The following is a 110,171-nucleotide window of genomic DNA, read 5'->3' as shown; positions in this document are numbered from 1 at the left end:
CGGCCCGATCCAGGTGAGTGATGGCCCGATCATAGGCCTCCTCGCCGATGACGTCCCGCACGCTCATCTCCCGCATCCGCTCGGGATCCAGCCCGAAGTAGCGGCAGTAGGCCTGGTTGGCAAACAGGTAGCGCCCCTCGGGGGAGACCATGCTGATGGTGACCGGCAGGCCGTCGGTGATGGCCCGCAGCCGGGCTCGCCCGCGCTCGATTTCGGCCAGCACCTGGCGCCGTGCGCTGATGTCGTGCAGGAACAGGGCGAGGCGTACCTTGCCGTCGAACTGGTAGCGCTCGGCGATCACCTCGACCGGGATGTGGCGGCCGGCGCGGGTACCTATGTCGCACTCGAGACGGCGAGGCGTGGTCTGGGAATGGGTCAACTGAGCCAGCAGAGGGTGCTCGTTGCCGAGCAGGGCGGGCAGGGGGCGCCCCAGCATCTCCTCGGGATGCCAGCCGAGCAGGGTGGTGGAGGCCGGGTTCCAGCCGGTGATGACCAGCGTCTCGTCGAGTTCGAGGAAGGCGTTGCTGGTGTGCTCCAGCATGTGTTGCAGCCGGCGCTGCTCCTGCCACAGGCGCTGCTGCACGGTGCCGCGCTCCTGCATCTCGCGATGCAGCTGCTCCACCGTGCTCGACAGCTCGTGGGTGCGCTCGCGCACCTGCTGCTCGAGTCCTTGCTGCAGTTGCAGCATCTCGGCTTCGACCTGCTTGCGCTCCGTGAGGTCGGCGAACACGGCGATCAGGTGAGGGGCCATGGTATGGTTCTGGCACAGGGTCACGCTGAGCTGCACCCAGCAGAGGCTGCCATCGGCCCGGATCATCCGCTTCTCCAGGCGATAGTCCTGGCGCTGCCCTGCGAGGAGTGCAGTGAACAGGGCGAGCTCCCTCGGCAGATCCTCGGGGTGGGTCATGGCGTGCCAGGTGCGGCTGAGCATCTCCTGTTCGCTGTATCCGAGCAGCCGTTCCAGCCCCGGGTTGGCTCGCAGCCACCGTCCTTCGACCGAAGACAGGGCCATGCCCACCGACGCCTGAGTGAAGGTGAGGGTGAAGAGGTGGTCCTTGTCCTCCAGCACCTGGTTGAGGCTGCGTACCTGATGGCGTCGCTCCAGATCGTGCAGTGTGCTCTCCACCAGGTGGCCGAAGTCGTCGAGATCGCGGCAGTCTTCCTCGTCGAGGTGGCGCGGTGCATGATCCACCAGGCAGAGGGTACCGAGCACCACGCCATCCAGTGCCCGCAGCGGTCGGCCCGCATAGAAGACCACGCGGGGCTCGTCCGTCACCAGCGGGTTGTCGGCAAAGCGCGGGTCAAGCCTGGCATCCGGCACCTGCATGATGTCGGGGCGCAGGATGGCGTGGCCGCAGAAGGAGTGTTCCCGGCTGATCTCGCACAGCGCGACGCCGGTGCGGGCGAGAAACCACTGCCGGTTCACGTCGGTCAGGGAGACCATGGCGATGGGCAGCGAGAAATGGCGGGTGATGAGCCGGGTGAGGCGATCCAGCTGGTCGATGGGCTCGCGGTCGAGCAGGCCGAGGACGCGCAGTCGCTCCAGTCTGCTGTGCTCGTCCAGCGGCAAGGGGGGGGCAATCATGTGGTTCTCCTGCCAGTCATCCTGTCAGAGTTATATACAAGCAGGCTGGCGCGATCTACCCCCCTTCTTGCGGTGTGACCGGCTTGCTCTGCTTCTTGTGCTTGCGAACCCGCACATAGTTGCGGCGCACCCCGTAGGAGATGAGCAGGCCGGCAAGCAACATGACGAGCAGCATCAGGCGCTGCTTCTCCTGATTCACCTTGAGGTGGGTATCCTGCGCAGCCAGCAGCTTCTGCTCTTCCAGGGTGATCCTCAGGTAGCCCAGGGTCAGGTTCCCCTCCAGGATCTCCTGCACGAACTGGACGCGTCCCTTGCCCTGTTCCGGCAGGGACTTGTTGTCGGTGCCGATGGGCAGCAGGCTGTCCAGGGGCACGGCCTTGTCCGACTGGGCGAGGGGAATGCCGCGGGCGTCATACAGGGTGACATCCAGGATGTCGGGCTCGGCAGCCAGATCCTGGGCCAGCCGCTCCAGCTCGCTCTCCTTGTCTTCCTTGATCCAGCGCCTCATGTCCCGGGCGGCATAGGCGACCAGAGCCTGGGCCCGCTCCCGCGCCGCACTGTGCAGCGCGGCCTGACTCTCTCCCTGCATGTGAATGAGCAGCACCAGCACCCAGAGACCGAGCAGGATCCCCGCCGCCAGGCTGATGACTCGTTTGATGGGAAGGTGACGCACGGCACAGGCCTCTGGTGATGGATGAACTAGGAAGGCGGACGGCTTGCCCGCCCGGCACGCGGGATCTTGGCGCTTGCCTGTACAAAAAGCAATACGCTACTCTGGGTCGGCATGTTGAACCCCATGATTTCCAAGGAAGGCGTCTCTCTTATGTTGTTGTCCCAACTCCCCCGTTCCCTGCATGACTGGTCCACCGCCCTGTGTAGCGCCCCCTGCTGGCAGCTCACTCCCGAAGCCTTGCTGCCGGCGGCCAGTGCCCATGACGGCGCCTGGCTCGTTCTGTTTGGCAAGGGGCTGGAGGCCGGTCATCTGGCCCGCCTGGCCAGCCTGCTGGCCAGTCATGACATGGCGGCGAGCCTCTATCCCGTGGGGGGGCAGGCCGGCATTCCCCTGCTGCTGCTCGGGACGGACCGTTTCTCTCCCGAGCTGGTGCAGGCCCTGAAGAGTCAGGAGTGGGACATCGATCTCTGCCATCTGGCCGCCCTGCCCACCCTGAGTGAGCCAGGCCTGCTGGTGATGGACATGGATTCCACCGCCATCCGGATCGAATGCATCGACGAGATCGCACGACTGGCTGGCGTCGGCGAGCAGGTGGCGGCCGTCACGGCGGCTGCCATGCAGGGCAAGCTGGAGTTCGCCGACAGCCTGCGGGCCAGAGTCGCCCTGCTGGAAGGCGCGCCTGTCACCATCCTCGACGAGGTGGCGGCCGACATGCCCTGGATGCCGGGCCTGCAGCTGATGGTCGATACCCTCAAAGAGGCCGGCTGGAAGGTGGCCATCGCATCGGGCGGCTTCACCCGTTTTGCCGGGGAATTGCAGCGGGCACTGGGTCTGGACGCCATCTTCGCCAATGAATTGGCGGTGGAAGGGGGCCTGCTGACTGGCCAGGTGAGCGGCGCCATCGTCGATGCCGCCGTCAAGGCCGAGGTGCTGCAGCGCCTGGCCGAGGAGCACGGGATCCCCGCCGCACAGACGGTGGCCGTCGGCGATGGCGCCAACGATCTCAAGATGATGGGGGTGGCCGGTCTTGGCATCGCCATCCACGCCAAACCCCTGGTGCGCACCCAGGCGGCGGCGACCCTCAATCACCACGATCTGGAAGGGGTGCTCTGTCTGCTCGGTGCGCTCGCCTGCCGAGATCTGCGCTGGGGCTGAGTCTGCTCAAGGAGGAGCCGAGAACAAGATGGAACTGTTGCAACAATCCCTGTTCGTCCCCTGCGGCGAACACCGGCTGCACGTACGCCATATCCAGCCCGGTGTCGCCGTGCACGCGGATCCCATTCTGATGGTGCACGGCGCCATCGAGAACGGCCGCATCTTCTACACCGAATCCGGCAAGGGGCTGGCCTGCTTCCTGGCACGGCACGGCTATCAGGTCTATGTGGCGGACCTGCGTGGCCGGGGGCTCAGCACCCCGGCCATCGCCGAGCGGGCCGGTCACGGCCAGCATGAGCTCATCACCGAGGATCTGCCCGCCCTGCAACGCTGGGTGTCTGCCCGCCATGCCGGTGCCCGAGTGCACTGGATGGCCCACTCCTGGGGCGGGGTCATCATGGCGTCCACCCTGGTACGCTTTCCCGCGCTGGCGGACGAGATCGCGAGCCTGGTGTTCTTCGGCACCAAGCGGGGGGTCTCGGTACAGAGCCCGGAGCGCTGGTTGAAGGTGGATCTGATCTGGAACCGCCTGGCCCCCTGGCTGGCACGGCACAGCGGCTTCCTGGCTGCTCGCAGGTTGAAGATCGGGGCCGACGACGAGCCCCTGCGCTATCTGCAGGAGACCATTCCCTGGGTGAAGTGCGGCCCCTGGCGGGATCCGTTCGATGGTTTTGCCTATGACGAGGCGGCGGCCGGGGTCAACTGGCCACCGCTCTGGATGATCTCGGCCAAGGCTGACAAGGTGCTGGGCCATCCCGTCGACGTGCGGCGCTTCAGCGACGAGATGGGCTCGGCCGTGCGGCACACCCGCCTCGGACGGGACAACGGCAATCGGCTCGACTACGACCATATCAACATGCTGACGGCGCCCCAGGCCCAGGAGGATCACTTCCCCGAGATCCTCGCCTGGCTGCGTAATCCCCAGGCGGCGTGATACACGAAAAACGGGCACCCCTGGTGCACGTTGTTCGTTGTGGCGCCTGGCCCGACCGGCTAAGGCGTACCTGACGGTATGCCGAGGCGGAACAGGGTGGCCTCGGTGGTGTCGGTCAGCTCAACCACCCCCACGACACTCCACAGCTCCTCCTCCAGTTTCTTGGCCTTGTGAATGGCGAACTTGGCGATGTAGTCGAGCTCGTTGGCGATGAAGCTGGTATCCGGGCGGCCGGTACGGGAGATGCCGACCAGTACCGAGTAGAACTCCCCCTGTTGCAGGGCCAGCTCGATGAAGTGGCGCTTCTGCTCCACCGACACAAAACTGCTGGCCAGGTGGCTGCGAAACAGGGGGGCGCCTCCCTGTGAGTGGAGGTTGGCGATGTAGACCTCCTCCTCTTCCGGCTTGTCTTCCCGAACGATGGCGCGCAGGGGGTCGAGCAGCAGCGTCTTGAGCAGCGCCCCCTGGAGAAGGGGGTAGAGGTTGAGCTGGTCCTCTTGCTCGGCACAGCTTCGCAGCAGCCGGGAGAGGCTGCGCGGCCGGGAAGAGAGGCCGGCTGCGGCCGGCCTGGGGGCCGCCTTGAGTTTGTTCACATAGATAGGGGTATTGAACAGGTGATGGGTATAGAGGTTGCGCAGGGCACGGGCCATGCCGCGATAGCGCTTGTGCTCCACCGTGGTCTTGAGCTTGTTCTGGTTGCTCTCGATGAGCAGGCTGAAGAACTGGTGGCCGATGTGGCGCTCCGCCTCCCCCTCGATGCAGAGGTGCAGCACGGTACGGCTCAGATTGAGGCTGACCAGCCGATAGGGCAGGTGCTGCAGATCCATGTTCCTGGCGAGATCCTGCAAACGGGGCAGGGCGACCCGGATGATGTCCCCCTTTTCCCCGTCGAGGGGCTCCTCCAGCTCGATTTGCATGCCGTGGGCCGAGATGTCGCGAGTCCAGCCGACCCAGGCGCGCTCCTTGTGGCGCAGTACTATGGCCGTCTTGTGTACATAGCGGGCCTCCTTGCGCAGCTGCACATAGTGCAGCGTCTCTGTCTCGAAGGGGACGGCATGAATGTCGTGGCCAAAGCGCTGCAAGGCGTTGGCATTGTGGGTCTGGCTGGCGTCGAACTGGAATTCGTCACGCTGGGTGTCGAGCCCGATCTCCTGCAGCATGCCCACATAGCCCAGGCGGCCGAGCCGCTCGCGTAGCAGCATGTCCTGCAGGTGGTGCCCTGCGCCGCCCTTCTGGCTGTCGAGGTCGGCCTCGTGCAGCGTGCAGGCCTCCAGGCTGAATTTGTAGACTCGCCAGCTGGGGCGGCGGGAGCCTATCTGGAAAAACAGGGCCGTCAGCCCGCTTTGCTCCAGCTCCTCCCGGGTGGCGGAGAAGAAGTAGAGGTGGCTGCGCACCGAATGGGTGAAGCTGTAGATCAGGGTTTCGCGCAGCCCCTCCTTGCCCGGCAGCAGGGAGGGCATCCGCGCCGCCGTGAACAGGGTGGCGAGCATGTCGCGGTTCTTGGCGTCGCGCCAGTACTCGAGGATGTGCTGGTTGTTCTCGGTGCGCAGGGCGATCTCGAGGGCCGGGGTGCTGCCCTTGCCGAAGAAGAGCGGCATGCCCGTCATGCGCGGCAGATAGAACTGCTCATACCCCTTGATGACGGCGGCCGACAGCAGGTAGTCGACGCTGACCCGGTAACGGCTTCGGTTGCGCTCGATGAAGTCGCGCAGGAGGTCGTCGAAGGCGGGGGTGTCGCCGCTTTTGAGCAGGCGGAGCCAGTATTTGCCCTCTTTCTGCTCCTCCCCCAGGATCTGGTAGCCGATCGGCTGGCGCAGCATGGGGTGGGGGTGCTCACGCTCCAGGCCGGTGAAGAAGACGTCGACCTGATCGCCGCTCTGGTATTGGGGCAGATAGGGCACCGAGACCCGGATCCCGCCGAGGGAGATGTCCGAGCTCTTGGCCTGCAGTCTTTCCCCGCTGGCCAGGCGCAGCACCATGGGGGAGCTGAAGTGCATGCGCTCCTCCTGGCGGCCATAGTGGCTGGCGAAGGGTATGGCGCTGACATCGAAGGAGCGAACCGGGTTGAGCGGCAGGGCGAGGTTGTCACTGCGCCCCTGATTGAGCTTGTACCAGGCTTGCAGCGTCTCGTAGACCCCCAGGGTATAGCTGTCCCGGTAGAGGTAGCACTGGGACTGAAACAGCTCGATGGCCTCGGCAGGCATGAAGTGGATCACCCCGTCGAACTCGTGGACATGGCAGAGGGCACCGAGCTCGTTGCGCATGTCGATCACGCGCCGGCAGGGGGTACACTTGCGCTTGAGCTCCATCTTCAGCAAGAAACGACTGTTGGTATTCTCGTTCTGGGTCAAGCGGTTGAAGATGTCGTCGAAGTCCTTTTCCCGAAGCAGGGGGACGAGTTGTTCTATCAGGTGTAGGGGCTGTTCTGAATCCATGTATTCCTGCCGCGGAAAGTCACTTTTCCGATTCTGGGTTTGATCTGTCGGTCGCAAACCAGTATATCAAGCAGGAATTCATCCTGTCCCCGAGTTATCCATGGCCAAAAACAAAACCGCCTATGTTTGTTCCGAATGTGGTGCCGCCTTCAGCCGCTGGCAAGGCCAGTGTGGCGAGTGCAAGGAGTGGAACACCATTACCGAGGTGAGACTGGGGGTTGCGACCCCCGGCAAGAGCGCCCGCTATACCGGTTATGCCGGTGCCATCGGCAGTCAGGTACAGACGCTGGCGGAGATCGCCACGACCGAGATCCCCCGCTTCAGCTCGGGATTCAAGGAACTGGATAGGGTGCTTGGCGGCGGTGTGGTGCCCGGTTCCGCTATCCTGATCGGCGGCAATCCCGGGGCAGGCAAGTCGACCCTGCTGTTGCAGACCATGTGCGGGTTGGCGGAGCGCATGAAGACCCTGTATGTCACCGGAGAGGAGTCCCTGCAGCAGGTGGCCATGCGTGCCAGTCGTCTGGGCCTGCCCACCGACAAGCTGCGCATGCTGTCGGAGACCAGTGTCGAGCAGATCTGCCTCATCGCCCAGCAGGAGCAGCCCCAGATCATGGTCATCGACTCCATCCAGGTGATGCACGTGGCGGACGTGCAGTCCGCGCCGGGCTCCGTCTCCCAGGTGCGGGAGGCGGCCGCCCTGCTGACCCGTTATGCCAAGCAGAACCACGTGGCCATCTTCATGGTGGGCCATGTCACCAAGGACGGCACCCTGGCCGGCCCCAAGGTGCTGGAGCACTGCATCGACTGCTCCGTGCTGCTGGATGGCGGGCATGACTCCCGCTTCCGGACCCTGCGTTCCCACAAGAACCGCTTCGGCGCGGTCAACGAGCTCGGCGTCTTTGCCATGACGGGGCAGGGAATGAAGGAGGTGAGCAACCCCTCCGCCATCTTCCTGAGCCGCGGGGAGGAGCAGGCTCCGGGATCCATCGTCATGGTGATCTGGGAGGGAACCCGTCCCCTGCTGGTGGAGCTGCAGGCGCTGGTGGACTACTCCCAGCTCTCCAATCCGCGCCGGGTGGCGGTGGGCATGGATCACAACCGTCTCGCCATGCTGCTGGCGGTGCTGCATCGCCACGGCGGGTTGCAGATGGCGGATCAGGACGTCTTCATCAACGTGGTCGGCGGGGTCAAGGTCGAGGAGACCAGCGCGGATCTGGCACTGCTGCTGGCCATGGTCTCCAGTTTCCGGGATCAGGCCCTGCCCAAGGATCTGGTGGTCTTTGGGGAGGTGGGATTGTCCGGCGAGATCCGGCCCGTGCCCTCCGGTCAGGAGCGGCTGCAGGAGGCGGCCAAGCACGGCTTCCGCAGAGCCATAGTGCCCCACGCCAATGCCCCCAAGCATCCCATCGAGGGGATGGAGGTGGTGCCGGTGAAGAAGCTCTCCGATGCCCTCGAGGCCTTGTGAGACAAAGCAAAAAGTGATGGAAAACAAAAGGAGCGTCGAGACGCTCCTTTTTGTTCTCTGACCCTTGTCAGGGCGCGGTCGGGGGAATGTGCTCCCTGTGCTCTTGCAGCAGTTGTTCCAGCTCGCGATAGAGCAGCTGCTCCTCCCCTATGTTCAGCTCGATCATCCGCTTGAGATGGGTCGCGCTGTCGATGTCGATGTGGTGGCAATAGAAACCGAGCTTCTTGCTGGCCACGTGGGTCAGCTCGACCTGCATCCTTATCTCGATGTCGCTGCCCCCCAGCATGAAGCTGATCTCGTACTCCTTGTCGTCGCCGGGGGACCACTCCTCGGGCCTGAGCAGCAGGGCTCCCTGCAGGGAGACATCGACCAGCTGGGTGTGCCACCGGTTCGCGCCCTGGGTGAGCTTGGCGGCGGTCAAATAGAAGATGCGTGTAAAGTGGCGGCGCTCGGCCATGGTCGTCTCCGGTCTGCGTGCGAGCACAGGGCTAGTCGTTCATGTTCCAGAGTGTAATGCAGCTGGCACATCAGGATCTTGAACTGGCTCCGGTATTGGCTATCAGACCCGCTGATGACTGAGGGACTCGACGACCTGCAACGCCTTGACCAGTCTGTCTTCCTGCTTGAACCTGTCCTCCAGGACGGGCCCCAGCTGATTCAGATCTTCGTCGAGTTGCAGCAGCTGGGCCTCGTCGGCATTGCTGTACTTGTCGTTGAATTCCAGTGCGAACTCGGTGCAGGCCCGGATGTGGGGGTAGATGCGCTTGGCCAGTTCCAGCTTGTCGCCACTGGCCTGCTCGAAGGCGGTGACCACGTGGTTGTAGATCTCGAAATGACCGGCGCTGACGTAGTCGACCAGCTGTTCGCAGAAGCGTTGCAGCTCGACATGGCCGGGAAGGGAGCGCTGTTTGGCGCGGGTCGGCATGAGCCCGGCCAGCCGCATGTACTCGACCAGCAACGCCTGCCTGGCATCCAGCCAGTCGTCTATCGCTCTGTGCTTGCCTGCCAGTGCGCGCTTGGTTTTTTCCAGTTCAGTTAACATAGTCCCTCCATGGGCATGGCCTGCGACACCCTGGCCGCACGCCTCCGGTCATTCTCATCGACTGACGACACTCCTATAACTAGGGAAAATACTGTTGACCGTCAATAGGAGTGTAGGGATATTGTTACATCAGGCAGGGGGCCGCATACAAGTCTCCGCCGGATTCTCGCGTCCCGTCACCCATCTGGAAGGCAAAGGGACGAGATATGTGACTATTTCCGCAGATCTTGATGAAAACCCCAGCATTCAAGCCAATCCGGCTGATAAAGCCTTTGCCTGAGGGTTTTTTTTTGAATAGAGTGGCCCGGTGCTAAATGCCCGATCATAAAGGAAATGTTATGAACAAAGCTCAACTTGTCGATGCAATTGCCGCCAAAGCAGACCTGAGCAAAGCTCAGGCCAAAGTCGCTCTGGAAGAGATCATCAATGGTATTACCCAGAGCCTGAAAGAGGGCGATGCCGTTCAGTTGGTGGGTTTTGGTACCTTCAAGGTCAACCATCGCGCGGGCCGCACCGGTCGCAACCCGCAGACTGGCAAAGAGATCCAGATTGCAGCCGCCAATGTGCCGTCCTTTGTGGCAGGCAAGGCGCTGAAAGACGCCGTCAAGTAATCGCGTTAAGTAATCAGATGAAACCCGGCACCTGCCGGGTTTTTTCTTGCCATCTTCATTGGAATTGGTTTCAGATACACTCAGGATATGGCATGCGCTGTAGTGAGGTGGATATGGAACAGAAGAATGCCATTCGGCAGGTGGCCATCCCCTGGGCCCCCGCTCGCCAGCTTCCCCCCGGCCTGGTCGTGGCCGAGCTGCACCAGGACATCTGGAGCGATACCCTGATCGTCATGCTGGGTCGCGCCCGTAGCATCGACCTGCCGCCACAGCCCATGTGCCGGGTCAGCTTCCGCCACATCTTCGCGGTGAGGGTGATGGAGGACTGTGATCTGGCGGAAGGGCGTGACAGCCACGTCATCGAGGAGCAGATCCAGCTGATCACCCCGTCCCGTTTCGCCAGCTGGTTCCATCAGGAATCCGATGGCCTGCATCTGGATGAAGACTTGCAGCACTATCGCATCTCGACCTGGGATTACTGCGCCGACGTGCTGACCTCTTCTCCCCCGGAGCTACAATTCGTGGCGCAGGAGGAGTGAGCCTGGCCCAGAATGGTCCGCGCCGCAGACAAAAAAGCCGGAGCATCGCTGCTCCGGCTTTTACTTGTCTCTATCTTGTCAGCCAGGGTCAGCCCAGGATCTGATCCCGGTGCAGCCCCAGCACGATCAGCAGTCCGATGAAGTAGAAGGCGCTGAGCTTGATGCCCAGGATGGCGAGCAGGCCGGCACAGAGGCGGACCAGCGCCTTGTGCAGCCAGGAACCGGTGAAGCGATACATGATTACTCCACCGAGTCGGCTGGCGCGAATTCCGGCACCTTGGCCATGGCGTCCAGCACCACCTGGATGTCGGCCCCGGGCTTGCAGGCGTTTTCGCTGAGATGACGGCGCCAGGCACGGGCGCCCTGCATGTTCTGGAACAGGCCCAGCATGTGGCGCGTCATGTGGGAGAGGTAGTTGCCCTTGGCCAGCTCCTGCTCCATATAGGGCAGCATCATCCGCACCACCTCGTGGCGGCTTGGCACCTCGCCGGTCATGCCGAAGATCCGGTTGTCGACCTCGGCCAGGATGTAGGGGTTCTGGTAGGCCTCGCGTCCCATCATGACACCGTCGAGGTGTTGCAGGTGTTCGAGGGACTGCTCCAGGCTGGTGACGCCCCCGTTGATGGCGATGGTCAGATCCGGATAATCTCGCTTGACCTGGTAGACGCGGGGGTAGTCCAGCGGCGGGATCTCGCGGTTCTCTTTCGGACTCAGGCCGCTTAGCCAGGCCTTGCGGGCGTGGACGATAAAGGTATCGCAGCCGGCATCCCGCACTTGCTCGATGAAAGCCTGCAAAAACTCGTAGGAGTCCTGCTCGTCGATGCCGATGCGGGTCTTCACGGTCACCGGAATATCCACCACGTCGCGCATCGCCTTGATGCAGTCGGCCACCAAGGCGGGTTCGCCCATCAGGCAGGCGCCGAAGCGGCCGTTCTGGACACGATCAGACGGGCAACCCACGTTGAGGTTGACCTCGTCATAGCCACGCTCCTCGGCCAACCTGGCACAGCGAGCCAGATCCGCCGGGTTGCTGCCACCCAGTTGCAAGGCGATGGGGTGCTCCTGCTCGCTGTAGCCCAGGTAGTCCCCCTTGCCGTGGATGATGGCGCCCGTGGTCACCATCTCGGTATAGAGCAGGGTCTGACGGGTCATCAGACGGTGGAAGTAACGGCAATGCCGATCGGTCCAGTCCAGCATGGGGGCGATGGAGAAGCGCTGCGCCTGCATAAAAATCATCCGGGTTGGCCAAACAAGGGGGCGGATTCTACCACAACGTGAGACAGGCTCCGAAAATGAATTTTGTCCCCGCGCCAGGGAGGCCCTGTGATAGTATCCGGCTAATTGACAGGGTATCTGCGTGAACATGAATCAAGACCAACTTCTACAACGAGCGGAGCGCCTCTGCGAGCAGCGCGGGATCCGTTTCACTCCGACCCGGCGCCAGGTGTTCCGGCTGCTTGCCGCCCATGGCAATGCCATCAGCGCCTATGATCTGCTGGCCCAGTTGCAGCAGACCGAGGCCCATGCCAAGCCCCCTACCGTCTATCGGGCCCTCGACTTTCTGCTCGAGCAGGGATTTGCCCACAAGGTGGAGTCGCTCAACGCCTTCATCTTCTGCTGCCACTTCGACCATGCCCATCCGATGCAGCTGCTGATCTGCGATCGCTGCAAGGAGGTGGTGGAGCTGCACGATCCGGCCATCGACGCCGCCTTTTCCGAGCAGGCTCGCCTGCATGGTTTTACTATTACCAACAAGACCATAGAAGCCCATGGTCAATGTGCGAGCTGCTCTGCCACCGTAGGGAGTCAAGATGAAGGCTGATTTTGTAAACCCGTTCCTGCTCTCCCTGCTCAACGTGCTCTCCACCATGGCGCAGCTGGAGCTTAAACCCGGTGCCCCCAAGCGCAAGACGGACGAGCTGGCGCGGGGGGACGTCTCCGGCCTCATCGGCATGGTGGGTCCGCAGACCCGGGGCTCCCTCTCCATCAGCTTCGAGAAGGGGCTGGCGCTGGAAATCATGCGCCGCATGCTGGGGGAAGCGCCGACCACCATCAATGAGGAAGTGACCGACATGGTGGGCGAGATCACCAACATGGTGACGGGCGGCGCCAAGCGCATGTTGGGGGAGAAGGGATATGAGTTCGACATGGCGACCCCCGTCATCGTCTCCGGTCCCAATCACACCATCACCCACCGGGCCGACGGCGCCAAGATCATGATGCCGTTCGACTCGGAGTATGGCCGTGCCACCATAGAGATCTGCTTCGAGTAACCGCCATGTGGAAGATGCTGAAATGGAGTTTCATCGGTGGGGTGGTGCTGCTCATCCTGTCGGATATCGAGATCAGTACCTCCATCTACAAGTACGAAGACAACAGCGTGGAGATCAACTTCCCGCGCTGGCAGGCCGATCAGCCCTGGTGCACCCTGCGCTGGCATGCAGGCCGGATTGAGCACCACTGGTACGGCCTGGCCGGCAAGCCCAAGCCGGTGTCCCTGCTCTGAGATCCCCTGTCGATAGGTGGCATGTTCCAGTCCCCATGACCGCTCAAAAAAAAGAGGCCAGCATCAGCTGGCCTCTTTTTTATCTTGTTGGCGATGTCGCGAGATATCAGGCGGCTTCGGCAGCCAGTTTATCGCCACCGCGCACCATGACACCCAGACCGCAGGCCAGCAGGGTCGGCAGCAACCAGGCCAGGCCCTTGTCAAACAGCGGCAGGAAGGCGAACGCATCCATCTTCATGCCGGCGGCACCCAGGCCGTCCAGGCAGCCAAACAGGAAGGCGACCAGCAGCACGGAGCGGAACACCAGGCGGGGACGCCCGAAGTAACCCTTCAGGAAGGTGACCAGCACCAGTGCCACGGCAACCGGGTAGATGGCGACCAGTACCGGGATGGAGAGGCTGATGAGCTGGCTCAGGCCCACGTTGGCCACCACGGCGCAGATGACGCCCAGCAACACCACCAGCTTCTTGTAGCTCATGCCGGTGAGGTTGTGGAAGAAGTCGGAACAGGCGGAGATCAGACCCACGGCGGTGGTGAAGCAGGCCAGGGTGATGATGGCGGCCAGAATGAACTGACCCGGCTGTCCAAACAGGCTCAGCACATAGGCATTGACGATGGCGCCGCCATTGGTCACGTCGGTGGCGACGCCGGCAGCGGTGTTGCCGAGCTGGAACAGGGAGACGTAGACCACGGACAGGCCGATGGCGGAGATGATACCCGCGATGGCCAGGTACTTGAACTGGCTCTGGTAGTCGTTGATGCCTTTCTGGCGCAGCAGATCGACGATCAGGGCGCCAAACATCAGGGACGCCAGGGTATCCATGGTGTTGTAGCCTTCCAGGATGCCCTTCACGAAAGGTGCGCTCTGGTAGTCACCGGATGCGGCAGGCATGGTGCCCTGGGGGGCGACGAAAACGCCGATGGCCAGGGTCAGCAGCAGTACCATCAGCACCGGGGTCAGGTACTTGCCGATTGCGTCCATCAGCTTGCCCTGGTTGAGGGAGACCAGGATGGCGACCCCGAAGAAGAGCACGGTATAAGCGGCCAGACCGGATTGGCCCATGTCGCCGAGGAAGGGCTTGAGGCCCATTTCATAGGCGACCAGGCCGGTGCGGGGGGCGGCAAAGGCCGGGCCTATGATGATGTAGATGGCGACGGCCAGGGCGGTGGCTACGCCCGCTGGCAGCAGCTTGGTCATGCCGGCCCAGCCGTTGCCGGCCTTGGCGACGGCGATGATGGTGATGAGGGGCAGACCCACGGCGGTAACCAGGAAGCCCAGCATGGCCAGGGAGAGGTGCTCACCGGCCATGAAGCCGGCCAGGGGCGGGAAGATGATGTTGCCTGCGCCCAGATAGAAGGCGAAGGTCATGAAGCCCAATCCGAGTACGTCGGACAATGTGAGTGATTTCGTCAAGTTCAACCTCGTCTGTCTTGTAAACTATTGCTTGTTATAGTTTTTTATTGGTCAGTGACCGGTACTGTTCGGGGGTAAAAAAAAGAGCCCCGCTGATTTTTTCATCGCGACCAGTGGTTTGAACTGGTCTTGAGCGGGCGCTCATTTGGTAGTCAGCATAATGATGTGAAAAAATAGTTCAAGACAAAATTTACATCTTCAAATAGAAGGGGCTGGTTAGTTGGATGTATCTGTCGGAATAGGTTCCATCAGCAGAATGGATCACAATTTCACCCCTCTCGCACTTGTTTGATCCTCTGCCAAGCAGCAATAAAACACGATTTGCCTCTTTTCCCGCTCTGGTGATAACAGCTGTATAACAAACAGCGTGCAGATCATAACTCGACGAAATGCATAAAATTTCATCCGCCATCGCCGTGGGCAGCACCAGGGCCAGCAGGCCATCCTGACTCAACAGGCGCTGGCTGGCGGCCAGCAATTCGCGGGAATCCAGCGCCCCCGTATGGCGGGCCAGCGCCCTTGCCGGGTCGCTAAATGTCTGGCCTGCCACGAAGTAGGGTGGGTTGGAGACGATGAGGTCATAGGGGGCGGCACTATAGTCCTGGATGGCGCTCTCTATGATGCTGACCCGGCCCTGCCAGGGGGAGGCTGCCACGTTCTTCCTGGCCTGCCCGGCTGCATTTTTGTCCAGCTCGACCCCGTCAATCATGCAATTGTCGGTGGTGCGCTGGGCCAGTATCAGGGCGATGAGGCCGCTGCCGGCTCCTATGTCCAGCACCCGGCGGGCTCCGGCAACGGGGGCCCAGGCGCCCAGCAGGATGCCGTCGGTCCCCACTTTCATGGCGCAACGGTCGTGGTCGATGTGAAATTGCTTGAAGGTAAAACCGCTGTTTCGTCCCATCCGGCTCCCGTCCTGTGCCTGCCCGCAGAAAATGGTCGGCGATTATAGCGGCTAAGACACAGTCACCATAGGAGCCGACGACATAATCGCCTATAATCTGCCGTTTCCTTAATGACCGAGTATTGCCATGAGCCAGTCCTTTGATGATTTCGACCTGAATCCAGCCCTCAGCCGGGCCTTGGCCGAGATGGGATTCACCCGCCCCACCACCATTCAGCAGATGGTGCTGGAGCCAGCCCTGGACGGCCGCGATATTCTGGCATCCGCCCCGACGGGGACCGGCAAGACCGCCGCCTTCCTGTTGCCGGCCATGCAGCACCTGCTGGATTTCCCGCGCCGCAAGCCGGGCCCCTGCCGCATGCTGATCCTGACCCCGACCCGCGAGCTGGCGCTGCAAGTGAGTGCCCACGCCAAGGCGCTGGCGGTGCACACTCATCTCAGCATCGAGACCATCATCGGCGGCGTGAGCCACGAAGAGCAGCTGCCCGCCCTGACCAAGACCACCGACATCGTCGTGGCGACCCCTGGGCGCCTGCTCGAGTACATCGAGAAAGAGGAGTTCGAGAGCCACGATATCGAGGTGCTGGTGCTGGATGAAGCTGACCGCATGCTGGACATGGGCTTCATCAAGGACGTGAACCGCATCGTGGAAGAGGCGCGCTACCGCAAGCACACCATGCTCTTCTCCGCCACTCTGGAAGGGGCCGGCCTTGAGAAGTTCGCGAGCGAGATCCTGAAAGATCCGGTGGAGCTGCACGCCGAGCCGCCCCGCAGCGAACGCCGCCCCATCACCCAGTGGGTCCATCTGGCGGACGACGCCGCCCACAAGCTGGCCCTGCTGGTGCACATCCTGAAGAACCCGGAAACCCAGAAGGCCATCATCTTCGTCAAGACTCGTGAGCGGCTGGCGGAGCTCTCCGGCCAGCTGCAGGCGGCGGGTGTCTCCTGCGCCTGGATCCGTGGCGAGATGGAGCAGGCCAAGCGCATCGAGTCGATCCGCAAGTTCCACGAAGGGGAGGTGCCCTTCCTCATCGCCACCGACGTGGCCGCCCGCGGCATCGATTTGCCGAACGTCAGCCATGTCATCAACTACGACATGCCCTACGGCGCCGATGTCTACGTGCACCGCATCGGCCGTACCGGCCGTGCCGGCAACCGCGGCTGCGCCATCAGCCTGGTGGAAGCCCACGACATGGCCATGGTGGCCAAGATTGAGCGCTACACCGAGGAGCGCCTCAAGCGCCGGGTGATCGACGAGTTGCGCCCCAAGCACAAGGAGGCGCGAGTGCCGGTGAAGAAGAAAAAGCCGAAGGATGCCAAGAAGTCGGCGAAGAAGAAAAAGAAGTAATGCCCCAGAGCGCAGTTGCAACGGCCATCCTCGGATGGCCGTTTTGCTGCCTGGCGGGCCAGCACCGGGATGCAGCGGACAGAAAAAAGCCGACGCATGAACGTCGGCCAACAAAAAGTGCTTACAACAGAGGATTCACAGAGTCAGACCCGAGGATCCCTGACTTGGTTCCCTCCGTTTGTAATTAATTTTCAGCGCGCTTGAACATCAGCGTGTTGGCATCGGACTCTTCCGGCACGAAATAGTAGCCTTCGGCGTCGAAGCCCGTCAGCTGCTCCACCCTGGTCAGGCGGTGCTTGATGATGTGGCGGGCCATCATGCCGCGCGCCTTCTTGGCGTAGAAGCTGATGATCTTGAACTGGCCGTTCTTCTCGTCCTTGAACACCGGCGTGACGATGCGCCCCTGCAGGGATTTCGGGCGTACCGATTTGAAATATTCGTCGGAGGCGAGGTTGATCAGCACGTCGTCCCCCTGGGCCGCCAGCGCCTGGTTGAGACGGGCGGTGATGATGTCGCCCCAGAACTGGTAGAGATCCTTGCCGCGTGCATTGTCCAGGCGAATGCCCATCTCAAGGCGATAAGGCATCATCAGGTCCAGCGGGCGCAGTACCCCGTACAGGCCGGAGAGCATACGCAGATGGTTCTGGGCGAAGTCGAGATCACCATCGCTGAAGTCGTCCACCGCGAGCCCGGTGTAGACATCCCCCTTGAAGGCCAGCAAGGCCTGGCGGGCATTGGCCGGGGTGAAGTCCGGCTGCCACTCGGCAAACCGGGCAGCGTTGAGACCGGCCAGCTTGTCGCTGATCTTCATCAGGCTGGCGATCTGGTCCGGGCTCAGCTCGCGGGCCCGCGTTATCAGCTCGGCGGAGTGGTCCAGCAGCTCGGGTTGGGTGAAACGGGACGTCACCAGAGGCGACTCGTAATCCAGCGTCTTGGCCGGGGAAACCACAATCAGCATAACTCTCCTTTCATTGCGGTGACGGACGCCCCCTCATTCATCCAGGGTGACGTTGTCGAGTGTGCCGGCTCCCAGTTGCTCGCGACCGGACAGCTTGATGAGCAGCCGCAGGTCGTTGGCGGAGTCGGCATGAGCAAGGGCCTCACTGTAGCCAATTTGGCCGGCACAGAACAGGGTGAAGAGCGCCTGATCGAAGGTCTGCATGCCGAGTTCGCTGGATTTGGTCATCACCTCCTTGAGCCGCTGCATCTCTCCCTTGCGGATGATGTCGGTGATGAGAGGCGTGTTGAGCAGGATCTCGAAGGCGGCGACACGGCGCTGCCCATGGGTGGCGGGCAGCAGCTGCTGTGCGACGATGGCGCGCAGGTTGAAGGAGAGATCGAACAGGAACTGGCGGTGCTTCTCCTGCGGCACCAGGTGGAGAATGCGATCCAGTGCCTGGTTGGCGTTGTTGGCGTGCAGGGTGGCGAGGCAGAGGTGACCGGTCTCGGCGAACTGGATGGCGAACTCCATGGTTTCCTGGGAGCGGATCTCGCCGAGGAGAATGACGTCCGGCGCCTGGCGTAGTGAGTTCTTGAGTGCGGTGTCGAAGGACTCTGTATCTAGTCCCACCTCCCGCTGGGTCACCAGGCAGCGATCGTGCTGATGGACGAACTCCACCGGATCCTCCACCGTCAGGATGTGGCCCTCACCATGCTGGTTGCGGTAACCGATCATGGCCGCCTGGGTGGTGGACTTGCCGGCGCCCGTGGCGCCGACGAACAGCACCAGCCCGCGCTTGGCCATGACGACGTCCTGCAATATGGGGGGCAGCATCAGCTCGTCAAAGGTGGGGATCTTGGTCTCGATGCGGCGCAGCACCATGCCCGGCATATCCTGCTGCCAGAAGGCGCTGACCCGGAACCGGCCGAGGGCTGCCCGCTGAATGGCGCAGTTGGCCTCCCGGGTGCGGGTATAGCGTTCAAAGTGGGCCTGATCCAGGCTCTCCCTGACCAGGGTCAGGGCTGCTTCCCTGTCGAGCGGTTTATCGCCGAGGGGGATGAAGCGCCCGTTCACCTTGAGGGTGGGAGGGGCATCGACGGTGATGAAGAGATCCGAGCCCTTCTGTTCAACCAGTGCTGCGAGCAGAACATCCATGTTCATAACGTCTCCTTGGGGGCTGGCTTAAATGGTGTTGGGATCGACTGCCTTGGCCTTGGCATCGAGGGCGGCGACTATGCCCCGATTGACCAGCTGTTTGAGGCTCTGGTCCATGGTCTGCATGCCGTGGGTCATCCCGGTCTGGATGACGGAATAGAGCTGGGCCACCTTGTCTTCACGGATGAGGTTTCGCACCGCAGGGATGCCCATCATGATCTCGTGGGCCGCCACCCGGCCGCCGCCGATCCGTTTGAGCAGGGTCTGGGAGATGACCGCCCGCAGGGATTCGGAGAGCATGGAGCGCACCATGTCTTTCTCGGATCCCGGAAAGACGTCGATGATACGGTCGATGGTCTTGGCCGCCGAGGAGGTATGCAGGGTGCCAAACACCAGATGACCGGTCTCGGCCGCTGTCATGGCGAGACGGATGGTCTCGAGGTCGCGCATTTCCCCCACCAGTATGATGTCCGGGTCTTCACGCAGGGCCGAGCGCAGGGCATTGCTGAAGCTCTTGGTGTCGCGATGCACCTCCCGCTGGTTGACTAGGCAGCGTTTGTTCTCGTGCACGAATTCGATGGGATCCTCGATGGTGAGGATGTGGTGGTGGAAGTTGTCGTTGATGTAATCGACCATGGCCGCCAGAGTGGTGGATTTGCCCGAGCCGGTTGGCCCGGTCACCAGCACCAGGCCGCGGGGGAATTCCGCTATCTTGCGGAATATCTCCGGTGCCTCCAGATCGTCCAGGGTCAGGACAGTGCTCGGGATGGTCCGAAACACGGCGCCCGAACCGCGGGCCTGCTGGAAGGCGTTGACCCGGAAACGCGCCATGCCGGGCACCTCGAAGGAGAAGTCCACCTCGAAGTTCTCCTCCAGCTCCTTGCGCTGGTGGTCGTTCATGATGTCGTAGATGAGGGCGTGAACTTTCCGGTGATCCAGGGCGGGCAAATTGATCTTGCGAACCTCTCCGTCAACCCTGATCATCGGAGGAACCCCGGCGGAGAGGTGTAGATCCGAGGCCTTATGCTTTACACTGAATGCCAATAACTCTGTGATATCCATAGATTTGTTATTCTCCCATCACAAGATCACGAACGAAAAATGAGCCAGATTGCCCAGCACCTGCTTCAGGTAAAGGAACGTATTGTAGAGGCCGCCCGGCGCGTCGGCCGTGGCGCCGATCACATCCAGTTGCTTGCGGTCAGCAAGACCAAGCCACTGGGGGACATCCAGGCTGCCTATGCCGCCGGGCAGCGTCGCTTCGGCGAATCCTATGCCCAGGAGGCGGCGCTCAAGATAGATACCCTGCGCGAGCAGGCCGCCTGTACAGACATAGAGTGGCACTTTATCGGCCCGCTGCAATCGAACAAGTCCAAACTGGTGGCGGAGCGGTTCGACTGGGTGCAAAGCGTCGATCGCGACAAGCTCATCGAACGGCTCAACAGCCAGCGTCCTGCCGGGTTGGCGCCGCTAAATGTCTGTCTGCAAATCAATATTAGCGGAGAGAGCAGCAAATCCGGTACGTCTGAGCAAGAGATTTTCCGTCTGGCTGCCCTGGTGGCCCGCAGTGAACATCTGGTGCTGCGGGGTCTGATGGCCATTCCGGAGCACACCCGTGACGAGGCGGTGCTGGCCGCCCAGATGGCGCGCATGCAGGCTCTGTTCACCGAGCTTGCGCAACAATACCCGAGCGTCGACACCCTTTCGATGGGCATGACCGAGGATCTCGAGCTCGCCATCGCCCATGGCAGCACCATGGTGCGGGTCGGTACCGCCATCTTCGGCGCCCGCGACTATTCACAGGCATGACACAGACAAGGGCTCGCACCAGGATGCGCGGGCTCCCCATTCATATCATCAATGAGGAGTGCGGGATGGTTCGCCGCGTTGCCGCCGGAGCGGGCAGGCACGGTAGTCCCCTTCACCCCTGCGACAGGAGAGAGTGATGCAACACAGAGTGCTGGCCTTCATCGGCGCAGGCAACATGAGCCGCAGTATCATCGCAGGCCTGATCCAGGCCGGCTATCCGGCTGAACGTATCATCGCGGCCAACCCCAGCCGGCCCAAGCTTGACGAACTGGCCAGCCAGTTCGGCATTCGCATCACCCAGGACAATGCCGAGGCAGCCCGCGAGGCCGAAGTGATCGTGCTGGCGGTCAAACCCCAGCTGATGGCGGGAATGCTGGCCGCGCTGGTGGCCGAACTGGGCTCGCTGGCGGGCAAGCTGCTCGTCTCCATCGCCGCCGGCATCCGGGTCGCGCGGTTGCAGGAGATGGCGGGGGGCCATGACCGCATCATCCGCACCATGCCGAACACCCCCTCCCTGCTGGGGCTGGGGATGACGGGGCTCTACGCGCCGCCCGGCATCGAGCAGGCCGATCGCGACTTCGCCGAGCAGATGATGCAGTCGGTGGGCAAGACCCTCTGGGTGGAGCAGGAGTCCGGTATCAACGGTGTCATCGCGGCGGCGGGCAGTGCCCCGGCCTACTTCTTCCTGTTCATGCAGGCGATTGCCGAAGAGGCGGAGGCCATGGGCTTTACACCGGAGCAGGCCCGCCTGCTGGTGCAGCAGACGGCGCTGGGGGCTGCCGCCATGGTGGCGCAGAATCCCGAGCTGTCGCTGCAGACCCTGCGCGAGCAGGTGACCAGCAAGGGCGGTACCACGGCCGAGGCCGTCAAGACCTTCCAGGAGCAGGGGCTGATGCCGCTGACCGCGCGTGCCATGCAGGCGGCCGTTACCCGGGCCGGCGAGATGGAAACCCTTTTCTGAACCCTCTTTTAGCAAGGAGCCCGGATGAACACGGCTTACTTTTTGATTAACACGGTTTTTGATCTCTACCTCATGGTGGTGCTGCTGCGGGTCTGGTTGCAGTGGGCCCGCGCCGACTTCTACAACCCCATGAGCCAGATGGTGGTCAAGCTGACCAATCCGCTGGTGGTGCCCTTGCGTCGCGTCATTCCCGGCTTTGGCGGGCTGGACATGGCCTCGGTGCTGCTGGCGATCCTCATCGCCTTCGCCAAGCTGGCGCTGCTCAAGAGCATGAACGTGCTGCTGACCGACTGGCTGACCCTCAGCCTGTTTGCGGCGCTCACCGTGCTGAAGAAGGCGGGCTCCATGATCTTCTGGATCCTGTTGATCCGCGCCATCCTGAGCTGGGTCAGCCAGGGTCGCAACCCCATCGAATACGTGATGCACCAGCTGACCGAGCCCTTCCTGGCGCCGATCCGCCGCATCCTGCCGGCCCTGGGCGGGCTGGATCTCTCCGTGCTGGTCGCCTTCATCGCGCTGCAGGCCATAAACTATCTGTTGGGGGATCTGTTCGGTCAGCTGTGGTGGATGATCTGATGCCAGCCGTCCTGCGGGAAGGGAACGAGCTTGTGCTGCATCTGATGATCCAGCCCAAGGCAAGCCGGGATCAGATCGTCGGATTGCACGGGGACGAGTTGAAAGTGGCCATCACGGCGCCGCCGGTGGATGGCCAGGCCAACAGTCACCTGATCAAGTACCTGGCCAAGCAGTGCAAGGTGGCCAAGGGGCAGGTTCGCATCGTGCGGGGGGAGCTGGGTCGCCACAAGACGGTTGCCATCGAGGCGCCGAGGCAGATCCCCGCCGAGATTGCCGCCCTGCTGGAGAGTGGAACACGAGAAGGATGACATCATGAAAACAGTCTGGATGAGCTGCCTGCTGGCACTCCTGATGGTGCTGCCGGTGCGGGCCGAACAGATGAAGGAGCTGGGCCCCTGGCGGGTGCACTACAGCGCCTTCAACTCCAGCTTCCTCACCCCCGAGGTGGCCAAGGCCTATGGTCTGGAGCGCAGCCGCTACAACGGCATCGTCAACATCGCGGTGCAGAACAAGCAGGGCGTGGCACAGGCGGTGGGGATCAGCGGCGAGGCCAAGAACCTCACCGGGACGCTCCGTACCCTGCAGTTTCAGGAGGTGAAGGAGGGGGATTCCATCTACTACCTGGCGGTGCTGCCCTATCGCAACGAGGACACCTACCAGTTCACCCTGACGATCATGGGGGAGGGGCAGAAGCAGACGCTGACCTTCCAGCAGACCTTCTACGTGGACTGACACCCCGGGCCTGACGAGATGCCCCGCACCTGCCGGTGCGGGGCATTTTTTTATCCGTGAAACCGAGGCTTGTCAGCGGCTGGCCAGCGGGTAGGTGAACAGGGCCAGGTGGGCGAAATTGAACAGGAAGTGGAGCAGGATGGCGACGCCGAGCCGCCCGCTCAGCTGGGATGCCAGACCGTAGCAGGCGCCGGCCAGGGTGGCGAACAGCACCAGCAGCGGGCCACCGGCCAGGTGCGCGGCCCCGAACAGCAGACTGGCGACGCAGATGCCTGCCCAGGCACGGCTTCGTGTCGTGATGGCCTGCTGGATAAACCCCCGGAACAGTGCCTCCTCCGCCACGCAGGTGAACAACAGGTTGTTGAACGCGAACAGCCACCACCAGCGGGGCAGGCCGACCTCGGGTTTGAGGGCGCCCAGTTGCCAGGCGGCGATCAGCAGGGCGGCCAGGGGTAACAGCAACAGGGCAAGTGGTCGCCAGCGCAGGGGGGCCTCCTGGGCCGAGCAGGGTGGGCCAGGCCAGCAACAGGCCGAAGAAGATGAGCGGCTTGTCCAGGTTGAGGTAGAGGGTGAAGGGCACGCTGGCGGGGCCTGCCTGCACCCTGTGCAGCACCCGCAAGTTGTCAAAACCCGGTACCAGGTGCAGGGTCAGGGCGATGGCCCAGATAATCACCAGCGCGAGGGCCATCCCGCGCCAGGGCTGGGGCAGGGTGGGGGTACGCCAGGCGAGCAGCAAGCCCGCGACGCTGACGGTGAGGGCCAGCGGTGTGATGCGGCCCAGCCAGAACGCGCCGAGCAGGGCGATGCCAAGCAGAAAGAGGCCAGGGATACGCCGGCGGGCCAAGCAAAGCAGTACGGCCAGCGCCAGTACGGCCCAGATCAGGGAATCAGGAAGTGGCAGCATTGAGTCTCCTTTGGTCTTCGAGGGGACGCACCTTAACGAGCCGCCCCGCCATGACACAAGGGTCAATAGCGTAGTCGTAGCCCTTGCTGCCGGTGAGCCCTCTACCGGCACCATAAAAAAAGCCGGAGCAGGGCTCCGGCTTTTTGCACGGTCTGACGACCGGGTCGGCATGTCTCGCCATCGGCGTGAGCGTGGGCCTTAGCGGCCGGACTCGGCGATGACCCGGGCGATGATGTCGGCGCGCTTGGTCGCTTCCAGCTCGCCCAGGGCGATGAGGCCGGCCTTGAAGATGACGTTCTTCGGCAGGCTGACGTCGTCCAGGGTGGTGATGGCTTCCACGTGCATGCCGTTCAGGCGGCTGGCATCGCGCGGGCTGAGGTTGACCTGGGTGTTCAGCACCTGCTTGCCTTTTTTCTTGGCCGGGGCGGCTTTCTTCGGCTGATCCTGTTCGTCTTCTTCTGGCAGTTCGTCGTCAAAATCGTAAATAGACATAGTCAATCCTGTTGGGTTGCAGCGGGCGGTCGCGCCCGGTCGATAAAAGGGTCTAGCCCATATCCTCGTTGCGGATAAAGGCGCGCCAGGAGGTGAGGACCTGGGCAAAATCTTCCAGCCCGCACATGGCCAGCTGTTCATCATCGTAGTAGGCGAGATCGTCGAGATCCTCGTCCAGCGCGATATTGAGGACGTTGGCCTTGACCTCCGCCTCCTCATGGGTGAGCAGCAGGGAGTAGTCCCCCCCGGCCAGCTGGTACTCGACGCGAGTACGGCTGGAGAGATCGTCGATGATGGAGAATAGCTGGTCGAGCTTCTCCTCATCCTTGCCCACCTCGTCGATCAGCCACTGGCCGATGGCTTCGTGGCCCATGGAGAACCGGGCGCGATAGCCACCGAACGGGTCGCGGCGAAATTCATAGTCCATAGCGGAATCCATCAGATAACGGCAGGTGCATCGCCAAGGGTCGCGTCAAATCCGTGATCCCGAGCGGGTCACACCTGAGGTAAAGTGGCCTATTCTAGCGATCCCCCCCTCGCTTGTCTTGATGATGTGGCATCTTTGCGCTGCTACCCAAGCTTTTACACGGAGTTTCCATGCCCTTCATGTACTGTTCCCCCTTCGTAGAGCGGAGTCCTCATGCAGCTTGATGCCATTCTCGCGCGGCAGATCGTCAGCCGGGCCATGAAGATCCTCTCCTTCTCGGTCAACGTCATGGATGAGCGCGGCCTCATCATCGCGTCCGGCAATCCGGAGCGGCTGCATCAGCGCCACGAGGGGGCGGTGCTGGCCCTGACCGAGAACCGGGTGGTGGAGATCAGCGAGGCGACGGCCCAGCAGCTCAAGGGGGTGAGGCCCGGCATCAACCTGCCCATCGCCTACCAGGGGGAGTTGCTCGGGGTCATCGGCATCTCGGGGGATCCGGACATCGTTCGCGCTTACGCCGAGCTGGTGCGCATGACTGCCGAGCTCATCCTGGAGCAGGCCGCGCTCACCGAGCAGCTGCAGTGGGACAAGCGCCACAAGGAGGAACTGGTGTTGCAACTCATCCGTGGCGAGGGGCGGGTGGACCAGCTGCAGCAGGCGGCCCGCTTCCTCGAGCTGGATCTGACCCAGCCTCGGGTTGTGGCGGTACTGGCCCTGGAGGAGGCAGAGCCCGCCCGCCTGCGGGAGCTGGTGCATCTGCTGGAGCACCCGGAGCGGGACAACCTGGTGGCCATCAACGGCCTGGACGAGATAGTGGTGCTCAAGCCGGCCCAACTGAGCGACGGCGTGTGGCAGTCGGCCCAGGAGCGCAGCCGTATCAGGCAGCTGCTCGCCCGCATTCCCCACTTCCGGGTGCGCATCGGGGTGGGTGATTACTTCGCCGGGATAGAGGGGCTGGCGCTCTCCTACCAGACGGCGCGGGACACCTTGCACCGTGGCATGCGCCAGGCGCCGCGCAAGCAGGTCTACTTCTTCGAGGATTACCGGCTGCCCGTGCTGCTCGGCAGCCTGGCGGACTCCTGGCAGGCGGATCAGCTGCGGGCGCCCCTGCTGGCGCTCGCGAAAGAGGACACCAAGGGGGTGCTGCAAAAGACGCTGCGCCAATATTTCTTGCAGGATTGTGATCTGCATCCCTGTGCCGATGCCCTCTTCATTCACCCCAATACCCTGCGTTATCGGCTGACCCGGATAGAGCAGATAACCGGGTTGAATTTCAACAAGTTAGACGACAAGTTTCTGCTCTATCTCGGGCTCAGTCTCGACAGTTGATTTGTTTTTTTGAACATAAATGTTGATTTTAAAACGGTGATTTTTGGCTTTTTTGCCAAAGCATTCCGGGCGGGGATCTCCATAATGGCGCCACTCATTACAACAAAAGGTGCCCGTCATGATCCCTGTATCCGCGCTCGGCGCTCTCGCCGCGCTCTCCATCGCCATCTTCCTCATTCTGAAGAAGGTGCCGCCCGCCTACGGCATGATCGTCGGCGCCCTGGCCGGCGGCCTGATCGGCGGGGCCGATCTGACCCAGACCGTCGCCCTGATGATCGGCGGCGCCCAGGGGATCACCACCGCCGTGATGCGGATCCTGGCGGCCGGCGTGCTGGCCGGCGTGCTCATCGAGTCGGGCGCCGCCACCACCATCGCCGAGACCATAGTCCGCAAACTCGGTGAGACCCGTGCCCTGCTGGCATTGGCCCTGGCCACCCTGATCCTGACGGCGGTCGGCGTCTTCGTGGACGTGGCGGTCATCACGGTCGCCCCCATAGCGCTGGCCATCGCGCGCCGTGCCGATCTCTCCAAGGCGGCCATCCTGCTGGCGATGATAGGCGGCGGCAAGGCGGGCAACGTCATGTCCCCGAACCCCAATGCCATTGCCGCTTCCGATGCCTTCCACCTGCCCCTCACCTCGGTGATGGCGGCCGGCATCATCCCGGGCCTGTTCGGCCTGGTGATGGCCTACTGGCTTGCCAAGCGCCTCAACAACCGGGGCAGCAAGGTGGCTGCCGACGAGGTGGTGAGCTTCGACGGCGTCAAGCTGCCGGGCTTTGCCGCCGCCATCAGTGCGCCCCTGGTGGCCATCCTGCTTCTGGCCCTGCGCCCTGTCGCCGGCATAGTGGTGGATCCGCTCATCGCGCTGCCCTTGGGCGGCCTGGTCGGCGCCCTGATGATGGGCAAGTTCTCCAAAGTGAACCAGTTTGCGGTCTCGGGCCTCGCCCGCATGGCGCCGGTCGCCATCATGCTGCTGGGGACAGGGACTCTGGCTGGCATCATCGCCAACTCCGGCCTGAAGGATGTGCTGATCAGCGGCCTGACCGCCTCCGGCCTGCCCTCCTACCTGTTGGCCCCCATCTCGGGCGCCCTGATGTCGCTGGCGACCGCCTCGACCACGGCCGGTACCGTGGTTGCTTCAAACGTGTTCAGCGCCACCCTGATCGAGCTCGGCGTCACCAGCCTGGCGGGGGCCGCCATGATCCACGCCGGTGCCACCGTGTTTGACCACATGCCCCATGGCTCCTTCTTCCACGCTACCGGGGGCAGCGTCCACATGGGGGTAAGCGAGCGGCTCAAGCTCATCCCCTACGAAACCGCCGTCGGCCTGACCATTGCCGCCGTCTCCACCCTGATGTTTGGCGTGTTTGGCCTCGCCTAAGGAACTGATATGAAAATTGTGATCGCCCCGGATTCATTCAAGGAGAGCCTGAGCGCCATGGCGGTGGCTGATGCCATCGAGGCCGGTTTCAAGCAGGTGCTGCCGAATGCCACCTACGTCAAGCTGCCCATGGCCGATGGTGGCGAGGGGACGGTGCAGTCCCTGGTGGATGCCACCGGAGGCCGCATCCTGCCGGTTGAGGTAACCGCGCCCCTTGGCAACCGGGTGCAGGGCTTCCTCGGCTTGCTGGGGGATGGCAAGCGTGCCGTCATCGAGATGGCGGCGGCCTCCGGCCTGCATCTGGTGGAGCCGGAGTTGCGCAATCCGCTGCTCACCTCGAGCTATGGCACTGGCGAGCTGATCCTGGCGGCCCTCGATCTGGGGGTGACCCACCTCATCCTCGGCATCGGTGGCAGTGCCACCAACGACGGCGGTGCCGGCATGATCCAGGCCCTCGGCGGCAAGCTCTTGAAGGCGGACGGTTCACCCATCGCCCTGGGGGGCGGTGGTCTGAGTGAGCTGGCCAGCATCGACCTGAGCATGCTGGACTCGCGCCTGAGTGGGCTCCACATCGAGGTGGCCTGCGACGTGAACAATCCGCTGTGCGGGCCCAAGGGGGCATCTGCCGTGTTTGGTCCGCAGAAGGGGGCCACACCGGCGATGGTGGCCGAGCTGGATGCCAACCTGGCCCGCTATGCGGACTGCATCGAACAGGCGCTGGGTCATCAGGTGAGAGAGATCCCGGGCACTGGCGCCGCCGGTGGCATGGGGGCCGCCCTGATCGGCCTGCTCGGCGCCGAGCTCAAGCCCGGCATCCAGATCGTCATCGAGGCGCTCAAGCTGGCCGACGCGGTGGCCGATGCGGATCTCGTGATCACGGGGGAGGGGCGGATCGACAGCCAGACCATTCACGGCAAGACGCCCATCGGCGTGGCCCGCTGCGCCAAGCAGTTTGGCAAGCCGGTGATCGGCATCGCGGGCTGTCTCACCGACGACTGCGGCGTGGTGCACGAGCACGGGCTGGACGCGGTCTTCGCCGTGGTCAACCGGGCCATGTCCCTGCCGGAGGCGCTCGCCACCGCGACCACCAACCTGCAGCTCACGGCCCGCAACGTGGCCGCCCTCTATCTGCTGCGCAATTGATGCTCTTCTGGCCGGTGCCTGGCACCGGCCTCACCCTGCCCCGTGCAACCGAGGTGGCAGCTTGCCTGCCGCGCCTTCGACGCACTTGCCGATCCCCGGATCGGCTTTTTTATTATCCTGCTGTCTTTTATATGGTTTTTGTATTCTGACGAGAGGCTTTGCGGCATAGTGATCTCCTCAATTGCGAGGGGCAATGTGCGAGGAGCCACCCATGATCCTGCTGACCCTGGGGGTAGTGCTGTTTACCCTGATCCACCTCTATCCCTGCTTCGCCGCGGCCCACCGGGCCCGCCTGCGCGAGCGGCTGGGGGAGAACCGCTACAAGGGGCTCTTCTCGCTGCTGGTGTTCGTCGCCATTGCCTGCATCCTGGCCGGCTGGCGCAGCGCCAGCCCATTGCCGCTCTACCCGCTGCCTGACTGGGGCCCGACCCTGACCATGGCGGCCATGCCGCTATCCCTGATCCTGCTGTGCAGCGGGCAGGGCCAGAATCACCTGCGCCGCTGGCTGGTGCATCCCCAGCTGCTCGGTGCCCTGCTCTGGGCCGGCGCCCACCTGACGGTCAACAGCGAGGCCCGCTCCCTGGTGCTGTTTGGCGGTATCGGCCTCTGGGCGCTGGTCAGCATCGTCTGGATTTCGGTGCGGGACTGGCAGCAGAAGCCGCGGCCCGAAGCGAGCTGGCAGGGGACAGGGATCAGCCTGGGCGCCGGTCTGGCGATCACGGCCTTGCTCATCTTCTGGGGCCATGGCTGGTTGACCGGGATCCCGCTGCACTGATCCCTGAACCTTGTGCGTGGATCTTGCGTATGATGGAGAAAACGCGAGGAGTCAGGTCGATGAAATGGTTCACCCTGCTGTTGTTGCTCGGCTCGGGCGCGGCGTCTGCCGCCTGCCCCGACTACTTCAACGTGGAGATGCGGGAGCTCAACAGCATCCGGCGCCACAACCTCTGCCAGCTGACCGAGGGCAAGGTGGTACTGGTGGTCAACACCGCCTCCTACTGCGGGTACAGCGGCCAGTTCCGGGATCTGGAGGCGCTCTATCAGGGTTACAAGGAGCAGGGGATGATGGTGCTGGGCTTCCCCTCCAACGACTTCTGGCAGGAGGCGGGCAACGAGAACAAGACTGCGGAGGTGTGCCGGCGCGATTACGGGGTGACTTTCCCCATGTTCAACCGGGTGGCGGTACGGGGATCCGATGCTGTGCCCCTGTTCAAGGGGTTGGCGGCCGCCGCCGACGGTGACGCGCCCAACTGGAACTTCCACAAATACCTGGTGGGCCGCGATGGCAAACTGATCGCGAGCTATGGCGCCAACCAGAATCCGGCGAGCGATCCGCTCAAGGGGCAGATCCTCGAGGCGCTGGCGCACTGACCCTACCCCCTGGCGGGCCGCTCTGGAATAATGGGGGCCCGCCCTTCACTCTGGTTATCCCGTGCTGCAACGTCTTCCCCAAATGGTGATCTTCGATGCCCTGGTTCGCGAGCAGGGCATCTCGGCGGCCGCGCGCCGGCTCGGGGTCTCCAAGTCCCACATCAGCAAGCAGCTCGCCCTGCTGGAGACCGGACTCGGGGCCCAGCTGGTACAGCGCACCACCCGCCGCTTCGCCCTGACCGAGCTCGGCCAGGAGTATGCCCGCCACTGCCATGCCCTGGTGGCGGTGGCCCAGGAGGCGGAGTCCATGGTGGCGGAACGTCGCGGCAAGGTGAGCGGCGTGCTGCATCTGGGTGTCGGCCAGTCCTTCGGCCGGCTGCACGTGATCCCGCTGCTCAAGGCCTTCCAGACCCGTTACCCCGATCTGGAGCTGGAAGTCTCCCTGTTCGATCGCCGTACCAATCTGGTGGATGAGGGGCTGGATCTCTGGATCACCACCTTTGAGGACAAGCCCCAGGGGCTGGTGGGGCAGCGGCTGGCGGATATCGGCTTCGTGCTGGTGGCCTCGCCGGACTATCTGCTGAGCCACGGCACGCCGCTGCACCCCAGGGATCTGGCCCAGCACAACTGCATCACCTACCAGAGCCGGGAGCGGCGCTACCACGAGTGGTCGTTTCGTCAGGGCAAGGAGCGCCAGACGGTGCAGGTGGCGGGCAACTACCGGGTGGATCTGGCGGAGGCGGTGCGCGACGCCGCCCTGGCCGGGCTCGGCATCGCCTATGTGGCGAACTACCTGCTGGACAAGGAGCTGCAGTCAGGCCAGCTCATTCCCCTGCTGCCCCAGTGGCAGCCGAACCAGAAGATGGCGGTGCACGCCGTCTACGCCAGAAGGGAGCACCTGGACCCCAAGATCCGTCTCTTCATCGACTTCCTCAAGGAGAGCTTCGGCCCCCATCCCTATTGGGAGCAGCATCTCGCCCCCTGGCTCGGGGGAAAATTGTCCGGCCTGGAGAAATGATCGTTTCCATATAAGAACACTGGCTTTCGCTTGATACCAAAATCGAGCCAAATCAGTCAGTTGCCGCAACTGGTATCGTGCAAACGTTTTTGCTAACAGGGCTGTAACCAACTGGACTTGCAGTGGCGGGGCAGGGGGCGCAGAATCCGCGCCCATCTTTGCCCCACCTGATGGAGTCCCTATGATTGCCCTGCTCGGCATCCTGAGCATCCTGGCCCTGGCCACGCTCTGCTCTGATAATCGTCGTCGTATCCCGTTGCGAACAGTGGGCCTGGCCCTCTGCCTGCAAGTGCTCTTCGCCGCCCTGGTACTCTGGCTGCCCGCCGGTCAGCAGGTGCTCAACGGCGTCAGCGAGAGCGTCAGCAGCGTGATCGGTTACGGTCAGGAGGGGATCGCCTTCCTGTTCGGCGATCTGGCCAAGTTCAAGCTCGGCTTCATCTTCGCCTTCAACGTGCTGCCGGTGATCATCTTCTTCTCCGCGGTGATCGCCATCCTCTATCACATCGGCCTGATGCCGAAAGTGATTGCCCTTCTAGGTGGCGGCCTGCAGAAGTTGCTGGGCACCGGTCGGGCCGAGAGCCTCTCCGCCACCGCCAACATCTTCGTCGGCATGGTGGAGGCGCCCCTGGTGGTCAAACCCTATCTCTCCAAAATGTCCGATTCCCAGTTCTTCGCGGTGATGAGCTGTGGCCTCGCCTCGGTTGCTGGCGGCACCCTGGTGGGGTATGCCAGCATAGGTGTCGAGCTGAAATACCTGATCGCGGCGGCCTTCATGTCGGCGCCTGCGGGGCTTGCCATGGCCAAGATCCTGGTGCCGCCCGCTGCCGAAGAGGTGGATCATCACGAGGACGTGGTGATCCCCCGTGCCACCAACGTGATTGAGGCGGCCGCCGATGGCGCCATGTCCGGTCTCAACATCGCCGTCGCCGTGGGCGCCACCCTGCTGGCCTTCGTCGGGGTGATCGCCCTGCTCAACGGCCTGCTGGGCTGGGCCGGTGACCTGGTGGGGCTGGAGCTGAGCTTCCAGATCCTCCTGGGCTGGTTGTTCGCCCCCGTCTCCTGGCTGATCGGTGTGCCCTGGGAGCAGGCCCAGGCCGCAGGCGCCCTGATCGGCACCAAGATTGTCATCAACGAGTTCGTCGCCTTCATCGCCCTGGTGCAGGATCAGACGCTGGATGCCTCGAGCAAGGCCATCGTCACCTTCGCCCTGTGCGGTTTTGCGAACATCTCCTCCATGGCGATCCTGATCGGCGGCCTGGGGGCCATGGTGCCGGAGCGCAAGTCTTTCATCGCCCGCTACGGCATGCGTGCCATCATGGCAGGGGTGCTGGCAAACCTGATGAGCGCCTCGCTGGCCGGGCTCTTCCTCGCCCTCTGATTGATCCCGTCAACCGGCACCACCGGTCAGAGCCCGCTTCGGCGGGCTTTTTTGTGGCTGTTTGTCGGCAAAAAAAAGCGCCTCAGAGGAGGCGCGGGGAAAAAGACAGATTGGAAGCGTCACATGGGTGCCACTTGAATGAGGGATGAGCCATGTCATCCAAGTGTGAAGCCATGATGCCTGAGGGTGTCTGAAGCCCTTCTGAGGTGATGCTTCATATTCCGTTCATTTTGGAAACACTGGCTGATGCCTGTGAGGTGCAGGGCTCATGCTGCATTCATTTAAATGTTCAGTGTTTTATCCGCTGGCAAGGGGCTGGCTCCCGGCCCCGGCTTGCTGTGATGCCAGCGCCAGCAGTCAGCACTTGATGAGGGGGATGTCATTTTCAAGGGCGCAGTACGAAGTCGTCGGCAGCCTGCTGCTCCAGCGCCAGTAGCCAGCGTTTGATGGGGATGCCGCCCGCATAGCCGGTCAGCTCGCCGCTGCGACCGATCACCCGGTGGCAGGGCACTATGATGCTCAAGGGGTTGCGTCCGTTGGCGGCACCCACCGCCCGCACCGCCCTGGGGTTGCCGATGGCCTGGGCTATCTCGAGGTAGCTGACGGTCTGGCCGTAAGGAATGTCGCACAGGGCGCGCCACACCGACTGCTGGAACGGGGTACCCCGGGCGGCCATGGGCAGATCGAAGTGGCGCAGCCGGCCGGCGAAGTAGGCGTCAAACTGCTCGATGAAGGGGGTCAGGGCCTGGTCATCCCGCTGCCAGTCCGGCTGCGGCAGGATGGGGCGCTCCCCCTGCATGAACTCAACGTGACGCAGGCCGCCCTGATCGATGGCGACGAGCAGGGGCCCCTGGCGGCACTCACAAAAACTGTACTTCACGGTGTCTCCTCCGAAGGATGGGCGAGCTAATCCAGCACGGGTTTGCCACGGGTGGATTTGATCTCCCCCTTGCGCTTCTTGGCGTCGACCCGCTTGCGCTGGGAGCTGCGGGTCGGCTTGGTGGCGTGGCGGGCCTTGGGGCGCCAGGCGGCTTTTTTCAGCAGCTCGGTCAGGCGGCTCATGGCCTCCTTGCGATTCATGTCCTGGCTGCGGTGGGTCTCGACCCTGATCTGGATGAAGCCGTCGTGGACCCGGCTGTCACTGAGTTTCTCCAGCCCCTCCTTATAGAGATCCGGCAGGCTGGGGGAGTCGCGGTAGTCGAAGCGCAGCCAGACGGCGGAGTCGGTCTTGTTGACGTGCTGGCCCCCGGCTCCCTGGGCGCGCATGGTCTGAAACTGCAGCTCGTGCCAGGGGATGATCACGCTGTTGGAGATGACTAACATGGGGGGATGCTCTCATTTGGTGCATCAAGGGAGCCTGGTGCAGCTTGGTGCCTCATAATGGGGCGAGATGCGCTTCCTTGGTGATCCGGAGCCGCAAAGGCTCGAGGTTTAATGGCTATCTTTATGAAAGTAAACAATAAAAATAATTGGCACAAGAATTGATGACCCATTCGTGACATACCATGGATTGGGAGCAACCAGATGAAGCTGATTACTGCGATTATCAAACCCTTCAAGTTGGACGACGTGCGCGAGGCCATCGCCAACCTGGGGGTGGAAGGCCTGACCGTCTCGGAGGTCAAGGGCTTTGGTCGCCAGAAGGGGCATACCGAATTATATCGGGGGGCCGAGTACCAGGTCGACTTCCTGCCGAAGGTGAAGCTGGAGATCGCCACCGCCGACGAAAACGTGGAAGGGGTGATCGAGGCCATCTGCAAGGCGGCCTATACCGGCAAGATCGGTGACGGCAAGATCTTCGTCTACGACCTGCTGCAGGCGGTGCGCATCCGGACCGGCGAGAGCGACGACGAGGCGCTCTGATGCCGCGACCGGTCATGTCGCTGCCGCGGGGGGCGGCAGGGATGGCCGGAGTGCGATGCTTGTAGCATGAAAAACTGGCCTTCAAGGGGCTGGATGGAACACCATCCGGCCCTTTTCCTTTGGTCAATGGTTAAATATGTGATCCTACCTCCCTGAACCGCCTTGATCCGGTGGCCGCGCCTCGTGCAGAATGCAAACGAAAATGGTTATCAATCGATACGCACACAAGGAACGGACAATGAAAATGAAGATGCTGGCGCTGGCTCTCTCCACCCTGGCCGCCCAGTCGGCATTCGCCGCTGAAGTGAACGTCTACTCCACCCGCCAGGATGAGCTGATCAAGCCCATCATCCAGCAGTTCGAGAAGGAGACCGGGATCAAGGTCAACGTGGTGTTCGCCAAAGAGGGGCTGAACGAGCGTCTGGAGCGGGAAGGCAAGCTCTCCCCGGCGGATCTGATGCTGACCGTCGACATCAGCCGTCTGACCGACCTGGTGGACAAGGACCTGGTGCAGCCGGTGGACAGCAAGACCCTGCAGGAGAACATTCCCTCCATCTATCGGGATCCGGAGAACCGCTGGTTCGCCCTGACTACCCGGGTGCGCGCCATCTACTCCAGCAAGGAGCGCCTCGGCAAGCTGGCCACCATCAGCTACGAAGATCTGGCCAAGCCTGAATTCAAAGGAAAAATTTGTACTCGCAGCGGCAAGCACGAGTACAATGTGGCGCTGGTCTCCTCCATGATCGCCCATCACGGCATGGCGGATGCCAAGACCTGGCTGGAAGGGGTCAAGGCCAACCTGGCACGCAAGCCCCAGGGCAACGATCGGGATCAGGTCAAGGCAATCAAGGACGGCATCTGCGATATTTCCCTGGGCAACAGCTACTACCTGGGCGCCATGCTGAAAGATCCGGCGCAGAAGTCCTGGGCTGATGCAGTTGAGATCAACTTCCCGAACCAGGGTGATCGCGGTGCCCACGTCAACGTGAGCGGCGTGGCCATGACCAAGTATGCCAAGAACAAGGACGCCGCCCGGAAGCTGATGGAGTTCCTCTCCGGCGACACCGCCCAGCACATGTATGCGGATGTGAATGCCGAGTACCCGGTCAAGGCCGGTGTCGAGCCTTCCGCCATGGTCAAGTCCTGGGGCAGTTTCAAGGCTGACGCCCTGCCGGTCAGCGACTACGCCAAGCACCGCAAGGACGCCTTGCAGCTGCTGGATGAAGTGAAATTCGACTTGTAATCAGATGGGGCCAAGGGCCCCATCAACCTCTGTGGACTCATGAAAAATTTTGGATGGATTGCCGGCAGCTGGGCCACCGCCCTGCTGCTGGGTTTGCCGGTGCTTGCCCTCGTCTTTTCGGCCCTCTCGGCTGACGGGGATCTGTTTGCCCACCTCGCCGATACGGTACTGATCGATTACCTTCGCAACACCTCGGGTCTGGTGCTGGGGGTCGTGCTGCTCAGTCTGCTGTTCGGGGTGCCCACCGCCTGGCTGGTGGCCATGTGCCAGGTGCCGGGACGACGCGCCCTGCAGTGGGCGCTGATGCTGCCCATGGCCATGCCCTCCTATATCGTCGCCTACGTCTACACCGATCTGCTCGACTATTCGGGCCCGCTGCAGGCGGGGCTGCGCGCACTCTTTGGCTGGAACAGTCCGGCCGATTACTGGTTTCCGGCCATTCGCTCCCTTGGCGGTGCCGCCTGGGTGCTGGCCCTGGTGCTCTTCCCCTATGTCTACCTGCTGGCGCGAGCCTCCTTCCTGGAGCAGTCGGTCAGTCTCATTCACTCCAGTCGCCTGCTGGGCTGCACACCCTGGCAGAGTTTTCGCCGCCTGAGCCTGCCCCTGGCCCGTCCCGCCATCATGGTGGGGGTGTCCCTGGTGGCGATGGAGACCCTGGCGGACTTCGCCACCGTCCACTTCTTTGCCATCAATACCCTGACGACCGCCATCTACGACACCTGGCTCGGCTATGGCAGCCTGGCCACCGCCGCCAAGCTCTCCTGCCTGATGCTGCTGGCGGTGGTGCTGCTTATCGCCGTGGAGCGCCGCTCACGCCAGCGTCAGCAGGTGTTCCAGAAGTCCATGGGGTTCGAGCAGCCGCTGTGCTACCCCCTCACGGGGATGCGGCGCGTGCTGGCCGGCCTCTGGTGCTGGGGGCTGGTGCTGGCGGGGTTCGCCCTGCCGTTCGCCATCCTGCTGGACTACGGGGTGCGCTATTTCGCGCTGTCGTGGACGCCGGAGTTTGTCCGTTTCGCCGGCAACAGCCTGGCGGTCTCGACCCTGGCTGCCTTGCTTGCCATGGGGATCGCCCTGCTGCTCGGCTTCTTCCGCCGCCTCGACGGAAGTACTCGCAGCCTGCTGCCCCTGCGCATCGCCGCCATGGGCTATGCCATGCCGGGCACGGTGCTGGCCATCGGGGTGCTGGTGCCGCTGACGGCGCTGGACTTTGGCATCAACGATCTGGCCGAGTGGCTGGGGATGCAGGGGCCGGGTCTGCTCCTGACCGGCACCCTCACCGCCATCGTGTTCGGCTACCTGGTGCGCTTCGTGGCCATCGCCATCGGCTCGGTGGAGAGCAGCATGAGCAAGATTTCCCCCAGCCTCGACATGGCGGCCCGCTCCCTGGGGCAGGGGGCGGGCGGCATGCTGCGTCGCATCCATTTGCCGCTGGTGCGGCGCGGCCTCTTTGCCGGCGCCATGCTGGTATTCATCGAATCCATGAAGGAGCTGCCCGCCGCCCTGCTGCTGCGACCGTTCAACTTCGAGACCCTGGCGACCCACGTCTACCAGTTCGTCTCGGACGAGATGCTGGAGCGGGGAGCGCTCGGCGCCATCGTCATCGTGCTGGTGGGGCTTATCCCCCTGGTCTGGATCAACCGCAGCCTGGATGGCCCGGGCCATTGAGCCCGAAAACGTGATATAAACGGCGCCATCGCGCCTTGGCGTGCTGGGTGTCGAGCGGTTGCCGCCGCTTTGGAACAACAGAAATATGAGGATGTCAGTCGTGTCTTGCCTGCAGGTTGAGAATGTCAGCTGCCGCTACAACGGTCGCAATGTGCTGGAGCAGCTGTCCCTGACGGTGGCCGACAACGAGATTGTCTGCCTGCTGGGGGCGAGTGGCTGTGGCAAGACCACCTTGCTCAAGGCGATTGCCGGGCTGTTGCCGCTGGCCGGGGGGGCGATTCGCCTCGGCGAGACACTGCTGGAAGGGCCGGGGGAGAATGTGCCTCCCGAGGCGCGCAACATCGGCATGATCTTCCAGGATTACGCCCTCTTTCCCCATCTGACGGTGGCGGACAACATCGGCTTCGGCCTGACGCGGCTCGAGCGTTCCGTGCGCCAGCAGCAGGTGGAGGAGGCGCTGACGCTGGTCAATCTGCAGGGGCTGGGGGAGCGCTATCCCCATCAGCTCTCCGGCGGCCAGCAGCAACGGGTCGCCATTGCCCGTGCCCTGGTGTGCAAGCCACGGTTGATGCTGCTGGATGAACCCTTCTCCAACATCGATACCCAGGTGCGGATGAAGCTCATCCTCGAGATCCGCACCCTGCTCAAGCAACAGGGCATAGGGGCCATCTTCGTCAGCCACAGCAAGGAGGAGGCCTTCGCTTTCGCCGATCGGCTGGCACTGTTCCGGGCCGGCCACATCGAGCAGGCGGGTCAGCCGGAGCAACTCTATCGCCGCCCCGAGAACCGCTTCGTGGCGGAGTTTCTCGGCGGGGTTAACTACCTGGACGCCGAGGTGGTGAACAGCCACTGTGTGCAGACCATCCTCGGGACCATCTGTGGTCACGAGCCTCATGGCCGTGCGGTCGGGGAGCGGCTGCAGCTCATGCTCAGGCCCCAGCAGCTGGCGCTGACGACGGCGGCTGACGGCGAGCTGACGGTGCGGGAGCAGCAGTTCCTGGGCCATCACTGCCGCGTGCTGGTGGAGTGCGCGGGGCAGCAGCTGGAGGCCAGCATAGGGGAGCCCCTGGAGGGAGAGAGGGCGCGGGTGGCCGTGGCCCCCCATTCCCTGGTGTTGTTTGACCCCTTGCCCTGAGCGCGCGATATCGTCGCGAAATCAATGAACTGAAATGGCACTGGTTTATAATCGCGCCACGCCCATAGCCAACGCCTTTGGAGAGAGACATGAAAGCCCAAGCCGGGATCTGCGCAGAGCCGAATCTGCACGCCCTCTATCTGATGTTCAACCGCACCGGTGATGCCGCCGAACTGACGGCCCGTCTGGCCAGGCTGCCGACCTTGTGGGAGTCGGTGAGCGCCGATTTCCCCGATGCCGGCTTCAGCGGTCTGATCGCCGTGGGCGCCGATGCCTGGGATGACCTGTACCCCGCCGCCCGTCCGCCCCAGTTCCGCGGCTTCATGGCGCAGTCCGCCAATGGCCAGACGGCGCCGAATACTCCCTTCGATCTGTTCGTGCAACTGCGTGCTGATCGGGTGGACGTGCTGCATCATGCCGGTCAGCACGTCATGGCCCTGCTGGCCGGCCTGGTGGAATTGGCCGAAGAGGTGCGTGGTTTCCGCAATCTGGATTGTCGCGATCTGACCGGTTTCGTCGACGGCACCGAGAACCCGCAGGAGGATCACAGGGCCGAGGTGGCGCTGCTCGAAGGTGGCGAATTCGCCGGTGGATCCTACATCCATGTCCAGCGCTGGGTCCACGCCATGAGCGACTGGGAGAAGCTGGCCCTGAAGGAGCAGGAAGACATCATAGGTCGCACCAAGGCCGACAACATCGAGTATGAGTCTGCGGACAAACCGCTCACTTCCCACATCAAGCGGGTCAACCTCAAGACCCCCAAGGGGGAGTCCATGGAGATCCTGCGCCAGAGCATGCCCTGGGGCACCATGAGCGAGCAGGGGCTCTACTTCATCTCCTGCTGCCGCACGCCGCTGCACTTCAACGCCATGCTGGCCAGCATGTACAAGGGGGAGGGCAGCCACTTCGATCACCTGCTGCGCTTCACCCGGGCGGTGACCGGGGCGGCCTTCTTCGCGCCGTCAGTCGACTTCCTGGTGGCCCAGGGCAAATAAGCCCGGTCTGCAGATAGCAAAAATCCCGGCCTTGGCCGGGATTTTTTGTGCGGGTCGCGCGAGGCTACCGGATCAGGGGGTCTGCTCGAACAGCTCGAGGGCGGAGAGGTAGAGCTCCTCGATGTCGGTGTCGCTGGTCGGCGTGATGAAGATGGTGTCGTCACCGGCGATGGTGCCGAGGATCCCTTCGGCCTTGCCGAGGGAGTCGAGCAGGCGGGCGATGAGCTGGGCCGCACCCGGGCTGGTGTGGATCACCACCAGGGCGCCATTGTGGTCGACGTCCAGTACCAGATTCTTGAGGGGGCTGGAGGTAGTGGGGACGCCCAGTTCCACCGGCAGGCAGTACACCATCTCCATCTTGGCATTGCGGGTGCGAACGGCGCCGAAGCGGCTCAGCATGCGCGAGACCTTGGACTGGTTGATGTTCTCGAAGCCCATCTCTTGCAGGGCAGTCACTATCTCTGCCTGGGAGCCGAATCGCTCCTCTTTCAGCAAGGCTTTAAAGGCCTTGGCCAGTTTTTCTTGCTTGTCGTTATGTTTCATCTTGGACTCACGAGTGAGGGTGGTGACCGCCTGTCACGCTCAGGCGGCAGATACGAACAGCGCTGCTATTTTGCATTCATATGCCTGTTTTGGCAAGGAAGCGGCGCTTGTTCTGCATATTGATTCAAATATAGCTTGCATCAACGTATGCTGACGCTAGAATCAGGACGAAATTTTGAAAACTTATTCAGTTGGGCTGTATGGGTATCGAATTAATCGGCGTCGAAAAATCCTGGCACAAGGTGCCGGTGCTGCAACAGGTGAGTTTTCGGACTGCCCCCGGCGAGACCTTGGTATTGCTGGGACCGAGCGGGGCGGGCAAGAGCTCGCTGCTGCGCATGATGAACTTGCTGGACACTCCGGATGCCGGCGTGCTGCGCATCGCAGGCAGTGAATTTTCTTTCCCGTCGACCCTTCCCGCCGCCGAGTTCAACCGTCAGGCTCAGGCGCTGCGTCGCAAGGTGGGCATGGTGTTCCAGCAGTACAATCTGTGGCCTCACCTCACCGTGATGGAGAACCTGATTGAAGCCCCGGTCAAGGTGCTCGGGATGAGCCGTGAGGCCGCCATCGAGAAGGGCGCCTACCTGCTGGCCCAGCTGCAACTGGCCGACAAGCGCGATGCCTGGCCGGCTCGCCTCTCCGGCGGCCAGCAGCAGCGGGTGGCCATCGCCCGTACCCTGATGATGGATCCCCAGGTGCTGCTGTTTGACGAGCCGACCGCGGCCCTCGACCCTGAAATTACCAAAGAGGTGGCGGAGATCATCCGCACCCTGAGCCAGACCGGCATTACCCAGGTAGTGGTGACCCACGAGGTGGAGTTTGCCCGCAAGGTGGCCAGTCAGGTGATCTATCTGGAGAAGGGGCGGATCATCGAATCCGGCACCGCCGCCATCTTCCAGGCCCCGCAAACCAGCCGGTTTGCCGAATTCTTGATGCATTGATATTGAATCGATAAGGAAGCTGTCATGAAAAAGAGTCTGTTGCTGGTCGCCGCCATGGGCCTGCTGAGCACCCAGGTGCTGGCGAAAGAGATCAAGTTCGCCACCGAGGCTACCTACGCGCCGTTCGAATACCTGGACGACAAGAACGAGTTTCAGGGGTTCGACATCGATCTGGCCCGCGCCATCTGTGCCCAGGCCAAGCTGGAATGCAGCTTCCACAACCAGGCCTTCGACAGTCTGATCCCGAGCCTCAAGTTCCGTCGCTATGACGCCGCCATCGCCGCCATGGACGTGACTCCGGAGCGGGCTGCCCAGGTCGATTTCTCCGACATCTATTACGAGAACTCCGCCGTGTTCGTCGCCAAGAAGGGTGCCTTCAAGGGGCCGGAAGAGATGGTGGACAAGACAGTCGGCGTGCAGAACGGCACCTCCCACCAGTCCTATCTGGTGGACAACTGGGTAGGCAAGGGTCTGCTGACCGTGCCGTACGCCAGCTACCAGAGCGCTTTCCTCGACATGATGAACGGCCGTACCGACGGCGTGTTTGCCGATACGGCGGTCGCCGCCGACTGGCTCAAGCAGCACAAGGAATACAGCGTGATCGGCTCCCCCGTGACCGACGCCAAGTACTTCGGCACCGGCTTCGGCATCGCGGTGGCCAAGGGGAACCTGGAGCTGCTGACCCAGCTGAACAAGGGGCTGGCCGAGATCAAGGCCAACGGCACCTATCAGAAGATCTATGACAAGTACTTCGCGCAGTAAGCCATGTTGAGCCTGTTGTTGGATGCAGCCTGGATGACCCTCGGGCTGGCCCTGGCATCCCTGGTCGGGGGCATGGTACTGGCGCTGGCGTTCAGCGCCGCCGAGCTCAGCAAGCGGCCTGCCCTGGTGTGGCCGGTGGCCACCTTGACCACCCTGATCCGCGGCCTGCCCGAACTCCTGGTGGTGCTCTTCATCTACTTTGGCTCGACCCAGGTGCTCTTCCTCATCACAGGTGAATACGTGGAGTTCAGCCCGTTCGCCTGCGGCGTGCTGGCGCTCTCCCTGCTGTTCGCGAGCTATGCCACCCAGACCCTGCGGGCCGCCCTCAATGCGGTGCCCGCCGGGCAGCGGCTGGCCGCGCTGGCGCTGGGGCTGGGCAAGGGGCATACCTTCTTTCGTATCGTGCTGCCCCAGGCCTGGCGTCATGCCCTGCCGGGGCTCGGCAACCAGTGGCTGGTGCTGCTCAAGGACACCGCCCTGGTCTCCCTCATCGGGGTGAACGAGATGATGCGCCAGGCCCAGATGGCCTCTGCCAGTACCTATCAACCCTTTACCTGGTACGCCGCCGCCGCCCTCATCTATCTGGCCATCAGCCTGGTGAGCGAGTTCGGCCTCAAGCTGGCGGCCCGTTATACCCGACGCTACGGAGGCTGAGCATGCAGGACTATCTCATGACCCTGCTGGGGGGATTGGCCATCACCTTGCAGCTCACGGCGTTCAGCCTGCTGCTCGGCGTACTGCTGGCGGCTGGCATGACCTGGGTGCTGGAACGCCGCCTGCCGGTGGCGACCCAGCTGGTGCAGCTCTGGGTGCTGGTCTTCACCGGCACGCCGCTGCTCATCCAGATCTTCCTCATCTACTACGGGCCTGGCCAGTTCGAGTGGCTTAAACAGAGCGCGCTCTGGCCGCTGCTCAAGCAGCCCTGGTTCTGCGCCGTGCTGGCGCTTGGCTTCAACACCGCCGCCTACTCCACCCGCTTGTTCAAGGGGGCGCTCGACGCCATTCCCGCCGGCGAGGTGGAGGCCTGCCGGGCACTCGGCTTCTCCGCCGGTCAGACCCTGTGGATGAAGGTGCGCCACGCCGCCCGCCGGCTGGTGCCCGCCTACTCCAACGAGGTGATCCTGGTGCTCAAGGGCAGTTCGCTCGCCAGTACCATCACCATCATGGACATCATGGGGCTGGCTCAGCGCCTCAACGCCCAGACCTATGACACCCTGGCGGTGTTCACCGTGGCTGGCGCCCTCTACCTGACCATGAATGGATTGTTAACAATAGGTTTCCGCTGGTGTGAGCGCAGGGCACTGGCATTCCAGTCCTGAAGCAGTCGTATTTACCTCTTAATGGTGAGGGTGGCACAGGAAATCTGTGTCTTTCCTCCCATTTATCGCATATTCCTCTCCGCTTTCGTCGCCGCTTGTTCCCTGGCTCACAGAACCTGTGATTACAACTGTTATCAGATTGTTTTTTAGGAGGGGATCCTTTAAGGTGAGGCGCACAATAAAAGACAGCCTTACCCCAACTAGAAACAACCTTAAACCTACGCTTAGACATGGAGTTGATCATGAAAGTTGCCGTTCTGGGTGCCGCCGGTGGCATCGGCCAAGCCCTCGCTCTGCTGTTGAAAAATCGCCTTCCTGCCGGTTCCGAACTGAGCCTGTATGACATCGCACCGGTCACCCCGGGCGTGGCGGCAGATCTGAGCCATATCCCGACTGACGTGAAAGTAACAGGTTTCTGCGGTGAAGATCCGAGCCCGGCTCTGGTCGGCGCCGATGTCGTGCTGATCTCCGCCGGCGTGGCGCGCAAGCCCGGCATGGATCGTTCCGATCTCTTCAATATCAACGCCGGTATCGTCAAGAATCTGGTGGAAAAGTGTGCCGCCTCCTGCCCGAAGGCCCTGATCGGCATCATCACCAACCCGGTCAACACCACGGTCGCCATCGCCGCCGAAGTGTTGAAGAAGGCCGGTGTCTATGACAAGCGTCGCCTGTTCGGCGTCACCACCCTGGACGTGATCCGTGGCGAGACCTTCGTGGCTGCCGCCAAGGGCCTGAACGTCGACAAGGTGCGCGTCAACGTCATCGGTGGCCACAGTGGCGTGACCATTCTGCCGCTGCTCTCCCAGGTCGAAGGCGCCAGCTTCACCGCTGAAGAAGTCGCTGCCATGACCAAGCGCATCCAGAACGCCGGTACCGAGGTGGTGGAAGCCAAGGCCGGTGGCGGCTCTGCCACCCTCTCCATGGGTCAGGCGGCCTGCCGCTTCGGTCTGTCGCTCATCAAGGGCCTGCAGGGCGAAGCCAACGTCATCGAGTGCGCTTATGTGGAAGGCAACGGCGAGCACGCCACCTTCTTCGCGCAGCCGGTGCTGCTTGGCAAGAACGGCGTCGAGACCGTGCTGGACTACGGCAAGCTGAGCGCCTTCGAGCAGGAAGCGATGGACAGCATGCTGGCTACCCTGAAGGCCGACATCCAGCTGGGCGTCGACTTCGTCAAATAAGACGCAGCGTCTTTCACAAGGGGAGCCTCGGCTCCCCTTTGTCGTTTTTGGCGGCGTGTGGCGGGCTAAGGAGATGGGCCCGGCTGCCGATAACAGAGGGCAGCAGGAGATCCCTATGATGAAACCCAGTACCCTCATCGCCATCGTCGGTTTGTGCAGCCTCCCCGTGCAGGGGGCCGAGCCGGTGTCGGCTGCCGCGCTCACTCAGGGGGGGGCGGCTGCGTCTGTTCAGGCTCCCTCGGCTGCCACGGCACTCGCCCCCGCCTCGACAACGCCCTCGCCGGCACTAGTGCCTTCGGCTGCGACCCCGGCTCCAGTGCCGGAGTCGACGGCACCGGCGCCTACTCCGGCAGCCGCAGTCCCTGAGGCGACTGCGCCAGCAGCGGCCCCCTTGCCCAAGGCGGCACCCGCGTCACCCGCTACCGGTGATCTGCAGGCGGTGCCGCTCTATCGGCAGGACGAGCTGCTCAACTGGATAGAGCAAGGGCGCCATCTGGCCAGGGTGAAGCAGGACAGATGCCAGCTGACCCAGGACATCGAGGCGAGGGCTTCGGTGATGAAGATCCCCGCCTATCAGTTCCTGTGGGGGGACATGCTCGCCTGGGGGGTCTGCATCAAGCCAGACGCCCAGATAGGCGTGCAGTACATGTGGGATGCCGCCAACCAAGGGCTGGCACCCGCGCTGGAACAGCTCGGCCGCTATTACTGGAAGGGCATTCTGGTCCAGAAGGATCTGGTGCGGGCCGAGACCCTGATGCGGGAAGCCGCCAGCCTCGGTTTCTTGCGGGCACAGATGGAGTGGGTCGAGATGCTGCTGCAGGGCATGGGAAGCCCGCTGGATTACGAGGAGGCCTATCACTGGCTGCACGGTGCTGTCATCGGTGACAAGGCCACCCACCAGAAGGCGGCAAGCCTGCTCGGCCGGCTCGGCAATCGTATGCCCGCCAATGCCATCGCCCGCGCCAAGGCGATGCGCTGATCCCAGGCGGCCAGGCATCATAAAGAAGGCCCGGACACCTAGGTGTCCGGGCCTTGTCATCTGTGCATGGCGGTGAGTCGGGATCAGATTTCCTGATGGGGACCGAAGACCTCGTAGTGCATCCGCCCGGCAGGTACGCCCAGATTGCCCAGCTGCTCCTTCACCGACTTCATGAACGGGACGGGGCCGCAGAAATAGTAGTGGGCGTTGGCCGGGATGAGGTCGGTGACCTGCTCCAGCTGCATGGTGCCGCTGAAGTCGTAGTCCACCCCCAGCACGTCCCGCTCTCCGGGGATCCGGTACCAGGTGCGGCTCTGCAGGTGCGCGTGCTGCCGGCTCTTTTCCCGGATATCTTCTCCAAACCCATGCAGGGCGCCATGTTCGCAGGCGTGCAGCCAGCGGATCCCGGCCTGATGCTGGCCGGCCAGCAGGTGGTTGAGCATGCTCAGCATGGGGGTGAGCCCCACCCCGGCGGAGAGCAGTACCACCGGGGTGGTGGCTTCCTCTTGCAGGAAGAAGTCACCCGCCGGCGGCATCAGTGCCACCTCGTCACCGACGTGAAGCTTGTCGTGCAAGAGGTTGGAGGCCTGTCCCTGTGGCTCGCGCTTGACGCTGATGCGGTAGTCGCGTCCGTTGGGGGCATCGGAGAGGGAGTATTGGCGGATCTCCTGATGCTCGAGATCGGGATGGACCAGCTTGATGCTGATGTACTGCCCCGGTTTGAAGTGCAGCACGGGCTTGCCATCGACGGGCGCCAGCACGAAGGAGGTGATGAGCTCGCTCTCCTGGCGTTTCTCTTTGATGAGGAAGGGGCGGGTCCCCTGCCAGCCACCTTCCTGGCTTGCCTTCTCCCGGTAGAGTTCACCCTCCCGGCCGATAAAGATGTCGGCCAGCACCCCATACGCCTTGCCCCAGGCCGCCAGCACCTCGTCGGTGACCGCGCTACCGCCCATTTCTTTGAGCGTGGCCAAGAGATGGCTACCCACAATGTGATATTGTTCCGGCTGGATCAGGAAGCCCGTGTGCTTGTGAGCGATGCGCTCCACGGCACCGGCCAGGGCCCCCAGGTTGTCGATATTCCTGGCATAGGCTGCCACTGCACTGAACAGCGCCAGCGGCTGTCCGCCACTGCGCTGATGCGCCAGGTTGAACACATCCTTCAGCTCCGGATTATGGCTGAACATGCGCTGGTAGAAGTGCTGGGTGAGGGCAGGACCCGCCGATTCGAGCAAAGGAATGGTGCTCTTGATGACGGCGATGGTGGCTTGGTCTAACATAGGAGGTCCCTTTTAATTAAGCATCTGGAATGTCACTTACTAAGTTGCATCCTAAATGTTTAATTGACCTGGATCAATCATCAATTCTTTGCGCTATGCGCCGCAGGCACTATGAGACTGACTAGCTATACCGATTTTGGATTGAGAGCCCTGCTCTATCTGGCTACCCTGCCGGAGGGTGAACTGTCTAGCGTGGCCAAGGTGTCCGCCTTGTACGACGTGTCCCGCAACCACATGGTGAAGGTGGTGAACCAGCTAGTGAAGCTGGGTTACCTGCAGTCCCAGCGTGGCAAGAACGGCGGCATCCGCATGGCCTGCGCGCCGGAAGAGGTGAACATCGGCCAGGTGATCCGGGCGCTGGAAGGCAATCTGGACGGCATCGATTGCGGTTCACCGGTCTGCCACATCGTCTCCGTCTGCCTGCTCAAGAGCGCCCTGAAGGAGGCGATGAACGCCTTCCTCGCCGTGATGGACGGCTACACGCTGAAAGATCTGCTGGCCAACCGTGACGAGCTGCAGCAGGTGTTTGGCGAGTTGATCCCGACCCTGGTGCTGGAGCCGGATGACGAGAACGAGTGAGACGAAAAAGGCTGCCATCGGCAGCCTTTTTTTCAATCCTCGTAATCCGAGTCGTCACGGTACAGGTGCGGCATGATCTTCGCCATCTTCACCATGTTGTTCTCCACTTCGACGATTTCGATGGGATAGCCCGCCAGCCTGACGCTGATGTTGGGCTGGGGGATCTCTTCCAGGTACTCCAGGATCACACCATTGAGGGTGCGCGGGCCGTCGGTGGGGAGGTGCCAGTTCATCTCCTTGTTCAGCTCGCGGATGTTGGCCGAGCCCTCGACCAGGAAGGTGCCGTCCGGCTGGGGATGGATCTCGTCGCTGGGTGCCGGCGCCATGGAGGTCGTGAAGTCGCCCACTATCTCCTCGAGGATGTCGTCCAGGGTGATCAGCCCCTGGATGTCACCATATTCGTCGACAATCAGCCCTATCCGCTCCTTGTTGCGCTGGAACTTGGCCAGCTGCACGTTGAGAGGGGTGCCCTGCGGAATGAAGTAGATGGGGTCTACCTCTCGCAGCAGGCTGGACTTGCTGAACTGATCCCGCGCGACCAGCCTCAGGGCGTCGCGCGCGTGCAGGAAGCCGACCACGTCGTCGATGTTGTCGCGATAGAGCAGGGTCTTGGTGTGGGCGCAGTGAGCCAGCTGGCGCAGTATGACCTTCCAGTCATCGTTGATGTCGATGGCGGAGATCTCGCTGCGGGGCACCATGATGTTTTCCACCGTCATCTTGTCCAGGTCCAGGATGCTGATCAGCATCTCCTGGTGGTGCTGGGGGATGAGGCTGCCCGCCTCGTTGACGATGGTGCGCAGTTCCTCCGTATTGAGGGAGTCGTCCGTGTTCGGGTTGATCCTCAGCATCTTGAGCAGGCCGCTGGTGATGCCATTGATCAGCCAGACGAAGGGGGAGAGGGGCACCATCAGCCCCTTGAGTACCCAGGAGGCGGGATAGGCAATCTTCTCCGGGAACATGGCGGCCAGGGTCTTGGGGGTCACTTCCCCGAAGACCAGCACCACCAGGGTCAGGCCGAAGGTGGCGATAGCGACGCCCAGATCCCCGAACAGGCGAATGCAGACAATGGTGGCAATGGCGGAGGCCAGGATGTTGACCAGGTTGTTGCCGATGAGGATGAGGCCGAGCAGCCTGTCCGGCCTGGCGAGCAGCTTTTCGACCCGGCGGGCGGCCTTGTGCTTGGTCTGGGCAAGGTGCCGCAACTTGTAACGGTTGAGGGACATCAGACCGGTTTCGGAACTGGAGAAGAAGGCTGACAAAAGGATCAAGATAACGAGAACAATCAGCAATGTACTCGTTGAGATACTGTCCAAGCAGGGCTCCTGTATGGGTGGTTGAGGGGTAAGCGGGTGGTCAGCTGAGCAGGACTTCCTTGACGAAGCGGCTGCCAAAATAGGCCAGGGTCAGAATGACGCTGCCGACGAGGCTCAGCATGATGACTTTGCGGCCCCGCCAGCCGCGGGTGTGGTGGCCCCACAGCAGCAGGGCGTAGACGCACCAGGCCAGGATGGAGAGGATGGCCTTGTGGGACTTGCCCTGGGCGAACATGTCTTCCAGGAAGAACAGGCCGGAGGCGATGGAAAGTGTCAGCAGCAACAACCCCGCCGAGATGAGCTGGAACAGGCGTCTCTCTACCGTCATCAGGGGCGGCATGGCCGGCAGGTGGCTGATCTTCCTGGATTTGAGCTGCCGGTCGAGGCAGGCAAGCTGGAGTGCAAACAGGCAGGCGATCATCAGCACCGAGTAGGCCATCAGCGCGAGACCGATGTGCAGCAACAGCTGGGGATGGGCCTCCAGATGGGTGATGTAGCGGCCGGGGATCAGGGCGCTGGCTGCCAGTAGCAACGCGGAGAAACTGTAGACCACGGGCAGCAGGATCCAGCCGTTGAAGCGGCGGGTGACGCAGGTCATGAAGCAGCTGATGATGAGGCTGACCAGAGAGGCCACGTTCAACATACTGAGGTTCTGGCCAGAATGGGTGGCCAGTACTTCGCTGCCGACTGCCACGCCATGGGCGGTCAGGGCCAGGCCGATACAGGCAAACAGCGGAACTTGCCCGACAGGCTTGGCGCTGAGCAGCAGGTGCAGTGAGGCGATGATGGCCAGCAGGTAAAACGCCAGGGCCAGAACAGAGATCACGATCATAACCAGGTCGTTGTCAAACAAGCTTTAGGGAATAAGAGGGGCAGTATACCTTGCACAAGATATGCTCGCCAGTTGTGCCAGGGGCTAACTGCCCATATATAAGTAGTCGCTGATTGCCCCTTGCGGTGAATAATCGTCCTCGGGCGCTGACTGGGGTATAATGCCCCCATTTGTTAACCTGCTCGCCGATGGGGGCCGCCACAAGAGCGGTACGCAATCATCCCTGCAGTGTTGGTGAGGGTATAATGCCCTCATTGGTTAATCTGCCCGCCCGATGGCGGGTTGCCGCCACAAGCGGCGAGTCATCGTCCCCACAGTGCGGATCGGGGTATAATGCCCCCATCGTCACGCCAAGAACCGGAAAGCGTCATGTTTGAGAATTTGACTGAACGACTCTCGCGCACCCTGCGCAACGTCAGCGGCCGTGGTCGCCTGACGGAAGAGAACATCAAGGATACCCTGCGCGAAGTCCGCATGGCGCTGCTCGAGGCGGACGTCGCCCTGCCGGTGGTGCGTGACTTCGTCGCTCGTGTCAAGGAGCGGGCGGTAGGCCAGGAAGTGGCCAAGTCTCTGAGCCCGGGCCAGGCCTTCATCAAGATAGTGCACGGCGAGCTGGTCACCGTGATGGGGGAAGCCAACGAGCAGCTCAACCTGGCCGCCCAGCCGCCGGCCATCATCCTGATGGCGGGTCTGCAGGGTGCCGGTAAGACCACGACCGTCGGCAAACTGGCCAAGCTGCTCAAGGAGCGCAACAAGAAGAAGGTACTGGTGGTCAGTGCCGACGTCTATCGCCCCGCGGCAATCAAGCAGCTGGAGACCCTGGCCGGCGACATCGGCGTCGACTTCTTCCCGAGCGATGCCACCCAGAAGCCGGTCGCCATCGCCACCGCCGCCATCGACCACGCACGCAAGAAATTCTATGACGTGGTGATCGTCGATACTGCCGGTCGTCTGCACGTCGACGGCGAGATGATGGAGGAGATCAAGCACCTTCACGCCACCATCAAGCCGGTGGAGACCCTGTTCGTGGTCGACGCCATGACAGGTCAGGATGCAGCCAACACCGCCAAGGCGTTCAACGAGGCGCTGCCGCTCACCGGCGTGATCCTCACCAAGGCGGACGGCGACGCCCGCGGTGGTGCTGCTCTGTCGGTGCGTCACATCACCGGCAAGCCGGTCAAGTTCATCGGTATGGGCGAGAAGACCGACGCGCTCGAGCCGTTCCACCCGGACCGCCTCGCATCCCGTATCCTCGGCATGGGGGACGTGCTGTCTCTCATCGAGGAGGTGGAGCGCAACGTCGACAAGGAAAAAGCGGCCAAGCTGGCCAGCAAGGTCAAGAGCGGAAAGGGCTTCGACCTGGAAGACTTCCGCGAGCAACTGGCCCAGATGCGCAACATGGGCGGCATGATGGGCATGCTCGACAAGCTGCCCGGCATGTCCGGTCTGCCGGACAACGTCAAGGATCAGATGGATGACAAGCTCACCGTGCGGATGGAGGCCATCATCAGCTCCATGACGCCGAAGGAGCGTGCCCATCCCGATCTCATCAAGGGCTCCCGCAAGCGCCGCATCGCGGCCGGCTCCGGCATGCAGGTGCAGGACGTGAACAAGCTGCTCAAGCAGTTCACCGAGATGCAGCGCATGATGAAGAAGATGTCTGGCAAGGGGGGGATGCGCAAGATGATGAGCCAGATGAAGAATATGCTCCCCCCCGGCTTCGGCGGCGGCCGCGGCCCGTTCTGATCATCCCTGCCGTATTGAGAGAGGGTCTGCCATCGGCAGGCCCTTTTCATTACGGCTCTGCGCAAAAAATGGCTGGCTTGGTTGCAATTATTACGAATCCAAGTAGAATTATGCGGCTTATTTTAAGCTAGGGTCCGCGTGTTTGCGGGCCTTGTTCATTAGATGTTAATGAGGACGATATGGTAACCATTCGTTTACAACGTGGTGGCGCGAAAAAGCGTCCGTTCTACCAGGTAGTAGTTGCTGACAGCCGTAACGCCCGTGATGGTCGTTTCATCGAGCGCGTTGGTTTCTTCAACCCGGTTGCTGCTGGTAACGCTGAAAAGCTGAACCTGGACCTGGCTCGTATCGAGCATTGGGTTGCTACTGGTGCCGCTGTTTCTGACCGCGTTGCCAAGCTGATCAAAGACGCTGCCAAAGCTGCTTAATCAGCCAAACGGTAGGGAGTTAAGGTGGAAAAACCTGTAGTTCTGGGCACCCTGGGGACCGTTTACGGGATCAAGGGCTGGCTTAAAGTGAACTCCTTCACCGATGTTGCCGAAGCGATTTTCGATTACAACCCCTGGCTGATCAATCAGAACGGGGCGTGGCGTGAGATTCGGGTTTCGTCCTGGAAGCGTCACAACAAGGGTCTGATCTGCAAACTCGATGGTATCGACGTGCGCGAGGAAGCCCTGGCATTGACCAACGTCGAGATTGGCGTCCCCGCCGATCTGTTGCCTGCGTTGCCCGAAGGGGAGTTCTACTGGCGTGACCTGATTGGTTGCACAGTGGTAACCACCAAGGGATACGACCTGGGCAAGGTGACCGAATTGATGGAAACCGGCTCCAACGATGTGTTGGTGGTTGAGGCCAATGTAAAAGATGCCTTTGGTGCAAAGGAGCGGTTGATTCCGTTCCTGGAAGAGCAGGTGATCAAGAACATTGATCTGACTGCTCGAACAATCGAAGTTGATTGGGATCCTGGTTTCTAGTTTCCCGCGCTAATACGGGTGCCGGAGGTTTCTTATGTGGATTGGGGTCATTAGCCTCTTCCCTGAAATGTTCCGAGCCATTACCGAGCACGGGGTAACGGGTCGGGCCGTCAAGAGTGGCCTGCTGCAGATTGAGTGCTGGAACCCCCGGGACTTTACCCACGACAAGCACCGTACGGTCGATGATCGTCCTTATGGTGGTGGGCCCGGCATGTTAATGATGGTTCAGCCGCTGCGTGATGCCATTCATGCAGCCAAGCAAGCGGCGGGAGACGGGGCGAAAGTCATCTATCTCTCTCCTCAGGGACGCAAGCTGACTCAAGCGGGCGTAACCGAGTTGGCGACGAATCAGAAACTGATTCTGGTAGCCGGTCGATACGAAGGTATCGATGAACGCGTGATACAAACCGAAGTCGACGAAGAGTGGTCTATCGGGGATTACGTGTTAAGTGGTGGCGAGCTGCCTGCCATGACCCTGATCGATGCGGTTTCGCGTCTGGTCCCGGGGGTCCTGGGTGATCAGGCCAGTGCCGAGCAGGACTCCTTCACGGACGGTCTGCTGGATCATCCCCACTATACTCGGCCGGAGGTGTTGGATGGGCTGACGGTGCCCGAGGCGCTGACAAGCGGCAATCACGAAGTGATTCGGCGCTGGCGACTCAAGCAATCGCTCGGACGAACTTGGCAAAGAAGGCCGGAACTTATTAACAACCTAGCTCTGACTGACGAGCAAGAATCACTTCTTGCCGAGTATGTCCGCGAACTGCGTGACAACGTTTAGTAGAGTTTTCAGTTTATCCTAGGTAAGGAAAGACAATGAGCAAGATTATTCAGCAGCTTGAACAAGAGCAACTGCGTACCGACATCCCGGCTTTTGCCCAGGGCGACACCGTACGTGTTCAAGTTCGTGTTAAAGAAGGTGGTAAAGAGCGTCTGCAGGCTTTCGAAGGCATCGTGATTGCCAAGCGTAACCGCGGTCTGCACTCTGCTTTCACCGTTCGCAAGATCTCCAACGGCGAAGGTGTTGAGCGTGTATTCCAGACTCACTCTCCGCTGATCCACAGTGTAGAACTGAAGCGTCGTGGTGATGTTCGCCGCGCCAAACTGTACTACCTGCGCAACCTGTCCGGTAAAGCTGCTCGTATCAAAGAGAAGCTCAACTAATTCGATTCGAATTGGTGTCGATATGTCGGCGAAAAGCTCGACAGGTAGTGAAAAGGCTCGCCAATGGCGAGCCTTTTTTGTTTCCAGAGTCTGCAAGTGTCGAGCTCAGCCGGGCTGGCTGACCCGTACCACAGAGTTGTCCCGTCCGAAGGGGCCGGGCACATAGTCATCCGCTTCCCAATCGTTGTCGTAGCGGGTCTCCCCGTTCGGTTGTACCAGCTGATAGCAGTATTCGAAATGGCTGGGACCATCGGTGGGCAGGTTGAGTGTCGCCTTGAACTCCCCGCTCTTCATTCTTTTCAGTTCTATGGGCTGCCACTGGCTGAATTCACCCAGCAGCAGTACTTGTTCGGCCTCACCTGCGGCCTCCTTTTCCACGGCGAAGGTCACCTTGACCTCGGGACGCGATTTCAGAAATTGCTTGTTGATCGGCATGTTGACTCCTTGTCACTGGCTGCGAAGAAAGTAGCGCTGGTTATTTTTATACCACCTTATGACAAGGATGTTGATAAGCAAGATCAACCGGGCAGGGCAAAATGGCGCTGCAGCAGCTGGTAGGTGAAGTCGATCTTCAGATAGAAGCCACGCGGCAGCGTCTGGATCGGCTGGCCGTTGCGGCCGATGGCCCGGGTCAGGGCCTTGCTGTTGGCCGCCTTGGGGCGAAGCTGCATGACCTGGCCGTGGCGGGCACTGATCTGCTCCACTTCCCCCAGCACTATCATGTCCATCAGCTCTTCCCAGTCCTGGCGCAGCAGCTGTTCTTCCTCCTCGCTCGGACTCCACAGCAGGGGCATGCCGACGCGGCGCTCGCCGACCGGGATCTCGCGGCTCCCCTCCACCGGGATCCAGAGGACCCGTGACAGCTTGTTGCGCACGTTCGACTCCTCCCAGCGCTGGCCGCTGACCCCGATGAGGGGGGCCACGCAGACAAAGGTGGTCTCGAGCGGTCGCCCTTGAGGATCGACAGGGATCGTCTTGAGCTCGATGCCGAGTTCCGGGAAGTCCTGCTCGGGCCGGCTGCCGGCGCTGGCTCCCAGCTGCCACTCGATCAGCTGCCCCGTCCAGCCCTTGTCACGCCTGAGATCCTGCGGAACCGGGATCCCTGCCGTCGAGGCGAGCTGGGCCAGGGTGAGGCCCGCCATGGCGTAGGCGCGGGCCAGCAGCTCCTGTTCTGACTGGGGATTGGCGGGCATGAGGGCTCCTGTGAGTGAGAACGGCCCTGGCAAGGTGGATCCTTGCCAAGGATCGTCGATTTTGTAACCGATCCCTGTCCAGCTATGCACAGAGGGGGGGAGATCGTTGATTTATATATATCGCGATGATTTTAAAGAAATTTGGCTTTTTTCTCCAGCCTGGTAAAGGGGGAGATCTCCGCCCGAATGAGTTGTCCAAGGGTTTGGGTCGGCTGTTTCACATACTTATCCACAGAAATCTTGGATAACTGGGAGAAAGTGGTGATACGGAGCTCGTCATCAGAAATAAATGTGAGAGCACGCCATTTTTTCTCGCCATTTCGGTGCAGATAGTGCGCCATATCTGTGGATAAATCAGCCTTGGTGGATCTTTGAGCAGTCGAACTTGTTCACAATTGACATGGAGGATCCTTGGGGGCGAAACGCATGGATCCAGATCCAGTAATCAAAGTATAAGTTTATGTATTTAAATGCATATTCTGTTATCTGATGAATCGGTTATGATATGACTCGGTGAGAGGGCACAGTATCAAACTACTGTATATACCTGCTTGATCACAGGTTTATGCACAGTCTGGGTGGGCAACTTGCCCGGCTTGTGCTTCTGGTTTGTTTATAACTTTGCTTGAAATAGCAAGTTATTCATGAATGGAAGATGACAGTCCCTGTTTGCCGCCACGGAGTGAATGTGGAACAATCCCTTTATAGATTCAGCCTTTATAAGGTGATCACGTGATAGATGGTGACGGATTTCGTCCCAATGTCGGCATCGTGATCTGTAACCGTGACGGACAAGTATTGTGGGCTAAGCGCTATGGGCAGCACTCCTGGCAGTTTCCGCAGGGGGGGGTTGATGATGGTGAATCGCCGGAACAGGCCATGTATCGTGAGCTGTATGAGGAGATAGGCCTCAAGCCGGACGATGTGACCATACTGGCGACCAGTCGCAACTGGCTGAAGTATCGTTTACCCAAGCGTCTTGTCCGTTGGGACAGTTCACCGGTCTGTATTGGCCAGAAGCAGAAATGGTTTTTGTTGCAGCTCGATCCCGGCAAAGAGTCCAGGATCCAGTTTGGCTGTCATGGTCACCCGGAATTTGATGATTGGCGTTGGGTCAGCTTCTGGTACCCGGTTCGCCAGGTCGTCTCCTTCAAGCGGGAAGTTTACCGCCGGGTGATGAAGGAGTTTGCCCCGCTGGCGATGCCAGTCCCCGTGGTGCAGGCTAATCGAAAGGATGGGCGGCGCAACCGCTCGCGCTAAGGAGCATGACTAGTTGCTGACGGAACTCAGACGCATCGTGGAGAGCATGGCCGAGGCCAATACCCTCGAACAGGCCCTGCAAGCATTGGTAAGCCAGACCAGGCTCGCCATGACGGTGGACTGCTGCTCCGTCTATGTCGCCGAGCCCGAGATGCGTCGCTACCGGCTGGCGGCCACCGATGGTCTTGCCGAGTCGGCCGTGGGCAAGGCCACCCTGCCATTCGAGCAGGGCATCGTCGGTCTGGTGGGTCAGCGTGAAGAGCTGATCAACCTGGCCGATGCGCCCGCACATCCCAGTTTCAAGTTCCTGCCCGATGTGGCCGAGGAGGCGTTCCGCTCCTTCCTCGGTGCACCCATCATGCACCAGCGCCAGGTGGTGGGCATTCTGGTGGTACAGCAGAAGGAGAGCCGCTTCTTCGATGAGGGGGAAGAGTCCTTCATGGTCACGCTGGCGGCGCAGCTCGCTGCCCGTATCGCCCATGCCCAGGCCAAGGGGTGGTTGCAGAAGACGGACTGGAGCAAGCCGCTGCGCGGCATCGCCGGGGCCAGCGGCATCGCCATCGCCAAGGCCTGGGTGTGGCGTCCGCGCAAGGCGCTCAACACCATCACCCCGCGCAAGGACGAGGATCATGCCAAGCAGCTGGCCCGTCTCGAGCTGGCGGTGGAGGAGGTGCGCCACGATCTTGAGAGCCTGGCCCTGCGCTTTCGCGAGAGTTACAGCCAGGACTCGGTCGCTATCTTCGACATCTATCTGCACCTGCTGAATGATCCCGGCTATATCAAGCCTATCCGCAACAAGGTCAGCAAGGAGCACTGGACCGCGATCTCCGCGGTCAAGCTCGTCAGCGATCGCCTGATCGAGCAGTTCAAGGGGATGAAGGATCCCTACCTGAGGGAGCGTTCCACTGATGTGAAAGACATCGCCCAGCGGCTCATCAGCCGCCTGGTGCAGGACGAGCCCGAGCAGCTCACCATAGGCGAGCCCGTGGTGCTGGTCGCCGACGAGGTGACCGCCACCATACTCGCCGAGATCCCGCGGGAATTTTTGAGCGGCGTGGTGTCGCTCAAGGGGGGCACCAACTCCCATGCCGCCATCCTGGCCCGTGCCATGGGGGTGGCGGCCATCATGGGGGTGGATCTGCCCCTCGGCGATATCGGTGGGCGCACCCTGGTCATCGATGGCTACAGCGGCGATCTCTTCATCGAACCCAACCAGGTGATCCTGACCGAGTACCGGCAGCTGCTGAGCGAGGAACGGGCCCTGGATACCCTGGTGCGCAGCGTCGACAGCCTGCCCTCCGAAACCGCCGACGGTACCCCTGTCTCCCTGCTGCTCAACGCCGGGCTCAGCGCCGATACCGAGATCTCCCTCAACCATCTGGCGGACGGTGTCGGACTCTATCGTACCGAGATCCCCTTCATGCTGCAGGACAGCTTTCCCTCGGAATGGGAGCAGACCGCCCGTTATCGCGGGATCCTGGAGACCTATCGGGATCGCCCGGTCTGCATGCGTACCCTGGACGTGGGGGGGGACAAGCAGCTGCCCTATTTCCCCATCGTGGAGGAAAACCCCTTCCTTGGCTGGCGGGGGATCCGGCTCACCCTGGATCACCCCGAACTGTTCCTGGTGCAGCTCAAGGCCATGTTGCGGGCCAGCGAAGGGCTGGACAACCTGGCCATCATGCTGCCGATGATCAGCAGCGTCAGCGAGATCAAGGCCTCCCGTCGCCTGCTGGATCAGGCCTGGCGTGAGGTGTCGGAGGAGGCGGCCAGCCGCGATGCCGTGATCCGCTACCCCAGCCTCGGGGTGATGATAGAAGTGCCCTCCGCGCTCTATATCCTGCCTGAGATGGCGCCCCTCATCGACTTCTGGTCGGTGGGCAGCAACGACCTGACCCAGTATCTGCTGGCGGTGGATCGCAACAATGCCCGGGTCGCCAGCATCTATGACGCCTTCCATCCCGCCGTTATCCGTGCCTTGCAACTCCTGGTCGACACCTCCCGGCACTATCACAAGCCGGTGTCCGTGTGCGGCGAGCTGGCTGGCGATCCGGTGGGCGTACTGCTGCTGCTGGCCATGGGCTATCGCCGCTTCAGCATGAACACCCACAACATCTCTCGCATCAAGTACGTGCTGCGACAGTCCCACCTCGACGAGTTGAAGGCGTTGCTGGCTGATGGCCTCAAGCATGACAATCCCCACGTGCTGCGCGGCTTGTTCGCCCGTTATCTGGAAGAGCACGGACTGGGGGGCTTGTTGCGGGCGGGCCACAAGGTGAAGTTGCCAGATTGATATTCCGTCTTGTTACTGCGTAAGAATGATCGCAGAATGCGGCTTTTCTTATGATTGAGGCCGCTTATGCAGCACGACGGATATTGGGTTTTCTCGCAGATTGATCCCGTAGCATTCAGTTTGGGACCACTATCGGTACGCTGGTATGGTCTCATGTACCTGTTTGGCTTCGCCTTCGCCATGTGGCTGGCGGGGCGCCGCGCCGATGCGCCGAACAGCGGCTGGACCCGCAACGAGGTGTCGGATCTGCTGTTCTATGGCTTCCTCGGGGTGATCCTGGGTGGCCGTATCGGCTACGTGCTGTTCTATAACTTCGATCTCTTCCTCGCCGACCCGACCTACCTGTTCAAGATCTGGACCGGGGGCATGTCGTTCCACGGTGGCCTGATCGGGGTCATCACTGCCATGATCTGGTTCGCCCACAAGACCCAGCGCCACTTCTTCACTGTGGCTGACTTCGTGGCACCACTCATTCCGTTTGGGCTTGGCGTCGGCCGTATCGGCAACTTCATGAACGGCGAGCTGTGGGGCCGGGTCACCGATGTGCCCTGGGCCATCATCTTCCCGGAGGCGGGCCCGGAGCCGCGTCACCCCTCCCAGCTCTACCAGTTTGCCCTGGAAGGGGTGGTGCTCTTCATCATCCTGAACCTGTTCTGGCGCAAGCACCCGCCCCGCGGTGCCATCTCCGGCATGTTCCTGCTGTTCTACGGCCTGTTCCGCTTCCTTGTGGAGTTTGTTCGTCAGCCTGACAGCCAGCTGGGCCTCTATTTCAACGAGATCAGCATGGGCCAGATCCTCTCTACCCCGATGATAGTAGCCGGGGCACTCATGATCTGGGCCGCCTACAAGCAGCCGCGTCTGTTCGGCAATGCCACCAAGGAGGCCAAGTAATGCGCGCCTATCTCGACCTGATGCAGAAGATCCTGGACGAGGGGACCGTCAAATCCGATCGTACCGGGACCGGGACCGTCTCCCTGTTCGGTCATCAGATGCGCTTCAATCTGGCAGAAGGATTTCCGCTGGTGACCACCAAGAAGTGTCACCTGCGCTCCATCATTCACGAGCTGCTCTGGTTCCTCGACGGCGATACCAACATCGCCTACCTCAAAGAGAACGGCGTCAGCATCTGGGACGAGTGGGCCGACGAGAACGGCGATCTGGGCCCGGTCTACGGCGCCCAGTGGCGCTCCTGGCCGACCGCCGACGGGGCTGTCATCGACCAGATCCAGAAGGCGGTGGACGACATCAAGCACAATCCGGATTCCCGCCGCATCATCGTCTCCGCCTGGAACGTGGGTGAGCTGGACAAGATGGCGCTTGCCCCCTGTCACGCCTTCTTCCAGTTCTATGTGGCGGACGGCAAGCTCTCCTGCCAGCTCTACCAGCGCAGTTGCGACGTATTCCTCGGCCTGCCGTTTAACATCGCCAGCTACGCTTTGCTGACCCACATGATGGCCCAGCAGTGCGATCTCGAAGTGGGTGACTTCGTCTGGACCGGTGGTGACGTACACCTCTACTCCAACCACATGGAGCAGACGGCGCTGCAGCTTTCTCGCGAGCCACGACCGCTGCCGCGACTGGTGATCAAGCGCAAGCCTGACTCCATCTTCGACTACCAATTCGAAGATTTCGAAATCCAGGGCTATGATCCCCACCCGGGGATCAAGGCGCCCGTCGCCATCTGATCTCGCATACGGTGTGGGGGAGATATCTCCCGTGAGACTCTGTATGACGACAATTCGACACTCACGTTTTAAAGGCGCCTGCGGGCGCCTTTTTTATGTCTGAAATGAATTTATATTCAAAAAAGAGAATGAGAGTGTTTGCTGAAAAGGCAGGATATCCAGTGCTTATAGCAGGCATGCAACATTTTGCCTTCGGTTTTTTCGTTGTTATTGGCTGTTAGAAACGATTTTTCATTAACTACCTCGGACTCTAGACTGCAAAAATGCAATTTTATGGGTAGTTAGCTTATGAGTGACGTGTTCAAGAGATTTCTCAAACTGGAGTCGGCTTCCGGAATAATTCTGATCCTGGCCGCCCTCGTGGCCATCGGTCTGGCCAACTCCGCCCTGGCGCAGCACTATCAGAGCTTCCTCAACACCGAGGTGCAGGTTCGCATCGCGGCGCTCGACATCAACAAGCCGCTGCTGCTCTGGATCAACGACGGCTTCATGGCGATCTTCTTCCTGCTGGTCGGGCTTGAAGTCAAACGGGAGATGCTGGAAGGGGCGCTCTCATCCCGGGTGCAGGCCACCTTCCCGGCCATTGCCGCCGTGGGGGGCATGCTGGCCCCCGCGCTCATCTACAGCTTCTTCAACTACGGAGACGAGGCGACCCGGGCTGGTTGGGCCATCCCGGCCGCGACCGACATCGCCTTCGCCCTCGGAGTGATGGCGTTGCTGGGCAAGCGGGTACCGACCAGTCTCAAGGTATTCCTGCTGGCGCTGGCCATCATGGATGACCTGGGTGTCATCGTCATCATCGCCCTGTTCTACACCCAGCAGCTGTCGCTGAGCGCACTGGCAATAGGGGTAGCGGCCACGTTGACCCTGCTGTGGATGAACCGTCGCGGTGAAGACAGGATCGGCCTCTACATGCTGGTAGGGCTGGTGCTCTGGGTGGCCGTACTCAAATCCGGTGTCCATGCGACCCTGGCTGGTGTCATCGTGGGCTTCATGATCCCGCTCAACGGCAAGCGTTATGCGTCGCCGCTCAAGCATCTGGAGCATGTGCTGCATCCCTGGAGCGCCTTCCTCATCCTGCCGCTGTTCGCCTTTGCCAACGCAGGGGTGTCGCTTGAGGGGATCTCTCTGTCAGCCCTGCTCAGCCCGCTGCCCATGGGCATCATTCTGGGGCTGTTCGTCGGCAAGCCGCTCGGGATCTTCACCATCAGCTGGCTGGCGGTGAAGCTCGGGGTTGCCCAGCTGCCGAAGGGAGTGAACTTCAAACAGATCTTTGCCGTCAGCATCCTGTGTGGCATCGGCTTCACCATGTCGATGTTCATCGCGTCGCTGGCGTTCGAACATGGCGGAGTGGATTACGGCAGCTATTCCCGCCTCGGGATCCTGGCGGGTTCCACCCTGGCGGCCGTGGCCGGGTACATCGCCCTGCGGATATCGCTGCCGAGGGGGGAGGCTAATCAAAGCACGGAGGGGTTATGAGAAGACTCGGATGGTTAGTTCTGCTGGCGAGCCCTGCAATCTGGGCGAATAGCCTGGCCGATTGCCAGCAGGATGCGGCATCGGCCAATTGCTCGGCCTACCTCAACGGGGTGGTCGACAGCGCCCTGATGCTGGGAGATCAGCAGGCCAAGGCCAGGTTCGGCGAGACCTTTGCCGAACGGGCCCTGAGCAGCCGGGCCGGCGAGCGAGTCAAGCAGTCCAACAAGCGCTACTGCAATGAGCGGATGCCGGATGCGGCCCGTCTCAAGGCGCATCTGCAACAGCAGTTCGGCGCGAACAAGGTTGACTCGATCAGCGACATGTATGACATTCTGGCGGTTGAACTCAGCTGCTACCGGAGCCCGCCTGGCGCGGGAACCCCATCGGATGTCACACCTTAACTACAACCATCTCTACTATTTTTGGATGACTCAGAAGAAGGGCTCCGTCACGCAAGCGGCGGAAGCCCTCTTTTTGACCCCGCAGACCGTCACCGGTCAGATCAAGCTGCTCGAGCAGCGCCTCGGCGGCAAGTTGCTGATCAGAAAAGGCCGTTCCCTCGAGGCCACCGAACTTGGCCAGCTGGTGTTTCGCTATGCCGACAAGATGTTCAGCCTCTCCTACGAGATGCTGGATATCGTCAACTACCGCAAGGAGAGCCAGGTCCTGTTCGATGTCGGCATTGCCGATGCCCTCTCCAAGCGTCTGGCCAGCCGGGTACTGCTCTCCGTCATCCCGAACGATGGCTCCATCCACCTGCGCTGCTTCGAATCGACCCACGAACTCTTGCTGGAGCAGCTCAGCGAACACAAGCTGGACATGATCCTCTCCGACTGTCCGGTGGACTCCAGCCAACATGCCGGTCTGCTCTCCAAGCGACTGGGGGGCTGTGGCGTCAGCTTCTTCTGCAAGGCTCCCCTGCCATCGTTGCCATTCCCGGCCTGCCTGGAGGAACGCAAACTGCTCATTCCCGGACGGCGCACCGCCATGGGGCGTCAGTTGACCCAGTGGTTCGAGCAGCAGGGCATCTCCCCCAGCATCTTGGGAGAGTTCGACGACGCGGCGCTGATGAAGGCGTTCGGCTTCTTCAACCAGGGCATCTTCATGGCGCCAACCATCTACCGGGAGGAGATCCTGGAGGGGGAAGAGGTGATGCTGCTGGGGGAGACCCAGGATTTGATGGAGGAGTACTATGTCATCTTCGCCGAGCGAATGATCCAGCACCCGGCGGTAAAACGGGTGTGCGAGAGTGACTTCTCCTTCCTGTTTGCCGGACAGGAGGACTTCGCCACCATTCAGCCGGCAAGCCTGTCATTTTAAATCGTCGAGGGCGGGGCTATGATCCCCGCCTCGCAGGAAGAGGTAAGAGATGCAGTTGGAAGAGATGGAGGCGAATGCCGGACGTGCGGTTGCCCTGCTCAAGGCGTTGGCCAATGAGCGGCGACTGTTCATTCTGTGTCAGTTGCTGGAGCGGGAGCTGTCGGTCGGCGAGTTGAACGAAGTGCTGGGGTTGAGTCAATCGGCTCTATCACAGCACCTGGCGGTATTGCGCCGGGATGAGCTGGTTGCGACAAGAAAAGAGGCCCAGACGGTCTACTATTCCCTGCGCAGCGTTGAGGTACGGGAGATGATAGGGTTGTTGCACAGACTGTACTGCAGCGACCCCAAATAAAAAACCGGCACTAAGGCCGGTTTTTTCAGCTTTCATCAGCGGATGCTGATTAAGCCATGGCTTTGATCTGGGCAGACAGGCGGCTCTTGTGACGAGCAGCTTTGTTCTTGTGGATCAGGCCTTTGGTCGCCATACGATCCATGATCGGCTGAGCAACAGCGAAAGCGGCAGTGGCAGCAGCCTTGTCGCCAGAGGCGATGGCAGCGATCACTTTCTTCAGGTAGGTACGGGTCATGGAACGACGGCTGGCGTTGTGCTGACGACGTTTCTCTGACTGAAGAGCACGCTTCTTAGCAGATTTGATGTTAGCCAAGGTAAAACTCCTAAAACTGTCTTAGCGAGTGTATTGAAAAGGCCCGGAAATATGCCTTCCCAACCACATATTGTCAAATGATTTGTGCAAATAAACACCGCCCCCCGGTGGTGTGTCAGATGGGAGACGGTTAAACTGTCGGCCGATTCTAACAGCATTCTTTTCTTTCCGACAGTTCCAGAGGCCTCGTCTTGAGTAAGAAATTGATCAAATCCGGCATGATAGTGTCCGGAATGACGCTGGCATCCCGTGTGATGGGCTTGGTGCGCGATGTAGTCATCGCCAATCTGCTCGGTGCCGGGGTGGCCGCAGACGTCTTCTTCTTCGCCAATCGCATTCCCAACTTCTTGCGTCGCCTGTTTGCAGAAGGGGCGTTCAACCAGGCGTTCGTGCCCGTGATGACGGAGTACAAGAAAAACGGTGACGAGCAGGCGCTGCGTGAGCTGCTGGCCGCAGTGGCGGGGACGCTCGGTGGCATCGTCACCATAGTGACCCTGCTGGGGGTGCTGGGGTCAGGGGTGCTGACCGCCGTCTTCGGCTGGGGCTGGTTCTGGGACTGGCTGCACGGCGGGCCTGCGGCCGAGAAGTTCGAGCTGGCGAGCCTGATGCTCAAGATCACCTTCCCCTATCTCTGGTTCATCACCTTTACCGCCATGGCGGGGGCTATCCTCAACACCTTCGGCCGTTTCGCGGTCTCGTCGTTCACGCCGGTGTTTCTCAACATCACCATGATAGGGGCCGCCTGGTGGATTGCCCCCTTGCTGGATCGCCCCGAGCTGTCCCTCGCGATCGGTGTCTTCCTCGGTGGCCTGGTGCAGTTCCTGTTCCAGTATCCTTTCCTGCGCCAACTCAACATGCTGGTCTGGCCCAAGTGGGGTTGGCATCACCCCGGGGTGGTGAAGATCCGTACCCTGATGATCCCGGCCCTGTTTGGTGTCTCGGTCAGCCAGATCAATCTGCTGATCAACACCATGCTGGCCTCCTTCTTGGCCACCGGCGCCATCAGCTATCTGTATTACTCTGATCGCCTGCTGGAGTTTCCCCTCGGCCTGTTCGCGGTGGCCATCAGCACCGTCATCCTGCCAGCCCTGGCCCGCAAGCATGTGGATGCGGATCCGGCGGATTTCTCCCGTACCATGGACTGGGGTATGCGAATGGTGATGCTGCTCGGCATGCCCGCCATGGTGGGCATCGCCGTGCTGCGTGAGCCCATACTGCGGGTGCTTTTCATGCGCGGCGAGTTCGGCCTGCACGAGGTGAGCATGTCCAGCGCCAGCTTGCTGGCCTCCACCACAGGGTTGCTCTCCCTGATGCTGATCAAGGTGCTGGCGCCGGGCTACTATGCCCGCCAGGACACCAAGACCCCGGTGCGGATAGGCATCATGGCCATGGTGGCCAACATGGTCTGCAACCTCATCTTCATTTACCCGCTCGGTTACGTGGGGCTGGCGCTCGCTACCGCCTGTTCTGGCACCCTGAACGCCGCCTTGCTGTTCAAGGGGCTCTATCAACAGAATGTCTACCGCCCCTCCCGCAACACCGGGGTGTTCTGCCTCAAACTGCTGGTTGCCACTGTGCTGATGGGGGGGGGGCTCGCCTACCTGTCACCGGATCTCGCCCAGTGGGGCGCCTGGAGCATGGGCAAAGCCAGTCTTGAGCTGACCTTGCTGCTCTGCCTCGGCGGGGCTGTGTACGGGATTGTGCTGGTGGCGCTGGGCATAAGGCCACGACACCTGAGAGCCGATCAGCAGCCGTAATGACGGCTTGGAAGCAAGGCGCTGCGGGCAGGTCGGGATAGCAGAGCAGGAGAGGGGGGCCGGGCGACCGGCGGGGGAGAATGGCCCTGGCCGAGCCCGGGGAACCGGGCGGGATGGCTGAAATCGGGGTAATGCAGGGCTGACCCTGCCTGCTGCCTGATATATAATCCGCCGATTTCCATGGCAGCAACGCACAAGGCACTGATGGAGCTTATTCGCGGCATTCACAATATCAAGGCCCGTCACCGGGGCTGTGTATTGACCATAGGCAACTTCGATGGGGTTCATCAGGGGCACCATGCGGTGTTGGCCCGCTTGCAGGAAAAAGCGGCCCAGCTGGGTTTGCCAGCCTGTGTCATGCTGTTCGAACCCCAGCCGCTGGAGCTGTTTGCCGGTGCTGCGGCACCCGCCCGCCTCAGCCGCTGGCGAGAGAAATACGAAGCCCTCAAGGCCATGCAGATCGATCGCATGCTCTGCGTGCGCTTCACCCACCGCTTTGCCGAACAGGCGGCCAGTACCTTCATCGAGCAACTGCTGGTGGAGAAACTCGGCGTGCACTATCTGGTGGTGGGCGACGATTTTCGCTTTGGCAAGGGGCGGGAAGGGGACTTCCACCTGCTGGAAGAGGCGGGCCGCCGCTTCGGTTTCGAAGTGATCAGCACCCAAAGTTTCCAGCTGTCCCGCCAACGGGTGAGCAGCACCCTGGTGCGCGAGGCCCTCAAGGCGGGCCGCATGGCGGAGGTGGAGCTGATGCTCGGCCGCCCCTATGCCATCAGTGGTCGGGTGGCCCACGGTGACAAGCTGGGGCGCACCATAGGTTTTCCCACCGCCAACCTGGCCCTCAAGCGCCAGGTGATCCCGGTCGGTGGCGTGTTCGCGGTGGAAGTGGTATGTTCCGGCAAGATCTTCCCCGGTGTCGCCAATGTGGGTGTACGGCCGACCTTGAGCGGTACACAAGCCAGATTGGAAGTACATTTATTTGATTTTTCTGGTGATCTATACGGTCAGCAGGTCAAGGTGCTGCTTCGCCACAAGCTGCGCGAAGAGCAGAAATTTGACTCTTTCACCGCCTTGAAAGAGCAGATCGAACGAGATGCCCTGGCGGCCCGAGCCTGGTTCGGGCTGCCACAATTTCATTTACCCAGCACTCTTTTAGAAAAGAAGGGAACCCAGGACTGATGAGCGACTATAAACATACCCTGAATCTGCCGGAAACCGAGTTTCCGATGCGCGGCGATCTGGCCAAGCGCGAACCCAACATGCTGAAACGTTGGTACGATCAGGATCTTTACGGCGCCATTCGCCGCGCCAAAGCGGGCAAGCCTTCTTTCATTCTGCACGATGGCCCCCCCTATGCGAATGGCAGCATTCACATCGGTCACTCGGTCAACAAGATCCTCAAAGACATCATCATCAAGTCCAAGGGCCTCTCCGGCTTCGACTCTCCCTATGTGCCGGGCTGGGACTGCCACGGTCTGCCCATCGAGCTGAAAGTGGAAGGCATGGTCGGCAAGCCGGGTGAGAAGGTTTCCGCCGCCGAATTCCGCGCAGAGTGCCGCAAATACGCCAAGACCCAGATCGAAGCGCAGAAGACCGACTTCATCCGTCTGGGCGTGCTGGGTGACTGGGAACACCCCTACCTGACCATGGATTTTGGCACCGAAGCCAACATCATCCGCTCCATGGCCAAGATCGTTGAAAACGGCCACCTGCACAAAGGCTCCAAGCCGGTGCACTGGTGTACCGATTGCGGCTCCGCGCTGGCTGAAGCCGAGGTGGAGTACTACGACAAGAACTCCCCCTCCATCGACGTGCGCTTCAAGGCCGTCGACGAGGCTGCCGTGGCCGCCAAGTTTGACTGCGCCGAAGGCCACACCGGCAAGGGGCCCCTCTCTGCCGTGATCTGGACCACCACCCCGTGGACCCTGCCGGCCAACCGCGCCATTGCCATGCACGCCGATCTCGACTATGCGCTGGTGCAGGTCGAGGGTGACAATCCCGAGCGTCTGATCCTGGCCGCCGAGCTGGTGAAGGACGTGATGGATCGTGCCGGCATCGAGCACTTCCACAACCTGGGCTACGCCAAGGGCGCGGCGCTCGAGCTGCTGCGCTTCAACCACCCCTTCTACAGCTTCGACGTGCCTGTGGTGCTGGGTGATCACGTCACCCTGGACGCCGGTACCGGCGCCGTGCACACCGCCCCTGGCCACGGTCAGGAAGACTTCGTGGTCGGTCAGAAGTACGGTCTGGAAGTGGCCAACCCGGTTGGCAGCAACGGCGTCTATCTGCCGGATACCGAACTGTTTGCCGGCCAGCACGTGTTCAAGGCCAATGCGGCCGTGGTCGAGGTGCTGACCGAGCGTGGCGCCCTGCTGCACCACAAGGTGTTCAACCACTCCTACCCGCACTGCTGGCGTCACAAGACCCCGATCATCTTCCGTGCCACCCCCCAGTGGTTCATCAGCATGGAGCAGAAGGGTCTTCGGCAGCGTGCGCTGGAAGAGATCGAGCGCATCGAGAAAGAGGGCATTGCCCAGCACGGCCAGAGTGGCTGGGTCCCGGCCTGGGGCAAGAACCGCATTCAGGCGATGGTCGAGAACCGTCCTGACTGGTGTATCTCCCGTCAGCGTACCTGGGGCGTGCCCATCTCCCTGTTCGTCCACAAGGATACCCAGGCGCTGCACCCGGATTCCGTGCGTCTGATGGAAGAGGTGGCCAAGCGGGTCGAGCAGTCCGGTATCCAGGCATGGTGGGATCTGGACAAGGCCGAGCTGTTGGGCGCGGACGCTGACAACTACGAGAAAGTGCCCGATACCCTGGACGTCTGGTTTGACTCCGGCTCTACCCACGCCTCCGTGGTCGATGCCCGTCCCGAGTTCAACGGCAAGCCGGCCGACATGTATCTGGAAGGCTCTGACCAGCACCGCGGCTGGTTCATGTCGTCGCTCATGATCGGCGTCGCCATGAAGGACAAGGCCCCCTACAACCAGGTGCTGACTCATGGCTTCACAGTGGACGGTCAGGGCCGCAAGATGTCCAAGTCCATCGGCAACGTGGTGAGCCCGCAGGACGTGATGAACAAGCTGGGTGCCGACATCCTGCGTCTGTGGGTCGCCAGCACCGACTACACCGGCGAGATGACCGTCTCCGACGAGATCCTCAAGCGCTCCGCCGACGCCTATCGCCGTATCCGCAACACCGCCCGCTTCCTGCTGGCCAACCTGAACGGCTTCAATCCGGCGACCGACATGGTGGCACCGGCCGACATGGTGGTGGTGGATCGTTGGGCCGTAGGCCGTGCCAAGGCGGTACAGGCCGAGATCATGGCCGCGTTCGACGAGTACAACTTCCACGGCGTGACCCAGAAGCTGATGCAGTTCTGCTCCATCGAGATGGGCTCCTTCTATCTGGACGTCATCAAGGATCGTCAGTACACCGCCAAGGCCGACAGCCTGGCCCGTCGCTCCTGCCAGACCGCCCTCTATCACATCGCCGAAGCCATGGTGCGCTGGATGGCGCCCATTATGAGCTTCACTGCCGACGAGATCTGGGCTCTGCTGCCGGGCGAGCGCGGCGAGTTCGTGTTCACCGAGGAGTGGTACGACGGCCTGTTCGGGCTGGAAGCGGGCGAAGTGCTGAACGACGAGTTCTGGGCCGAGATCCTCACCGTGCGCGGTGAAGTGAACAAGGCGCTGGAAGTGGCCCGTGGCGAGAAACGCATCGGTGGCTCCCTGCAAGCCGAACTGACCCTGTTCGCCAAGCCTGAGCTGGCTGCACGCCTGAACGCCCTGGCCGATGAGCTGCGCTTCGTGCTGCTCACCTCCAAGGCCAAGGTGGTCAGCATCGATGCCGCTCCGGTAGACGCAGTGGCGACCGAGCGCGATGACCTGTGGCTGAGCGTGACCCAGTCTGTCGCTGCCAAGTGCGACCGCTGCTGGCACCATGTGGAAGACGTGGGTACCATCGCAGGCCACGAAGAGATCTGTGGCCGCTGTGTCACCAACGTCGAGGGTGACGGCGAAACGCGTCAATTTGCCTGATGAACATGACTCAAAACGAGATGAACAACAAAACCGGCCTGCGTTGGCTGTGGCTGGCGGTGCTGGCCTTCGTACTGGACCAGGCGAGCAAGCTCGCCGTGGTCAAGTTGCTGCCATTTGGCTACCCGGGGGTGGAGATCACCCCCTTCTTCAACCTGGTCCACGTCTACAACAAGGGGGCAGCCTTTAGCTTCCTGGCCGATCAGGGGGGCTGGCAGCGCTGGTTCTTCGCCGTGCTGGCGTTCGCCATCTGCGGCCTGCTGATCCACTGGCTGCGCAAGCAATCCGTCACCCAGCGCTGGAGCGGCATCGCCTACTCGCTGATCATTGGTGGGGCGCTCGGTAACGTGTTTGATCGGCTGGTGCTGGGCCACGTGGTCGACTTCCTCGATTTCTACTGGGGACGTGCCCACTGGCCGGCATTCAACCTAGCCGACAGCTTCATCTTTATCGGTGCCGCAATGATCGTGCTGGACGGTTTTCGCAGCGAGAAGAAGAAGGAAGTGACCTCATGAGTCGGCAGATAGCAGCAGACAGCAGCGTGCTGTTCCACTTCTCCATCAAGCTGGAAGATGGCTCGGTGGCCGACAGCACGGCGCTGCACGGCAAGCCGGCCCGTCTGCGGATGGGGGATGGCAGCCTGACGCCGAGCTTCGAGCAGTGTCTGCTAGGGCTGCGCGAGGGGGAGAGCAAGAGTTTTACCCTGGCACCGGAACAGGCGTTCGGCCTCTCCAACCCCGACAACATCTACCATCTGGACCGCGCCAAGTTCGGCGCCGAGGTGGAGCCCAAGGTCGGTACCATCATACTGTTCGACCAGCCCAACGGCAGCGAGCTGCCGGGCATCATCCGGGCGGTGGAAGGGATGTCGGTGACGGTCGATTTCAACCACCCTCTGGCCGGCCACACCGTCACCTTCGAGGTGGAGATCCTGGGGGTTGATGACGAGGAGAAGGTGCACTGATGGATATCCTGCTCGCAAATCCCCGTGGCTTCTGTGCCGGTGTCGACCGCGCCATCAGCATCGTCGAGAGCGCACTGGAGAAGTTCGGTGCCCCCATCTATGTCCGTCATGAAGTGGTGCACAACCGCTACGTGGTGAACAAGCTCAAGGAGGCGGGCGCCGTCTTCGTCGAGGAGCTGGATGAGGTGCCGGACGACAGCATCGTCATCTTCTCCGCCCACGGCGTCTCCAAGGCGGTGCGAGAGATGGCCAAGTCCCGCGCTCTCAAGGTGTTCGATGCGACTTGCCCGCTGGTGACCAAGGTGCACATGGAGGTCCATCGCGCCAGTCGCAAGGGCTCCGAAGCTGTGCTCATCGGCCATGCCGGCCACCCCGAGGTGATCGGCACCATGGGGCAGTACGAGAATCGCGAGGGGGGTATGTATCTGGTGGAGACGACGGAAGACGTGGCCAAGCTCCAGGTGAAGAACCCGGATGACCTCTGCTTCGTGACCCAGACCACCCTCAGCGTGGACGAGACCTCGGACGTGATCGATGCGCTGCGGGCCCACTTCCCCAAGATCCAGGGGCCGCGTAAGGATGACATCTGCTACGCCACCCAGAACCGCCAGGATGCGGTACGGGAGATGGCGGGGCTGGTGGATGCCATGCTGGTGGTGGGATCGCGCAACTCCTCCAACTCCAACCGCCTGCGGGAGCTGGCCGAGAAGGTGGGTACCCAGGCCTACCTCATCGACGATGCGTCCATGATTGACCCTCACTGGCTGGACGGTGTCGAGCGTATCGGGGTCACTGCGGGTGCCTCTGCACCCGATGTGCTGGTACAAAACGTTATCGCCCGTCTGCGTGAGCTGGGGGGCAAGATAGTGACGGAGCATCCGGGCCGCGAGGAAAACGTGGTATTCGAAGTCCCCCCCGAACTTCGTATCCTCTGATGAAAATGCCGGCCAAGAGCCGGCATTTTTGTAGGCAGAGCGAGCAACTCCAGCATCGAGGCCAAAGGCGCTTCCGGGGAAAGGGTCATGATTGGTACAGGCTTCACTTTCTTCTTATTCCTGTGTTTTCCCTATCCATGACCTATGTATGAGAGGTATTCCTCTCAGGTATCTTCAACCGTGTGCTGATGGTTATAAAGGCTCACTTCCAGCAGTCGGCAGGCTCCTTCACATCGGCCTTGGTGATGGTGAGCAGGGTACAACCGGTATCATTGCTCTGAGCTCCGCTGGCCTGAGCTTGCAGCTTGTAGGTGGCGGCACTGGTCGAGGCCGCAACCACGGAAAAACTGTAATAGTTGCTGCTGGGGTTGCCAAGATCCGCCAGGTTCGTGCTGTAAGCGCTGCTGGTGATCCGATACTCCTCCTGTTTGAGTTGCATGGTCATCAGAGTCTTGAATGCATCGGCGCGTCGGGAGTGTAACAATCCATTCTGGAAAGAGGGATAGGCAATGGCGGCAATGATGGCCACGATGGCGACCACGACCATCAATTCAATCAACGTTATTCCTCTTGCGAAGCGTAGCGGCATCGGCATGGTTCCATAAGTGAGTTGGGACTATCATAGGATAGTACTCGCCAGCCCGAGAACGGGCTATAGACAGGAGTCTAGGCAAACATGGAAATGCGGATCAGGCCGGAGTCCGGCTTTACCTTGATAGAGCTGATACTCGCCTTGACATTGGTGGCGATCCTGGTCGCTGTCGCGCTCCCCAGCTATCGTTCGCTGCGCCAGGAACAGATGGTCAGGGCCGCCACCCAGGCCATCTACACCGATGTTATGTTGCTCAAGTCCGAGGCGGTCAAACGTAACAGCAATCTCACCCTCATCATTTTCAACAGCGGACTGAGCGGCTGGTGCTATCGGGTGGCGGTAGATGGGGCGGGTACCTGTAACAGCTGCGCCGACAGTTGCTCCAGCGTGGAAGGGCGAAAAGGTGGCGATGCCAGTGAATATCCGGGTCTCACCCTGACCGCCAGCTATACCGGAGGCAAACTCACCTTTTCACCACGCAGGGGGACTTTAGCTGCGGGTAATATTGAGCTGAGCTCTGATACCTATAACCTGCGGGTTGTCTCCAACAATGTGGGGCGGGTATCTACCTGTGCGCCTACAGGCAGCAAAGTGGGAGGCGTTCCCTCATGCTCTTGAGACACAATCAGGGCTTCAATCTGGTAGAGCTGATGGTGGCCATGGTGGCGGGTTTGCTACTGGTCGCCGCCGCTTCGGCGCTATTTGCTAGCATACTCAAGGCCAACAAGACTGCCATGCAGGTCAGTCGCCTCAATCAGGAACTTCAATCGATTACGGACATGATGGCCCGTGATATCCAGCGTGCAGGTTATGACGCCAGTGCAGCTGCACATACATTGGTTTCTGGTGCGACCTCCCCATTCTATTTCGATCCGGCCACAGATCTGGTGAGCGGCTGCATCAAGGTGAAATACGACGACAATGCGGATGGTGTGTTGGACAACACCTCTGCGGCCGGTGAGACTCGGTTTTATAACTACAGCAGTGCCGACAAGGCAGTGAGGCTAGATCAAGGAGACACAGCCAGTTGTTCGGCAGGCAGCAAGCTCAGCTCCGATGACACGATTGCGGTCAGTGCGCTGAGTTTTAGCATGCTCTCCGGTTCCGTTTCCACAGGGGTCAGAAGCATCAGACTTACTATCACGGGCAACGATATTAAATCCCCGGCCCTGACGCTCACTTTGCAGCGGGATATCAAGCTGCGCAACGACGGGTTTTGATGCCATGAAACGTCACGCCGGTTTCACTACCTTTACAGTCACCCTGCTGCTGATCCTTATCCTTGTTGGCATTTCCCTGCTTGTGGGGAAGCTGATGGTGGCCGACCGCAAGGTTAGCGTCAACGAGGTGCAATATCGGCAGGCCCTGGCGCTGGCTGAGCTGGGCATTGCCGATGGTCTGAGCCGGCAGGATGCCGGTATTGCCATTCCCAGCGGCGGCTTGACGGTCAGCTCGGCGCAAGGCACATATCTGCTTACTGCGACCAACACAACGCCGATCACGGTCGGATCCCCCCCCAATACTCTTGATGTGACGCCGGTAGAGTTGGTATCCACCGCCACTTTGCCCAGCAATCTGGGAACCGCCACCGTGCGGGTTCAGGTGGCAGGCTATCATCTACTCTCCGCTGCAAAGGCGGTGCCGCTGATGGTTGCCGGGGGGACCTCTATCGGGGGGAACTTTACCGTGGTCTCGAATCCCAACGGTGGTGGGCCAGGTGTGCCGTTGTCGGTTTGGTCTGATCAGGCTGTCGGGGGCAGTGGTTCCTGGCAGACCTGCCATCAGGGGGACTATAGCGGAGGCAGTTGCAGCACCAATCTAAGCGATACGAACGATATAGGAGCAGATATCAAGGCAAATGATCCCGCCTTCCCAGATGATCTGCTCTGGTACCTGTTTGGAGAGCCGGATACCGATGAAGGTTGGGCCAACATGTTCGATAACGGGGCGATCTCTATCCCCAATTGCAGCTCTCTTGGGGCTGCATCGACCGGGATTTTTATTGTCGATGTCGGTGTCGATTGCGACTTCACTGCGAGCCTGATCGGAAGTGCGGCTGCTCCCGTGGTTCTGATTGTCCGGGATGGTGATCTGACTATGAATGGCGGTTTGGTATTCAATGGCATCATCTTCGCGCATTCTGATGATCCGAGTAACTCTCCACGGGTGAAAGCGAATGGTACGGCAACGGTGAATGGCTCCCTGATTGCCAATGCCCCTATCGATATCACCAGCGGTACTTTCAATGTCAAATACGATCAATCCGTGCTTGACGGTGTTCAGCAGGGCGCCAGTTTTCAGACCACAAAGATGGTGCCCGGCAGTTGGCGGGATTGGTAAGGCGAGGAGCGCATATGAACAAGCAGAAAGGATTTGGTCTGCTGGAGATCCTGATTGCCCTGGTGCTGCTCGGGGTGGGGGTGGCCGGGCTGGTCTCGCTGGCACGTGGCATGTTGAGCGCGGCCCGGGAAGGAGGGCGCTACGAAATCGCCATGCGATTGGCTGAGTCAAAGCTCGATGAGTTTCGCAACTTCAACGAAGTACGCACTGCGACCCCGCCACTTACTGCTTATAAAGACATTGCCACCGGTAGCGGCAGCCAGTCACTCTCGAATGACAGCTATTCAGTGAACTGGACGGTTACCAATCAGTTTCTGAACGGTGGTGTCTGGTCGACAACCCAGCCTGCCACTTATCTTTACGACTATCCGGAACGCAAGCGGATTGTGGTGAGAGTCACCTGGAATGACAATGATGGCTCCGGTCGTTATTTGGAGCTAGCTGGAGCTATTTCCCCCACCGGCTCCTTCACCAGCGATGAAACAGGGGATGGTCTGGTCAAACCCCGTGAAAACCCCATCGTTGACTATACAAAGGGAAGCGTTCCGGACGTGGTCGCGGTAGCGCTTGGTAATGGCAGCAATAAAGAGACGAGCAAGCCTTTACCCCATATATCGGGGGGCTCCAGTTCCAGCCGAACCATTCAATTTGATACAGCGACTTACCAGACAATAGGATCCGGCAGCCAGAGGCAGTCGGTGCAGGATACTGCCACGGTTTATTGCAGCTGCACTTTTTCCGGTGGTACGGGAACGGCTTATTTGCCTGCACGTCCCTATTATATCGAGTCGGATGACCTGCAATATTGGAAGTCGGGTACACAGTTGAGCAAGTCGGTCGGGATGCTGAAGGGCAATGCCAATCAACAGGAAACACTCTGCTCGACCTGCTGCAGCGAACATTATGATGTGAGTACCCAAGGGTTTGCGGGCTATTATGCCCCGCTAAATACGAGCAGAGGTAGATACCAAGCGAGCGGTGCCAATCTGGTGGCTGCCAGTACAGGTGATTATCAGGATGCCTGCCGCTTCATCCGCATTGATGGTTTCTACCGACCTGCACCGGATTGGCGTCTTGCGAGCCTGACCAGTTTTTCGGCCAGCTTTCTGAATGATGCAACCAATCTGGCAAACTATCAGGCCTATGTAACCTATGTGGTAACAGAGCATGCCAAATGGCAGAAAACGGCCTTCGCTGGCACAACTGATAACAGTTGGTCTGCCCCCAATTCCTCCCCGGCGATCCAGTCATTCAATAGCTGGCTGGCGGCAAATCGGGTTGGTGACGGTACCACCGCCTTGTCGACATCGATCGGCTCCAGGCAATTGATAAGCCGTGGTATCTACGTGGATATCATGCCCCCCAGCTATCTAAGTGATGAAGTCTTTGAAGGGGGAGTGAGCGAACCGATTCTGGCCAAGATCCCCTTTCAGGATGTGAACATGACTCTGCTGAGCGAATGGAGTAGCAGTGACACCGACAAGGGCACCGTGACCAGCCAGCCGATTGCCACTATCGTCGACCCGGACAACAACTATTACGGCACTTACAGTCGTGGGGTGCTGACGGCCAAGAGTACGACCTTCTCTGGTACACCGCCCGCCGATAGCCCGATCACCATCACGGTGAAAAGCTATCAGGGGAATTCGGGGGTTGTGGGGTCACCCGTACTGCCTGAGGATGTCACAGCAGCCATGACCTCTACCATGCTGGTCAGTATCCAAGACCAACCGGTTGCCAGCATTCACGGGATCGTAGAATGTTTGCAGCTGAAGACGACGGGCAACGGTAATGGCTTGAAAAACAGTTCGGTCTCTTGCGATGCCACCTCCATTGGCCTGACCGTTGGCGTCAACAATGCCAATGTGACGTGTCAGGTGCTGGATCTGGGCAAACCGGCAAAACCAAATTATTCGTGCAGCGGGGTACCTGGCAGTAGTTTTACGCTGACCCTGTCGAAGAGTGGTTACCAGATTACGCCAGCCTCTCAGACTTTTACCCTGCCTGCCAGCGGCACTTCGGTAGGGGGATGCGTGATGATGGTACAGGAGACATTGCTGACCGCATCGCCAGCAGCGACGCCGACACCGACGACGACGTGCACCACAGTGCCCTAACCTGAAGCGCGGTGATATGGAGGCCGGGGCCTACATTTAGTCAGACAGGGTGGGGAGTAATGATACCCCTTCCCCCCAAGGCGCTGGCACAGCCAGCGCCTTTTCTTTATCATTCCCCATCATTTTCGAATTCAAGATGCATCGCCATGGCAAACGCCCTCTCTCTGATGCTTGCCCAGTTAAATCTGACGGTAGGCGCTATCGAAGATAACTGTGACAAGGTGCTGGCTGCCGCCGCCGAGGCAGATCTGCAAGGTGCCGATCTGCTGGTGTGTTCCGAGCTGGCCCTGACTGGCTATCCGCCTGAAGATCTGCTGCTGCGCGCCGATCTGATGATCCGGGCAGAAGCTGCGCTGGCCCGAGTCGCCGCATGGCAGGGCAAATGCGCCATTTTGGTGGGGCACCCCTGGCGTGAAGGGGAGAAGCTCTACAACGCGGCCTCTCTCTATGAGCAGGGCAAGCTGGTGGCGCGCTACTTCAAGCAGGATCTGCCCAACTACGGTGTCTTCGACGAGAAGCGCTACTTCACGGCCGGGACCGAGAGCTGCGTGGTGCCATTCCGTGGCCATCGTCTGGGATTGCTCATCTGCGAAGATCTCTGGCAACCAGGACCGGCGCTGGCCGTCAAGGCCGCTGGTGCCGACGTGCTGATCACCATCAACGCCTCCCCCTACGATCAGGAGAAACCCTGGATCCGCCGCGAGCTGATAGTGGAGCGTTGTGAGCAGGCTGGCTTGCCGCTGGTCTACCTCAACCAGGTGTGTGGCCAGGATGAGCTGATCTTCGACGGTTGCTCCAAGGTGTTCAACAGCCAGGGCGAGCTGACTCACAAGCTGGCCCCCTTCGCCGAAGAGCTGGCGCTGGTGCGCTTTGCTGACGGTGAACCGGTGAAGGAGCGGGAGCCTGCCGCGCCGCTCGAGCCGCTGGCCGAGACTTATCAGGCACTGGTACTGGCGGTGCGCGACTATGTCACCAAGAACGGTTTTCAGGGGGCCGTACTCGGTCTTTCCGGCGGGATCGACTCGGCACTGACGCTCGCCATCGCAGCCGATGCCATCGGGGTCGACAAGGTGCAGGCGGTCATGATGCCATTCCGCTATACCGCCCAGATGAGCGTCGAAGATGCCAAGGAGCAGGCCGAGCGGATGGGGGTGGAATTCAACATCATCTCCATCGAGCCCATGTTCGAAGATTTCATGGCCCAGCTTGCACCGCTGTTCGAAGGGACTGCCCGCGACACCACCGAAGAGAACTTGCAGGCCCGTTGCCGCGGCGTGCTCTTGATGGCGCTCTCCAACAAGCGTCGTCGCATCGTGCTGACCACCGGCAACAAGAGCGAGATGGCGGTCGGTTACGCCACGCTGTATGGCGACATGGCTGGCGGTTTTGACGTGCTCAAGGATGTTCCCAAGACCCTGGTCTTCAAGCTGTGCGAATACCGCAACAGCGTGGAGTATGTGATCCCGCAGCGGGTCATCGATCGTCCCCCTTCGGCAGAACTCGCGCCGGATCAGGTGGATCAGGACAGCCTGCCTCCCTACGACATTCTGGATGCCATCCTCAAGCGCTATGTGGAAGAGGATGCATCCGTGGCCGACATGGTGGCCGAGGGATTCGAGGAGGCGGTGGTGCGCAAGGTGATCCGCCTCGTGGACCTCAACGAATACAAGCGCCGTCAGGCCGCGGTCGGGCCTCGCATCACGGCCCGCAACTTTGGTAAGGATCGCCGTTATCCCATCACGTCCGGGTTCGGCAAACAGAACTGGTAAGGAGTCACCATGAAGAAGATTGAAGCCATCATCAAACCGTTCAAGCTGGACGATGTGCGCGAAGCCCTGGCCGAGATCGGCATCAACGGCATGACCGTCTCCGAAGTGAAAGGCTTCGGTCGCCAGAAAGGCCACACCGAACTCTATCGCGGTGCCGAGTACATGGTCGACTTCCTGCCCAAGGTGAAGGTGGAGCTGGTGGTCCAGGACGAGGATCTCGATGCCTGTCTGGAAGCTATCCAGAACACCGCCCGAACCGGCAAGATTGGTGATGGCAAGATCTTTGTCTGCGAGGTGGAGCGCGTCATTCGCATCCGTACCGGCGAAGAGAACGAAGACGCGATCTGATGTGGATGCGTCTCGCCGTGGTGGCTGGCCTGGTGTTTGGTCTGACCGCCTGCAGTACCCGCCCGCCGGCCCAGCCAGAAAACCTGTGCCAGATCTTTCGCGAGAAGCCTGACTGGCACAAGGCGGCGCTCAGGATGAACGAGCGGTGGGGAACGCCGGTGCAGGTGGTGATGGCCATGATGTATCAGGAGTCCTCCTTCGTACACGATGCCCAGCCGCCGATGCAGTACTTCCTCTTCATCCCGACCGGACGGGCGAGTTCCGCCTACGGCTACGCCCAGGTGAAGGACGAGACCTGGGATGATTACCAGCGGGAAACCGGGAACGGCTGGAGTGATCGGGACGACTTTGCCGACGCCATCGATTTCATGGGCTGGTACACTAGCAAGGCACAACGGCTCAATGGCACCTCCAAGTGGGATGCCTATGGCCAGTATCTGAATTATCACGAAGGCTGGGGTGGCTACCGACGTGGCAGTTACCGCAGCAAGGGGTGGCTGATGAAAGTCTCCCGCAAGGTGGAGGCCCGAGCCCAACGCTACGGCGCCCAGTATCGACAATGCAAGGATCAGCTGCCCAGCGGGGGCTGGTTCTCGTAACCACATCAGGAGTCAGAAATGCCGTTATTGGACAGTTTTACCGTCGACCACACCCGCATGGCAGCCCCTGCAGTGCGGGTGGCCAAGACCATGCAGACCCCGAACAAGGACACCATCACAGTGTTCGACCTGCGTTTCTGCGTGCCGAACCAGGAGATCCTCTCCGAGCGCGGCATCCATACCCTCGAGCACCTGTTTGCCGGCTTTATGCGTGACCATCTCAATGGGAATGGGGTCGAGATCATCGACATCTCTCCCATGGGATGCCGCACCGGCTTCTACATGAGCCTGATTGGCGCACCGGATGAGGCCCGTGTCGGCGCCGCCTGGCAGGCCGCTATGAGCGACGTGCTGACCGTGCAGGAGCAGGGCAAGATCCCCGAGCTCAACGAATATCAGTGCGGCACCTACAGCATGCACTCCCTGGAAGAGGCGCACGCCATCGCCCGCCACGTGCTGGAGCGCGGCATCGGCGTCAACCGCAACGACGAGCTGGCCCTGCCGGAAGAGAAGCTGAAAAGCCTCTGATCCTGGTGTGGTGAGCATGAAAAAGGCCGGTCATTGACCGGCCTTTTTCGTATGGAGGTTCAGGAGGGCAATGGCATCACCCGGTTGCGGCCCAGCTCCTTGGCCTTGTAGAGCAGCTTGTCGGTGCGCTCGACCAGGCTGTCGCCCGTCTCCTGGCCGCTATATTCTCCCACGCCGAAAGAGGCGGTGATGTGGTCGATGCGCCGGCCAGACTTGCGATCCAGGATCGACATCCGCTCTATGATGCGACGCAGGCTTTCGGCCATCTGGCGGGTCAGCGCAAGGGCTCGGTTCGGCACCAGTATTGCAAACTCCTCACCGCCGAGGCGATAGGCCGTGATCCCCTCCTTGCTGGCTTCTCGAAGCCGCTTGCCGACGATGCGCAGCACCTGGTCACCGAGCAGGTGGCCATACTCGTCGTTGAAGCTCTTGAAGCGATCGATGTCGGCCATGATCAGCGAGAAGGGCCGTTTGCTGCGGATCAGGCTGTCCAGCTCCAGATCGAAGGCACGGCGGTTGAGCAGGTTGGTGAGGGCATCCTCGTTGGCCAGCTTGCGGGTCTCGTTGAGTGCCTCGCGCAGTTCCTTGATCTCCTTCTCGGCGTTGCTGAGCTGGCTGCGAAAGTGCAGGGTGGACATGCGTACGTCCCGCGACTCGCGTACCAGCTCCCGCAAGATGGCCATGGTGTCGTCCAGGCTCAGCCCCTCGTCGTCGATGAGACTCAACTTGTCGAAGCTCTTGTCGAGCATGGCCTGGAACTGGCCGGTATCCACCAGGGCGTCATGCATGGAGCTACCGAGCTCATTGGCCATGGCGGCGAGGCTGAGCTTCATCTCCTCGAGCTGTCGCTCGTCCTGGCTGGCGAGGTGCTGGTGATAGAGACGCTCACAGGTGGAAAGGGAGAAGGTGCCCTGTAGCTTGATGGCCTGATCGATGGCCTGGTTCAGCTCGGGCATGTCGCCGGAGACATAGTTGTACCAGAGGTGGTAATTGTGCGGCGTGGTGGGGATTTGATACTTGATCATCAGGGGTACCGCCTGTTTCAAATAGGCGGCAGATTGGGCGAACGAGTCCTTGCTCATGAGTTCCGAGTCTCACATACCTGCAAACTGCGGCCAGTATGACAGAGAGAATGGCCAAAAGGCAGTCGATGGATGCCATTAGCTCCCCCCTTCGATATAATGTCTGCGTAACTACCTACCCTAAGGCCTGCTTATGTCTCAAAAAGATCCTTTCCTCCAACGCGAGGCCGAAAAATACGAAAATCCCATCGCCAGCCGCGAGATGCTGCTGGAGCTCATCAAGGGCCATGAAAAACCCATGTCCCGTGAAGAGCTGGCCAAGGTCCTCAAGCTGACCGAGGAAGAGCCGTTGGAAGCCCTTCGCCGTCGTCTGCGCGCCATGGAGCGCGATGGGCAACTGGTATTCACGCGCAACCAATGTTACGCCCTGCCGGATCGTCTGAATCTGGTCAAAGGCTATGTGCTTGGCCACAAAGATGGATTCGGTTTTCTGCGTCCCGAAGGTGGTGGAGCGGATCTCTTCCTGAACAACCGCGAGATGCAGCGTCTGATGCACGGCGACTATGCTCTGGTGCAGCCGACCGAAATCGATCGCAAGGGGCGCCAGGAGGCGCGTCTGGTGCGCCTGCTCAAGGCTCGCGAGGCGGACATCGTCGGTCGCTACTTCGTCGAGAATGGCGTGGGTTTCGTGGTACCCGACGACAGCCGCATCGGCCAGGACATCATCATCCCGGAAGGGGAGAACAAGGGCGCTCGCCAGAGCCAGGTCGTGGTCGTGCGCATCAACCAGCGTGCCACCGCCCGTTTCAATGCGGTCGGTTCCGTGCTGGAGGTGCTGGGTGAGAACATGGCTCCGGGCATGGAGATCGAGATCGCCCTGCGTACCCACGGCATCCCGCACACCTGGCCCGAGGAGGTAACCAAGGAGGTTGCCGGTCTGGGCGAACAGGTGCCGGAGAAAGCCAAAGAAGGCCGCATCGACCTGCGTGCCCTGCCGCTGGTCACCATCGACGGGGAAGATGCCCGCGACTTCGATGACGCGGTCTTCTGTGAAGCCAAGCGCGGGGGCGGCTGGCGCCTCTGGGTTGCCATTGCCGACGTCTCCGCCTATGTGAAGCCGGGCACTGCCCTCGACACCGAAGCCTACCAGCGCGGCAACTCCGTCTACTTCCCGGAGTTCGTGGTGCCCATGCTGCCCGAGGTGCTCTCCAACGGCCTCTGCTCCCTGAACCCCCAGGTGGACCGCCTCTGTATGGTGTGCGAGATGACCATCTCCGCCGCCGGCCGCATGTCTGGTTACAAGTTCTACGAAGCCGTGATGAACTCCCACGCTCGTCTGACCTACACCAAGGTGGCGGCGATCCTGGACGGGGATCCCAAGCTGCGTCAGCAGTATGACCCCCTGGTGGGCCACATTGAAGAGCTCAACAACCTCTACAAGGCGCTCAAGCATGCCCGTCACCAGCGCGGTGCGGTGGAGTTCGAGAGCGAGGAGACCCGCTTCATCTTCAACGCCCAGCGCAAGATCGACCGCATCGTGCCGCTGGTGCGCAACGACGCCCACAAGATCATCGAAGAGTGCATGATCCAGGCGAACGTGGCCGCCGCCCGCTACATCGAAAAGAACGAGGCCTCCGCTCTGTTCCGGGTGCACGACCGCCCGGGCGAGGAGCGCCTCACCGGTTTCCGTGACTTCCTGGCCGAGCTCGGCCTGGAGCTCAAGGGGGGCCTGGAGCCCGAGCCGAAAGACTTTGCCGAGCTGGCCGCCAAGTTTGAAGGGCGCCCGGATGCGGAGCTGCTCTCCACCATGCTGCTGCGCTCCATGCGCCAGGCCATCTATCAGGCCGACAACATCGGCCACTTCGGTCTGGCCCTGAAGTCCTACGCTCACTTCACCTCGCCGATCCGTCGCTACCCCGACCTCATCCTGCACCGGGCGATCAAGTACCAGACCGCCAAGGAGCAGCAGGGCAACCTGCGCCACAAGTGGACCCCGAGCGGTGGCTACCACTACCAGCTGGAAGAAGTGGACCCGATGGGCGAGCACTGCTCCATGACCGAGCGTCGTGCCGACGACGCCACCCGCGATGTGGCCGACTGGCTCAAGTGCGAGTACATGCTGGATCATGTGGGTGACGAGTTTGACGGCGTCATCGTCAGCGTCACCGGCTTCGGCTTCTTCGTGCGCCTGGCCGAGATCCACATCGACGGTCTGGTGCACGTCAGCACCCTCACCAACGACTACTACCAGTTCGACCCCCTGCACCAGCAGCTGATCGGCGAGAACTTCCGCCGTCGCTACCGTCTGGGTGACAAGGTGCGGGTCAAGGTGATGGGCGTGAACCTGGACGATCGCAAGATCGACTTCGTGATGGTGGAAGAGCCGCTCAAGGCCACCGGCAAGAACGCCAAAGAGATGGCGCGCAAGCAGGCCGAGATCAAGAAAGAGAAGGCCAAGAGCGCCCAGCGCCACGAGAAACGCAAAGAGGGCAAGGAGAGCGGCAAATCCGACAAGGGTGGCCGTGCCAAACCCAGCAACAGACGACCGAGCAAGAAGGCTCGCGACAAGGCCAAGAGCACGAAATGAGTACTGAATTGATCTACGGCATTCACGCCGTCTCCGCGCTGCTGGAGCGTACCCCCGAGCGCTTCATCGAAGTGTGGGCCCTCAAGGGCCGCGATGACGAGCGGCTGCAGCCCCTGCTGGCGGAGCTGGAGTCCCTCGGCATCAGGGTGCAGAGCGTGAACCGCAAGACGCTGGATGACAAGGCGGAAGGCAACAATCACCAGGGCATCATGGCCAAGGTCATTGAAGCGCCCAAGCTGGCTGAGCACGATCTGGCCAGCCTGCTGGACGGTCTGGCGGCGCAAGAGACTGCGCCCTTCCTGCTGGTGCTGGACGGCGTGACCGATCCGCACAACCTCGGTGCCTGCCTGCGCAGTGCCGATGCGGCCGGGGTGCATGCGGTGATCGTGCCGCGGGACAAGGCCACCGGCCTGACGCCCATCGTGCGCAAGGTGGCTTGCGGCGCCGCCGAGGTGGTGCCGCTCATCCAAGTCACCAACCTGGCGCGCAGCCTGCGCGAGCTGCAGGAGCGCGGTGTCTGGATCGTCGGTACCGCCGGCGAGGCGGATCACGACCTCTACCAGGCGAAACTCACCGGCCCCATGGCGCTGGTGATGGGCGCCGAAGGCAAGGGCATGCGCCGACTGACCCGCGAGCACTGCGACGAGCTGGTGAGCATCCCCATGGCGGGGGCTGTCTCCAGCCTCAACGTCTCGGTGGCGAGCGGTGTCTGCCTGTTCGAAGCCGTGCGTCAACGTCGCGGCTGATCGGGCGATGACCGACAGACCCCCCTTCGACTGGGATCGGGTCGCAGATGAGCAGGAGGCCGCGCGCCTCCTCTCTTTTGCCCGGCCGTTGACCCTTTCCCCCAAATCTTGCCTCTGGCATGCCGGAGACAGCCCGGCACTCCTGGTCAGAGTGGAGGAGGGGCTGCTGCGGGCCAAGGTGGTGCTGGCGGATGGCCGCGAGTACATCAAGGAGTTCTACTGGGAGGGGGACGAGTTTCTCGATTTCCACCACCTGCTCAGCGGGGACCCCGCCCGTTACAGCGTGGAGGCGCTGGAGCCCTGCCGGCTGCAGATCTTCGCACTGGCAGATCTGCGCACGCTGTCCTGCTGGCCCACCTGGTATCAGCATCTGCTGGCCGTGCAGCTGCGTATCAAGGAGGAGAAGGAGCTGTTGCTGCTGACCGGGAGCCCCCAGGCCCGCTATCAGCATTTTCTCGCGAGTTTCCCCGCGCTGGATGCCAGGGTGCCGGATCACCTGATTGCCGCCTATCTCGGCATTACCCCCATCAGTCTGAGCCGCATTCGCAGGCGGTTGAAAGCGCTTAACCAAGGTTAATGACGTCCCTCGGGCGCGGGACTATGCTGGCGGGCCGCATTCACAAGGAGCTATCCATGAACTGGACCCTGAAATCCTGGTCGGAACTGACCACGGACGAGTTGTACGAGTTACTGGCCCTGCGGGCCGAGGTGTTCGTGGTGGAACAGACCTGCCCCTTCCAGGATCTGGACGGGCTGGATCGCCGCGAGGGGGTCTGGCATCTGCTTGGCCATCAGGGGGATCTGCTGGCCGCCTATGCCAGGATCATGGCCCCAGGCGTGGGCGATGAGACGGGCTCTGCCATCGGTCGTGTGGTGACCTCGCCCAGGGCGAGGGGGAATGGCCTTGGCCACAAGCTGCTCGACGAGGCAGTGGCGGCGTGCCTGGGACGTTGGCCCGCGCACAGCATCTGGCTGGGAGCCCAGGCCCACCTGCAGGGCTTCTATGGCCGGCACGGCTTTGTGGCTGAAGGGGAGGGGTATCTTGAGGACGACATTCCCCACGTGGGCATGCGCAGGCAGCCTGCCTGATCAGTCACATGGCGGGAAAGTGGACGGCCATGCGCCGGCTCTCACATTGTGGTGATGCAAACGAGTATGATGGCGCTCCCCTGTCGTTCGGAACCCCGTCGTGACACTCTCTATCTTCTCGGCCATTCTGCTGGCCGCCTTGCTGCACGCCCTGTGGAACGCGCTGGCCAAGCGCCAGGCAGCGGGGCGGGTCAGCGTACTCCTGGTCTCCCTCTGCTCCGGGCTGTTTTCCCTGCCTTTCCTGCCCCTGGTGGGGCTGCCGGCCACAGTGGAATACCCCTGGCTGGCGCTCTCCATCCTGCTGCACTGCGGTTATTGCCTGTTTTTGGGACGTGCCTACCGGCTGGGCGAGTTTGGCCAGGTCTATCCGCTGGCCCGGGGCTGTGCTCCCCTGATGACCCTGTTGTTCGGTGCTCTGCTGCTTGGCGAGGTGCCCGGGACGGTGGCGGTGTCGGGGGCCCTGGTGCTGGTGGGCGGGGTGCTGCTGATGGCATGGCGAGGTGGTCTTCGGCTCGCTCCGGCCGCCCTGCAGGCGGTACTGATCACCTCGCTCTTTACCGCCGCCTATACCCTGTCTGACGGCATGGGGGCCCGCTCGGCCGATGCTCCGGTACGCTACACCCTCTGGCTCTTTACCCTGACCGCCCTGATGATGCCGCTGCTGATGCGATGGCAGGGTCGCACGTCCCTGCGCACCCTGACCTGGGCCGACTGGTACTCGGGGGCGCTGGGTGGTGCCCTATCGCTTCTGGCTTATGGCATCGTCATCTGGGCCATGACCCGAGCCCCCATCGGTCTGGTGGCGGCCCTGCGCGAGAGCAGCGTGCTGTTCGCCGTGCTGCTCTCCTGGGGCTGGCTGGGGGAGCGGTTGGGGCGCGCCCGGTTGATGGCGGCCCTGGTGATCCTCGGCGGGATCCTGCTGATCCGCCTCGGCTGATGAAGAGCGACGCCAGACCGCAATAAGCCAGGCCCGGCGCCTGGCTCAGGGGGTGACCCGGGTGGTGAGGATGAACCCCTCTTCACAGGGGGCCAGTTGCACCTGTACCTGCCCCAGTTCGGCCAGGCTGCCCACATGGGTGCCGCCGCAGGGAATGGTCAGCTCTCGTTCTTCCAGCACACCATGCCAGTAGCGCGAGTCGATGATGGCCTCGCCGGCCCGGCTGCGGCGGATCTCGCCCCCCGCAGCCAGCCAGTCGGCGAGCTGCCGGTTGACCTGCTCTTCCACCTGCGCCAGCTCCGCCTGCAGGGCCTCACCGTTGACCCCCTTCTTGCGCAGGCTCTTGCCGATGCGGTACTGCTCGCGGGAGCCGAGAGGCTCGACCCGGGAGCGCTGGATGGCGAGGCGATCGAAGTCGGGTTGATCCAGGGCGTCCCGCTCGCTCACCTCCTTGCGCCAGTAGGGGGTGAGCACCCGGTTGAGGGCGAGGGCAACCAGATGGCAGGCGCTGTGACCCAGGCTCAGGGCATGGCGTGCCTCGGCATTCACCTTCAGTGCTACTTGCGTGCCGATAGCAAGCTGGTGGGAACCGGCGAGGGGATGCACCACCACGAAAGCCCAGCCCTCGGCGCCCCGCTTGACCGGGATGGCCTGATCCACGAACAGCTCGCCTGCCGGGCTGATGGCCCCCATGCGGCAGGGGCCGATGCTCGCCTCGCCCCCCTCCCAATGCACTGTGCCCTGGTCCCCGGGTTGATCGGGCCAGAGGTGGCTCTGGGGATGAAAGGGGGTGAGATCGGTGACGAGCAGGGTAGGTTCCCCCTGCTCGCAATAGATGACGCTGGCCTGTTCCTGATGATGACCCAGCACGAAGCTGACCCGGGTATGTTCCATGGCAGGGCTCCCGCAACGATTAATAGGAAGGAAAAGCGGCAGCATACGCGAAAGTGCGAAGAGGCTCATTAACCGGTGTTAACGAGCCTCCAGCAGGGGCAGGGCAAGGCGCTAGATCATGGTGACCAGCAGGTAGGCGTTGAGGCCTGTCACCAGGGCGACGATGAGACGCCCCACGGCCTGGGTCAGCGGGTGATTGCGATGCTCCCCCATCAGGGCGCGATCGCCGGTCAGGATCAGCAGGGGAATGAGCGCGAGCGCGATGCCGAAGCTCAGGATCACCTGGCTCAGCACCAGGATCTCCGTGGTGTTGAGCCCCATGGCGATCACCACGAAGGCGGGGGCCATGGTGATGGCCCGGCGCAGCCAGAGCGGGATGGTGAAGCGCACGAACCCCTGCATCACCACCTGGCCGGCCAGGGTGCCCACCACGGTGGAGGAGATGCCGGAGGCGACCAGGGAGAGGCCGAACAGGGTGGCGGCGGCCGGTCCCAGCAAGGGGGTGAGAGTCTGGTAGGCGGTTTCCAGCGCTGCTACCTGCTGGTTGCCCGAGGCGTGGAAGGCGGCCGCGGCCATGGCCATCATGGCCAGGTTGACGAAACCGGCGATGGTCATGGCGATGGCCACGTCGACCCGGGTGCTGTGCAGTCGCTGGTGGACTGATCCCTTGTCATGGGTGTGCTGGGTCAGTGCCGAGTGCAGGTAGATGACGTGGGGCATCACGGTCGCCCCCAGCACGCCGGCAGCCAGATAGACGGCATCCCCGTTGGGCAGATCGGGGAAGAGGGCGCCCTCCAGCAGGCTGGGCAGGTGGGGGCGGGAGAAGACGAGCTCGACGATGTAGGCGGCAGCGACGAACAGCAGCAACCCGCCCACCACGAACTCCAGCGGCTTCTGACCGCGGGACTGCAGCATCAGGATGCCCCAGGTGACCACGGCGGTGATGCAGGCACCCTCCAGCAGGGGGACGCCGAAGAGCAGCTTGAAGCCGACCGCAGCCCCGATAAATTCTGCGAGGTCCGTGGCCATGGCGATGATCTCCGCCTGCACCCAGTAGGCCCAGACGGCCGGTCTGGGCAGCCTGTCGCGGATATGTTCCGCCAGATTCTTGCCGGTGACGATGCCGAGCTTGGCGGACAGCGTCTGTACCAGCATGGCCATCAGGTTGGCCCACACCACCACCCAGAGCAGCTGGTAGCCGAAGGTGGAGCCTGCCTGGATATTGGTGGCGAAGTTGCCCGGATCTATGTAGCCGATGGCGGCGATGAAGGCGGGCCCGAGCAGGGTCAGCTTGAATTTTCGGGCCGGAATGGCCGTGGTCACTGCGGGTTGCATGCTGTCATCCTCCATGGGGATATGAGGAGAGCATAGATCTAAGTGATAATCATTATCAATTGAAGTTTTGCATCAAGGTGATAGAGAAAAACATCTGTTGACGCCAGTTGCAGTGGCTGAGGTGATTTCGTACAATACGCCGCCCTAGAAAGCAGCGTCTAAACACCACTATGTTCCTTGCCTCCGAGGTCTGGCTGCACCTGGGCGGAGGCTGAATTAATCCGTAAGGAGCTAAAATGCGTCATTACGAAATCGTCTTCATGGTTCATCCGGACCAGAGCGAGCAAGTACCTGGCATGATCGAGCGTTACACCGGCGCTATCACCACCGCTGGTGGCACCATTCATCGCCTGGAAGATTGGGGCCGTCGTCAACTGGCTTACCCGATCGACAAGCTGCACAAGGCTCACTATGTTCTGATGAACGTAGAAGCCGAGCAGGCCGTTATCGATGAGCTGGAAACCAACTTCCGCTTCAACGATGCCGTTATCCGCAACATGATCATGCGCACCAAGCACGCCGTGACTGAAGTTTCTCCGATGGCCAAGGCCAAGGAAGAGCGCTTCACCCGTCGTGACGACGAGCGTCGTGAAGATGCTGTTGAAGCATCTTCCGAAGAGTAATTCTTAGATCACCGCATTAGAGGATAAAGGCCATGGCACGTTATTTCCGTCGTCGTAAGTTCTGCCGCTTCACCGCCGAGAACGTTACCGAGATCGACTACAAAGATATCGTTACTCTGAAAAACTACGTCACTGAATCTGGCAAGATCGTACCGAGCCGTATCACCGGTACCCGCGCCAAGTATCAGCGTCAGCTGGCACGCGCCATCAAGCGTGCTCGTTACCTGGCTCTGCTGCCGTACACCGATCTGCACAACAAGTAAGAATCGGTCCGGCGCTTACGCCTAACTCAACGAAATTTATAGAGGAAAGGTAATGCAAGTTATCCTGCTCGATAAGATCGCCAAACTGGGCGGTCTGGGTGACCAAGTTTCTGTTAAAGCTGGTTATGCCCGTAACTACCTGATCCCGCAAGGCAAAGCTGTTATGGCCACCAAGGCCAACATCGAAGCCTTCGGTGCTCGCCGCGCTGAGCTGGAAGCCAAACTGGCTGCCAACAAGGCTGCTGCCGAAGAGCGCGCTGCCAAGCTGGCCGAACTGGCTACCGTGGTTATCGCCTCCAAGTCTGGCGACGAAGGCAAGCTGTTCGGTTCCATCGGTACCCGTGACGTGGCTGAAGCCATCACTGCTGCCGGCGTAGCCGTTGCCAAGAGCGAAGTCCGCATGGGCAACGTTCTGCGTAACACCGGTGAGTACGAAGTTGCCGTTCAGCTGCACGCTGACGTCAAGGCAACCGTACAAATCCAGGTTGTTGCTCTGTAATAGCGTCTCGCTTTGCAGAAAAAACCCGCGCACTTGCGCGGGTTTTTTTCTTTTTGAATCAAGCGGGGATCAAAGGGTAGAGTGAAGGTTCCGTTCCTCTGAAGGAGAACCTTATGGCTGCCTGGGTTGAAGGTCGGGTCATCGATCGCATCGAGTGGACCCCCACTCTGTTCTCCCTGCGGGTAGAGGCAGAACTTGCCCCCTACAAGGCAGGGCAATTCACCAAGCTGGCCCTGCAACGGGGCGAACAGCGGATCCAGCGGGCCTATTCCTTCGTCAATCCCCCCGACATGCCCTACCACGAGTTTTATCTGATCGAGATCCCGAATGGCGAGCTGAGCCCCTCCCTGGGTGCCCTGCAGGTGGGGGATTCCGTGCTGGTGCAGTCCCAGGCGACCGGCTTTCTGACGCTGGACGAGGTACCGGCCGGGCGGGATCTCTGGCTGCTCTCCACCGGTACCGCCATCGGTCCCTTCCTCGCCATGCTGGCACAAGGGGAGGCCTTCGAGCGCTTCGAGCATCTGGTGTTGGTTCACGGGGTACGTACGGGAGAAGAGCTCACTTATCTGTCTCTAATCGCCAGTTTTTCCGAGCGCTACGGCGCCCGTTTCTCCTATGTGCCCTTTGTCAGCCGCGAGTTCTGGCCTGGGGCCATGGCCGGCCGGATCCCGGCCGCCATCACCAGTGGCCAACTGCAGGAACGGGTGGGTCTCACGTTTTCCCCAGAACAGAGTCAGGTGCTGATCTGCGGCAATCCCGACATGGTGAAGGAGACCCAGCAGACCCTGATAGGGATGGGGCTGGCCAAGAACCTGCGACGAACCCCCGGCAACATCAGCGTGGAAAATTACTGGTAGGCAGAATGCGAACAGGGGCCAATGGCCCCTGTTTCACGCTGACCGATGGCCCGATCAGTGTTTCTTGTTGCCTTTGTCCTTGGACTTGTTGTGACCCTGGCCCGGGTTGTTGCCGCTGTGGATGCTGCGGTTGTAGTGATCCCGGTATTTGCCATCGATCTTGTCGCAATTGAGCTTGAGTCTGCTGTCACCTATGCCGAGATCCAGGCAGTTGTGCTGCCACCAGTCGTACTCCTTGTCATCCCAGTCGACGTTCAGCTTCACGTTGTCGGTGGAGATACGGATGCCATCGCCATCTTTGGAGTGAGGGGGAGCAGCAAATGCGGCGCCATTGACCAGCAGCAGGGAGAGCAGCAGGGCGTGTTTGTTGAGCAGGAATTTGTGAGTCATGGCGAGAATTCTCCTTGGTTACTGGTCGTTGCCCGTGTCGACTGGGATCTGGTTGGTGCTGGGAGGATGATTGCGCTGCTCTGTGTCATCGAGATCGACCTTCATTCCCCGGCATTCAGAAGGGATCACATCGTTCATGCCCAGATCGAGGCAATCGGCTTGTGACCAGTGATATTGCTTGTCATCCCAGTCCAGGTTGAAGGTAAGCGCATCGACGGAGAACGTTGAACCGCCCTCTTCTTCATACTGTGACATGGCCTTGGCCGCGCCGGTAACCAGAAGAAGGGAGAGTAACAAGGTAGTCGTTCTGTTCATGATGGCCTCGGTTGATTGTCATTGCGGGTCAGTCTATTCCAGCCGGGCTGAATCCGGACGGAACCGTGCCCCATCTCATCATATTATTCAGTTCGGCAAGAAAGTGTACCGGCTTTTTGTTGTCGATTTGTCCGTTTTGGTCGCACTCTGGGCAGCTGATCGTCCATATGCGGGAATTCGGGGATTTGCCCTTCTCTCCGGGGGCTCGCTGACTATAATCGGCAGCCAACTTTTCCTGCACGTTGCACCCTTTTTATCATGACCACACAGGTTTCTGCCGTACTGCGCTATCCCAAGGGGTGGTTTGCCCTCACCACAGTGTACAGTTTTACCGGGCTGGCCATTCTGGCCTCCATCGTCTTCTCCCTGTTGCTGTTTCTCTCCATCGATGACAACCCGCTGATGAAGTGGCTGTTCGGCGGCCTGGCCATCATCTTCGAGCTGGGCAAGTTCTATGTCTGGTACGAATACGGTGAGTGCAAGGCGCGGCGGGATCTGGGGGGCGCCTTCTGGTCGCTGCTCTTCTACTGCGTGCTGGCCGCCATCTCCATCGGCGGCAGCATCGGTGGCATCAACAGCGCCACCAACACCATCCTGAACCAGCAGGCGCGCCATGAGCGGGAGATCGCCCGCTTCGACGAACAGATCGCCAGCATAGAGCGGCAGATCCAGCTCAACGAGGAGGCGGCTCGCAAGTACATCGAGATGGCGCGCATCTCCAGCGGTGTCAACGGCTTGCAGCAGGCCAATACCAAACTCAGGCTGCGTCAGGACGAGCTGCGCCAGGAGCGGGACGCCAAGCCGCTGGGGGAGCAATCCTCCATGCTGGGGCTGATGAGCAGCCTGGCGGACGGGGTGGGCATGAGCATCAGCCAGGTGCAGTTCCTGCTGGTCTGTTTCCTCTCCGTGTTGCTCGATGCGTTTGGTGCCTTCTTCGTCAGTCTGATCGGCGAGGAGAACCGCTTTCGCCGCAGCTGGCTCTGGCAGCGAGAGCGGGAACAGGCGGAGGCCAGACGCGCAGAGCCGGCGCCGGTGCCGGCAATGCCGGTGGTGGCAAGCCGACCGGAACCCGAGCCGGCGGTGGTGGCCCAGGTGCGGGATGCGCTGGAGAGCGGCGAGCTCAAGTGCAGCAAGCGCAAGGTGGCCGAGGCCCTGTCACTGTCCCTGGAGGAGGTCGACAGGGTATTCCAGCACCTGCTGGCACAGGGGGTGCTGGGGCAGGGCAGCAACCGTCACTATCATCTCAACCAGCAAGCGGGTTGAACATGGGCCACCCTCGGGTGGCCTTCTTATTGACCCGTGGGCACGGCGTCAGTGGGTGAGCACCATCATCAGGCTGAGGAAGGCGGCAAGCCCGCCACCGATGGCGATGATCCAGTAAAACCCCTTTGCCCCCTGCTTGAGCGGGATGCGGAAGTAGAGCAGAAACGCCCACCACCCCAGCGCCAGCAACAGAGGGATAAGAAACATTCGAGCCATGGTGTCCTCGCTGTTATTCTGTTGACCCTTGATCAATCAACAGGATGGATTGTGCAATGACGCAGCTTCAGATTACCGCATTCGGCGACCCCTCGGTACTCAGGCTCAACCCTTCCCTGGACAAGGTGCCCGCCGAGGGCGAGGTCCGGGTGCGCATCTGCTTTGCGGGGGTCAACCCCATCGATGCGAAGACCCGGGCCGGCCTCGGCTGGGCGGCAGCCCAGAACAAGGACAACCTGCCCTGGACGCCGGGCTACGATGTCTCCGGCTTGGTGGAGAAGGTGGGGCCCGGTGTCACCGTGCTGGCCGAAGGGGATCGGGTGTGCGGCATGGTGGGGTTCCCGCTCTCGGCCGGTGGCTATGGCGAGTCCGTGGTGGTGCGTGAAGAGGAGCTGGTCAAGCTGGACGGGGTCAGCCTCAGGCAGGGGGCGGCGCTACCGCTGGCGGGCCTGACCGCCTGGCAGGGGCTGTTCGAGCACGGCGGCCTCAAGGCCGGGCAGAAGGTGCTGATCCTGGCCGGGGCTGGCGGCGTCGGTCACCTGGCGGTGCAGTTTGCCAGCGCCTATGGCGCCGAGGTGCTGGTCACGGCCAGCCGTGACAACCACAGCTTCCTGCACGGTCTGGGGGCCAGCCAGATGATGGACTACCACGACGCCGACTGGCCCGCCCAGGTGGTGGCCGAGGGTCCCGTGGATCTGGTGCTGGACCTGGTGGGAGGCGAGAGCGGCAAGGCGGCGCTGGCCTGCGTCAGGTCGGGCGGCCGTCTGGTGACGGTGCCGACCATCACGGCCCAGCAGATCAAGGACGCGGGGGCCGGGCTCGGGGTCGAAGTACTCGGCATGCTGGTCCATCCAGATCACAAGCAGCTGACCCAGATGCTGATGCTGCTGCGTCAGGGGGATGTGCAGATCACCGTCTCCGGTGAATTCCCCCTGGCGGAAGGGGCGCTGGCCCACCATGCCATCGAGGATGGCCATGTGCGCGGCAAGCTGCTGCTGCGCATGCCCGCCGCCGACGGCCAGCCGGGATGAGCGAGTTCAGCGAAATGGGGCTTGGCTGGCTGTTTCTGAGCGCCTTCACCTCGGCCACCCTGCTGCCCGGCAGCTCCGAAGTGCTGCTGGGGGCCATGGCGACCCGGGGGGAGTGGAGCATGGCAAGCCTGTTGCTCTGGGCGACGCTGGGCAATACCCTGGGCTCCATGACCACCTGGTGGCTCGGCTGGCTCGCCACCTACAAGAAAAAACCGGAAGATTTTCAAGGCCGTGGGGAACAAAAGGCACTCTCCTGGCTCAAACGTCATGGCCACTGGTGTCTGCTGCTCGCCTGGACACCCGTGGTCGGCGATGGTCTCTGTCTGCTGGCCGGCTGGCTGCGCCTCTCCTTCTGGCGCTCCCTCATCTTGATCGGGCTCGGCAAACTGCTTCGTTATGCCCTGGTGTTTCTGCTGGCCAGTCAGATCCTCTAGCCCTTTTTTGTCACTCACGAGGTAACCGTGAACAAACTCATTCCATTAAGCCTGCTGCTGGGCTTCACGCTGCCGGTGCTGGCGGCCCCCACTCTGGTGTCGGAGCAGGTCAAGCAGGAAGGCAAGCTCGGCATTCCCTACCAGATGTACCGGCTCGACAACGGCCTGACCGTGATCCTGGCGCCTGACAAGTCCGATCCCCTGGTGCACCTCGACGTCACTTATCACGTAGGATCGTCCCGCGAGACGGTGGGCAAGTCCGGGTTCGCCCACTTCTTCGAGCACATGATGTTCCAGGGCTCCAAGCACGTGGGGGATCAGGAGCACATGCGGATCATCAACGAGGCCGGTGGCGACATGAACGGCACCACCAACCGGGATCGCACCAACTACTACGAGACAGTGCCGGCCAACCAGCTGGAGAAGGTGCTCTGGCTGGAGGCGGATCGCATGGGCTTCCTGCTCGACGCGGTGAGCCAGAAGAAGTTCGAGATCCAGCGTGCCACCGTCAAGAACGAACGGGCCCAGCGCATCGACAACCAGCCCTATGGCCTGGTGGGCGAGAGGGTGGGGGAGGCGCTCTATCCGCGCACCCACCCCTACTCCTGGCAGCCCATCGGCTATGTGGAGGATCTCGACCGGGTCGACGTGAACGACCTCAAGCAGTTCTTCCTGCGCAGGTATGGTCCGAACAACGCCACCCTGACCCTGGGGGGCGACTTCGACAGCAAGCAGGCCCTGGCCTGGATCGAGCAGTATTTCGGCCCCATTCCCCGTGGGCCCGAGGTGGCCAAGCCGACGCCCCAGCCCGCGACTCTGCCAGAGACCCGCTACGTGACGCTGGAAGACAAGGTGCACCTGCCGCTGCTCTATGTCAGCTACCCGACCGTGTCGCTCGGTGACCCGCAGGAGCCGGCGCTGGACATCTTCGCCGACGTGCTCGGCGGCTCAGCCAGTTCCATGCTCTACCAGTCCCTGGTCAAAACCGGCAAGGCCATCGAAGTGGGGGCCTCCCACTCCTGCGAGGAGCTGGCCTGCACCCTGGCGGTCTATGCCTATCCCAACCCTGCGGTGGATGGCAGCCTCAAGACTCTCAAGGGGGAGGTGGACAAGGTGATCGGCGAGTTTGCCCGGCGTGGCATCAAGCCGGCGGATCTGGAGAAGGCCATCAGCAGCTATCGTGCCTCCGCCATCTGGGGCCTCGACAGCATCGAGGGCAAGGTGAGCCAGCTGGCCATGGGCCAGGTGCTGGCCCGGGATCCCGACTATGTGTTCAAGAACCTGGATGCCATCGCCCGGGTCAAGGGGTCTGATGTCCAGGCCGCCTACGACAAGTTCATCGCGAACAAGCCCGCCGTGGTGCTGAGCGTGGTACCCAAGGGCAAGACGGATTGGCAGGTCGCCAAACCCAACTTCACTCCTGCCAAGCGCGAGCTGCCTGACTACAGCAAGCATGGGGAGGCGCTGGCCGAGCGACCGGTGAAAGACAGCTTCGACCGCAGCGTGCAGCCCAAGGCGGCCGAGGCGGTGAGCGTCAAGGTGCCTGCCATCTGGCACGGCAAGCTCGACAAGAACATCGAGATCATCGGCACCCACAGCGACGAAATTCCCGCGGTCTCCATCATGATCGCTCTGCCGGGGGGCATCCGGGCCGAAGGCAAGGGGGAGCTGGGGCTTGCCAGCCTCACCGCCGCCATGCTGGAGCAGGGCACGAAGCGCCTCTCCGAGGCCGAGCTCAGCGACGAGCTGCAAAAGCTCGGGGCCAGCATCAGCGTCTCCAGCGCCCAGTACAACAACCTCATCACCATCAGCAGTCTGGTGGACAAGCTGCCCCAGACGCTGGATCTGGTACGCGAGGTGCTGCTGCAGCCCGGCCTGCGTGAGGCGGATTTCGAACGTCTCAAGGCGCAGACGTTGCAAGGGATGAAGCAGAGCGAACAGCAGCCCGAGTGGCTGGCGGGCCAGGCCCTCCGCGAGCTGGTCTATGGCAAGCAGAACCGCCTCGGCCAGCCCACAGACGGGGTGCTGGCAGATGTGGAGAAGCTGACCCTGGCGGACGTGAAGCGCTTCTATCAGCACTATTACAACCCGACCAATGCCAAGGTGGTGGTGACCGGGGACGTGACAGCCCAGCAGGTAGAATCCGGTCTCGCCTTCCTGACCCAGTGGCAGGGGGCAGTGCCGACCCTGGGGGATCTCAAGCCCAAGGGGGATCAGGCCAAACCGGGCATCTATCTGGTGGACAAGCCGGGGGCGCCCCAGTCGGTGATCCGCATCGGCCGCCGGGCCATGGCGTTCGACACCACGGGTGACTACTTCATCGCGAACCTGATGAACTTCAACCTGGGGGGCAACTTCAACAGCCGCATCAACCTGAACCTACGGGAAGACAAGGGCTACACCTATGGGGCGAGCTCTGGTTTCCAGGCCAACCGCGAGGCGGGCGTGTTCGCCACCGGCGCCAACGTGCGGGCCGATGCGACCGTGGATGCGATCCGCCAGTTCCTCAAGGAGATGGACGGTTATCGCGCCAGCGGGCCGACCCCGGTGGAGCTGGCCTATATGCGCAGTGCCGTCTCCCAGCAGGATGCTCTCTCCTACGAGACGCTCGGCCAGAAGGCGGGTTTCCTGCTGCAGATGATCATGTATGACCTGAAGCCGGACTATGTGCAGGCCCAGAACAACCTGATCAAGACGGTGTCACCCGAGACGCTCAAGGCGAGCGCGGCCCGCTGGCTCGACCCGGCCGACATGGTGATTGTGGTGGTGGGGGACAAGCAAAAGCTTGAAAAACCCCTGAGCGAGCTTCATCTTCCCATCTATCCACTGCAACTGCCCTGAGGGGCGTCGCAAAAAATGAGTGCCGCCCCAGGTGGGGCGGCCATACATGAGCCGTGAATATGACCACTACTAGCTTGTCGTTCACCGAGTTGCTGGCTGCGCTGGGCACCCCGGAGCGGGTGACCGCCCTCAAGGGGATCCGGCGCGGGATCGAACGCGAATGTCTGCGCATCACCCCGCAAGGGACCCTGGCCCAGACCGATCACCCCAGAAGCCTGGGGTCGACCCTGACCCATGCCAACATCACCACCGACTACTCGGAGAGTCTGCTGGAGTTCATCACCCCGGCGACCGACTCCATCGAGAGCCTGATCGAGCAGCTCGGCGACATCCACCGCCACACCATCCACCACCTGGGGGAGGAGCGGATCTGGCCCCTCTCCATGCCCTGCTTTGTCGGTGACGAGGAGAGCATTCGCCTTGCCCAGTACGGCAGCTCCAACATCGGGCGGATGAAGACACTCTACCGCCAGGGGTTGAAGAATCGCTACGGCAGCCTGATGCAGGTGATCGCCGGGGTGCACTTCAACTTCTCCATGCCGGACAGCTTCTGGTGCGAGTGGCAGGATCTGGTGGGCGAGGGGTGCTGCAGCCAGCGCTTCATCTCCGACAAGTACATGGGGCTTATTCGCAACGTCTACCGCTTCGGCTGGCTGGTGCCCTACCTGTTCGGTGCCTCGCCGGCCATCTGCGACTCCTTCCTCAAGGGGCGCAAGAGCAGCCTGCCGTTCCAGAAGACCGGCAAGGGGACCCTCTACCTGCCTTATGCCACGGCGCTGCGCCTGTCGGATCTCGGCTACACCAACAGCGCCCAGGCGGGGCTCAAGATCAGCCACGACAGCCTGCCGGCTTATGTCAGCAGCCTGCGCCGCGCCATCAACACCCATGATCCCGAGTTCGCCAAGATCGGGGTCAAGGTGAACGGCGAGTACCGCCAGCTCAACGACAATGTGCTGCAGCTGGAGAACGAGCTCTACGCCCCCATCCGGCCCAAGCGCACCCCGCGCAGCGGCGAGAAGCCGTCCGACGCGCTGGAGCAGCGTGGCATCGAGTACATAGAGCTGCGCACCGTGGACGTGAACCCCTTCACCCCGTTCGGCATCGAGGTGGACCAGATCCGCTTCTTCGACCTCTTCCTGGTCTGGTGCCTGCTGCGCCCGTCCCCCGTCCTCACCGACGAGGAGGTGGCCCGCAACCGCCGCAACCAGAACAAGGTGGTGCTGGAGGGGCGTCGCCCCGGCCTCGAGCTGGAGGATGAGCAGGGCAACCCCATCGGCCTCAAGGAGTACGGTCTCAAGCTGTTCGACGAGCTGGATCAGGTGGCGGAGCTGCTGGATCGCTGCTGCGGCCGCAACCGCTACCGCGAGACGCTGGCCATGCACCGCGAGAAGCTGCTCGACCCCGAGCTGACCTACTCCGCCCGCCTGCTCAGACAGCTGCTGGAAAGCGGCCGGGACAACGGCTGCTTCGGCGACGAGCTGGCGAGCCGCTACCGGGAGGATATGCTGGCAGGGGAGCTGCAGTACTGGGACGAGGCTTACTTCGCCGGCGAGGCGAGGGACTCCCTGGCCAAGCAGCGGGAGCGCGAGCGCAGCGACAGCCTGTCGTTCGACGACTTCCTGGCGGACTATTTCGGTACCCGCCAGCCCGGCTGATGTCACCTCTGTGATGAGAGCCGCCCACCCTGGGCGGCTTTTTTTATGGACTGTCTGTGGCGAGCGGACACAAAAAACGGCCCCGAAGGGCCGTTTTGCATGGGGCGGTTTCCCGTCAGAGGATGAGGCCCCCGAAGAAGAAGCCCAGGGCCACTGCCATGGCGATGGTGGCCACACCCGGGATGAAGAAGGGGTGGTTGAACACGGCCTTGCCGATGCGGGTGGAGCCGGTGTCATCCATTTCGACCGCAGCCAGCAGGGTCGGGTAGGTCGGCAGCACGAACAGGGCGCTGACGGCGGCGAAGGAGGCGATGGCGGCCAGCGGGCTGACGCCGAGTGCCAGGGCGGCCGGCATCAGGGCCTTGGTGGTGGCACCCTGGGAGTAGAGCAGCATGGAGGAGAAGAACAGCACCACGGCCAGCAGCCAGCTGTACTGGCTCAGCAGATCGCCGGCGAAGGCCTGGATCTCGACCATGTTGCCCTTCACGAAGACGTTGCCCAGCCAGGCTACGCCCAGTACGCAGATACAGGCGGACATACCGGACTTGAAGGTCGGCATGTTGGTGATCTGGGCGGCGTCCAGCTTGCAGAACAGCACCATCAGGGTGGCGGCGGAGAGCATGATGCCCATGATGGCACCGTCACGGGGGATCGGCGGATTGCTGATGAGGCCCACGTTGCCGGAGATGGCGGTGGCATAGGCCATCACGGCCACGATGGCGGCGACGAAGATGCCGACGGAGAGCTTGGCATAGGGTTTGAGTTCAATCTGGCTGGTGCCGCGCAGCTTGATCAGACCCTTGGCCTTGCGCTCCAGATAGACTTCATCCTGCTCCAGGGGCTTGCCCAGCAGGTTGGCGATGAAGGCCCCCAGCAGACAGGCGATGAAGCTGGACGGGATGCAGATGGCCAGCAGGGTCAGGTAATCCACGCCCAGCGGCTCCAGCATGCCGGAGAAGGCGACCACGGCCGCGGAGATGGGGGAGGCGGTGATGGCGATCTGGGAGGCGACGACCGCGATGGAGAGCGGACGGGACGGACGAATGCCCTGCTCCTTGGCCACTTCGGCGATCACCGGCAGGGTGGAGAAGGCAGTGTGACCGGTCCCGGCCAGCATGGTCATCAGGTAGGTGACGACCGGGGCGGCGAAGGTGATGTGCTTGGGATTCTTGCGCAGGGCTTTCTCGGCCAGGTGCACCAGGTAGTCCATGCCGCCGGCCAGCTGCATGCAGGCGATGGCGCAGATGACGGACGCGATGATCATGATCACGTCCCAGGGCAGATAGGTCACCAGCTGATCGCTCGGGATGGGCATGCCCAGCCCCCAGGTCAGTACCAGCACCCCCAGACCACCGGCGAAGCCGATGCCAATGCTGCCTATCCGGGCCCCCAGATAGATAGCGGCGAGCACGACAAGTAACTCGATTCCAATCATAGCGAACACTCCATTTTCCAGTTTTTTTTGGTCTTGTTAGGCTGAAAAGCCAATTCCCGACGGGACTCGCAGGGGTCGCTCGGGAATTGACTCTATGGGCCGGGATGATCCCGGCCCATGTATTCGCTTATACGGCGGCTTCGCGGGTGTAGCGCTTGGCCTTGTATTGCGGGTTCATCAGGTTCTCGATGGAGAGGATTTCGTCCAGCTGCTCGGCGGTCAGCAGGCCGCGCTCCAGCACGACTTCGCGGACGTTCTTGCCGGTCTGGGCGCAGATCTTGCCGACGATGTCGCCTTCATGGTGGCCGATGAAGGGGTTCAGGTAGGTCACGATGCCGATGGAGTTCAGCACGTGGTTCATGCAGATGTCCGGGTTGGCGGTGATACCTTCCACGCACTTCTCGCGCAGGGAGATACAGGCTTTTTCCATCAGGCTCAGGGATTCGAACATGGCCTGACCGATCACCGGCTCCATGACGTTCAGCTGCAGCTGACCGGCTTCGGCGGCGAAGGTGATGGTGACGTCGTTGCCGAAGACCTTGAAGCAGGACTGGTTGACCACTTCAGGGATGACCGGGTTGACCTTGGCCGGCATGATGGAAGAGCCAGCCTGCATTTCCGGCAGGTTGATCTCTTTGAGCGCGGTGCGTGGGCCGGAGGAGAGCAGACGCAGGTCGTTACAGATCTTGGAGAGCTTCATGGCCAGGCGCTTGACCGCGCCGTGCAGCATCACGTAGGCGCCGCAGTCGGAGGTCGCTTCGATGAGATCCTCTGCCGGGACGTAGGCACGACCAGTGATCTCGGCCAGGCGCTTGATGGCCAGGGCGGAATACTCGGGCGGGGTGTTCAGGCCGGTACCGATGGCGGTGGCACCCAGGTTCACTTCCAGCAGCAGCTCCTGGCAACGCTTGATGGACTTGATCTCTTCACGCAGGGTGACGGCGAAGGCGTGGAACTCCTGACCCAGGGTCATGGGCACGGCGTCCTGCAGCTGGGTACGACCCATCTTCAGGATGCTCTTGAACTCGGCGGCCTTGGCGTCGAAGGCGGCGATCAGGCTTTCCAGGGCAAACAGGGTGGTGTCGGTGCTGTTGACCACGGCCACGCGGAAACCGGTGGGGTAGGCATCGTTGGTGGACTGGCACTTGTTGACGTGATCGTTCGGGTTGATGACGTCGTAGCGACCCTTCTCCAGCCCCATCAGTTCGAGGGCGATGTTGGCCAGCACCTCGTTGGTGTTCATGTTGACGGAAGTACCGGCGCCGCCCTGATAGACGTCAACCGGGAACTGGTCGAAGCACTTGCCGGTGTTCAGCATCAGGTCACAGGCTTCGATGATCTTGTCGGCGATCTCGGGACGGATGGTGCCCAGCTCGCCGTTGGCCAGCGCAGCGGCCTTCTTGGTCAGGACCATGCCGCGGACAAATTCGGGAACGTCAGAAATCTTCTGAGTGCTGATCTTGAAGTTCTCGACGGCGCGCAGGGTGTGCACACCGTAGTACATGTCGTTGGAAACTTCTTTGGTACCCAGCAGGTCTTCTTCAATGCGGACGTTCTTGATGTCACTCATTGTAATGCCTCAGAAATCAGATAAATGGAAACGATCCTCACCGAGTGGTCGCGACTTCCCTACGCACATATCATCCTGAAGCACCACACATCGGGTGGGGCAGTTGGGAGCCAGGCTCCCTGTGCTATGACTGGTGTTGATCTTACCTCAATTGGGGTATCTGGTATTAGACCTGGATCACTAAATTTGAGACAACCTCAAATAACTTGTGGTCATTAAACAGATATTGCAATTGAGCGATTTACTTTGACAGAACAATCACTTCAATCCCAGTTTGTGGGGAAAATATTTCTCCGAAGCCCCGATGCAGCCAGGGAAGGGGCTTGAAAAATGGCCAGTGACCCCCATCTAGTGGACAGGAGACCCGCACGCCTGTGTGTCGGCATGAGCCCTGCTGTGCCGACGCGCCCTGTTCGGGACCATTTTATTCATCGTACCGAGGTTGCTATGGGCAAGTTGTTACTGTTGTTGGTTGGCCTGATATTGCTGGAGCTCACCGTGATGATCGAGGTGGGGGCTGTGATCGGCGCCTTGCCCACCGTCGGCTTGCTGGTGCTGACCGCGGTGCTGGGTTCGTCCCTGGTGCGCAGCGAGGGGATCAAGACACTGTTCAGCGCCCAGCAGAAGATGCAGCAGGGCGAGATGCCGGGTCGTGAGGTGATGGGCGGCATGATGCTGGCACTGGCCGGCTTGCTGTTGATCATTCCCGGCTTCGTGACCGACTTCTTCGGCATTCTGCTGCTGCAACCCTGGCTGCGCAACCGCCTGGCCGACAAGCTGATCGGCAGCAATCAGTTCAGGATGCAGATGGGAGGCTTTGGTGCCCGCCAGCAGCCGTTCGAATCCGCGCCTGGTGATGAGAGGCCTGGTCAATCTCCGCGCAGTGGCAACACCATAGAGGGGGAGTTCGAGCGCAAGGAGTAAGACTTCATCCCGAGCGGTGACATCAGGTGGCACCCTGATGGCAGAGCCGCTCGAACCGGCGGTGGGCATAGCCCCAGGCCAACAGGCCCGCCGCCAGGTTCGCCAGCATGATCCCCAGATAGATCCCCTGTTCCCCCCCCAGCTTCGCCCCAAGCCAGGCCCCTGGCAGCAAGAAGACAAACAGCCTGATGCCGTTGAGCAGCAGCGACACTGTGGAGGCTCTGACCCCGTTGAGGGCCGACGCCAGCAGCATCACCATGCCCTGAAAACCGTATCCGATAGGGACCAGATGCAGGTAGAGCACGATCAGCCTGACCACCTGGGGATGATCGCTGAACAGGTTGGCGATGAAAGGGGCCAGCAGCCAGACGAGGCCGTAGACCCCGAGCTGGAACAGCAGGGCGAAGCGCATGCACAGCAGCAGGGCCCCCTTGGCACGGGCCGGATTGCCCGCCCCGCAATTCTGTGAAATGAAGGGGGCCAGCACCGAGGAGAGCGCCATCATCACGATGAGCAGCAAGGCCTCCACCCGGGATGCGGCGCCATAGGCGGCCACGACTTCAGTCCCCAGCCTGGCGAAGATCACCATCAGGATGGCATTGGCCAGGGGATTGAGCATGTTGGTGAAGGAGGCCGGTACTGCCACATGCAGCAGGGCGCGCCAGTGGGCGAGCAGCTGTGGACGCGGGGAGAGGCGCCAGGTCAGCAGTTTTTCCCGCTTGCGCAGCAGGTGCAGGCTGACCAGCATGGCCATCAGCCAGGAGATCGAGGTGGCGATGGCAGCCCCGCGGATGCCCCATTCGGGGAAAGGGCCGGGCCCGAAGATGAGCAGGGGATCCAGCACGCCGTTGACCAGGCCGGCCACCCCCATCACCAGGCTGGGGGTCTTGGTGTCCCCCGTCGTGCGGATGGCGGCGTTGCCGACCATGGGCACGACCAGCAGGGGGACGGTCAGATACCAGATCAGCATGTAGTCGTGGATGAGGGAGATGAGCGCGTCGCTGGCGCCGAGCAGGGTGAACAGGGGGGTGATGGTCAGGGCCCCGAGCCCGGCGAGCAGGGTCACCAGCACGACGGCGAGGAAGAGGCAGTCGGTGGTGATGCGGGCCGCCTCGTCGTGGCGTCCCTGGCCCAGGGCATGGCCGAGCAGGGCGCACAGACCGGCCCCCAGTCCCATGGTGAGCGACGTCACCACGAAGGTGACCGGGAAGGTGAAGCTGATGGCCGCCAGTGCCTCGGTGCCCAGCATGCCGATGAAAAAGGTGTCTACCAGGTTGAAGGCCAGGATGGCGACGATGCCGAGGATCATGGGGCCCGTCATGCGCAGCAGCACTGGGGTCATGGGGGCGGTCAGCATGGGATTGGGTCGGCTCAAGGCAATGTCTCTAGGTGCTCAGGGCCTGAATGCTGGCCGTGTCCATCCGCCTTCCTGATTGGGGGTGGGTGATCCATCAAAGGCATTCATAGTACGTGAAAATATTTTTTTTGTATTTGCCCTTGAAGGGCTACCCGTATTGCCCCAGATCAGGGGCATAACAAATTTGGCCGACTGCGGCCATTCCTCAAGCAACACTAGAGACTCATTTTGGGAGAGTTATCGATGAAAATTCGTCCACTGCACGACCGCGTCATCATCAAGCGCATCGAAGCTGAAGCCAAATCCGCTGGCGGTATCGTCTTGACCGGTACTGCGGCCCAGAAGTCCACCCGTGGTGAAGTTCTTGCCGTGGGGACTGGTCGGATTCTGGACAACGGGGATGTCAAGGCCCTCGCCGTCAAGGTGGGTGACAAGGTGATCTTCAACGAAGGCTACGGCGTGAAGACCGAGAAGCTGGATGGCCAGGACGTGCTGATCCTGTCCGAGACCGACATCCTGGCGATTGTCGAAGAGTAATCACTCCCCCTTTCCCCGAATTGATTTAAGGATTGAAGAACATGGCAGCTAAAGAAGTTAAGTTTGGCAACGAAGCTCGCATCAAAATGCTGGAAGGCGTCAACATCCTGGCCGATGCCGTCAAGGTGACCCTGGGCCCGAAAGGCCGTAACGTGGTGCTGGACAAGTCCTTCGGTGCCCCGACCATCACCAAGGATGGCGTCTCCGTTGCTCGCGAAATCGAGCTGGAAGACAAGTTCCAGAACATGGGCGCCCAGATGGTCAAGGAAGTCGCTTCCAAGGCCAACGACGCCGCCGGTGACGGTACCACTACCGCGACCGTGCTGGCTCAAGCCATCGTCAACGAAGGCCTGAAGGCCGTTGCCGCCGGCATGAACCCCATGGATCTGAAGCGTGGCATCGACAAGGCCGTGACCGCCGCCGTTGCCGAGCTGCAGGCGCTGTCCACTCCCTGTGCCGACAACAACGCCATTGCCCAGGTGGGTACCATCTCTGCCAACTCCGACGAGAAAGTGGGCAAGCTGATTGCCGAAGCCATGGACAAGGTCGGCCGTGACGGCGTGATCACCGTGGAAGACGGTCAGGGCCTGGAAGACGAGCTGGCCGTAGTGGAAGGCATGCAGTTCGATCGCGGCTACCTCTCCCCCTACTTCGTCAACAAGCCGGAAACCGGCTCCGTCGAGCTGGATGATCCCTTCATCCTGCTGGTGGACAAGAAAGTCTCCAACATCCGCGAAATGCTGCCGGTGCTGGAAGGCGTGGCCAAGGCGGGCAAGCCGCTGATCATCGTGGCCGAAGACGTGGAAGGCGAAGCGCTGGCTACCCTGGTGGTCAACACCATGCGCGGTATCGTGAAAGTCGCCGCCGTCAAGGCGCCGGGCTTTGGTGATCGTCGCAAGGCCATGCTGCAGGACATCGCCATCCTGACCGGCGGTACCGTGATCTCCGAAGAGGTGGGCATGGAACTGGAGAAGGCGACCCTGGAAGATCTGGGCCGTGCCAAGCGTATCGTCATCACCAAGGAAAACACCACCATCATCGATGGTGTGGGTGATGCCGCCCTGATCGAGAGCCGTGTGGCCCAGATCCGCCAGCAGATCGAAGAGACCTCCTCCGACTACGACCGTGAGAAGCTGCAAGAGCGCGTGGCCAAGCTGGCCGGCGGTGTTGCCGTGATCAAGGTGGGTGCGGCGACTGAAGTCGAGATGAAAGAGAAGAAAGCCCGTGTTGACGATGCCCTGCACGCCACTCGCGCGGCAGTGGAAGAAGGCGTGGTTGCCGGTGGTGGTGTGGCGCTGGTGCGCGTGGCTGCCAAGCTGGTCGACCTGCGTGGTGACAACGAAGACCAGAACGTGGGTATCAAGGTTGCCCTGCGTGCTATGGAAGCGCCGCTGCGCCAGATCGTGATCAACGCCGGTGAGGAAGCCTCCGTCATCGCCAATGCCGTGAAGAACGGTGAAGGCAACTACGGTTACAACGCCTACACCGAACAGTATGGTGACATGCTGGCCATGGGTATCCTGGATCCGACCAAGGTAACCCGCTCCGCTCTGCAGTTCGCCTCTTCCGTTGCCGGCCTGATGATCACCACCGAGTGCATGATCTCCGAGCTGCCGAAGAAAGATGCCCCTGCCATGCCTGATATGGGTGGCATGGGTGGCATGGGTATGATGTAATCCCGTTACCGTCATCAAACGGCTCGCTTATGCGGGCCGTTTTTTTTAGTGCAGCTAAGCTGAAGTTATTGATACTCAAATCATCTGAGGTGAATATGCGATATTTAGGCCTGCTTCCGTTGCTCTTCTCCCTCCTCGTACCAGTTATGGTCCTGGCTGCGCCGCAGGGGCCGGTGATCCTCAAGCTGACTGGGGAGCTGGAATCTGCGGATCCGGGTGAAGGGGAGGCGCTGTTCGACATGGCGATGATCCAGGCGCTGCCACAGCACGAAATCGTGACGAGCAATCCCTGGGTCGACAAACCGCACAAGTATGTGGGGCCCAGGCTTGCGGACGTGCTGGCGGCGGTGAAGGCGAATGGCAAGAGCATCACGCTCACTGCTCTGAACAGTTTCCAGATCCGGATTAACTGGGATAAGGTCAAGCAATACGATCCTATCCTCGCCTGGCAAGATGACGGTGTGACCATGCGGGTACGTGACAAGGGGCCCCTCTGGTTTATCCTGCCACTGGATCAGTATCCGGAACTCAAGCGTTCCGAGTTCACCGACATGATGATCTGGCAGCTGAGCGGGATCGATATTCAGCAGTAAAAGAGCTGGTGGCTTACGGGAGTCGTGGGTGAAAGCGAAGACCAGGGCTTGGCCCTTACTCGGCGTTCTTTATCTATCCATTCTGTTATTCACGGGTAGCACGCTGTATTGCCTGGTGCAGATACAGAATGCGACCCGGGTAATGGAAAAGTACACCTATGACGTCTCCTGGGCATTGATGCAGTTGCAGCTTGAACTGGGCCGTTTTCTCAATGCCGTCGAGAGCTACCACTATGGCGGGATCGATCACGAAGGCTTGCTGCTGCGTTACGACATTCTGTGGAGCCGTACCCCCATTCTACTGAGCGGGCAACTGCGCAAGAGTCTGGGGGACAACCCGAAGACGCTGCGGCTGGTGCAGCTGACCGAGGGGAATATCCGCAAGCTGGAGCCCGAGCTGGCCAAACTGAAACCGGGGACCGGGGACTACCAGCAGATCATGATGGCCCTTGCGCCTTTGCAGGAGCCGCTCTCCTACTCTCTCGCCTCCATGATGCAGAAGAACATCAACGTCTATTCGGGCAATGACAAGCGCTTCGGCCAGTTGCGCGACGCCTTGCTGTTCATGGTGTTGGGCCTGGTGATCTCGGTCATCCTGCTCAGTGGCCTGCTGGTGCGGGAGGCCAGACGCCATTTCCGGACTGCCCGGGTCGATCAGCTCACGGGCCTGCCCAATCGTCTGGCCCTGCTGGAGAAGATGGATTCCTACGTCACCCGCGACACCGCCTTCGGTCTGGTGCTGGTCGACATCAATGACTTTCGGGACATCAACAGCAAGTTTGGCTACAACACCGGGGACATCCTGCTGCAGGAGCTGGCGAAGCGGTTGCGTAGCCTGTGCGAGAATGGCGAGTGGGTGGCGCGTCTCGGGGGAGATCAGCTTGCCATGCTGCAACGGGAGGGGAGCGATCTGCGCCAGGTCAGGGAGCTGGTGGCGAGGATCCTCCACTCCATCCGGCAAGACATCATCATCGACAACTACCCCTTCCGACTGGAGGTCGGTATCGGCATCGCCTTCTTCCCGACCGACAGCAATCAGACCCAGGAGCTGTTGAGCCGGGCGGAGCAGGCCTTGTCCCACAGCCGCAAGACCCACGTGCCCTATGTCATCTATGACAGCTCCCTGCTCAACGAGACGGCCAGACGCAAGCACCTGGCTTCTGACATGGTGATGGCGCTGGAGCACAACGCACTCGAGCTCTATTACCAGCCCATCGTCAATCTGGAGAACGGGCGCTGCGAGGCGGTCGAGGCATTGCTGCGCTGGCGTCATCCCGAGCTTGGGTTCATTCCACCCAACGAGGTGATCCAGGTGGCGGAAGAGTTCCAGCTGGCCGAGAAGCTGGGCAGCTGGGTTCTTAACACGGCGTGCGAACAGCTGCATCAGTGGCAGCATCTGGGCCTGGTGGATCTGCAGATGTGTGTCAACATCTCCCCCGGCATGTATCAACGCAACCTGCTGAAGATGGTGGCAAGGGCCTTGATGGATCACCAGATCCCCGCTTCCTGTCTGGTGCTGGAGGTGACGGAAGACACCACCATGCGGGAAGTCAAAAACTCGCTGCAGTTGATGCAGGATCTCAGTCAGCAAGGTGTCCATCTGGCGCTGGATGACTTCGGAACCGGTTACTCGTCCCTCAGCTACCTGCAGAAGCTGCCGGTGAACAAGGTGAAGATCGATCGCTCCTTCATCCAGGGTATCGATACCTCTATCGAGGCGGCAGAGCTGGTGGCCAACATCTGCCGCATGGGGTCCATGCTGGGCAAGAAGCTGGTGTGTGAAGGGATAGAGACCCAGGGGCAGCTCGATGTGCTGCGTTCCCTGACCGACATTCATCTGTACGGGCAGGGCTATCTGTTCAGCCGCCCCGAGCATGCGGCCAAGGCCTATCAGACCCTGCTCGAGATGGAAGAGCGCTGGTTGGCTAGGCGCTCCCCCGACAAGGCATACCTGTTCTGATCAATATGTCTCATGTCTGTCCCACGTTGGCCGATAGCCTCAGGGCAGGAGGTACATAATGGATATTTCTAGCTCTGCAAATGCGTCGTTTGGTTCTGCTCTGATGGTGGCCAGCCTAGCCAAGAAGCAGCAGACCCAGGAAGGCGAATCCGCACTGAAACTGCTGGAAACAGCAGCGCAGTCCGCTCCGGCAGCGCCGACATCGGCCAGCGCTTCCCTCGGAAGCCGAATCGATATCCGCGTCTGAGCGATAAAAAAGCCCCCATCGAACGATGGGGGCTTTCTTTTGTCTCGGCGTTTATCGCGCGTTTCACCCGGATTGGATCAGGTTCATACCACAAAGGGGGCGGGGGCCTCGAAGGTCATTCGTTCGCCGCTGCGCGGGTGGCTGATGGTCAGGCTGGCCGCATGCAGATAGAGGTGTGGTGCCGCCGCCAACGCTTCCGGATGGGCGTAGAGGTTGTCTCCGAGGATGGGATGTCCCAGCTCCAGCATGTGAACGCGCAGCTGGTGGGAACGACCGGTAATCGGGGTCAGCTTGATCAGGCTGTTGCCATTCTCCACCTTCAGTTTCTGCCACAGGGTCAGGGCATGGCGCCCCTCCTCGAAGTCCACCTTCTGCTTCGGCCGGTTGGGCCAGTCGACGCAGAGCGGCAGATCCACTTCACCCGAATCCAGCTCAGGCTCGCCCCACACCCAGGCGAGATAGTGCTTCTCCGTCTCCCGCTCGCGGAATTGCCGGCTCAGCTCCCGGTGGGAGTTGGGGTTGAGGGGGATCACCAGCACACCTGTGGTCGCCATGTCGAGGCGGTGGGCCGCCGCTGCCTTGGGGTGCTGCTGTTTCACCCGATGGAGCACGCTGTCTTCATTCTCGGGGCCGCGCCCGGGGACGCTCAGCAGGCCAGTGGGCTTGTTGACCACCATGATGTCCTTGTCCTTGAACAGGATATCGAGCCAGGGTTCCAGGGGCGGTGAGTATTCAAACATAGCGTCTCGCATCTTTGGTCAAAGCGGGGGCAAGCCCCCATCAGTTATGGGTAACCACTTCAAAGCAGGGCATGGCATCCAGCTCTGGTCGGTATTGAGCAGAGGATGCCTTCACGGCCCTGTCAGTTATGGGTGACCACGATAAAGCGGATGGCATCCAGCTTGAGCTGGGTCTGGTCGATCAGGTGGTGCAATTCTGCCTGCAGGTTGCGCAGATAATCCAGTTCGCTGTCGCGCACGTTCGGATTGACCGCCTTGAGCGCCTCCAGACGATCCAGATCCTGTTGCAGGGTTTGCGCCATCTGGGCACGGGCCTTGTCGACGATCTCCGCCTTCAGCTCTTCGGCGATGGCCTGACCCTGACCGATGAGGCCGTGGATCGTGGGCTGGGAAGCGGTCACCAGCTTGCTGCCCAGGTGACGGTTGACCGGAGTGAGCTGGCGGTTGAAAGCCTCGAAAGCCACCTTGTCGCCCAGATTGTTGCCGTTCTTGTCCATCAGCAGCCGGATCGGCGTCGGCGGCATGAAGCGGTAGAGCTGGGGGTGGGCCGCAGACTCGGCCACAAAGATCAGCTCCAGCAGGATGGACCCGACCGGCAGCGCCTTGTTCTTGAGCAGGGCCACCGAGGTGGCACCGATCTCGGAACCCAGGATCAGGTCGATGCCGCCGCGCATCATGGGGTGATCCCAGGAGAGCAGCGCCATGTCATCCCGCGACAGGGCGGTGGGGCGATCGAAGGTGATGGTCATGCCGTCCTGGGGCAGGCCCGGGAAGCTGGGTACCAGCATGTGATCACCAGGCGTCAGCACCAGGGCGTTCTCGCCGCGGTCGTCCTGGTTGACGCCGATCTCGTCGAACATCTTGAGGGCGAAGGAGATCATACCGGTATCGTCGTCTTCGGCGGCCAGCTTCTCGACCAGCTGCTGGGCGGCCTCGCCACCGCTGGAGTGGATCTCCAGCAGGCGATCACGTCCCTGTTCCAGCCTGGCCTTGAGCGGTTCATGCAGTTCGCGGGTCTTGGCCAGAAGAGCCTCGAGCGTCTCCTGTTCGCCGGTGTTGGCGGCCAGCAGCTCGAACAGCTCGTCGCGCACCGCCTCGAACACTGGGCGGGCGGTCGGGCAGGTCTGCTCGAACGCATCCAGACCGTCGTGATACCAGAGCTGCAGGGCGCGCTGGGAGGTACCTTCCAGATAGGGAACGTGGATCTCGACCGTGTTCTGCTGACCGATGCGATCCAGTCGGCCGATACGTTGCTCCAGCAGATCCGGGTTGAGGGGCAGATCGAACAGCACCAGGTGGCTGGCAAACTGGAAGTTGCGGCCTTCGGAGCCGATCTCGGAGCAGAGCAGTACCTGTGCGCCTCCCTCTTGCTGGGCAAAATAGGCGGAGGCCTTGTCCCGCTCGAGGATGGACATTCCCTCGTGGAAGACGGCGGCGCGGATCCCCTCGCGGGTACGCAGCGCCTCTTCCAGGGCGATGGCGGTGGCTGCTTCGGAGCAGATCACCAGCACTTTCTGCT

The 110,171-nt window shown here is 61.5% G+C and carries 115 protein-coding genes and 1 pseudogene (2 of these 116 cut by a window edge); 80 read left to right on the top strand and 36 right to left on the bottom strand.

All coding sequences use genetic code 11. The annotated features are described in order from the left end of the window. Together I6L45_RS03770 and I6L45_RS03765 are read right to left on the bottom strand one after the other, a co-directional pair. Positions 1-1,585, bottom strand: the 5' portion of a protein-coding gene (locus I6L45_RS03770; protein WP_216983484.1) for a PAS domain S-box protein. The gene continues 662 nt to the left of window position 1, outside the view; only the first 1,585 of its 2,247 coding nucleotides appear in the window; it begins with the start codon at positions 1,583-1,585; its stop codon lies off the left edge, out of view. Between the two features lie 55 nt (positions 1,586-1,640). Continuing rightward, positions 1,641-2,258, bottom strand: coding sequence for an AhpA/YtjB family protein (locus I6L45_RS03765; protein ID WP_043757478.1), 618 nt, complete (start codon positions 2,256-2,258; stop codon positions 1,641-1,643). A 150-nt stretch (positions 2,259-2,408) separates the two neighbouring features. On the opposite strand from I6L45_RS03765, the gene serB reads away from it, so the two are divergent. Both serB and I6L45_RS03755 read left to right on the top strand, forming a co-directional pair. Continuing rightward, positions 2,409-3,413 carry a phosphoserine phosphatase SerB gene (serB, locus tag I6L45_RS03760; protein WP_216983483.1) on the top strand — a complete coding sequence of 335 codons (1,005 nt, stop codon included), beginning with the start codon at positions 2,409-2,411 and terminating at the stop codon, positions 3,411-3,413. Between the two features lie 28 nt (positions 3,414-3,441). Continuing rightward, the gene (locus tag I6L45_RS03755; RefSeq protein WP_216983482.1) at positions 3,442-4,347 is read left to right on the top strand and encodes an alpha/beta fold hydrolase; all 906 of its coding nucleotides are present in this window, start codon (positions 3,442-3,444) and stop codon (positions 4,345-4,347) included. 59 nt (positions 4,348-4,406) lie between these two features. Here the strand turns inward: I6L45_RS03755 and I6L45_RS03750 are convergent, their stop codons facing one another. Then, a complete protein-coding gene (locus I6L45_RS03750; protein ID WP_216983481.1) occupies positions 4,407-6,782 on the bottom strand; it encodes a PilZ domain-containing protein in 2,376 nt (791 codons plus the stop codon). A 100-nt stretch (positions 6,783-6,882) separates the two neighbouring features. Between I6L45_RS03750 and radA the strand changes: the two genes are divergently transcribed. Then, a complete protein-coding gene (radA, locus tag I6L45_RS03745; protein WP_043757488.1) occupies positions 6,883-8,247 on the top strand; it encodes a DNA repair protein RadA in 1,365 nt (454 codons plus the stop codon). Between the two features lie 67 nt (positions 8,248-8,314). Here radA and I6L45_RS03740 read toward each other — a convergent pair whose 3' ends face one another. Next, positions 8,315-8,704 carry a PilZ domain-containing protein gene (locus I6L45_RS03740; RefSeq protein WP_043757491.1) on the bottom strand — a complete coding sequence of 130 codons (390 nt, stop codon included), beginning with the start codon at positions 8,702-8,704 and terminating at the stop codon, positions 8,315-8,317. A gap of 102 nt (positions 8,705-8,806) precedes the next feature. Then, a complete protein-coding gene (locus tag I6L45_RS03735; RefSeq protein ID WP_043757493.1) occupies positions 8,807-9,289 on the bottom strand; it encodes an Rsd/AlgQ family anti-sigma factor in 483 nt (160 codons plus the stop codon). Between the two features lie 338 nt (positions 9,290-9,627). Between I6L45_RS03735 and hupA the strand changes: the two genes are divergently transcribed. Both hupA and I6L45_RS03725 read left to right on the top strand, forming a co-directional pair. Beyond that, positions 9,628-9,900 (top strand): nucleoid-associated protein HU-alpha, encoded by a 273-nt coding sequence (hupA, locus tag I6L45_RS03730; RefSeq protein ID WP_005305063.1) that lies wholly within the window; start codon positions 9,628-9,630, stop codon positions 9,898-9,900. Positions 9,901-10,013: 113 nt separating this feature from the next. Then, on the top strand, positions 10,014-10,439 hold the full coding sequence (locus tag I6L45_RS03725) for a hypothetical protein (RefSeq protein ID WP_216983480.1): 426 nt from the start codon (positions 10,014-10,016) through the stop codon (positions 10,437-10,439). Positions 10,440-10,527: 88 nt separating this feature from the next. Here the strand turns inward: I6L45_RS03725 and I6L45_RS03720 are convergent, their stop codons facing one another. Together I6L45_RS03720 and dusA are read right to left on the bottom strand one after the other, a co-directional pair. Continuing rightward, a complete protein-coding gene (locus tag I6L45_RS03720; RefSeq protein ID WP_081843590.1) occupies positions 10,528-10,677 on the bottom strand; it encodes a hypothetical protein in 150 nt (49 codons plus the stop codon). 2 nt (positions 10,678-10,679) lie between these two features. Continuing rightward, positions 10,680-11,666, bottom strand: a complete 987-nt coding sequence (dusA, locus tag I6L45_RS03715; RefSeq protein ID WP_043757499.1) for a tRNA dihydrouridine(20/20a) synthase DusA — start codon at positions 11,664-11,666, stop codon at positions 10,680-10,682. Positions 11,667-11,802: 136 nt separating this feature from the next. Here dusA and zur point away from each other — a divergent pair, with 136 nt between their 5' ends. The 3 genes from zur to I6L45_RS03700 are packed head-to-tail and all read left to right on the top strand — an operon-like array spanning position 11,803 to position 12,945. After that, positions 11,803-12,261 (top strand): zinc uptake transcriptional repressor Zur, encoded by a 459-nt coding sequence (zur, locus tag I6L45_RS03710; RefSeq protein WP_043757539.1) that lies wholly within the window; start codon positions 11,803-11,805, stop codon positions 12,259-12,261. Then, positions 12,251-12,712: a chemotaxis protein CheX gene (locus I6L45_RS03705; protein WP_043757502.1), complete on the top strand. Its 462-nt coding sequence runs from the start codon at positions 12,251-12,253 to the stop codon at positions 12,710-12,712. The genes zur and I6L45_RS03705 overlap by 11 nt, the downstream gene beginning before the upstream one ends. A 5-nt stretch (positions 12,713-12,717) precedes the next feature. After that, entirely contained in the window at positions 12,718-12,945 is a 228-nt protein-coding gene (locus I6L45_RS03700; protein ID WP_216983479.1) for a hypothetical protein, read from the top strand. 106 nt (positions 12,946-13,051) lie between these two features. Here the strand turns inward: I6L45_RS03700 and brnQ are convergent, their stop codons facing one another. Both brnQ and I6L45_RS03690 read right to left on the bottom strand, forming a co-directional pair. Continuing rightward, positions 13,052-14,314, bottom strand: coding sequence for a branched-chain amino acid transport system II carrier protein (brnQ, locus tag I6L45_RS03695; protein WP_043757542.1), 1,263 nt, complete (start codon positions 14,312-14,314; stop codon positions 13,052-13,054). 235 nt (positions 14,315-14,549) lie between these two features. Continuing rightward, on the bottom strand, positions 14,550-15,260 hold the full coding sequence (locus I6L45_RS03690) for a tRNA1(Val) (adenine(37)-N6)-methyltransferase (RefSeq protein WP_216983478.1): 711 nt from the start codon (positions 15,258-15,260) through the stop codon (positions 14,550-14,552). A gap of 127 nt (positions 15,261-15,387) precedes the next feature. Between I6L45_RS03690 and srmB the strand changes: the two genes are divergently transcribed. Continuing rightward, positions 15,388-16,608 carry an ATP-dependent RNA helicase SrmB gene (gene srmB / locus I6L45_RS03685; protein WP_134694885.1) on the top strand — a complete coding sequence of 407 codons (1,221 nt, stop codon included), beginning with the start codon at positions 15,388-15,390 and terminating at the stop codon, positions 16,606-16,608. A 184-nt stretch (positions 16,609-16,792) separates the two neighbouring features. Here srmB and yaaA read toward each other — a convergent pair whose 3' ends face one another. From yaaA to tapT, 3 genes are read right to left on the bottom strand one after another with little or no spacing between them, the layout of a single operon-like run. Further along, positions 16,793-17,566: a peroxide stress protein YaaA gene (yaaA, locus tag I6L45_RS03680; RefSeq protein WP_216983477.1), complete on the bottom strand. Its 774-nt coding sequence runs from the start codon at positions 17,564-17,566 to the stop codon at positions 16,793-16,795. A gap of 33 nt (positions 17,567-17,599) precedes the next feature. Next, positions 17,600-18,709: a PilT/PilU family type 4a pilus ATPase gene (locus tag I6L45_RS03675; protein ID WP_216983476.1), complete on the bottom strand. Its 1,110-nt coding sequence runs from the start codon at positions 18,707-18,709 to the stop codon at positions 17,600-17,602. A 21-nt stretch (positions 18,710-18,730) separates the two neighbouring features. After that, on the bottom strand, positions 18,731-19,765 hold the full coding sequence (gene tapT / locus I6L45_RS03670) for a type IVa pilus ATPase TapT (protein ID WP_216983475.1): 1,035 nt from the start codon (positions 19,763-19,765) through the stop codon (positions 18,731-18,733). A 39-nt stretch (positions 19,766-19,804) separates the two neighbouring features. Between tapT and I6L45_RS03665 the strand changes: the two genes are divergently transcribed. From I6L45_RS03665 to I6L45_RS03645, 5 genes are all read left to right on the top strand, one after another. Next, entirely contained in the window at positions 19,805-20,512 is a 708-nt protein-coding gene (locus I6L45_RS03665) for a YggS family pyridoxal phosphate-dependent enzyme (RefSeq protein WP_216983474.1), read from the top strand. Positions 20,513-20,648: 136 nt separating this feature from the next. Beyond that, on the top strand, positions 20,649-21,473 hold the full coding sequence (proC, locus tag I6L45_RS03660) for a pyrroline-5-carboxylate reductase (protein ID WP_216983473.1): 825 nt from the start codon (positions 20,649-20,651) through the stop codon (positions 21,471-21,473). A gap of 24 nt (positions 21,474-21,497) precedes the next feature. Then, a complete protein-coding gene (locus I6L45_RS03655) occupies positions 21,498-22,049 on the top strand; it encodes a YggT family protein (protein WP_216983472.1) in 552 nt (183 codons plus the stop codon). After that, positions 22,049-22,357, top strand: a complete 309-nt coding sequence (gene yggU, locus I6L45_RS03650; protein ID WP_043809026.1) for a DUF167 family protein YggU — start codon at positions 22,049-22,051, stop codon at positions 22,355-22,357. The genes I6L45_RS03655 and yggU overlap by 1 nt, the downstream gene beginning before the upstream one ends. Positions 22,358-22,361: 4 nt before the next feature. After that, positions 22,362-22,781, top strand: coding sequence for a DUF4426 domain-containing protein (locus tag I6L45_RS03645; protein ID WP_043757560.1), 420 nt, complete (start codon positions 22,362-22,364; stop codon positions 22,779-22,781). A gap of 72 nt (positions 22,782-22,853) precedes the next feature. On the opposite strand, the pseudogene I6L45_RS03640 reads toward I6L45_RS03645, so the two are convergent. The 3 genes and pseudogenes from I6L45_RS03640 to I6L45_RS03630 all read right to left on the bottom strand — a co-directional run bounded on the left by I6L45_RS03640 (position 22,854) and on the right by I6L45_RS03630 (position 24,604). Next, a pseudogene (locus tag I6L45_RS03640) lies at positions 22,854-23,685 on the bottom strand (lysostaphin resistance A-like protein). Positions 23,686-23,883: 198 nt separating this feature from the next. Beyond that, a complete protein-coding gene (locus tag I6L45_RS03635) occupies positions 23,884-24,177 on the bottom strand; it encodes a hypothetical protein (RefSeq protein WP_043757565.1) in 294 nt (97 codons plus the stop codon). Between the two features lie 52 nt (positions 24,178-24,229). Beyond that, positions 24,230-24,604, bottom strand: a complete 375-nt coding sequence (locus I6L45_RS03630; protein WP_216983471.1) for a YacL family protein — start codon at positions 24,602-24,604, stop codon at positions 24,230-24,232. Positions 24,605-24,817: 213 nt separating this feature from the next. Between I6L45_RS03630 and I6L45_RS03625 the strand changes: the two genes are divergently transcribed. From I6L45_RS03625 to I6L45_RS03595, 7 genes are all read left to right on the top strand, one after another. Then, complete coding sequence (locus I6L45_RS03625; protein ID WP_216983470.1) at positions 24,818-25,933, top strand: sugar diacid recognition domain-containing protein; 1,116 nt, start codon at positions 24,818-24,820, stop codon at positions 25,931-25,933. Between the two features lie 118 nt (positions 25,934-26,051). Next, a complete protein-coding gene (locus tag I6L45_RS03620; RefSeq protein ID WP_043757568.1) occupies positions 26,052-27,314 on the top strand; it encodes a GntP family permease in 1,263 nt (420 codons plus the stop codon). A 9-nt stretch (positions 27,315-27,323) separates the two neighbouring features. Further along, positions 27,324-28,457: a glycerate kinase gene (locus I6L45_RS03615; protein WP_216983469.1), complete on the top strand. Its 1,134-nt coding sequence runs from the start codon at positions 27,324-27,326 to the stop codon at positions 28,455-28,457. Positions 28,458-28,668: 211 nt separating this feature from the next. Next, the gene (locus I6L45_RS03610) at positions 28,669-29,232 is read left to right on the top strand and encodes an NnrU family protein (protein ID WP_216983468.1); all 564 of its coding nucleotides are present in this window, start codon (positions 28,669-28,671) and stop codon (positions 29,230-29,232) included. Between the two features lie 59 nt (positions 29,233-29,291). Next, positions 29,292-29,828 carry a glutathione peroxidase gene (locus I6L45_RS03605; RefSeq protein WP_216983467.1) on the top strand — a complete coding sequence of 179 codons (537 nt, stop codon included), beginning with the start codon at positions 29,292-29,294 and terminating at the stop codon, positions 29,826-29,828. Positions 29,829-29,910: 82 nt separating this feature from the next. Further along, positions 29,911-30,846, top strand: coding sequence for a LysR family transcriptional regulator (locus tag I6L45_RS03600; protein ID WP_043757579.1), 936 nt, complete (start codon positions 29,911-29,913; stop codon positions 30,844-30,846). A gap of 181 nt (positions 30,847-31,027) precedes the next feature. Then, positions 31,028-32,224 (top strand): NupC/NupG family nucleoside CNT transporter, encoded by a 1,197-nt coding sequence (locus tag I6L45_RS03595; RefSeq protein WP_043757581.1) that lies wholly within the window; start codon positions 31,028-31,030, stop codon positions 32,222-32,224. 385 nt (positions 32,225-32,609) lie between these two features. Here I6L45_RS03595 and I6L45_RS03590 read toward each other — a convergent pair whose 3' ends face one another. Together I6L45_RS03590 and arfB are read right to left on the bottom strand one after the other, a co-directional pair. Continuing rightward, positions 32,610-33,104 (bottom strand): methylated-DNA--[protein]-cysteine S-methyltransferase, encoded by a 495-nt coding sequence (locus I6L45_RS03590; protein WP_216983466.1) that lies wholly within the window; start codon positions 33,102-33,104, stop codon positions 32,610-32,612. 26 nt (positions 33,105-33,130) lie between these two features. Further along, the gene (gene arfB, locus I6L45_RS03585) at positions 33,131-33,547 is read right to left on the bottom strand and encodes an alternative ribosome rescue aminoacyl-tRNA hydrolase ArfB (RefSeq protein ID WP_043757587.1); all 417 of its coding nucleotides are present in this window, start codon (positions 33,545-33,547) and stop codon (positions 33,131-33,133) included. A 201-nt stretch (positions 33,548-33,748) separates the two neighbouring features. Here arfB and glnK point away from each other — a divergent pair, with 201 nt between their 5' ends. From glnK to I6L45_RS03560, 5 genes are all read left to right on the top strand, one after another. Beyond that, on the top strand, positions 33,749-34,087 hold the full coding sequence (glnK, locus tag I6L45_RS03580; RefSeq protein WP_005332325.1) for a P-II family nitrogen regulator: 339 nt from the start codon (positions 33,749-33,751) through the stop codon (positions 34,085-34,087). Between the two features lie 238 nt (positions 34,088-34,325). Continuing rightward, a complete protein-coding gene (locus I6L45_RS03575; protein ID WP_134694871.1) occupies positions 34,326-35,330 on the top strand; it encodes a Fe(3+) ABC transporter substrate-binding protein in 1,005 nt (334 codons plus the stop codon). Between the two features lie 39 nt (positions 35,331-35,369). Further along, positions 35,370-36,995, top strand: coding sequence for an iron ABC transporter permease (locus tag I6L45_RS03570; RefSeq protein WP_216983465.1), 1,626 nt, complete (start codon positions 35,370-35,372; stop codon positions 36,993-36,995). A gap of 100 nt (positions 36,996-37,095) precedes the next feature. Continuing rightward, positions 37,096-38,130 carry an ABC transporter ATP-binding protein gene (locus I6L45_RS03565; protein ID WP_216984165.1) on the top strand — a complete coding sequence of 345 codons (1,035 nt, stop codon included), beginning with the start codon at positions 37,096-37,098 and terminating at the stop codon, positions 38,128-38,130. A gap of 89 nt (positions 38,131-38,219) precedes the next feature. Then, complete coding sequence (locus I6L45_RS03560) at positions 38,220-39,125, top strand: Dyp-type peroxidase (protein WP_216983464.1); 906 nt, start codon at positions 38,220-38,222, stop codon at positions 39,123-39,125. A gap of 72 nt (positions 39,126-39,197) precedes the next feature. Here the strand turns inward: I6L45_RS03560 and argR are convergent, their stop codons facing one another. Further along, on the bottom strand, positions 39,198-39,668 hold the full coding sequence (gene argR / locus I6L45_RS03555; protein WP_005308670.1) for a transcriptional regulator ArgR: 471 nt from the start codon (positions 39,666-39,668) through the stop codon (positions 39,198-39,200). Positions 39,669-39,868: 200 nt separating this feature from the next. Here argR and I6L45_RS03550 point away from each other — a divergent pair, with 200 nt between their 5' ends. The 6 genes from I6L45_RS03550 to I6L45_RS20090 all read left to right on the top strand — a co-directional run bounded on the left by I6L45_RS03550 (position 39,869) and on the right by I6L45_RS20090 (position 44,847). Continuing rightward, entirely contained in the window at positions 39,869-40,609 is a 741-nt protein-coding gene (locus I6L45_RS03550) for an ATP-binding cassette domain-containing protein (RefSeq protein WP_134694867.1), read from the top strand. A gap of 24 nt (positions 40,610-40,633) precedes the next feature. Next, positions 40,634-41,371: a transporter substrate-binding domain-containing protein gene (locus I6L45_RS03545; RefSeq protein WP_134694866.1), complete on the top strand. Its 738-nt coding sequence runs from the start codon at positions 40,634-40,636 to the stop codon at positions 41,369-41,371. Between the two features lie 3 nt (positions 41,372-41,374). Further along, positions 41,375-42,025, top strand: coding sequence for an arginine ABC transporter permease ArtQ (artQ, locus tag I6L45_RS03540; protein ID WP_043757629.1), 651 nt, complete (start codon positions 41,375-41,377; stop codon positions 42,023-42,025). Positions 42,026-42,027: 2 nt separating this feature from the next. Next, positions 42,028-42,690 (top strand): arginine ABC transporter permease ArtM, encoded by a 663-nt coding sequence (gene artM, locus I6L45_RS03535; RefSeq protein ID WP_043757631.1) that lies wholly within the window; start codon positions 42,028-42,030, stop codon positions 42,688-42,690. A 242-nt stretch (positions 42,691-42,932) separates the two neighbouring features. Next, positions 42,933-43,868, top strand: a complete 936-nt coding sequence (gene mdh / locus I6L45_RS03530; RefSeq protein ID WP_043757632.1) for a malate dehydrogenase — start codon at positions 42,933-42,935, stop codon at positions 43,866-43,868. A 391-nt stretch (positions 43,869-44,259) separates the two neighbouring features. Continuing rightward, a complete protein-coding gene (locus I6L45_RS20090; protein WP_353736481.1) occupies positions 44,260-44,847 on the top strand; it encodes a flagellar protein MotX in 588 nt (195 codons plus the stop codon). An 83-nt stretch (positions 44,848-44,930) separates the two neighbouring features. On the opposite strand, the gene hmpA is transcribed toward I6L45_RS20090, so the two are convergent. After that, entirely contained in the window at positions 44,931-46,124 is a 1,194-nt protein-coding gene (gene hmpA, locus I6L45_RS03520) for an NO-inducible flavohemoprotein (RefSeq protein ID WP_216983463.1), read from the bottom strand. A gap of 111 nt (positions 46,125-46,235) precedes the next feature. On the opposite strand from hmpA, the gene I6L45_RS03515 reads away from it, so the two are divergent. Further along, positions 46,236-46,703, top strand: a complete 468-nt coding sequence (locus I6L45_RS03515) for an Rrf2 family transcriptional regulator (protein ID WP_043757639.1) — start codon at positions 46,236-46,238, stop codon at positions 46,701-46,703. Positions 46,704-46,735: 32 nt separating this feature from the next. On the opposite strand, the gene I6L45_RS03510 is transcribed toward I6L45_RS03515, so the two are convergent. Further along, positions 46,736-48,016 (bottom strand): HlyC/CorC family transporter, encoded by a 1,281-nt coding sequence (locus I6L45_RS03510; protein WP_216983462.1) that lies wholly within the window; start codon positions 48,014-48,016, stop codon positions 46,736-46,738. A 40-nt stretch (positions 48,017-48,056) separates the two neighbouring features. After that, entirely contained in the window at positions 48,057-48,848 is a 792-nt protein-coding gene (gene ccsA / locus I6L45_RS03505) for an inner membrane protein YpjD (RefSeq protein ID WP_043757788.1), read from the bottom strand. Between the two features lie 369 nt (positions 48,849-49,217). Here ccsA and ffh point away from each other — a divergent pair, with 369 nt between their 5' ends. From ffh to rplS, 5 genes are all read left to right on the top strand, one after another. Further along, entirely contained in the window at positions 49,218-50,594 is a 1,377-nt protein-coding gene (ffh, locus tag I6L45_RS03500; protein ID WP_043757643.1) for a signal recognition particle protein, read from the top strand. A 179-nt stretch (positions 50,595-50,773) separates the two neighbouring features. After that, positions 50,774-51,022 (top strand): 30S ribosomal protein S16, encoded by a 249-nt coding sequence (gene rpsP / locus I6L45_RS03495; RefSeq protein WP_010673084.1) that lies wholly within the window; start codon positions 50,774-50,776, stop codon positions 51,020-51,022. Positions 51,023-51,046: 24 nt separating this feature from the next. After that, positions 51,047-51,568, top strand: coding sequence for a ribosome maturation factor RimM (gene rimM / locus I6L45_RS03490; protein WP_043757647.1), 522 nt, complete (start codon positions 51,047-51,049; stop codon positions 51,566-51,568). Between the two features lie 34 nt (positions 51,569-51,602). Next, complete coding sequence (gene trmD / locus I6L45_RS03485) at positions 51,603-52,349, top strand: tRNA (guanosine(37)-N1)-methyltransferase TrmD (protein ID WP_043757649.1); 747 nt, start codon at positions 51,603-51,605, stop codon at positions 52,347-52,349. Positions 52,350-52,384: 35 nt separating this feature from the next. Beyond that, a complete protein-coding gene (rplS, locus tag I6L45_RS03480) occupies positions 52,385-52,732 on the top strand; it encodes a 50S ribosomal protein L19 (RefSeq protein ID WP_005313505.1) in 348 nt (115 codons plus the stop codon). 105 nt (positions 52,733-52,837) lie between these two features. On the opposite strand, the gene I6L45_RS03475 is transcribed toward rplS, so the two are convergent. Beyond that, the gene (locus I6L45_RS03475) at positions 52,838-53,167 is read right to left on the bottom strand and encodes an isoamylase early set domain-containing protein (RefSeq protein ID WP_113978398.1); all 330 of its coding nucleotides are present in this window, start codon (positions 53,165-53,167) and stop codon (positions 52,838-52,840) included. 83 nt (positions 53,168-53,250) lie between these two features. Continuing rightward, positions 53,251-53,925, bottom strand: a complete 675-nt coding sequence (mutH, locus tag I6L45_RS03470) for a DNA mismatch repair endonuclease MutH (RefSeq protein WP_216983461.1) — start codon at positions 53,923-53,925, stop codon at positions 53,251-53,253. A 732-nt stretch (positions 53,926-54,657) separates the two neighbouring features. On the opposite strand from mutH, the gene rppH reads away from it, so the two are divergent. The 8 genes from rppH (at position 54,658) to I6L45_RS03430 (ending at position 62,314) form a co-directional block, all read left to right on the top strand. Continuing rightward, positions 54,658-55,185, top strand: a complete 528-nt coding sequence (gene rppH, locus I6L45_RS03465) for an RNA pyrophosphohydrolase (RefSeq protein ID WP_082035008.1) — start codon at positions 54,658-54,660, stop codon at positions 55,183-55,185. 13 nt (positions 55,186-55,198) lie between these two features. Further along, complete coding sequence (ptsP, locus tag I6L45_RS03460; RefSeq protein WP_210549497.1) at positions 55,199-57,478, top strand: phosphoenolpyruvate--protein phosphotransferase; 2,280 nt, start codon at positions 55,199-55,201, stop codon at positions 57,476-57,478. A 66-nt stretch (positions 57,479-57,544) separates the two neighbouring features. Next, positions 57,545-58,369 carry a prolipoprotein diacylglyceryl transferase gene (gene lgt / locus I6L45_RS03455; protein WP_043757665.1) on the top strand — a complete coding sequence of 275 codons (825 nt, stop codon included), beginning with the start codon at positions 57,545-57,547 and terminating at the stop codon, positions 58,367-58,369. After that, positions 58,369-59,163 (top strand): thymidylate synthase, encoded by a 795-nt coding sequence (gene thyA / locus I6L45_RS03450; protein WP_043757667.1) that lies wholly within the window; start codon positions 58,369-58,371, stop codon positions 59,161-59,163. Before lgt ends, thyA begins: the two co-directional genes overlap by 1 nt. A 288-nt stretch (positions 59,164-59,451) precedes the next feature. After that, positions 59,452-60,642, top strand: coding sequence for a Na+/H+ antiporter NhaA (gene nhaA, locus I6L45_RS03445; RefSeq protein ID WP_043757670.1), 1,191 nt, complete (start codon positions 59,452-59,454; stop codon positions 60,640-60,642). Next, positions 60,639-61,043: a hypothetical protein gene (locus I6L45_RS03440; protein ID WP_216983460.1), complete on the top strand. Its 405-nt coding sequence runs from the start codon at positions 60,639-60,641 to the stop codon at positions 61,041-61,043. The genes nhaA and I6L45_RS03440 overlap by 4 nt, the downstream gene beginning before the upstream one ends. Beyond that, entirely contained in the window at positions 61,030-61,962 is a 933-nt protein-coding gene (nhaR, locus tag I6L45_RS03435) for a transcriptional activator NhaR (RefSeq protein ID WP_043757675.1), read from the top strand. The genes I6L45_RS03440 and nhaR overlap by 14 nt, the downstream gene beginning before the upstream one ends. Positions 61,963-62,011: 49 nt before the next feature. Next, positions 62,012-62,314 carry a metalloregulator ArsR/SmtB family transcription factor gene (locus I6L45_RS03430; RefSeq protein ID WP_043757678.1) on the top strand — a complete coding sequence of 101 codons (303 nt, stop codon included), beginning with the start codon at positions 62,012-62,014 and terminating at the stop codon, positions 62,312-62,314. A gap of 49 nt (positions 62,315-62,363) precedes the next feature. Here the strand turns inward: I6L45_RS03430 and rpsT are convergent, their stop codons facing one another. Next, a complete protein-coding gene (rpsT, locus tag I6L45_RS03425; RefSeq protein WP_005308808.1) occupies positions 62,364-62,627 on the bottom strand; it encodes a 30S ribosomal protein S20 in 264 nt (87 codons plus the stop codon). 191 nt (positions 62,628-62,818) lie between these two features. Here rpsT and murJ point away from each other — a divergent pair, with 191 nt between their 5' ends. The 6 genes from murJ to ispH all read left to right on the top strand — a co-directional run bounded on the left by murJ (position 62,819) and on the right by ispH (position 70,323). Beyond that, complete coding sequence (murJ, locus tag I6L45_RS03420) at positions 62,819-64,384, top strand: murein biosynthesis integral membrane protein MurJ (RefSeq protein ID WP_216983459.1); 1,566 nt, start codon at positions 62,819-62,821, stop codon at positions 64,382-64,384. A gap of 204 nt (positions 64,385-64,588) precedes the next feature. Further along, positions 64,589-65,563, top strand: coding sequence for a bifunctional riboflavin kinase/FAD synthetase (gene ribF, locus I6L45_RS03415; RefSeq protein ID WP_210549546.1), 975 nt, complete (start codon positions 64,589-64,591; stop codon positions 65,561-65,563). Next, on the top strand, positions 65,563-68,424 hold the full coding sequence (gene ileS, locus I6L45_RS03410; RefSeq protein WP_216983458.1) for an isoleucine--tRNA ligase: 2,862 nt from the start codon (positions 65,563-65,565) through the stop codon (positions 68,422-68,424). Before ribF ends, ileS begins: the two co-directional genes overlap by 1 nt. Continuing rightward, positions 68,424-68,939 (top strand): signal peptidase II, encoded by a 516-nt coding sequence (gene lspA, locus I6L45_RS03405; protein WP_210549502.1) that lies wholly within the window; start codon positions 68,424-68,426, stop codon positions 68,937-68,939. The genes ileS and lspA overlap by 1 nt, the downstream gene beginning before the upstream one ends. Continuing rightward, on the top strand, positions 68,936-69,388 hold the full coding sequence (gene fkpB, locus I6L45_RS03400; protein ID WP_216983457.1) for an FKBP-type peptidyl-prolyl cis-trans isomerase: 453 nt from the start codon (positions 68,936-68,938) through the stop codon (positions 69,386-69,388). The genes lspA and fkpB overlap by 4 nt, the downstream gene beginning before the upstream one ends. Beyond that, positions 69,388-70,323, top strand: coding sequence for a 4-hydroxy-3-methylbut-2-enyl diphosphate reductase (gene ispH, locus I6L45_RS03395; RefSeq protein ID WP_216983456.1), 936 nt, complete (start codon positions 69,388-69,390; stop codon positions 70,321-70,323). Before fkpB ends, ispH begins: the two co-directional genes overlap by 1 nt. Before the next feature lie 202 nt (positions 70,324-70,525). On the opposite strand, the gene I6L45_RS03390 is transcribed toward ispH, so the two are convergent. After that, positions 70,526-70,912 carry a type IV pilin protein gene (locus I6L45_RS03390; RefSeq protein WP_216983455.1) on the bottom strand — a complete coding sequence of 129 codons (387 nt, stop codon included), beginning with the start codon at positions 70,910-70,912 and terminating at the stop codon, positions 70,526-70,528. A gap of 87 nt (positions 70,913-70,999) precedes the next feature. Here I6L45_RS03390 and I6L45_RS03385 point away from each other — a divergent pair, with 87 nt between their 5' ends. The 8 genes from I6L45_RS03385 (at position 71,000) to luxS (ending at position 78,616) form a co-directional block, all read left to right on the top strand. Then, positions 71,000-71,533 carry a GspH/FimT family pseudopilin gene (locus I6L45_RS03385; RefSeq protein WP_216983454.1) on the top strand — a complete coding sequence of 178 codons (534 nt, stop codon included), beginning with the start codon at positions 71,000-71,002 and terminating at the stop codon, positions 71,531-71,533. Then, positions 71,524-72,135, top strand: coding sequence for a prepilin-type N-terminal cleavage/methylation domain-containing protein (locus I6L45_RS03380; RefSeq protein WP_254204366.1), 612 nt, complete (start codon positions 71,524-71,526; stop codon positions 72,133-72,135). Before I6L45_RS03385 ends, I6L45_RS03380 begins: the two co-directional genes overlap by 10 nt. A gap of 4 nt (positions 72,136-72,139) precedes the next feature. After that, complete coding sequence (locus I6L45_RS03375; protein ID WP_210549508.1) at positions 72,140-73,255, top strand: PilX N-terminal domain-containing pilus assembly protein; 1,116 nt, start codon at positions 72,140-72,142, stop codon at positions 73,253-73,255. Between the two features lie 14 nt (positions 73,256-73,269). Next, entirely contained in the window at positions 73,270-75,372 is a 2,103-nt protein-coding gene (locus I6L45_RS03370) for a prepilin-type N-terminal cleavage/methylation domain-containing protein (RefSeq protein WP_216983453.1), read from the top strand. Positions 75,373-75,518: 146 nt separating this feature from the next. Beyond that, on the top strand, positions 75,519-77,141 hold the full coding sequence (locus I6L45_RS03365; RefSeq protein ID WP_216983452.1) for an NAD+ synthase: 1,623 nt from the start codon (positions 75,519-75,521) through the stop codon (positions 77,139-77,141). 9 nt (positions 77,142-77,150) lie between these two features. Next, positions 77,151-77,489 (top strand): nitrogen regulatory protein P-II, encoded by a 339-nt coding sequence (gene glnB, locus I6L45_RS03360; protein WP_005308848.1) that lies wholly within the window; start codon positions 77,151-77,153, stop codon positions 77,487-77,489. Positions 77,490-77,494: 5 nt separating this feature from the next. Next, entirely contained in the window at positions 77,495-78,088 is a 594-nt protein-coding gene (locus I6L45_RS03355) for a transglycosylase SLT domain-containing protein (protein ID WP_209279864.1), read from the top strand. An 18-nt stretch (positions 78,089-78,106) separates the two neighbouring features. After that, entirely contained in the window at positions 78,107-78,616 is a 510-nt protein-coding gene (luxS, locus tag I6L45_RS03350) for an S-ribosylhomocysteine lyase (RefSeq protein WP_011704660.1), read from the top strand. Between the two features lie 59 nt (positions 78,617-78,675). On the opposite strand, the gene I6L45_RS03345 is transcribed toward luxS, so the two are convergent. Further along, a complete protein-coding gene (locus I6L45_RS03345; RefSeq protein ID WP_043757713.1) occupies positions 78,676-79,698 on the bottom strand; it encodes a GGDEF domain-containing protein in 1,023 nt (340 codons plus the stop codon). 133 nt (positions 79,699-79,831) lie between these two features. On the opposite strand from I6L45_RS03345, the gene rnr reads away from it, so the two are divergent. From rnr to I6L45_RS03320, 5 genes are all read left to right on the top strand, one after another. Beyond that, positions 79,832-82,225, top strand: a complete 2,394-nt coding sequence (gene rnr, locus I6L45_RS03340) for a ribonuclease R (protein ID WP_216983451.1) — start codon at positions 79,832-79,834, stop codon at positions 82,223-82,225. Continuing rightward, the gene (rlmB, locus tag I6L45_RS03335) at positions 82,222-82,971 is read left to right on the top strand and encodes a 23S rRNA (guanosine(2251)-2'-O)-methyltransferase RlmB (protein WP_134694841.1); all 750 of its coding nucleotides are present in this window, start codon (positions 82,222-82,224) and stop codon (positions 82,969-82,971) included. Before rnr ends, rlmB begins: the two co-directional genes overlap by 4 nt. 7 nt (positions 82,972-82,978) lie before the next feature. Next, a complete protein-coding gene (locus tag I6L45_RS03330) occupies positions 82,979-83,548 on the top strand; it encodes a Crp/Fnr family transcriptional regulator (protein WP_043757721.1) in 570 nt (189 codons plus the stop codon). Positions 83,549-83,604: 56 nt separating this feature from the next. Continuing rightward, positions 83,605-84,060 carry a GNAT family N-acetyltransferase gene (locus I6L45_RS03325; RefSeq protein WP_210549513.1) on the top strand — a complete coding sequence of 152 codons (456 nt, stop codon included), beginning with the start codon at positions 83,605-83,607 and terminating at the stop codon, positions 84,058-84,060. Positions 84,061-84,160: 100 nt separating this feature from the next. Next, the gene (locus tag I6L45_RS03320) at positions 84,161-84,997 is read left to right on the top strand and encodes a DMT family transporter (RefSeq protein ID WP_216983450.1); all 837 of its coding nucleotides are present in this window, start codon (positions 84,161-84,163) and stop codon (positions 84,995-84,997) included. Positions 84,998-85,042: 45 nt separating this feature from the next. Here I6L45_RS03320 and I6L45_RS03315 read toward each other — a convergent pair whose 3' ends face one another. Further along, a complete protein-coding gene (locus I6L45_RS03315; RefSeq protein ID WP_216983449.1) occupies positions 85,043-85,891 on the bottom strand; it encodes a hypothetical protein in 849 nt (282 codons plus the stop codon). A 111-nt stretch (positions 85,892-86,002) separates the two neighbouring features. Further along, entirely contained in the window at positions 86,003-87,226 is a 1,224-nt protein-coding gene (locus I6L45_RS03310; RefSeq protein ID WP_216983448.1) for an Nramp family divalent metal transporter, read from the bottom strand. A gap of 236 nt (positions 87,227-87,462) precedes the next feature. Between I6L45_RS03310 and rpsF the strand changes: the two genes are divergently transcribed. The 4 genes from rpsF (at position 87,463) to I6L45_RS03290 (ending at position 89,468) form a co-directional block, all read left to right on the top strand. Further along, entirely contained in the window at positions 87,463-87,849 is a 387-nt protein-coding gene (gene rpsF, locus I6L45_RS03305) for a 30S ribosomal protein S6 (protein WP_005331771.1), read from the top strand. Between the two features lie 32 nt (positions 87,850-87,881). Continuing rightward, a complete protein-coding gene (rpsR, locus tag I6L45_RS03300) occupies positions 87,882-88,112 on the top strand; it encodes a 30S ribosomal protein S18 (RefSeq protein WP_005313392.1) in 231 nt (76 codons plus the stop codon). Positions 88,113-88,164: 52 nt separating this feature from the next. Beyond that, positions 88,165-88,611: a 50S ribosomal protein L9 gene (rplI, locus tag I6L45_RS03295; RefSeq protein WP_043757734.1), complete on the top strand. Its 447-nt coding sequence runs from the start codon at positions 88,165-88,167 to the stop codon at positions 88,609-88,611. Between the two features lie 113 nt (positions 88,612-88,724). Next, positions 88,725-89,468, top strand: a complete 744-nt coding sequence (locus tag I6L45_RS03290) for a ferredoxin--NADP reductase (RefSeq protein ID WP_216983447.1) — start codon at positions 88,725-88,727, stop codon at positions 89,466-89,468. Between the two features lie 54 nt (positions 89,469-89,522). Here the strand turns inward: I6L45_RS03290 and I6L45_RS03285 are convergent, their stop codons facing one another. After that, complete coding sequence (locus tag I6L45_RS03285) at positions 89,523-89,858, bottom strand: hypothetical protein (RefSeq protein WP_043757739.1); 336 nt, start codon at positions 89,856-89,858, stop codon at positions 89,523-89,525. An 18-nt stretch (positions 89,859-89,876) separates the two neighbouring features. Further along, complete coding sequence (locus tag I6L45_RS03280; protein WP_216983446.1) at positions 89,877-90,173, bottom strand: hypothetical protein; 297 nt, start codon at positions 90,171-90,173, stop codon at positions 89,877-89,879. Positions 90,174-90,431: 258 nt separating this feature from the next. On the opposite strand from I6L45_RS03280, the gene I6L45_RS03275 reads away from it, so the two are divergent. Next, complete coding sequence (locus I6L45_RS03275; RefSeq protein WP_216983445.1) at positions 90,432-91,436, top strand: Preprotein translocase subunit SecY; 1,005 nt, start codon at positions 90,432-90,434, stop codon at positions 91,434-91,436. Positions 91,437-91,484: 48 nt separating this feature from the next. Here the strand turns inward: I6L45_RS03275 and I6L45_RS03270 are convergent, their stop codons facing one another. Continuing rightward, positions 91,485-91,643 carry a hypothetical protein gene (locus I6L45_RS03270; RefSeq protein WP_167332216.1) on the bottom strand — a complete coding sequence of 53 codons (159 nt, stop codon included), beginning with the start codon at positions 91,641-91,643 and terminating at the stop codon, positions 91,485-91,487. Positions 91,644-91,708: 65 nt separating this feature from the next. On the opposite strand from I6L45_RS03270, the gene I6L45_RS03265 reads away from it, so the two are divergent. The 4 genes from I6L45_RS03265 to gshA are packed head-to-tail and all read left to right on the top strand — an operon-like array spanning position 91,709 to position 97,613. Next, positions 91,709-92,683 (top strand): NADP-dependent oxidoreductase, encoded by a 975-nt coding sequence (locus I6L45_RS03265; protein ID WP_216983444.1) that lies wholly within the window; start codon positions 91,709-91,711, stop codon positions 92,681-92,683. Further along, positions 92,680-93,117 (top strand): YqaA family protein, encoded by a 438-nt coding sequence (locus I6L45_RS03260; protein ID WP_216983443.1) that lies wholly within the window; start codon positions 92,680-92,682, stop codon positions 93,115-93,117. Before I6L45_RS03265 ends, I6L45_RS03260 begins: the two co-directional genes overlap by 4 nt. 27 nt (positions 93,118-93,144) lie before the next feature. Further along, complete coding sequence (locus tag I6L45_RS03255; RefSeq protein WP_216983442.1) at positions 93,145-95,958, top strand: pitrilysin family protein; 2,814 nt, start codon at positions 93,145-93,147, stop codon at positions 95,956-95,958. A gap of 59 nt (positions 95,959-96,017) precedes the next feature. Then, positions 96,018-97,613, top strand: coding sequence for a glutamate--cysteine ligase (gene gshA / locus I6L45_RS03250; protein WP_216983441.1), 1,596 nt, complete (start codon positions 96,018-96,020; stop codon positions 97,611-97,613). 115 nt (positions 97,614-97,728) lie between these two features. Here gshA and I6L45_RS03245 read toward each other — a convergent pair whose 3' ends face one another. Next, positions 97,729-99,048 (bottom strand): anaerobic C4-dicarboxylate transporter, encoded by a 1,320-nt coding sequence (locus I6L45_RS03245; protein ID WP_134694832.1) that lies wholly within the window; start codon positions 99,046-99,048, stop codon positions 97,729-97,731. Positions 99,049-99,175: 127 nt separating this feature from the next. Beyond that, positions 99,176-100,618 (bottom strand): aspartate ammonia-lyase, encoded by a 1,443-nt coding sequence (gene aspA, locus I6L45_RS03240; protein WP_216983440.1) that lies wholly within the window; start codon positions 100,616-100,618, stop codon positions 99,176-99,178. A 447-nt stretch (positions 100,619-101,065) separates the two neighbouring features. Here aspA and I6L45_RS03235 point away from each other — a divergent pair, with 447 nt between their 5' ends. Then, a complete protein-coding gene (locus I6L45_RS03235; RefSeq protein ID WP_216983439.1) occupies positions 101,066-101,542 on the top strand; it encodes an FxsA family protein in 477 nt (158 codons plus the stop codon). Between the two features lie 22 nt (positions 101,543-101,564). On the opposite strand, the gene I6L45_RS03230 is transcribed toward I6L45_RS03235, so the two are convergent. Next, on the bottom strand, positions 101,565-102,899 hold the full coding sequence (locus I6L45_RS03230; protein ID WP_254204388.1) for an MATE family efflux transporter: 1,335 nt from the start codon (positions 102,897-102,899) through the stop codon (positions 101,565-101,567). Positions 102,900-103,142: 243 nt separating this feature from the next. On the opposite strand from I6L45_RS03230, the gene I6L45_RS03225 reads away from it, so the two are divergent. The 5 genes from I6L45_RS03225 (at position 103,143) to I6L45_RS03205 (ending at position 107,912) form a co-directional block, all read left to right on the top strand. Next, positions 103,143-103,436, top strand: coding sequence for a co-chaperone GroES (locus tag I6L45_RS03225; RefSeq protein ID WP_005309514.1), 294 nt, complete (start codon positions 103,143-103,145; stop codon positions 103,434-103,436). Positions 103,437-103,477: 41 nt separating this feature from the next. Next, positions 103,478-105,112: a chaperonin GroEL gene (gene groL / locus I6L45_RS03220; protein WP_043757770.1), complete on the top strand. Its 1,635-nt coding sequence runs from the start codon at positions 103,478-103,480 to the stop codon at positions 105,110-105,112. A gap of 95 nt (positions 105,113-105,207) precedes the next feature. Beyond that, positions 105,208-105,705, top strand: coding sequence for a molybdopterin-binding oxidoreductase (locus I6L45_RS03215; RefSeq protein ID WP_216983437.1), 498 nt, complete (start codon positions 105,208-105,210; stop codon positions 105,703-105,705). A gap of 28 nt (positions 105,706-105,733) precedes the next feature. Further along, on the top strand, positions 105,734-107,665 hold the full coding sequence (locus tag I6L45_RS03210) for a bifunctional diguanylate cyclase/phosphodiesterase (protein ID WP_216983436.1): 1,932 nt from the start codon (positions 105,734-105,736) through the stop codon (positions 107,663-107,665). A gap of 58 nt (positions 107,666-107,723) precedes the next feature. Next, a complete protein-coding gene (locus tag I6L45_RS03205) occupies positions 107,724-107,912 on the top strand; it encodes a hypothetical protein (RefSeq protein WP_043757779.1) in 189 nt (62 codons plus the stop codon). Positions 107,913-107,995: 83 nt separating this feature from the next. Here I6L45_RS03205 and rluA read toward each other — a convergent pair whose 3' ends face one another. Next, positions 107,996-108,652 carry a bifunctional tRNA pseudouridine(32) synthase/23S rRNA pseudouridine(746) synthase RluA gene (gene rluA / locus I6L45_RS03200; protein ID WP_134694827.1) on the bottom strand — a complete coding sequence of 219 codons (657 nt, stop codon included), beginning with the start codon at positions 108,650-108,652 and terminating at the stop codon, positions 107,996-107,998. Between the two features lie 122 nt (positions 108,653-108,774). After that, positions 108,775-110,171: the 3' end of an RNA polymerase-associated protein RapA gene (rapA, locus tag I6L45_RS03195; RefSeq protein WP_216983435.1), read on the bottom strand. It continues 1,471 nt past the right edge of the window; the window shows 1,397 of its 2,868 coding nt (coding positions 1,472-2,868); its start codon lies off the right edge, out of view; its stop codon occupies positions 108,775-108,777.

The organism is Aeromonas sp. FDAARGOS 1415 (assembly GCF_019048365.1).
Taxonomy (GTDB): domain Bacteria; phylum Pseudomonadota; class Gammaproteobacteria; order Enterobacterales; family Aeromonadaceae; genus Aeromonas; species Aeromonas taiwanensis.
This window is presented reverse-complemented; position numbering and strand designations above follow the sequence as displayed.

What these genes read in the sequence shown, in the direction of transcription:
- serB (WP_216983483.1), top strand. Translation starts at nt 2,409, where the DNA reads ATGTTGTTGTCCCAACTCCCCCGTTCCCTGCATGACTGGTCCACCGCC.
- I6L45_RS03755 (WP_216983482.1), top strand. Translation starts at nt 3,442, where the DNA reads ATGGAACTGTTGCAACAATCCCTGTTCGTCCCCTGCGGCGAACACCGG.
- I6L45_RS03750 (WP_216983481.1), bottom strand. Translation starts at nt 6,782, where the DNA reads ATGGATTCAGAACAGCCCCTACACCTGATAGAACAACTCGTCCCCCTG.
- radA (WP_043757488.1), top strand. Translation starts at nt 6,883, where the DNA reads ATGGCCAAAAACAAAACCGCCTATGTTTGTTCCGAATGTGGTGCCGCC.
- I6L45_RS03740 (WP_043757491.1), bottom strand. Translation starts at nt 8,704, where the DNA reads ATGGCCGAGCGCCGCCACTTTACACGCATCTTCTATTTGACCGCCGCC.
- I6L45_RS03735 (WP_043757493.1), bottom strand. Translation starts at nt 9,289, where the DNA reads ATGTTAACTGAACTGGAAAAAACCAAGCGCGCACTGGCAGGCAAGCAC.
- hupA (WP_005305063.1), top strand. Translation starts at nt 9,628, where the DNA reads ATGAACAAAGCTCAACTTGTCGATGCAATTGCCGCCAAAGCAGACCTG.
- I6L45_RS03725 (WP_216983480.1), top strand. Translation starts at nt 10,014, where the DNA reads ATGGAACAGAAGAATGCCATTCGGCAGGTGGCCATCCCCTGGGCCCCC.
- I6L45_RS03720 (WP_081843590.1), bottom strand. Translation starts at nt 10,677, where the DNA reads ATGTATCGCTTCACCGGTTCCTGGCTGCACAAGGCGCTGGTCCGCCTC.
- dusA (WP_043757499.1), bottom strand. Translation starts at nt 11,666, where the DNA reads ATGCAGGCGCAGCGCTTCTCCATCGCCCCCATGCTGGACTGGACCGAT.
- zur (WP_043757539.1), top strand. Translation starts at nt 11,803, where the DNA reads ATGAATCAAGACCAACTTCTACAACGAGCGGAGCGCCTCTGCGAGCAG.
- I6L45_RS03705 (WP_043757502.1), top strand. Translation starts at nt 12,251, where the DNA reads ATGAAGGCTGATTTTGTAAACCCGTTCCTGCTCTCCCTGCTCAACGTG.
- I6L45_RS03700 (WP_216983479.1), top strand. Translation starts at nt 12,718, where the DNA reads ATGTGGAAGATGCTGAAATGGAGTTTCATCGGTGGGGTGGTGCTGCTC.
- brnQ (WP_043757542.1), bottom strand. Translation starts at nt 14,314, where the DNA reads ATGACCTTCGCCTTCTATCTGGGCGCAGGCAACATCATCTTCCCGCCC.
- I6L45_RS03690 (WP_216983478.1), bottom strand. Translation starts at nt 15,260, where the DNA reads ATGGGACGAAACAGCGGTTTTACCTTCAAGCAATTTCACATCGACCAC.
- srmB (WP_134694885.1), top strand. Translation starts at nt 15,388, where the DNA reads ATGAGCCAGTCCTTTGATGATTTCGACCTGAATCCAGCCCTCAGCCGG.
- yaaA (WP_216983477.1), bottom strand. Translation starts at nt 17,566, where the DNA reads ATGCTGATTGTGGTTTCCCCGGCCAAGACGCTGGATTACGAGTCGCCT.
- I6L45_RS03675 (WP_216983476.1), bottom strand. Translation starts at nt 18,709, where the DNA reads ATGAACATGGATGTTCTGCTCGCAGCACTGGTTGAACAGAAGGGCTCG.
- tapT (WP_216983475.1), bottom strand. Translation starts at nt 19,765, where the DNA reads ATGGATATCACAGAGTTATTGGCATTCAGTGTAAAGCATAAGGCCTCG.
- I6L45_RS03665 (WP_216983474.1), top strand. Translation starts at nt 19,805, where the DNA reads ATGAGCCAGATTGCCCAGCACCTGCTTCAGGTAAAGGAACGTATTGTA.
- proC (WP_216983473.1), top strand. Translation starts at nt 20,649, where the DNA reads ATGCAACACAGAGTGCTGGCCTTCATCGGCGCAGGCAACATGAGCCGC.
- I6L45_RS03655 (WP_216983472.1), top strand. Translation starts at nt 21,498, where the DNA reads ATGAACACGGCTTACTTTTTGATTAACACGGTTTTTGATCTCTACCTC.
- yggU (WP_043809026.1), top strand. Translation starts at nt 22,049, where the DNA reads ATGCCAGCCGTCCTGCGGGAAGGGAACGAGCTTGTGCTGCATCTGATG.
- I6L45_RS03645 (WP_043757560.1), top strand. Translation starts at nt 22,362, where the DNA reads ATGAAAACAGTCTGGATGAGCTGCCTGCTGGCACTCCTGATGGTGCTG.
- I6L45_RS03635 (WP_043757565.1), bottom strand. Translation starts at nt 24,177, where the DNA reads ATGTCTATTTACGATTTTGACGACGAACTGCCAGAAGAAGACGAACAG.
- I6L45_RS03630 (WP_216983471.1), bottom strand. Translation starts at nt 24,604, where the DNA reads ATGGACTATGAATTTCGCCGCGACCCGTTCGGTGGCTATCGCGCCCGG.
- I6L45_RS03625 (WP_216983470.1), top strand. Translation starts at nt 24,818, where the DNA reads ATGCAGCTTGATGCCATTCTCGCGCGGCAGATCGTCAGCCGGGCCATG.
- I6L45_RS03620 (WP_043757568.1), top strand. Translation starts at nt 26,052, where the DNA reads ATGATCCCTGTATCCGCGCTCGGCGCTCTCGCCGCGCTCTCCATCGCC.
- I6L45_RS03615 (WP_216983469.1), top strand. Translation starts at nt 27,324, where the DNA reads ATGAAAATTGTGATCGCCCCGGATTCATTCAAGGAGAGCCTGAGCGCC.
- I6L45_RS03610 (WP_216983468.1), top strand. Translation starts at nt 28,669, where the DNA reads ATGATCCTGCTGACCCTGGGGGTAGTGCTGTTTACCCTGATCCACCTC.
- I6L45_RS03605 (WP_216983467.1), top strand. Translation starts at nt 29,292, where the DNA reads ATGAAATGGTTCACCCTGCTGTTGTTGCTCGGCTCGGGCGCGGCGTCT.
- I6L45_RS03600 (WP_043757579.1), top strand. Translation starts at nt 29,911, where the DNA reads ATGGTGATCTTCGATGCCCTGGTTCGCGAGCAGGGCATCTCGGCGGCC.
- I6L45_RS03595 (WP_043757581.1), top strand. Translation starts at nt 31,028, where the DNA reads ATGATTGCCCTGCTCGGCATCCTGAGCATCCTGGCCCTGGCCACGCTC.
- arfB (WP_043757587.1), bottom strand. Translation starts at nt 33,547, where the DNA reads ATGTTAGTCATCTCCAACAGCGTGATCATCCCCTGGCACGAGCTGCAG.
- glnK (WP_005332325.1), top strand. Translation starts at nt 33,749, where the DNA reads ATGAAGCTGATTACTGCGATTATCAAACCCTTCAAGTTGGACGACGTG.
- I6L45_RS03575 (WP_134694871.1), top strand. Translation starts at nt 34,326, where the DNA reads ATGAAAATGAAGATGCTGGCGCTGGCTCTCTCCACCCTGGCCGCCCAG.
- I6L45_RS03570 (WP_216983465.1), top strand. Translation starts at nt 35,370, where the DNA reads ATGAAAAATTTTGGATGGATTGCCGGCAGCTGGGCCACCGCCCTGCTG.
- I6L45_RS03560 (WP_216983464.1), top strand. Translation starts at nt 38,220, where the DNA reads ATGAAAGCCCAAGCCGGGATCTGCGCAGAGCCGAATCTGCACGCCCTC.
- argR (WP_005308670.1), bottom strand. Translation starts at nt 39,668, where the DNA reads ATGAAACATAACGACAAGCAAGAAAAACTGGCCAAGGCCTTTAAAGCC.
- I6L45_RS03550 (WP_134694867.1), top strand. Translation starts at nt 39,869, where the DNA reads ATGGGTATCGAATTAATCGGCGTCGAAAAATCCTGGCACAAGGTGCCG.
- I6L45_RS03545 (WP_134694866.1), top strand. Translation starts at nt 40,634, where the DNA reads ATGAAAAAGAGTCTGTTGCTGGTCGCCGCCATGGGCCTGCTGAGCACC.
- artQ (WP_043757629.1), top strand. Translation starts at nt 41,375, where the DNA reads ATGTTGAGCCTGTTGTTGGATGCAGCCTGGATGACCCTCGGGCTGGCC.
- artM (WP_043757631.1), top strand. Translation starts at nt 42,028, where the DNA reads ATGCAGGACTATCTCATGACCCTGCTGGGGGGATTGGCCATCACCTTG.
- mdh (WP_043757632.1), top strand. Translation starts at nt 42,933, where the DNA reads ATGAAAGTTGCCGTTCTGGGTGCCGCCGGTGGCATCGGCCAAGCCCTC.
- hmpA (WP_216983463.1), bottom strand. Translation starts at nt 46,124, where the DNA reads ATGTTAGACCAAGCCACCATCGCCGTCATCAAGAGCACCATTCCTTTG.
- I6L45_RS03515 (WP_043757639.1), top strand. Translation starts at nt 46,236, where the DNA reads ATGAGACTGACTAGCTATACCGATTTTGGATTGAGAGCCCTGCTCTAT.
- ccsA (WP_043757788.1), bottom strand. Translation starts at nt 48,848, where the DNA reads ATGATCGTGATCTCTGTTCTGGCCCTGGCGTTTTACCTGCTGGCCATC.
- ffh (WP_043757643.1), top strand. Translation starts at nt 49,218, where the DNA reads ATGTTTGAGAATTTGACTGAACGACTCTCGCGCACCCTGCGCAACGTC.
- rpsP (WP_010673084.1), top strand. Translation starts at nt 50,774, where the DNA reads ATGGTAACCATTCGTTTACAACGTGGTGGCGCGAAAAAGCGTCCGTTC.
- trmD (WP_043757649.1), top strand. Translation starts at nt 51,603, where the DNA reads ATGTGGATTGGGGTCATTAGCCTCTTCCCTGAAATGTTCCGAGCCATT.
- rplS (WP_005313505.1), top strand. Translation starts at nt 52,385, where the DNA reads ATGAGCAAGATTATTCAGCAGCTTGAACAAGAGCAACTGCGTACCGAC.
- I6L45_RS03475 (WP_113978398.1), bottom strand. Translation starts at nt 53,167, where the DNA reads ATGCCGATCAACAAGCAATTTCTGAAATCGCGTCCCGAGGTCAAGGTG.
- mutH (WP_216983461.1), bottom strand. Translation starts at nt 53,925, where the DNA reads ATGCCCGCCAATCCCCAGTCAGAACAGGAGCTGCTGGCCCGCGCCTAC.
- lgt (WP_043757665.1), top strand. Translation starts at nt 57,545, where the DNA reads ATGCAGCACGACGGATATTGGGTTTTCTCGCAGATTGATCCCGTAGCA.
- thyA (WP_043757667.1), top strand. Translation starts at nt 58,369, where the DNA reads ATGCGCGCCTATCTCGACCTGATGCAGAAGATCCTGGACGAGGGGACC.
- nhaA (WP_043757670.1), top strand. Translation starts at nt 59,452, where the DNA reads ATGAGTGACGTGTTCAAGAGATTTCTCAAACTGGAGTCGGCTTCCGGA.
- I6L45_RS03440 (WP_216983460.1), top strand. Translation starts at nt 60,639, where the DNA reads ATGAGAAGACTCGGATGGTTAGTTCTGCTGGCGAGCCCTGCAATCTGG.
- nhaR (WP_043757675.1), top strand. Translation starts at nt 61,030, where the DNA reads ATGTCACACCTTAACTACAACCATCTCTACTATTTTTGGATGACTCAG.
- I6L45_RS03430 (WP_043757678.1), top strand. Translation starts at nt 62,012, where the DNA reads ATGCAGTTGGAAGAGATGGAGGCGAATGCCGGACGTGCGGTTGCCCTG.
- ribF (WP_210549546.1), top strand. Translation starts at nt 64,589, where the DNA reads ATGGAGCTTATTCGCGGCATTCACAATATCAAGGCCCGTCACCGGGGC.
- ileS (WP_216983458.1), top strand. Translation starts at nt 65,563, where the DNA reads ATGAGCGACTATAAACATACCCTGAATCTGCCGGAAACCGAGTTTCCG.
- lspA (WP_210549502.1), top strand. Translation starts at nt 68,424, where the DNA reads ATGAACATGACTCAAAACGAGATGAACAACAAAACCGGCCTGCGTTGG.
- fkpB (WP_216983457.1), top strand. Translation starts at nt 68,936, where the DNA reads ATGAGTCGGCAGATAGCAGCAGACAGCAGCGTGCTGTTCCACTTCTCC.
- ispH (WP_216983456.1), top strand. Translation starts at nt 69,388, where the DNA reads ATGGATATCCTGCTCGCAAATCCCCGTGGCTTCTGTGCCGGTGTCGAC.
- I6L45_RS03390 (WP_216983455.1), bottom strand. Translation starts at nt 70,912, where the DNA reads ATGCCGCTACGCTTCGCAAGAGGAATAACGTTGATTGAATTGATGGTC.
- I6L45_RS03385 (WP_216983454.1), top strand. Translation starts at nt 71,000, where the DNA reads ATGGAAATGCGGATCAGGCCGGAGTCCGGCTTTACCTTGATAGAGCTG.
- I6L45_RS03380 (WP_254204366.1), top strand. Translation starts at nt 71,524, where the DNA reads ATGCTCTTGAGACACAATCAGGGCTTCAATCTGGTAGAGCTGATGGTG.
- I6L45_RS03375 (WP_210549508.1), top strand. Translation starts at nt 72,140, where the DNA reads ATGAAACGTCACGCCGGTTTCACTACCTTTACAGTCACCCTGCTGCTG.
- I6L45_RS03370 (WP_216983453.1), top strand. Translation starts at nt 73,270, where the DNA reads ATGAACAAGCAGAAAGGATTTGGTCTGCTGGAGATCCTGATTGCCCTG.
- I6L45_RS03365 (WP_216983452.1), top strand. Translation starts at nt 75,519, where the DNA reads ATGGCAAACGCCCTCTCTCTGATGCTTGCCCAGTTAAATCTGACGGTA.
- glnB (WP_005308848.1), top strand. Translation starts at nt 77,151, where the DNA reads ATGAAGAAGATTGAAGCCATCATCAAACCGTTCAAGCTGGACGATGTG.
- I6L45_RS03355 (WP_209279864.1), top strand. Translation starts at nt 77,495, where the DNA reads ATGCGTCTCGCCGTGGTGGCTGGCCTGGTGTTTGGTCTGACCGCCTGC.
- luxS (WP_011704660.1), top strand. Translation starts at nt 78,107, where the DNA reads ATGCCGTTATTGGACAGTTTTACCGTCGACCACACCCGCATGGCAGCC.
- I6L45_RS03345 (WP_043757713.1), bottom strand. Translation starts at nt 79,698, where the DNA reads ATGAGCAAGGACTCGTTCGCCCAATCTGCCGCCTATTTGAAACAGGCG.
- rnr (WP_216983451.1), top strand. Translation starts at nt 79,832, where the DNA reads ATGTCTCAAAAAGATCCTTTCCTCCAACGCGAGGCCGAAAAATACGAA.
- rlmB (WP_134694841.1), top strand. Translation starts at nt 82,222, where the DNA reads ATGAGTACTGAATTGATCTACGGCATTCACGCCGTCTCCGCGCTGCTG.
- I6L45_RS03330 (WP_043757721.1), top strand. Translation starts at nt 82,979, where the DNA reads ATGACCGACAGACCCCCCTTCGACTGGGATCGGGTCGCAGATGAGCAG.
- I6L45_RS03325 (WP_210549513.1), top strand. Translation starts at nt 83,605, where the DNA reads ATGAACTGGACCCTGAAATCCTGGTCGGAACTGACCACGGACGAGTTG.
- I6L45_RS03315 (WP_216983449.1), bottom strand. Translation starts at nt 85,891, where the DNA reads ATGGAACATACCCGGGTCAGCTTCGTGCTGGGTCATCATCAGGAACAG.
- I6L45_RS03310 (WP_216983448.1), bottom strand. Translation starts at nt 87,226, where the DNA reads ATGCAACCCGCAGTGACCACGGCCATTCCGGCCCGAAAATTCAAGCTG.
- rpsF (WP_005331771.1), top strand. Translation starts at nt 87,463, where the DNA reads ATGCGTCATTACGAAATCGTCTTCATGGTTCATCCGGACCAGAGCGAG.
- rpsR (WP_005313392.1), top strand. Translation starts at nt 87,882, where the DNA reads ATGGCACGTTATTTCCGTCGTCGTAAGTTCTGCCGCTTCACCGCCGAG.
- rplI (WP_043757734.1), top strand. Translation starts at nt 88,165, where the DNA reads ATGCAAGTTATCCTGCTCGATAAGATCGCCAAACTGGGCGGTCTGGGT.
- I6L45_RS03290 (WP_216983447.1), top strand. Translation starts at nt 88,725, where the DNA reads ATGGCTGCCTGGGTTGAAGGTCGGGTCATCGATCGCATCGAGTGGACC.
- I6L45_RS03285 (WP_043757739.1), bottom strand. Translation starts at nt 89,858, where the DNA reads ATGACTCACAAATTCCTGCTCAACAAACACGCCCTGCTGCTCTCCCTG.
- I6L45_RS03280 (WP_216983446.1), bottom strand. Translation starts at nt 90,173, where the DNA reads ATGAACAGAACGACTACCTTGTTACTCTCCCTTCTTCTGGTTACCGGC.
- I6L45_RS03275 (WP_216983445.1), top strand. Translation starts at nt 90,432, where the DNA reads ATGACCACACAGGTTTCTGCCGTACTGCGCTATCCCAAGGGGTGGTTT.
- I6L45_RS03270 (WP_167332216.1), bottom strand. Translation starts at nt 91,643, where the DNA reads ATGTTTCTTATCCCTCTGTTGCTGGCGCTGGGGTGGTGGGCGTTTCTG.
- I6L45_RS03265 (WP_216983444.1), top strand. Translation starts at nt 91,709, where the DNA reads ATGACGCAGCTTCAGATTACCGCATTCGGCGACCCCTCGGTACTCAGG.
- I6L45_RS03260 (WP_216983443.1), top strand. Translation starts at nt 92,680, where the DNA reads ATGAGCGAGTTCAGCGAAATGGGGCTTGGCTGGCTGTTTCTGAGCGCC.
- gshA (WP_216983441.1), top strand. Translation starts at nt 96,018, where the DNA reads ATGACCACTACTAGCTTGTCGTTCACCGAGTTGCTGGCTGCGCTGGGC.
- I6L45_RS03245 (WP_134694832.1), bottom strand. Translation starts at nt 99,048, where the DNA reads ATGATTGGAATCGAGTTACTTGTCGTGCTCGCCGCTATCTATCTGGGG.
- aspA (WP_216983440.1), bottom strand. Translation starts at nt 100,618, where the DNA reads ATGAGTGACATCAAGAACGTCCGCATTGAAGAAGACCTGCTGGGTACC.
- I6L45_RS03235 (WP_216983439.1), top strand. Translation starts at nt 101,066, where the DNA reads ATGGGCAAGTTGTTACTGTTGTTGGTTGGCCTGATATTGCTGGAGCTC.
- I6L45_RS03230 (WP_254204388.1), bottom strand. Translation starts at nt 102,899, where the DNA reads ATGCTGACCGCCCCCATGACCCCAGTGCTGCTGCGCATGACGGGCCCC.
- I6L45_RS03225 (WP_005309514.1), top strand. Translation starts at nt 103,143, where the DNA reads ATGAAAATTCGTCCACTGCACGACCGCGTCATCATCAAGCGCATCGAA.
- groL (WP_043757770.1), top strand. Translation starts at nt 103,478, where the DNA reads ATGGCAGCTAAAGAAGTTAAGTTTGGCAACGAAGCTCGCATCAAAATG.
- I6L45_RS03215 (WP_216983437.1), top strand. Translation starts at nt 105,208, where the DNA reads ATGCGATATTTAGGCCTGCTTCCGTTGCTCTTCTCCCTCCTCGTACCA.
- I6L45_RS03205 (WP_043757779.1), top strand. Translation starts at nt 107,724, where the DNA reads ATGGATATTTCTAGCTCTGCAAATGCGTCGTTTGGTTCTGCTCTGATG.
- rluA (WP_134694827.1), bottom strand. Translation starts at nt 108,652, where the DNA reads ATGTTTGAATACTCACCGCCCCTGGAACCCTGGCTCGATATCCTGTTC.